This window comes from Mycobacterium colombiense, assembly GCF_001953985.1.
In the GTDB taxonomy this organism is placed as follows: Bacteria; Actinomycetota; Actinomycetes; order Mycobacteriales; family Mycobacteriaceae; genus Mycobacterium; species Mycobacterium colombiense_B.
Map to the genome: position 1 here is coordinate 1 of NZ_MBEI01000053.1, position 113,413 is coordinate 113,413.

Sequence of the window (113,413 nt, forward strand, 5' to 3'; positions counted from 1 at the left end):
GGGCTCGGCGGGCGGCGGCGCCTCCGGGGCCGCGCTCGCGGGCGGCGGGGGTGGAGGCGGAGGCGGAGGCGCCGGCGCCTCGGGTGCCGGATTGGCCGGCGGGGCGCCGTTATCCGCCGGCGGCGGCGCCTGCTGGGCGGGCGCCTGTTGCTGCGGGGCCTGCTGCTGGGGCTGCTGAGCCGGCTGCTGCCCGGGCAGGTGCTGGTTGTTGGGCGGGATCTCCGGGGCCGAGCCCGTGCCGGCACCCGAGCCGGACTGGCTGGACGGCGACTGAGCCGGGGCCTGCAGGGGAATCGGCGGCATGGTGAGCCGCTCTTCGGGAATGTCGGGCGGCGCCACCGGCGGCTGGCCATTGATCAGCAGCTGACCCTTGGCGCTGTTGAGCAGGGTGGCCCAGCCGCCGTTGCCCAGCGTCGCGCCGATGCTGCAGGCCACCTCTCGGCTGCCCGCCGTCCAACTGGCCAGCGGCACCGTCGGGTAGATCAGCGTCAGGGTGGTGGTTCGCAGCTTGACCGGCGCTAGGTACGCGTCGGTCATCTTGGTGCACGAGTCCTTGATGAAGCCGTCCTGGTCGGGCTCGGCGGGCAGGGCGCCGGGGAACTTCTCGGCCAGGTTGACCGTGCCCGTGACCTCCATCGCGTGCGGCGCCGCGCAGTCGACCGGCGCGTCGGTCGGCTGGTTGGTCGCCGAATCGATGCCTAGGCAGGTGCCGGCCGGCCACACCTTGGACTGGTCGACGTCGGCGACCTTGCCCTTGAACGCCTGCTGCTGGTTGTTCATGCCGGGCAGCTGCAGGCCGCACAGCATGCGGCGATCGCCGGATTGGCGCCAGGCCCGGTCGCCGGGCCACAGCAGGCTGACGGTGAACCGGCTGTTCGGATCGAACTTGGCGCCGAGGTAGTTGCGGACGGCGGCCTCGCACTGCTCCTGGGTGATCTGCTGGATGCGCGCGGGCGTCGGGGGTGCGGCGTTGGGCCCGTACTCCGAGCCCGGGAACGTCCGCATGTCAATGGATTCGGCGACCTCGAACTTGTGCTCGTCGCCGCAGTTGACGATCTTGGCCGACTCCGGGGTGGTGTCCGGCCACATCAGGCACTCGCCGGGGGAGGCGCGGTTGAAGGCGGCGTCGCTCTTGGTGCCGGTGCTGCGCACCGGGCTGCTGTCGAGGAACCGCCCCGAGCCGGCACCACCGACCGGGATCGCGGTGACCAGCCCGGCGATCAGCAGGCCGCCGAGCGCGGTCAGCAGCAGCGCCCGCCGGGTCGCCCGGGCCTGCAGGCTGCGCGGCCAACCGAAGGCGGACGGCTGGAGACCGGACGACTCATCGGTTGACTCGACCGCCCGGCGTTCCCGGGCTTCCGAAAGTTCCTTCTCGGGCGCTTGCGACATCCGCTCCATTCTGACAGCAGCACCTGAGACGCGTGACAAAAGTTACTGATGTGAGTCCTGCGGTCAGCGGGAGTGGATGCGCCGCCAGCCGGCCGGACGCGGTGAAAGTAGTCTCAGGGCCGTGATCGACCTGAAGCAGCTCCGGGAAGACCCCGACGCCGTGCGCCGCTCCCAACTCAGTCGTGGCGAGGACCCGTCGCTGGTAGACGCACTGCTGACCGCCGACGCCGCCCGCCGGGCCGCGATCTCGTCGGCGGACTCCCTACGGGCCGAGCAGAAGGCCGCCAGCAAGAGCGTGGGCGCGGCGTCCCCCGAGGAGCGCCCGGCCAAGCTGGCACGCGCCAAGGAATTGGCCGAGCAGGTGAAGGCCGCCGAAACCGCCCAGGCCGACGCGGAGACGGCGTTCACCGCGGCGCACATGGCGATCTCCAACGTCGTCATCGACGGGGTGCCCGCCGGTGGGGAGGACAACTTCGCCGTCCTCGACATGGTCGGCGAGCCCGCGGCGATCGACCACCCGAAGGACCACCTGGAGCTCGGCGAATCGCTCGGTCTCATCGACATGCAGCGCGGGGCCAAGGTGTCGGGGTCGCGGTTCTACTTCCTGACCGGCAAGGGTGCGCTGCTCCAGCTGGGCCTGTTGCAGCTGGCGTTGCGGCTGGCCGTCGAGAACGGCTTCATCCCGATGATTCCGCCGGTGCTGGTGCGCCCGGAGGTGATGGCCGGCACCGGATTCCTGGGCGCGCACGCCGAGGAGATCTACCGGGTCGAGGCCGACGACCTGTACCTGGTGGGCACCTCGGAGGTGCCGCTGGCGGGCTATCACTCCGACGAGATCCTGGACCTGTCCCGCGGGCCGCTGCGGTACGCGGGATGGTCGTCGTGCTTCCGCCGCGAGGCCGGCAGCTACGGCAAGGACACCCGCGGCATCATCCGGGTGCATCAGTTCGACAAGGTCGAGGGCTTCGTCTACTGCACGCCCGCCGACGCCGAGGCCGAACACCAGCGGCTGCTGGGTTGGCAGCGTGAGATGCTGGCCCGCATCGAGGTGCCCTACCGGGTGATCGACGTCGCCGCAGGCGATCTCGGCTCGTCGGCCGCGCGCAAATTCGATTGCGAGGCTTGGGTTCCCACGCAGGGCGCCTATCGCGAGCTGACGTCGACGTCGAACTGCACCACGTTCCAGGCCCGCCGGCTGGCCACCCGGTATCGCGACGAGGCCGGCAAACCGCAGACCGCCGCCACGCTCAACGGCACGCTGGGCACCACGCGGTGGCTGGTGGCGATCCTGGAGAACCACCAGCAGCCCGACGGCAGCGTGCGTGTGCCCGAGGCGCTGGTGCCGTTCGTCGGCGTCGACGTGCTGGAGCCCGCGGGCTAGAAGGCCTTGCCGGCCAGCTGGCCGGGGGTGTGCCCGAACGCTCGCCGGTAGCTGTCGATGAAGGCACTCGGTGTGGCCCAACCACATTCGGCCGCCACCGAGGTGACATCGCGCCGCTCGGCGAGCAGCACCAGGGCATGCTGCAGCCGGACCTGGGTGCGCCACTGCGGGAACGTCATGGCCAGCTCGTCGCTGAACAGCCGGCTAAGCGTGCGCTGGCCGACGCCGACCCGGTCGCCAATCTGCTGCAGCGTCAACGACTCTCGCAGGTTGTCGGCGATCAACGCACAGGCTTGACGCAGCCGGCCGTCGACGGGGGTGGGAATCCACAGCGGCTCCCCGACGCTGGTCCCCTGTAACTGATCGTGCAGCACGGCCAGCATCCGGTGATGCTCGTCGGTGTCGGTGCCATCGGTCTGCGAACACGCGATGATCAACTCGCGCATCAACGGATTGACCGCCAGGACGGCGGGCGCCGCGGGGCCGCGGCGATAGCGGCCGGGGTCCAGCGCGACGCCGTGAAACTGCGTCGTGCCGTGGAACTTGTGTTCGTGCCAGCACCCCGCCGGTATCCAGATGGCACGATTCGCCGGCGTGATCCACGTTCCCGCCGGGGTGGTCACCGAGACCGCGCCCGACGACGGGTAGACGATCTGGTGCAGGGGATGCCGATGCCGTTCGATCTGCGCTCCCGGCGGGAGCGTCTGCGACGACGTCGCCGGCCCGTGATGGCTGAATTCCGACATATCTCGGCAGGATATCGGAAGCCCGCAGTGCGGGTGACAGCATAGCGTTCTGGTTGACCCATAGAAAGGCGGGATCACGATGGCGATGAATCTCCTGCACCGACGCCGGTGCAGCTCAGCGGGCTGGGAAAGGGCGGTGGCCGATGAGCTGTTGCCCTGGGCGCTGCGGGGCATCGAATTGGGCGCGCGCACATTGGAAATCGGCCCCGGATACGGGGCGACGCTGCGCGCCCTGCTCGAGCGCACGGCGTCGCTCACGGCGGTCGAAGTGGACGCCGCGATGGCCGATCGCCTGCAGCGCCTTTACGGCGACCGGGCGCGCATCATCCACGGTGACGGCGGCGAAACCGGTTTGCCCGCAGACCATTTCACCTCGGTGGTGTGCTTCACGATGCTGCACCACGTTCCCCGCCCCGAGTTGCAGGACCGCCTGTTCGCCGAGGCGTTCCGGGTGCTGCAACCCGGCGGGGTGTTCGCCGGCAGCGACGGCGTTCCGTCGTGGGCCTTCCGTCTGATTCACGTCGGCGACACCTACAACCCGATCGCGCCCCGCGACCTCCCCGGGCGGCTTCGCGCCGCGGGATTCAGCGACGTCGACACCGACGTCAGGGGCGGCCGGCAGAAGTGGCGGGCCAGCAAGGCGTCGGCTAGGCGTTGACCGGCGCGCGGTCCCGTTCGTGCCGGCGCTGGCGTTCCATGGTCGCGAAGTAGAACGCGAACGCGAACGCGAAGCTGGTGAACAGGCTGGACACGAAGTACAGCCACGGGTGGCGCAGACCGCGGCGGTAGCCGTCCACGATCGTAAAGATCGGCAGCAGAACGACATTGGCGATCGTGTAGTCCTGGCTGGCCGAGCTGGCGGCCGGGTTGGTGAACATCAGCTTGATGTATTCGACCCAGCTGCCGTGTTCGCCCCAGAGCGGGTTGGTGGATCCGTGCGCGTACTGGTGCACGAAGGTGATGTTGAAATACCAGCCGAGGGCGACCGACGCGATGCCGACGACGTAGTACACGATTTCCATTGGCGAGAAGAGCGGGCCGTTGTCCGGCCGGGCGAAAACTCCTCTGTTGGCCATGACGATCCAGCTGATGACCGCCAGGCCGAGTACCGCGTGAGTGAGTAGCGAGACCATGGGCGCAGTCTCACCCCCGGCGCAAAGTTTTGTCAATATTGACACAACAACCCGCTGCCGGCTCCGCGGGCTTGGTACCTTCTTCCCATGGTCAGGCCCGCGCAGACGGCGCGCAGCGAGCGCACCCGCGAAGCCTTGCGGCAGGCCGCACTGGTGCGATTCCTGGCCCAGGGCGTGGAAGACACGTCGGCCGAGCAGATCGCCGCCGACGCCGGGGTGTCGCTGCGGACGTTCTACCGCCACTTCAGCTCCAAGCACGATCTGCTGTTCGCCGACTACACCGGGCTGCACTGGTTTCGCTCCGCTCTGGATGCCAGGCCGGCCGACGAACCCATCATCGACTCGGTGCAGGCAGCCATCTTCTCGTTCCCGTATGACGTCGATGCCGTCACCAAGATCGCCGCCCTGCGGCAAGACGAGCTGGACCCCGGCCGCATCGTCCGCCACATCCGGGATGTCCAGGCCGACTTCGCCGATGCCATTGGCGCGCAACTGCAACGGCGCAGCCGCGGGGCCAACGGGACCGCAGATCCGACGGCGGACCGACGGGTGCGTGCCGCCGTCACCGCGAGATGCATTGCGGCCGCGGTGTTCGGCGCGATGGAGGTCTGGATGGACAGCGACGAGCGGTCGCTGGGCGAACTCGCGCGGCTGTGCCACGCGGCGCTGGAGGCGCTGCGGGAGGGGATCACCGACAGCTGGGTCACGGCGACCGCCCGCGAAGTTTCGTCATAATTGACAAAACTTTGGTGTCGTGCGAGCCTCCATTCCGGAGGGCAGGACATGACTGATTACGACGCGATTGTTATCGGCGCGGGCCACAACGGGCTGACCGCGGCCGTGCTGCTGCAGAAGGCCGGACTGAAGACGGTGTGCCTGGATCCCAAGCTCTACGCGGGCGGCATGGCCTCCACCGTCGAGCTTTTCGACGGGTACCAGTTCGAGATCGCCGGCTCGGTGCAATTCCCGACGTCCCAGGTGGTGGTCGACGAGCTGGGCCTGGACACCATTCCGACGATCGACCTGGACGTGATGTCGGTGGCCGTGCGCGGCGTCGGCGACGATCCGCTGGTGCAGTACAGCGACCCCGTCAAGCTGTTCACCCATCTCAACGAGGTGCACGGCGCGGACGCCGTCAACGGCATGGCGGGGTTGATGGCCTGGAGTCAGGGCCCGACCCGCGCGCTGGGCCGGTTCGAAGCCGGAACACCACCCAAGAGCATCGACGAGATGTATGCCTGTGCGACAAACGAATTCGAGCGCTCGGCGATCGATGACATGTTGTTCGGCTCGGTCACCGACGTGTTGGACCGCTACCTGCCGGACCGCGAGAAGTTCGGCGCGATCCGCGGCTCGATGACGGTGCTGGCCGTCAACACGCTCTACCGGGGGCCGTCCACGCCCGGTAGCGCCGCCGCGCTCGCCTTCGGCCTCGGCGTGCCCGACGGCGACACCATGCAGATGAAGAAGCTGCGCGGTGGCATCGGCGCACTCACCTCGCACCTGTGCGACGTGCTGCAAAGCCATGGCGGCGAACTCCGGTTGCGCACCAAGGTGACCGAGATCCTGGTCGCCGACGGACGGGTGACCGGGGTGCGCACCGAGGCGGGCGAGACGTTGACCGCCCCGATCGTGATCTCCGGCATCGCTCCGGACGTCACGCTCAACGACATGATCGATCCCGCCGCGCTGCCCGCCGACATCCGGGAACGCTACGCGCGCATCGACCACCGCGGCAGCTACCTGCAGATGCACTTCGCGCTCGAGGAGGCGCCCGCCTTCGCCGCGCCCTACGAGGCCCTCAACGAGCCGGCCATGCAGGCCTCGATCGGCCTGTTCTGTACGCCGGAGGAGGTCCAGCAGCAATGGGAGGACGCGCGGCGCGGCATCGTCCCGGCCGACCCGACCGTCGTGTTGCAGATCCCGTCGCAGAACGACCCGGACCTGGCGCCGGAGGGCAAGCATGCCGCGTCGGCGTTCGCGCTGTTCTTCCCGATCGAGGGCGACGTGGATTATGGGCAGGCCAAGGTCGAAATGGGCCAGCGGGTGATCGACAAGATCACCAGGCTCGCCCCGAATTTCGAACGCAGCATCATCCGGCACACCACCTTCACGCCCCGGCACATGGGTGTGATGTTCGGCGCCCCCGGCGGCGACTACTGCCACGGCCTGTTGAACGCCAACCAGATCGGACCGAACCGGCCAGGCCCGCGGGGTTTCCTCGGCCAGCCGATCCCGATCGAGGGCCTGTACCTGGGCAGCGCGGGCTGTCACGGCGGCCCGGGGATCACCTTCGTCCCCGGCTACAACGCGGCGCGCCAAGCGCTGACCGACCGGGGCCGGTAGAGCGGGTCCTAGCCGCGCCGGGGGAGCAGCTCGTCCAACAGGGCGGTGAACTCGTCGGGGCGCGCCGGCGTGAACGCGGGGGAGGGCCGGGTGCCGGGCACGTCCAGCGTGATCAGCTTCGACTTGAAGGGCCTGCTGATATCCAGCGGCAGCCAGCGGCGAAAGTCAGAGCTGCCCCATATCCGGAACCGGTGGGTGAACAGTCCCAGGTCTTCGGTCTTGTACCCGCGGATCGCATCGAGTGTGATCACCTTCGACGTGCCCGACGGAAAGTGGTAGCGGCGCAACGTGATCGCCGCGCGGTCCAGCTGGACCAGGCCGTCATCGTAGGAGCCGTAGGAGTCGCTCACGCCCGTGAACTCCGCAGCTGGTGACCCTTCGCGGTCAGGCAGCGCCCGTCGTCCAGTCGCCACTGCCAGCCATGCAGGTTGCAGGTCAACGTGTTTCCCTCGACCACACCGAATTTCGACAGGTCGGCCTTGAGGTGCGGGCAGCGGCGCTGAATCTCCCAGCCGTCCAGCGTGACCGAGGCCGAGTCGTCGTGAGTCTCGGCGAACCAGCCGTCGGCGTAGGCGATCCGTTCGTCGGTCAGGCACTTGAAGAACGTGTAGAGGTACTCGTTGTAGCCGCCGACTCGCCAGGCCCTGAACCGGGTCGACAGGAAGATGGTGTTGACCCAGTCCGGCTCGCCGTCGCGCAGCACGGTGCGGACCAACTCCGGCGCAATCGCGAACCCGTAGCGGACCTTCTCATCCGGAATACGTTCCCGCACAGCACGTTTCGGAAAGTCCAGGATCACGGTCTCCGGGCCGAGCACCAGCTCGACGGGATAGCCGATCCCGTCGCAGATCTCGTCGCTTTGCGACATGATCGGCTCGAACAGGGCGCGCAGCGGTTCCAGCAGCGGCTCCCCGGTGGCCGGCGCCCAGCTGGCCCGCTGCGCGGCGACGACCGGCGCCATCCGTTCGGCGTAGTCGGCGATGTAGTCGGCCTTGCCCGTGGTGAAGATGGCCTCGACCTCGTCCGTGGGCAGCGGATGGGTCAGCGAATTCAGGGTGGAGCCGGTGAAGTCGGCGGTCGACCCGGGGATCATCAGCAGCCCGCCGTCGTTGCCGTGCCTGCGCATCTGGTCCAGGAAGACCATCTGGTCGGGGAAGATGTTGGCCGGATCGGCGTGGTCGTCGTTGAGGTCGCGCAGCTCGGGGTCCAGGAAGCAGGGCGGGCCCGCGGACGGGACCACCCACGTCGCGCCCACCTGGGCGAGATACTGGCGGGCGCGGTCCATCTGGCGTTGCCGCTTCTGGACGCCGAAGGACTCCTTGGCGCGGGCGGGCATGTCGTAGACCATCGGGTACCAGATGGCCCCCGAGTACTGCAGCATGTGCACGTCGATGTGCCCGAACTCGGACGCCAGCACGTCCAGGTCCACGGGCCGGGCGTCGTTCATGTTGAAAACCGTTGTCGCACCGTCGGAAACCAACAGCGCCGAATCACCGATCGGGCCGTCGGCCGGCGCCCGCAGGGCGATGATCATGACGTCGAGCTCGCCCTTCGGACCGCTGATCCGGTGCTTGGCCGAGTTGCTGGTCTCGTAGAACCGGTGAAAACCCAGCTTCTCCAACTCATTTCGCAGGTCGGGCACCGGGAAGTCCGGCAGCAACACCACCGCGTCCTTGTTGACGTGCTCGGCCAGATTCTTCGCGTCGAAGTGGTCCTTGTGCAGGTGCGAGACATACAGGTAGTCGCAGTCACCCAGGTGGTCCCAGTCCAGCGTGCTGTTGTCCGGGAACGGGAACCACGACGCGAAGTAGGCGGGATTGACCCACGGGTCGCAAAGGATGCTGCCCGCTTGGGTCTGGATCAGAAATCCGGCGTGGCCGACGCTGGTGACCTGCACTGATACCTTCCTGGGGCCGGTTAAAGGCTGCTGCGGCCCCGGCCGGGGGTGACGGCTTTTCAGCCCCCGAGCTTAGCGCGAGCCGGCACCATCGTCCTGCCACCGCCGCCCGCTGACGGCGCCCCCGCGCCCGGTCCGTCCACCTGGGATTTCCGGCTGTTCGGGCGGCGCAGGGTCGGGAGCATTAGGCTGAACTGCTGTGGAACCGGTTTACGGGACTGTCATTCAGCTCGCCCGCCTGGTCTGGCGTGTCCAGGGTCTGAAAATCACCATCGCGGGTGTGGAGAACCTGCCGAAAAGCGGCGGTGCGGTGATCGCGATCAACCACACCGGCTACCTGGACTTCACCTTCGCGGGACTGCCGGCCTACAAGCAGGGCCTGGGTCGCAAGGTGCGGTTCATGGCCAAGCAGGAGGTTTTCGACCACAAGTTCACCGGGCCGATCATGCGCAGCCTGCGGCACATCTCGGTGAATCGGCAAGACGGCGCCGCCTCCTTCGAGGCCGCCGTCCGGCACTTGAAGGACGGCGAGCTGGTCGGCGTCTACCCCGAAGCCACGATCAGCCGCAGCTTCGAGATCAAGGAATTCAAATCGGGGGCCGCGCGCATGGCCGTCGAGGCCGGGGTGCCGATCGTTCCGCACATCGTCTGGGGTGCCCAGCGGATCTGGACCAAGGACCACCCGAAGAAGCTGTGGCGTCCGAAGGTTCCGATCATGGTGCTGGTCGGCGAACCGATCGAGCCGACGCTGGGCATCGAGGAACTGAAGGGTCTGCTGCATTCGCGCATGCAGCATCTGCTCGAGCGCGCGCAGGAGATGTACGGGCCGCACCCGGCCGGCGAGTTCTGGGTGCCCCACCGGTTGGGCGGAGGCGCTCCGTCGCTGGCGCAAGCGGCCCAGCTGGAGGCCGAGGAGGCGGCCGCGCGGGCGGCCCGCCGGGCCCGGTCCGCAGGGGCGTCGGAGTAGTGATCGATGGTGGAGCCGACCTTCCGCGCTTTGGAGCTTCTGGCTCAACTGGCGGTCAAGGCCACCGGCACCAAAATCACCTACCGGGGTGAGGAGCAGATCCCCGGGCGGGGCGGCGCCGTGGTGGCGATCAACCACACCAGCTATGTCGACTTCCTGCCCGCCGCGCTGGCGGTACACCGCCGGGGACGCCGGCTGAGGTTCATGATCAAAGCCGAGATGCAGCAGGTCAAGCCTGTCAATTTCCTGATCAAGCACACCCGGACCATCCCGGTGGACCGCGGCGCCGGGGCGGGTGCCTATGCGATCGCGGTGCAACGGCTGCGCGAAGGTGAGCTGGTCGGGGTGTACCCGGAAGCCACGATCAGCCGCAGCTTCGAGCTCAAGGAGTTCAAGTCCGGCGCGGCCCGGATGGCCATCGAAGCCGACGTCCCGATCGTGCCGGTGATCGTCTGGGGAGCGCAGCGAATCTGGACCAAGGATCACCCGCGGAATGTGGGCCGTGCCAAAACACCCATTACTGTGCAGGTAGGCGCGCCGATATCGGCGCGCGAAGACATCGCGCAGACCGACGCTGCCCTGCGCGACTCGATGACCACCTTGCTGCACTTGGCGCAACAGGACTATCCGGGCGAGCCCGGGGCGTACTGGATGCCGCACCGGCTGGGCGGCGGAGCGCCAACGATGGCGGAGGCCGCGCGCATGGAGGCCACCGAGGCGGCGGCCCGCTCGGCCAAACGGACCGAGCCCCCGTCGCAGTAGGCGAAGGAGAAGACATGCCCGAGGGGTTCTACCGGCTGGCGGAGTGGATCGTCCCGCCGATGGTTGCGATGCAGGGGACCAAGTTCACCTATCACGGCCTGGAGAACATTCCGGCGCGCGGCGGCGCCCTGCTGGCCCAGAACCACACCAGCTACCTGGACTGGCTCCCGACGCTGATGGCCGTCCGCGAGCGTAAGCGGCGCGCGTACTTCATGATCAAGGCCGAGATGGCCGACGTGAAGGCGGTCAACTACGTCATCAATCACGCCCGGCTCATCCCGGTGGATCGCAGGTCGGGACACGACGCCCTCGATGTGGCCGTGCAGCGCATGCGCGAGGGTGAGCTGATCGGGATGCACCCCGAGGCCACCATCAGCCGCAGTTTCGAATTGCGCGAGTTCAAGACCGGGGCGGCGCGCATGGCGCTGGACGCCCGGGTGCCGATCGTCCCGATCGTGGTGTGGGGCGCTCACCGGATCTGGCCCAAGGACCACCCGAAGAAGGTGTTTCGCAACAAGGTTCCGATCACCGTCGCGGCCGGGCAGCCGTTGCCGCCGCGGGGCACGCCCGAGGAACTCAACCTGCTGTTGCGTTCGGCGATGAACGACCTGCTGTATTGGGTGCAGGAGGAATATCCGCACCCGAAAGACGAATACTGGGTGCCGCGCCGGCTGGGCGGCAGCGCTCCCACCCAGGAGGATTCCCGGGCACTCCGATTGTCGGAGTTGCAGGAGCGGTTGCAGAAGTACGGAACCGACGGCGTGACGCGACCCGGGCAGACCCAGAGCGGGCGGCATTGAGCGGTCCGGCCAGCCGCAGCGGCGGGCGGTTTCGATGACCCTGCCGGCGCTCATCGCCTGCGACGTCGACGGCACCCTGTTCGACGACGACGAGACGATCTCACCGCGCACCCGCGACGCGATCCGCGCCGCGGTTGCTTCCGGCGCGCAGTTCGTGGTGGCGACCGGCCGTCCGCCGCGCTGGATCCGGCCCGTCGTCGATGCGCTGGGTTTCGCGCCAGTCTCGGTGTGCGCCAACGGTGCCGTCATCTATGACGCCGCGACCGACCGGGTGGTGTCGACCCGCACGCTGGCCGTCGACACCCTGGCCGAGCTGGCGGAAGTGGCGACCCGCGTCATCCCCGGCGCGGGGCTGGCAGTCGAGCGGATCGGCGAAAGCGCCCACGACACGGCGACGCCCCAGTTCGTCAGCTCGCCGGGCTACGAGCATGCCTGGCTGAACCCGGACAACACCGAGGTGTCGATCCAGGATCTGCTCAGCGCCCCGGCCATCAAGCTGCTCATTCGTCGATCCGGGGCCCGCAGCGCCGACATGGCCGCCGAACTGGCCAAGCACGTCGGCATCGAGGGCGACATCACCTACTCCACCAACAACGGCCTGATCGAGATCGTGCCGCTGGGCACCAGCAAGGCCACCGGCATCGACGAGATCGCCCGGCCGCTGGAGATCGCCCGCGAGGAGGTGGTGGCGTTCGGCGACATGCCCAACGACCTGCCGATGCTGCGCTGGGCGGGGCACGGCGTGGCGATGGGCAATGCCCATCCGGACGTGCAGGCGGCCGCCGACGAGGTCACCACCGCCAACAATGACGACGGGGTTGGCCGCGTGCTGGAACGCTGGTGGCTTTAGCGGCCGGTCACGTGGGCGTCGGGTGCGACGGCAGCGAGAAGTGCTCGGCCGGAACCGTTGGGCCGCTGGGGGATTCGGTCGTCAGCGGAACCGTGATCCCGTCGACGACCTCGGAGACGTTTCCGGTCAGCCGCTCGTAGTTCAGCGTGCCGTGCTGGAAGTTCTGCGTAATCTGCAGCGGCTCTTGGATTTCCGCGCTGGTCGGCAAGCCGAGCGGGCCGCGTTCGTAGCTCTCCGAGCCCCAGGCGTCGTAGATGGCGCCGGTCACCGGCTGGGCGCCGGTCTCGGGTGACCAGTACATCGCGCCCCGGGCGAACGTGACGAAGCGGGCGTCGCCTTCCGCGCTGTCCTCCGGGGAGGTCGGCGAGCCCAGCACGCTGCTCATCCCGCCGATCTCCTGCCAGTGGTCATAGATCGCACCGCCCTGCAGCGCCTTGAGCAGTTCCTCCGGCGGATCGTTGACATGCGATGCGATGTCACGTATTTCGTCCATCAGCGCGTAGGCGGCGTTGCCCGGGCAATCGGTGTTCCCGACGTCGCGATGGGTGAAGATGGTCGGCAGCGTCGCGATGGAGCCGGCCGGGAAGGTGGTGTAGTGGCTGCCCGCCGACTCCAGTTGCACCGTGCCCTTGGGGTCGACGTTGTCCAGGCCCAGCCGCCAGCCGAGCAGCCGGCCCATGGTTCGGAGCTGGATCGGAGTGGGGGGCACGTCGTCGAAGTTGCCGATCATCGCCACACCCCAGGTGTTGCGATTGAAGCCGCCGGTGTGGAAGGCCTCGACCGCCTTGGCGAGTCCGCCTGCGCTGCCTTCGAATACCTGGCCGTACTTGTCGACCAGCGCGTTGTAGGCGATGTCGCACCAGCCCAGCGTCTTGCTGTGGTAGGTGTAAATCGCCTTGACGATGCCGGCCGATTCCAGCGGCGAATAGTCATTGCTGCCCGCGGTGTGGTGCACGACCGCCGCGCGAATCCCGTTGTCGTACTGCGGGCTACCGCAGCGCAGCGACTCGTCGGCGCCCCACTGCGCGCGGCTGATGATGGGCGGGGCCTGCCCCGGCATCAGCACCCCGGCCGGTGGCGTCCAATGCGTTTCGGCTGGCGCTTGCGGTGGAGAGATGAGGACGGCCGAGATGTTCTGGCCGAAGGGCTGTTCCCTGGATGCCGGCTTGTAGCCCAGGTCGGGTTTCTCGCCCGGCGGCGCCGGCGGCGGCTGCGTCACCGCCGCGTTGAGCGGACGGGTGACCGCGATCTGAACGGTCGTGGTGGTGCCGACGAACACCGGATCGGTGCCGCGTGGCCCCTCCGTCGCGGACTCTGCGCCGCCCGCTCGGGACGCCGGGTCGGGTGCCGCGGTTTCGTATTCGGTCTGATACCAGGGGCCCCACGAGCCGTCGGGGCGCTTCGCGCGCACGCGGGTCGACGTGCCGGCCAGGTCGCCGGTCAGGGCGACCAGCGAAAACGGGGTGGCCTGACTGATTTCGCGCACCGTGACGCCCGCGCCCAGCCCGATCAGCGGCTGCTCGACGAGTTGGGTGCCGCGTGACGGCGGCGCGCCGACGGTGCCGCGGTCGCGTGTCGTGCCCGCCACCCACGAGACGAGGACGACGGTCGCCGCCATGGCGGTGAGCAACATCGTTGGCGCACGACTGCGAGACACCAGCTGATGTTACGTGTGTTTCTAATGTTATCTATGGGACGACACGAACTGCACGCCGGCGAATCTGCACAAAATCGACGGCACCGCAGATGATTCTGCGGTGCCGTCTTGTGGAGGGTTTGTTAAGGACTAGACCGGGGGCAGGGCCGGTACCGCACCGGCGGCCGCCGGCAAGGCACCGGCCGCACCCGCGGCGGCGGGAAGAGCGCCCGCGGCGGCACCCGGGAGGGCGCCCGCGGCACCAGGCAGGGCACCGGCGGCACCCGGCAGCGCACCGGCGGCACCAGGCAGGGCGCCGGCCGCACCCGGCAGGGCGCTCGCGGCACCGGCGCCGCCATGCATGCCCTGCGTGATGGCCGGCATGACCAGGCCCTTGAGCAGGTCGATCGCCTGGCCCGCACCCAGCTGGTTGGCTGCTTGCATCACGTCGTTGACCAGACCGCCGCTGGCACCACCGGTGCTCGAACCGCCGCCCAGGCCGGTACCGCCGCCGATCGGCGAAGCGTTACCGAAGGACGACGGGTCGCCCAGGATCGGGTAGGTGCCACCGGCGCCCGGGTCCAGCCCGGCTGCGGAGTCGATCGGCACCTCACTCGGCGACATCGCCGTGCCCCCCAGGCCCGGAGTGACCCCAGCCGGGCTGGTCAGCCCGGGGTTGGACAGCGCCGGGTTGAGCCCGGCACCCGGGGTCGCGACACCGCCACCGGGCGTGGTCGGCAACGCGCCGGGCGCGGTGAGCCCGGGCGTCATGGGCGCCATCCCGGGGCTCGTCAGGCCCGGGCTCGTCAAGCCGGGACTGGTCAAGCCGGGGCTGGCCAGGCCGGGGCTGGTAACGCCCGGATTGGTCAGGCCAGTCGTCCCCAGCCCGGGGGTTCCGAGGCCGGGAGTGCCCAGGCCGGGGCTGGCGAGACCCGGCGTGCCGGTCGCACCCCCGCTCAAGGCCGGTATCGGGGGCATGTTGATCCCGAATTGCGACAGGCCCTGCGACAGCGCGCCCATCAGCTCGCCGGGCAGGTCACTCATCACCGCGGCCTGCTTGAACTCGTGGTGCTCGGGCGCCTTGTTGCCGGCGGTCGATTCGTAGACAAGGAAGTACGCGCAAGGACTCGCCACTGCCAGGGCGGCAACCGCGCTCATGGCTGTTGAGAGCTTGCGTCGGCGTCGGTTCGGCACGGAAGTCTCCTCTATCTGACTATGTGTTGTGTCGGCGCGTCCCACCGCTCCTAACTGGTGGGAATCACACAAGGTCGATGGTACGAGTGGTGAACCTGTTACTAGAGTGGTGATATTGAATCGTGAGGCAATTGCGACCCCGACTGTGATCGCGGGGCCAGGGCGCCCCAACGGCCGTTGTCACAAGGCCAACGCCGCTGCATGGCCTCGCCAAATGGGTTAGGGCCACGCGGTCGGATACCCTAAGCAACCGATGACCGCTCGTTTCGATCTTTTCGTCGTCGGCTCTGGATTCTTCGGACTGACCATTGCCGAGCGCGTGGCTACCCAGCTCGGGAAGCGCGTCCTCGTCGTGGACCGCCGACCGCACATCGGTGGCAACGCCTACTCAGAAGCCGAGCCGCACACCGGCATCGAGGTGCACAAGTACGGTGCCCACCTGTTCCACACCTCCAACAAGAGGGTCTGGGACTATGTGCGGCAGTTCACCGACTTCACCGACTACCGGCACCGCGTGTTCGCGATGCACAACGGGCAGGCCTACCAGTTCCCGATGGGGCTGGGCCTGGTGTCGCAGTTCTTCGGCAAGTACTTCACCCCGGACGAAGCCCGCAAGCTCATCGCCGAGCAGGCCGCCGAGATCGACACGGCCGACGCGCAGAACCTCGAGGAGAAGGCGATCTCGCTGATCGGCCGTCCGCTCTACGAGGCCTTCGTCAAGGGATACACCGCCAAGCAGTGGCAGACCGACCCCAAGGAGTTGCCGGCCGCGAACATCACCCGGCTGCCGGTGCGCTACACCTTCGACAACCGCTACTTCAGCGACACCTACGAGGGCCTGCCCGTCGACGGCTACACGGCCTGGCTGCGCAACATGGCCGCCGACGATCGCATCGAGGTCAGGCTGGACACGGACTGGTTCGACGTGCGCGACCAACTGCGCGCGGACAGCCCCGACGCGCCGGTCGTCTACACCGGGCCGCTGGACCGCTACTTCGACTACGCCGAGGGCCGGCTGGGCTGGCGCACCCTCGATTTCGAGCTGGAAGTGCTGCCCACCGGGGACTTCCAGGGCACTCCGGTGATGAACTACAACGACCCCGACGTGCCCTACACCCGCATCCACGAGTTCCGTCACTTCCACACCGAGCGCGACTATCCCGCCGACAAGACCGTGATCATGCGGGAGTACTCGCGCTTCGCCGAAGACGACGACGAGCCCTACTATCCGATCAACACCGAAGCCGACCGCGCCCTGCTGGCCGCCTACCGAGCCAGGGCGAAATCCGAGACCGCGTCGTCGAAGGTGCTGTTCGGCGGCCGGCTGGGCACCTACCAATACCTGGATATGCACATGGCCATCGCCAGCGCCCTGAACATGTACGACAACGTGCTCGCGCCGCACCTGCGGGACGGCGCATCCCTGATCGAAGCCCAGAACAAAGAGGAAGGCGCGCGCAAGTGAGTGCCGTGAGCCTGCTGTCCCGGATCATTCTGCCGCGTCCCGGCGAGCCGCTCGACGTGCGCAAGCTGTATCTCGAGGAGTCGACGACCAACGCCCGGCGCGCCCACGCCACCAGCCGCACGTCGCTGGAGATCGGCAAAGAGTCCGAGGTGTCGTTCGCCACTTACTTCAACGCCTTTCCGGCCAGCTACTGGCGCCGCTGGTCCATCTGTCAGTCGGTGGCGCTGCGGGTCGAGCTGACCGGGACCGGGCGCGTCGACGTGTACCGGACCAAGGCCACCGGGGTGCGAATCTCGGTGCAGGGCCGCCAATTCGTCGGCACCGACGACCAGCCGGCCGTCGTGGAGATCGAGGTACCGCTCAAGCCGTTCGAGGACGGCGGCTGGATCTGGTTCGACATCACCACCGACACCGCGGTCAACCTGATCAGCGGCGGCTGGTACGCCACCGAGCCCGCACCGGGCACGGCCAACATCGCCGTCGGCATCCCCACGTTCAACCGGCCCGCCGACTGTGTCAACGCGCTGGCCGACCTCACGGCGGATCCGTTGGTGGACAAGGTGATCGGCGCGGTCATCGTGCCGGACCAGGGTGTGCGCAAGGTGCGCGACCACCCGGACTTCGCGGCCGCGGCCGCGGGCCTGGGCACTCGGCTGTCCATTCATGACCAGCCCAACCTCGGCGGCTCCGGCGGCTACAGCCGGGTGATGTACGAAGCGCTGAAAAACACCGACTGCCAACAGATCCTGTTCATGGACGACGACATCCGCATCGAGCCGGACACGATCCTGCGGGTGCTGGCTCTCAACCGCTTCGCCAAGAAGCCGACGCTGATCGGCGGGCAGATGCTCAACCTGCAGGAGCCGTCGCACCTGCACATCATGGGCGAGGTCGTCAACCAGGCGAACTTCATGTGGACCGCCGCGCCGCACGCCGAGTACGACCACAACTTCGCCGAATTCCCGTTGAACGACAAGAACGATCGGAGCGCACTGCTGCACCGGCGCATCGACGTCGACTTCAACGGCTGGTGGACGTGCATGATCCCGCGGCAGGTCGCCGAGGAACTGGGCCAACCGCTGCCGCTGTTCATCAAATGGGACGACGCCGAATACGGCCTGCGTGCCGGCGAGCACGGCTATCCGACGGTCACGCTGCCCGGCGCCGCGATCTGGCACATGGCCTGGAGCGACAAGGACGACGCCATCGACTGGCAGGCCTACTTCCACCTGCGCAACCGGTTGGTGGTCGCGGCACTGCACTGGGACGGCGACATCACCGGACTGGTCCGCAGCCACCTCAAAGCGACGCTGAAACACCTTGCCTGCCTTGAGTATTCGACCGTCGCGATTCAGAACCGGGCCATCGACGACTTCCTGGCCGGCCCGGAGCACATCTTCTCGATCCTGGAATCCGGTCTGCCGGAAGTGCATCGGCTGCGCAAGGAATACCCGGACGCCGTCGTGCTGCCCGCGGCCAGCGAGCTGCCGGCGCCGCGGAACAAGACCAAGGCGATGAAGCCGCCGGTGAATCCGGTGTCGATCAGCTACCGGCTGGCCCGCGGCATCCTGCACAACATGACCAAGGCCGACACCGAATCCCACACCCGGCCCGAGTTCAACGTGCCGACCCAGGATGCGCGGTGGTTCCGGCTGTGCACGGTCGACGGCGTGACGGTCACCACGGCCGACGGTTGCGGCGTGGTCTACCGGCAGCGGGACCGGCGAAAGATGTTGTCGCTGTTGTTCGCATCGCTGCGCCGTCAGCGCCAGCTACTCAGCCGGTTCGACGAGATGCGCCGGGTGTATCGCGACGCGCTGCCGGTGTTGTCCAGCAAGCAGAAGTGGGAGACGGCGTTGCTGCCCGCTGCTGAACATGCATGAGGCCGCCGCGGCGCAGGCGCCGCGCGGCGAGGTGGCCGCGCTGGTCGCCGTCCAAGCGGCACTGAGCGAGCGTCCCGGGGCGCTGTCGGTGGCGCGCGCGCTGTCCCACTTCGGCGAGCACAGCATCGGCTGGGTTGCCGTCGCCGCGGTCGGCGCGGTGTTGTCCCCGAAGCGGCGCCGGGACTGGCTGGTGGCCGGGGCCGGGGCTTTCGCCGCACACGCCGCGGCCGTCATCCTCAAGCGGATCGTGCGCCGCAAGCGGCCGCATGACCCCGCCGTCGTGGTCAACGTCGGAACGCCCAGCAAATTGAGTTTCCCGTCGGCGCATGCCACTTCGACCACTGCCGCGGCGGTGCTGATGGGCCGGACCACGGGTCTGCCGCTGTCCGCTGTCCTGGTGCCCCCAATGGCGTTGTCGCGGATGCTGCTGGGCGTGCACTACCCCAGCGACGTGGCGTTCGGCATCGCCCTGGGTGCCGTCGTCGCGGCGATCGCGCGCCGCGCAGGAGAGGTCGCAAGAGGTGAGCCGCATGAGTGAGGACGTCGTGACCCGACCGCCCGCCAACCTGGTCGCCGGGGTGATCAAGGCGATCCGCCCCCGGCAGTGGGTGAAGAACGTACTGGTGCTGGCCGCGCCGGTGGCCGGGCTGGGCAGCGGTATCCGCTACGACTACGGGCAGATGCTCACGCAGGTGGGCTTGGCGTTCGTGGTGTTCAGCCTCGCGGCGTCGTCGGTGTATCTGGTCAACGACGTGCGCGATGTCGAGGCCGACCGCGAGCACCCGACCAAGCGGTTCCGGCCGATCGCGGCCGGCATCGTCCCCGAGTGGCTGGCGTACTTCTTGGCGCTGCTGCTGGGTGTGGCCTCGCTGGGCATCGCGTGGACGGTGACGCCCAACCTGACGCTGGTGATGGCCGTCTACCTCGTCATGCAGCTGGCGTACTGCTTCGGCCTCAAACATCAAGCGGTGCTTGACATCTGCATCGTGTCGTCGGCGTATCTGCTGCGGGCCATCGCCGGTGGTGTGGCCACCGATATCCCGCTGTCGCAGTGGTTCCTGCTGTCGGCCGCGTTCGCCTCGCTGTTCATGGTGGCCGGCAAGCGCTACGCCGAGCTGCAGCTGGCCGAGCGCACCGGCGCGGCCATCCGCAAGTCGCTGGAGAGCTACACCAGCACTTATCTGCGCTTCGTCTGGACGCTGTCGGCCACCGCGGTGGTGATCTGCTACGGCCTGTGGGCGTTCGAGCGCGACCGCCATTCGGGGTCCTGGTTCGCGGTGTCCATGGTTCCGTTCACCATCGCGATCCTGCGTTACGCGGTCGACGTGGACGGCGGGCTGGCCGGCGAGCCCGAAGACATCGCGCTGCGGGACCGGGTGCTGCAGCTGCTGTTCCTGGCGTGGGTCGCGACAGTCGGAGCCGCCGTTGCCTTCGGTTAGCCCCGAACTGCAGGCTCTCAAAGCGCGCATGATGCGCAGCCGGCCGGTGATCAGGCGGCCCGGCTGGCCGTTGTTTCCGTACACCACGATGGTGCGGGCCAGCCTGTGGATCAGCGTGGCGTTGGTCGCCATCCTGTTCGGCTGGGGGAGTTGGCAGCGGCGCTGGATCGCCGACGACGGGCTGATCGTGCTGCGCACCGTGCGCAATCTGCTCGCCGGCAACGGGCCGGTGTTCAACCAGGGTGAACGCGTGGAGGCCAACACCTCCACGGCCTGGACCTACCTGATGTACGTCGGCAGCTGGGTCGGCGGCCCGCTGCGCATGGAGTACGTGGCGCTCGCGCTGGCGCTGGTGCTCTCGGTGGTGGGAGTGGCGCTGCTGATGCTGGGCGCCGCGCGGCTGTACGCCCCGAGCCTGCGGGGCCGCAGGGCCATCATGTTGCCCGCCGGCGCGCTGGTGTACATCGCGTTGCCGCCGGCGCGGGACTTCGCCACCTCCGGGCTGGAAAGCGGTTTGGCGCTGGCCTACCTCGGGCTGCTGTGGTGGATGATGGTCTGCTGGGCGCAGCCGGTGCGCAACCGCACCGATAACAAGGTGTTCACCGGCCTGCTGGCGTTCGTCGCCGGGTTCAGCGTCCTTGTGCGGCCGGAACTGGCGCTCATGGGCGGGCTGGCGCTGATCATGATGCTGGTCGCGGCCCGGACCTGGCGCCGCCGGGCGCTGGTCGTGGTGGCCGGGGGTTTCCTGCCGGTCACCTACGAGATCTTCCGGATGGGCTACTACGGCCTGCTGGTGCCGGGCACCGCCCTGGCCAAGGACGCGGCCGGGGACAAGTGGTCCCAGGGCATGATCTACCTTTCGAACTTCAACGCGCCGTATGCGGTGTGGATCCCGCTGGTGCTCCTCGTGCCGCTGGGCGTGCTGCTGTTCGCCGCCCGCCGGCGGCCGTCGTTCCTCCGCCCCGCGCTGGCGCCGAACTACGGGCGGATGGCCCGCGCCGTGCACAGCCCGCCGGCGGTGGTGGCGTGGGTGCTGATCAGCGGCCTGTTGCAGGCCCTCTACTGGACCCGGCAAGGCGGCGACTTCATGCACGCGCGTGTGCTGCTGGCCCCACTGTTCTGCCTGCTGGCTCCGGTCGCCGTCATCCCGATCGCGATCCCCGACGGCCAGGATTATTCGCGGGAGACCGGTAACTGGGTCGCCGGCGCGGCCGGCGCGTTGTGGCTGGGGTTGGCCGGATGGGCGCTGTGGGCGGCGAATTCAGCGGGGATGGGCGACGACGCCACCCACGTCACCTACTCCGGGATCGTGGACGAGCGCCGCTTCTACTCCCAGGCCACCGGCAACGCGCATCCGCTGACCGCCGCGGACTACCTGGGCTATCCGCGGATGGCGGCCATCCTGACCGCCCTCAACAACACGCCCGAAGGCGCGCTGCTGCTGCCGTCGGGCAATTACATCCAGTGGGACCTGGTGCCCCAGGCCCAGCCGGCGCCGGGCGACAAGTCCCCGCAAAAGCCCCAGCATGCGGTGTTTTTCACCAATCTCGGCATGGTCGGCATGAACGTCGGGCTCGATGTCAGGGTGATCGATCAGATCGGTTTGGCGAATCCGCTGGCGCAACACACCGAACGGCTCAAACACGGCCGCATCGGGCACGACAAGAACCTCTTTCCGGACTGGGTGATCGCCGACGGCCCGTGGGTGAAGCTCCCCCCGGGGATTCCGGGCTACCTGGACGCGCAGTGGGTCGCGGAGGCCGTCGCGGCGCTGCAATGCCCCGAGACGAAGGCGATGCTCAGCTCGGTGCGCGCGCCGATGACCCCGCACCGATTCGTGTCCAACCTGGTGAACTCCTTCCAGTTCACCGGGTACCGGATCGACCGGGTGCCGCGCTACGAACTGGCCCGGTGCGGGCTGCCGCTGCCCCCGCAGCTACCGCCCCCACCGCGCGAGTGAGCGTCGCGCAGAAGAAATTTCGGCACAAGCCGAACAAATCACAGTGCGTCGGTCACGAAAAAATGGCAGCAACATCACATTTGGCCTCTCACCAGCTCGCAATGAGCGTCAAGCACACCCGAAAACCGCTCTTTTTAGACACATGTTTGAATTGAAAAGCGCTGGGTAGGAGGGCCGCTCGACTGTTGGCGGCCGCGCCTCGATGCGACCGAATGGCACAACGTGTGGTTGACTACACGAGCACTGCCGCGCCCGCGCGCAGGCAGTTCGACCCAATCAAGAAAGTGGCCGGTCGGTGAAATGCGCCGAGGGCTGCAAGAAGGATGAGGAAGCAAGGATGACGCTTGTCGACAGATTGCGCGGCGCCGTGGCGGGTATGCCGCGCCGGCTCGTTGTGGCGGCCGCTGGTGCGGCCTTGCTCTCGGGCCTGATTGGCGCCGTCGGAGGCTCGGCGACCGCCGGGGCCTTCTCGCGCCCGGGTCTGCCGGTGGAGTACCTGCAGGTTCCTTCCGCCGCAATGGGCCGCGACATCAAGATCCAGTTCCAAAGCGGTGGCGCGAACTCGCCTGCGTTGTACCTGCTCGACGGTATGCGGGCGCAGGATGACTTCAACGGCTGGGACATCAACACCCCGGCGTTCGAGTGGTACAACCAGTCGGGCATCTCGACCGTCATGCCCGTGGGCGGCCAGTCCAGCTTCTACTCCGACTGGTACAAGCCCGCCTGCGGTAAGGCCGGCTGCACCACCTACAAGTGGGAGACCTTCCTGACCAGCGAGCTGCCCTCGTACCTGGAGAGCCAGAAGCAGGTCAAGTCGACCGGCAGCGCGGTGGTCGGCCTGTCGATGGCCGGTTCGTCCGCGCTGATCCTGGCCGCCTACCACCCGCAGCAGTTCGTGTACGCCGGCTCGCTGTCGGCGCTGCTGGACCCGTCACAGGGCATGGGCCCGTCGCTGATCGGCCTGGCAATGGGCGACGCCGGTGGCTACAAGGCCGCCGACATGTGGGGCCCCAAGGAGGACCCGGCCTGGGCCCGCAACGACCCGTCGCTGCAGGTCGGCAAGCTGGTCGCCAACAACACCCGAATCTGGATCTACTGCGGTAACGGCAAGCCGTCCGACCTGGGTGGCGACAACCTGCCCGCCAAGTTCCTCGAGGGCTTCGTGCGGACCAGCAACCTGAAGTTCCAGGACGCCTACAAAGCCGCCGGCGGTAACAACGCGGTGTGGAACTTCGACGCCAACGGCACCCACGACTGGCCCTACTGGGGCGCGCAGCTGCAGGCGATGAAGCCTGAACTGCAGTCGGTGCTGGGCGCCACACCGGGTGCGGGTCCGGCCACGGCCGCGGCCACCAACGCCGGTAACGGCCAGGGCACCTAAACACGCCAAGCAGTACGACTAGCGGCGGGAATCCTTCGGGATTTCCGCCGCTAGTCGTTTGCGGCGTGTGTGACTTGTTTCACTACCCGGCGCGCGGGGGAACTACGGCCCTGGCTAATGTGCTTTCAGCGACTACACGATGGAGGGTGGACATGACGGTCGTGCGGGGTATGTCGGCGCTTTTCCGGGTGTTCTGCGTAGCCGTGCTGGCCGTCGGGTTGGCCTTCGCGCTGCAGACCGCCACAACCGTCGGCAAAGCCAGGGCGGCGGGCTACGAAAGCCTGATGGTTCCGTCCGCGGCGATGGGCCGCGACATTCCGGTGGCCTTCATGGCCGGTGGCCCGCACGCGGTCTACCTGCTCGACGCCTTCAACGCGGCCCCGGACGTGAGCAACTGGGTCACCGCCGGTAACGCGATGAACACGCTCGGCGGCAAGGGCATCTCGGTGGTGGCCCCGGCCGGCGGTGCGTGGAGCATGTACACCAACTGGGAGCAGGACGGCAGCAAGCAGTGGGACACCTTCCTGTCCAGCGAGCTGCCCGACTGGCTGGCCGCCAACAAGGGCCTCGCGCCCGGCGGTCACGCCGCCGTCGGTGCCTCGCAAGGTGGCTACGGCGCGATGGCGCTGGCCGCCTTCCACCCCGACCGGTTCGGCATGGCCGGTTCGCTGTCCGGCTTCCTCTACCCCTCGAGCACCAACTACAACGGCGCGATCCTGGCCGGCTTGCAGCAGTTCGGTGGCGTCGACGGGAACGGCATGTGGGGAGCCCCGCAGCTGGGCCGGTGGAAGTGGCACGACCCGTACGTGCACGCCTCGCTGCTGGCGCAGAACAACACCCGGGTGTGGGTGTGGAGCCCGACCAACATGGGCGGCGACGACGCCGCGATGATCGGCCAGGCCGGCGCGGCGATGGGCAGTTCGCGGGAGTTCTATCAGCAGTACCGCAGCAACGGTGGACACAACGGCCACTTCGACTTCCCCGGCGGTGGTGGCAACGACTGGGGCTCGTGGTCGGGGCAGCTCGGCGCGATGTCGGGCGACATCGTCGGCGCCATCCGCTAGCCAGTCGCTGCCCGGCTGGCCCACTCGGCCGAGCCGGTACCGTGTAGGGGGTGCAGCGGGGGTCGGGAGGACCGCGTAGCTGCGATCCACCGACTCTGCTGGCAGGAGAACATGGCTACAAGCGCGCGGCGTAAGCGCCAACGCACCCTCGCGTGGATCGCCGCTTTGTCGGTCGCGGCCGTCGTCTTCCTGGGCATCCTGGCCGCCGTGACCTTGCTGCGCGGCCACAACTCGGAGCCCAGCGCGGTGCCGCCCGGGGTCCTGCCCCCGACGTCGACGTCGACGCACCCGCACAAGCCGCGACCCGCTTCTCAGGACGCGTCGTGCCCGGACGTGTTTCTGGTCAACGTTCCCGGGACGTGGGAGTCCGCCCTGCAGGACGACCCCGCCAGCCCCGTGCAATTCCCCAACGCGCTGCTGCACAAGGCGACCGCGACCCTCACCGAGCAGTTCCCGTCGTCGCGGCTGCAGTCGTACACCACGCCGTACACCGCGCAGTTCCACAATCCGCTCAGCGGCGACACGCAGATGTCCTACAACGCGAGCCGGGCCGAGGGCACCCGCGCGACGGTGCAGGCGATGACCGACATGAACACCAAGTGCCCGCTGACCAGTTACGTGCTGATGGGCTTCTCGCAGGGCGCGGTGATCATGGGCGACATCGCCAGCGATATCGGCAACGGCCGCGGACCCGTCGACGACGACCTGGTGCTGGGTGTGACGTTGATCGCGGACGGTCGTCGCCAGATGGGCGTCGGCAACGACATCGGACCCAACCCGCCGGGGCAGGGCGCCGAGGTGACGTTGCACGAGGTGCCCATCCTGTCCGGGATGGGTCTGACCATGACCGGCGCGCGCCCCGGCGGCTTCGGCGACCTCAACGGCAAGACCAACGAGATCTGCGCGCCGGGCGACCTGATCTGCGCCGCTCCGGAGGAGGCGTTCAGCATCGCCAACCTGCCGACCACGTTGAACACCTTGGCCGGCGGCGCCGGTCAGCCGGTCCACGCGCTGTACGCCACGACGCAGTGCTGGAGCATCGACGGGGCACCCGCGACCGACTGGACGCTCAACTGGGCTCACGGTCTGATCGCAAATGCGCCACAACCGAAACACGGATGACCGGGGCGGTGGGACACAAGCGTTTGGAAGCGGTTGCCGATGACGATCAGCGGTACCTTGTGATTTGGTCTGCCGTAGGCAGCCCCGTAACATTAAGAGGAATTTAAGAGCTATCGGACCTTTGTCGCGCACCCGGTTCGGGGTCGATGCCGGCTGGGGCTGGCACATCACCGGCGTTCCCCAGCGGGTGCGGTGCGGGGTCCGGTGTGCGCGTAGACATGTAACCGTCGGCCGAGCCGGCTGCAAAACGAAGTTGTCGGCGGAGCCGACCTAGGAACAACGCGTCGGCCGAGCCGACCGAAAACAGGTGCGACAGGAGAGCGGCATGGTGTACCACAACCCGTTCATCGTGAATGGAAAGATCAAGTTCCCGGACAACACGAACTTGGTCAAGCACGTTGAGAAATGGGCGAAGGTTCGCGGCGACAAGCTCGCCTACCGGTTCCTGGACTTCTCCACCGAGCGCGACGGCGTCGCCTGCGACATCTCCTGGTCGGAGTTCAGCGCCCGCAACCGCGCCGTGGGCGCCCGGCTGCAGCAAGTCACGCAGCCCGAGGACCGCATCGCCGTGCTCTGCCCGCAGAACCTGAACTACCTCGTCGCGCTCTTCGGCGCGCTGTACGCCGGCCGGATCGCGGTGCCGCTGTTCGACCCGAGCGAGCCGGGCCACGTCGGCCGCCTGCACGCCGTGCTCGACGACTGCACCCCGTCGACGATCCTGACCACCACCGAGGCCGCCGAGGGCGTCCGCAAGTTCATCCGCGCCCGTTCGGCCAAGGAGCGCCCCCGCGTAATCGCCGTCGACGCGGTGCCCAACGAGGTCGCGTCGACCTGGGAGCCGCCGGAGGCCACCGAAAACACCATCGCCTACCTGCAGTACACCTCCGGCTCCACCCGCACCCCGACCGGCGTGGCGATCACCCACCTGAACCTGCCCACCAACGTGCTGCAGGTGCTCAACGGCCTGGAAGGCAAGGAGGCCGACCGCGGCCTGTCCTGGCTGCCGTTCTTCCACGACATGGGGCTGATCACCGCGCTGCTGTCACCGGTGATCGGTCACAACTTCACCTTCATGACCCCGGCCGCCTTCGTGCGCCGGCCCGGCCGGTGGATCCGCGAGATGGCGCGCAAGCCCGAGGACGCCCCGGACTGCGAGGTCATCACCGTCGCGCCGAACTTCGCCTTCGAGCACGCCGCCGTGCGCGGCGTGCCCAAGGAGGGCGAGCCGCCGCTGGACCTGAGCAACGTCAAGGCGATCCTGAACGGCAGCGAGCCGGTCTCGCCGGCCTCGATGCGCAAGTTCTACGACGCGTTCTCGCCCTACGGCCTGCGGGAGACCGCGATCAAGCCGTCCTACGGCCTGGCCGAGGCGACGCTGTTCGTCTCCACCACGCCGATGGACGAGGCGCCCACCGTCATCCACGTCGACCGTGACGAGCTGAACAAGCAGCGCTTCGTCGAGGTGCCCGCCGATTCGCCGAAGGCCGTTCCGCAGGTTTCCGCCGGCATCATCGGCGTGGACGAGTGGGCCGTCATCGTCGACCCGGAGACCGCCAGCGAGCTGCCCGACGGTCAGATCGGCGAGATCTGGCTGCACGGCAACAACCTGGGCATCGGCTACTGGGGCAAGGAAGAAGAGACCAACGACGTCTTCCGCAACATCCTCAAGTCGCGGATCAGCCAGTCCCACGCCGAGGGCGCCCCCGACGACGGCATGTGGGTCAAGACCGGCGACTACGGCACCTACCACAAGGGCCACCTCTACATCGCGGGCCGCATCAAGGACCTGGTCATCATCGACGGCCGCAACCACTACCCGCAGGACCTCGAATACTCGGCGCAAGAAGCCAGCAAGGCGCTGCGCACCGGTTACGTCGCCGCCTTCTCGGTGCCGGCCAACCAGCTGCCGAAGGAAGTGTTCGACAACCCGCACGCCGGCATCAAGTACGACCCCGACGACGGCTCCGAGCAGCTGGTGATCGTCGCCGAGCGCGCCGCCGGCTCGCACAAGCTCGACTACCAGCCCATCGCCGACGACATCCGGGCCGCGATCGCGGTGCGCCACGGCGTCACGGTGCGCGACCTGCTGCTGGTGCAGTCGGGAACGATCCCGCGTACCTCCAGCGGCAAGATCGGGCACCGCGCCTGCCGTGCGGCTTATCTCGACGGCAGTCTGCGAAGCGGCGTCGGTTCGCCGACGGCCTTCGCCAGCTCCACTGACTGAATCCCTGAGGACCATGGCTGACACTGAGCACCCCGAAAACCACACCCCGGGCCCTGACGGGGAGGTGCCCGCCACACGGCCTGCCAAGGGGACCGACATGACCGTCCCCGAGATGCGCCAGTGGCTGCGCAACTGGGTGGGCCGCGCCGTCGGGAAATCGCCCGACGACATCGACGAGTCGGTGCCGATGGTCGAGCTGGGCCTGGCGTCGCGGGACGCCGTGGCGATGGCCGCCGACATCGAGGACATGACCGGTGTCACCCTGTCCGTCGCGGTGGCCTTCCAGCATCCGACGATCGAATCGCTGGCCACCCGCATCATCGAGGGCGAGCCCGAGGTGGCCGACGACGAGCTCGACGGCGCCGACTGGACCCGCACCGGCCCGGCCGAGCGTGTCGACATCGCGATCGTGGGTCTGTCGACCCGGCTGCCCGGCGACATGAACTCCCCGGACGAAACCTGGGCGGCGCTGATGGAGGGCCGCGACGCCATCACCGATCTGCCCGAGGGGCGCTGGTCGGAGTTCCTCGAGGAGCCGCGCATCGCCCAGCGCGTGGGCACCGCCCGCACCCGCGGCGGCTACCTGAAGGACATCAAGGGCTTCGACTCCGAGTTCTTCGCGGTCGCCAAGACCGAGGCCGACAATATCGACCCGCAGCAGCGGATGGCGCTGGAGCTCACCTGGGAGGCGCTCGAGCACGCGCGGATTCCGGCGTCGAGCCTGCGCGGCGAGGCCGTCGGCGTGTACGTCGGCTTCTCCAACAACGACTACCAATTCCTGGCGGTGTCCGACCCCACCGTCGCGCACCCCTATGCGATCACCGGAACGGCCAGCTCGATCATCGCCAACCGGGTGTCCTACTTCTACGACTTCCGCGGCCCGTCGGTGGCGCTGGACACCGCCTGCTCGAGCTCGCTGGTGGCGACGCATCAGGCGGTGCAGGCGCTGCGCAACGGTGAATGCGACGTCGCGGTCGCCGGTGGCGTCAACGCGCTGCTCACGCCGCTGGTGACGCTCGGTTTCGACGAGATCGGCGCCGTGCTGGCCCCCGACGGCCGGATCAAGTCGTTCTCGTCGGACGCCGACGGCTACACCCGTTCCGAGGGCGGCGGCATGTTCGTGCTCAAGCGGGTCGACGACGCCCGCCGCGACGGCGACCAGATCCTGGCCGTCATCGCCGGCAGCGCGGTCAACCACGACGGCCGGTCCAACGGCTTGATCGCCCCCAACCAGGACGCCCAGGCCGAGGTGCTGCGCCGGGCCTACAAGGACGCGGGCATCGACCCGCGCACCGTCGACTACATCGAGGCGCACGGCACCGGCACCGTCCTGGGTGACCCGATCGAGGCCGAGGCGCTGGGCCGCATCGTCGGGCGGGGCCGCCCCGCCGACCGTCCGGCGCTGCTGGGTGCGGTGAAAACCAATGTGGGACACCTGGAGTCGGCCGCGGGCGCGGCGAGCCTGGCCAAGGTGGTGCTGGCGCTGCAGCACGACAAGCTGCCGCCGTCGATCAACTTCGCCGGCCCCAGCCCGTACATCGACTTCGACGGCATGCGCCTGAAAGTCATTGACAATGCCAGTGATTGGCCGCGCTACGGCGGCTACGCGCTGGCCGGGGTGTCCAGCTTCGGCTTCGGTGGCGCCAACGCGCACCTGGTGGTGCGCGAGGTGCTGCCCCGCGACGTCATCGAGCGCGAGGCCGAGCCGCAGGCTCAAGTCATTGCACCGGCGGATGCGGGCGAGGAACCGGCCGAGGCGCCCACGCTGGAGAGCCACTCGCTTCGGTTCGACGACTTCGGCAATATCATCCCCGACGCGTCGGAGGCCGAGGAGCCGGAGTACGAGCTTCCGGGCGTGACCGACGAGGCACTGCGCCTCAAAGAGATCGCGCTGGAAGAGCTTGCCGCACAAGAGGAGTCGGAGCCGACCAGGACGCTGATCCCGCTCGCGGTGTCCGCTTTCCTGACCTCGCGCAAGAAGTCCGCGGCCGCCGAGCTCGCGGACTGGATGGAAAGCCCGGAGGGGCAGGCGTCGTCGCTGGAATCCATCGGCCGGGCGCTGTCGCGGCGCAACCACGGCCGCTCGCGTGCGGTGGTGCTGGCCCACGACCACGAGGAGGCCATCAAGGGCCTGCGTGCGATCGCCGAGGGCAAGCAGCGGCCCAACGTGTTCAGCACCGACGGGCCGGTGACCAGCGGCCCGGTGTGGGCGATGGCCGGTTTCGGTGCGCAGCACCGCAAGATGGGCAAGAGCCTGTACCTGCGCAACGAGGTCTTCGCCGAGTGGATCGAGAAGGTCGACGCGCTGATCCAGGACGAGCGCGGCTACTCGGTGCTCGAGATGATCCTCGACGACTCGGTCGACTACGGGATCGAAACCAGCAACGTCGTCATCTTCGCGATCCAGATCGCGCTGGGCGAGCTGCTCAAGCACCACGGCGCCAAACCCGCTGCGGTGGTTGGGCAATCGCTCGGTGAGCCCGCGTCGGCGTACTTCGCCGGCGGCCTGTCGCTGGCGGACGCGGCCCGCGTGATCGCGTCGCGCTCGCACCTGATGGGTGAGGGCGAGTCGATGCTGTTCGGCGAGTACATCCGGTTCATGGCGCTCGTCGAGTACTCCGCCGACGAGCTCAAGACGGTGTTCGGCGACTTCCCCGGCCTGGAGGTGTGCGTCTACGCCGCGCCCAGCCAGACCGTGATCGGGGGCCCGCCGGACCAGATCGACGCGATCGTCGCCCGCGCGGAGGCCGAGGGTCGCTTCGCCCGCAAGCTGCAGACCAAGGGCGCGGGCCACACGTCGCAGATGGACCCGCTGCTCGGTGAGTTCTCCGCCGAGCTGCAGGGGATCCACCCGCTGAGCCCGACGGTCGGGATCTTCTCGACGGTGCACGAAGGCACCTACATCAAGCCCGGCGGCGAGCCGGTGCACGATGTCGACTACTGGGTCAAGGGCATGCGGCACTCGGTGTACTTCACCCACGGGGTGCGCAACGCCGTCGACAGCGGCCACACCACCTTCCTGGAGCTCGCACCCAACCCGGTGGCGCTGATGCAGATCGGCCTGACCACCGCGGCCGCGGGTCTGCATGACGCCCAACTGATTCCGACGCTGGCCCGCAAGCAGGACGACGTCGAGTCGATGATCTCGGCGATGGCCCAGCTCTACGTCCACGGTCACGACCTGGACATCCGCACGCTGTTCAGCCGTGCGCAGGGGCCCGAGGATTACGCGAACATCCCGCCGACCCGGTTCAAGCGCAAAGAGCACTGGCTGGACGTGCACTTCTCCGGCGACGGCTCGGTGATCATGCCGGGGACCCACGTCGCGTTGCCGGACGGCCGCCACGTCTGGGAGTACGCGCCGCGCAACGGCGAGACCGATCTGGCCGCGCTGGTGAAATCCGCTGCGACGCAGGTTCTTTCGGATGCCCAGTTGGTGGCCTCCGAGCAGCGCGCGGTGCCCGGCGCGGGCGCCAGGCTGGTGACGACGATGACCCGGCACCCCGGTGGCGCCGCGGTGCAGGTGCACGCCCGCATCGACGAGTCCTTCACGCTGGTCTACGACGCGCTGGTGTCGCGGGCCGGTCAGAGCGTGGCCGCGTTGCCCACCGCGGTGGGCGCCGGTGCGGCCATCGCCGCCCCGACCACGACCGCCGCGGTCGAGGCGCCCGCCGCGCCAACCGAGGAGACCGACGCCGAGACGCTGTCGGACAGCCTGACCAACCGCTACCTGCCGTCCACCGTGGGCCGCTGGACACCGGATTCCGGCGAGACCATCGGCGAGCGGCTGGGCCTGATCGTCTCGGCGGCCATGGGTTACGAGCCCGAGGACCTGCCGTGGGAGGTGCCGCTGATCGAGCTCGGCCTGGACTCGTTGATGGCGGTGCGGATCAAGAACCGCGTCGAATACGACTTCGACCTGCCGCCAATCCAATTGACGGCCGTGCGCGACGCCAACCTCTACGCCGTCGAGAAGCTGATCGAGTACGCGATCGAGCACCGCGACGAGGTCGAGCAGCTGCACGAGCACCAGAAGACGCTGACGCCCGAGGAGATCGCCAAAGAGCAGGCGCAGTTGCTCAGCGGGGCAACGCCGGCGTCGGCCGCCGCACCCGCGCCGGACCCGCAGGCCGAGCCCGAGACTCAGCCGGCGCCGCCGTCTTCGGACGAGACCATCCCGCCGCCGCCGACGGATCCGTCCGGCCCGAAGGGCGCGGCGACCAACGGCGCGAAGCCGGATCTCGCGGGGGCGCTCAGCCAGGAGGCGGTGTCCAAGGCGCTGAATTCCGATGTGCCGCCGCGTGATGCGGCCGAGCGGGTCACCTTCGCCACCTGGGCGATCGTCACGGGCAAGTCGCCGGGCGGCATCTTCAACCCGCTGCCCAAGCTCGACGGGGACACCGCGGCCAAGATGGCGCAGCGGCTCTCCGAGCGCGCCGAGGGCGCCATCACCGCCGAGGACGTCCTGACGTCGGACACCATCGAGGCGCTGGCCGAGAAGGTCCGCCAGTACCTGGAGGCCGGGCAGATCGACGGCTTCGTCCGCACCCTGCGGGCGCGCCCCGAGGGCAGCTCGAAACCCGCGGTGTTCGTGTTCCATCCCGCCGGCGGTTCGACCGTGGTCTACGAGCCGCTGCTGAACCGGTTGCCCGCGGACACCCCGATGTACGGGTTCGAGCGCGTGGAGGGCACCGTCCAGGAACGCGCCGCCCAGTACGTGCCGAAGCTGTTGGAGATGAACGCGGGCAAGCCCTTCATCCTGGCCGGGTGGTCGCTCGGCGGCGCGCTGGCCTACGCCTGCGCGATCGGTCTGAAGCGCGCGGGCGAAGACGTGCGCTTCGTCGGGATGATCGACACCGTGCGCGCCGGCGAGGAGATCCCGCAGACGCAGGAGGAGACCCGCAAGCGCTGGGACCGGTACGCGAAGTTCGCCGAGCGCACCTTCAACGTCGAGATTCCCGCGATCCCCTACGAGCAGCTCGAAGAGCTCGACGACGAGGGCCAGGTGAAGTTCGTGCTGGACATCGTCCAGCAGAGCGGCGTGCAGATCCCGGGCGGCATCGTCGAGCACCAGCGGACGTCCTACCTGGACAACCGGGCGCTCGAGACCGTTCAGATCGAGCCGTACGACGGCCACGTGACCCTGTACATGGCCGATCGCTACCACGACGACGTCATCGAGTTCGAGCCGCGATATGCGGTCCGCAAGCCCGACGGCGGCTGGGGCGAGTACGTGGCCGATCTGGAGGTGGTGCCGATCGGTGGCGAGCACATCCAGGCCATCGACGAACCGATCATCGGCAAGGTCGGTGCTCACCTTTCCGACGTGCTGAATAAGGTGGAGGCCGAAACCAGTCAGACGAGTGAGGTAGGCAAGTAGTGACGGAGATGGCGCCCGCCCCCATCCAGCACACCACCGCCGAGAAGCTGGCCGAGCTCCGAGCTCGCCTGGAACTGGCCAAGGAGCCCGGCGGTGAGAAAGCCGCCGCCAAGCGCGACAAGAAGGGCATCCCGAGCGCCCGCGCGCGGGTGCACGCTCTGGTCGACCCGGGCACCTTCCTGGAAGTCGGGGCGCTTGCCAAAACGCCGAACGACCCGAACGCGCTCTACGGTGACGGCTGCATTACCGGCCACGCCATGATCGACGGCCGTCCGGTCGGGGTGTTCTCCCACGATCAGACGGTGTTCCAGGGCACGGTCGGCGAGATGTTCGGCCGCAAGGTCGCCCGTCTGATGGAGTGGTGCGCGATGGTCGGCTGCCCGATCATCGGCATCCAGGACTCGGGTGGCGCCCGCATCCAGGACGCGGTCACCTCGCTGGCGTGGTACGCCGAGCTGGGCCGCCGCCACGAGGCGCTGTCCGGGCTGGTGCCGCAGATCTCCCTGATCTTCGGCAAATGCGCTGGGGGAGCGGTGTATTCGCCGATCCAGGACGACCTGCTGGTCTCGGTGCGCGACCAGGGCTACTTCTTCGTCACCGGCCCCGACGTGATCCGGGAAGTCACCGGCGAAGACGTCACCCTCGACGAGCTCGGTGGCTCGGACGCGCAGGCCCGCTACGGCAACATCCACCAGGTGGTGAACTCCGAGGCCGAGGCGTTCCAGTACGTGCGCGACTTCCTGTCGTTCCTGCCGTCGAGCGCCGTCAGCGAGCCGCCGATCGTCAACCCGGGCCTGGAGCCGGAGACGACCCCGACCGATCTGGAGCTCGACACGATCGTGCCGGACTCGGACAACATGGCCTACGACATGCACGAGATCCTGTTGCGGATCTTCGACGACGGCGACTTCCTCGAGGTCGCCGCGCAGCACGGGCCGGCCATCATCACCGGGTACGCCCGCGTCGACGGACGCCCGGTGGGCGTGATCGCCAACCAGCCCATGCACCTGTCGGGGTCGATCGACAACGAGGCCTCCGACAAGGCGGCGCGATTCATCCGGTTCTGCGACGCGTTCAACATCCCGCTGGTCTTCGTGGTGGATACGCCGGGCTTCCTGCCGGGCGCCGAGCAGGAGAAGAACGGCATCATCAAGCGCGGCGGCCGGTTCCTGTACTCGGTCGTCGAGGCCGACGTGCCGAAGGTGACCATCACGGTCCGCAAGTCCTACGGCGGCGCCTACGCCGTGATGGGGTCCAGGCAGCTGACCGCCGACTTCAACTTCGCCTGGCCGACCGCGCGCATCGCGGTGATCGCCGCCGAGGGGGCCGCGCAGCTGTTGATGAAGCGGTTCCCCGACCCCACTACGCCCGAGGCGCAGCAGATCAAGAAGGACTTCATCGAGGGCTACAACCTCAACATGGCCATCCCGTGGACCGCCGCCGAGCGCGGCTTCATCGACGCGGTTATCGACCCGCACGAGACCAGGCTGCTGCTGCGCAAGTCGATGAAGCTGCTGCGGGAGAAGCAACTGTGGTTCCGCACGGCGCGTAAGCACGGGCTCATCCCGATCTAGAGATTGGCGGCGGCTGTCCGGGCAATAGGCGACTTCGAAAAGTGCTAGCGCATCCGCTATCACGTTTCCCGAAGCATCTTCGATGCCGATACTCGACGATCACGCCACCAACGATCGCGGTAGCCCGAACCAGGGCAGCAGACTGTTGTCGAAGCGTGTCATCGCGCAGATCCGATCGCCCGCGAGGCCAAGGACATACAGGCCGACTCCGTGGCTGATTCCGGGTGGGCGGCGCAGGTACGCGCCGAACGCCGGCTGACCGTTGGCTCGCGTCGGCACCAAGTCGAATCTGCGGCCCGCGGCGAAGAGCGACGCACAGAATCGGGCGACCACGTCTCGGCCCTCGTATTCGAACGGCATCGGTGGCATCGACATGAAGACGTCGTTGGTCAACAGAGCCACCAGCGCGTCGAGGTCCGCGGACTCCCACGCGTGGACGAACTTCGCCACCACCGTCTCCTCGACCGCTGACCCGCGGTCGGGTGGCGGTTGACGGTCATGGGCCGAGGCCAGGCTGTGCCGCAGCCCGGTGCGCGCTCGCTTAAGGGCGCTCTTGACCGATTCCACCGTCGAGTTGAGCATGTCGGCCACCTCGGTCGTGCGGAATCCGAGGACGTCGCGCAACACGAGTACCGCGACCTGACGAGGGGGCAGGACCTGAAGGGCGGCAATGAATGCCAGTGAGATGGCTTCGCTTTGCTCGTAGCGGGCTTCCGGCCCGTCGGGAAACGGTTCGAGCCAGACGATTTCACCGAGCCGGGTCGGCTCGGGGGGTTCGACATCGGGCACGTCCCAATCCTTGGCCGGGCGTCGGCTTGCCGAACGTCGGACGTTGAGACAGCGGTTTGTGGCGATCCGGTAGAGCCAGGTGCGCACCGAGGAGCGGCCCTCGAAACCCGCCAGGCCTTGCCACGCGGCCAGCAACGTGTCCTGCAGGGTGTCTTCGGCGTCCTGCAGGGATCCGAGCATCCGGTAGCAGTGCACCTGCAGCTCCCCCCGGTACGGGTCGATCAGTTCCCGGAACGCTTCGCCGTTCCCGGCGCGTGCCCTGGACAGCAGATCCTCGCCAAGCACCCTCGCGTCACCTCCGTTCGTATAGACACCGACCCGATCGCACCCGGGGCGGTGTCTCTATTACATGGGAAAAATCATTGTCAGCGCGAACGTCTCGCTAGACGGCGTCGTCCAGGACCCGACCGGTGCCGAGGGTTTCAGGGTCGGTGGCTGGTTCGGCCAGATCGACAACACGGACCATGAAGAGTGGGCCAGGGTCGGGCTCGATGAGGCGCTAGGGGCTGAGGCCCTGCTGCTGGGTCGGCGGACCTATGAATTCTTCGGCGCGCGCTGGCCATCCCGCACGGGCCAGTGGGCGGACCGATTGAACGGTATGCCCAAGTACGTGGTGTCGGCGACGCTTCATGCCCCGGAGTGGAACAACACCACAGTGCTTACGGGAAACGCAGTACGCGAAGCCACCGCGTTGCGCCGAAAGATCAAGGGACACATAGTCGTCTACGGGAGTTTCCAGCTGGTGCACACGTTGGTAGAACACGACCTGGTCGACGAGTTGCGGATGACAATGTTCCCGTTCGTGCTTGGCGTTGGCGAGCGCCTCTTCGGCGCTACCAGCGCTAAGAAGGACATGCGCCTTGCCGGGACGCGCACCGTGGGCAACGGCCTTGCGTCCCTTACCTACCGGCCCCGCGCCGGAACGCACCCTCGAGCAGTTCGTTGAAGCGCTCAGTCGATGCTGACTCGACCGGACCGTTCGTGTTACTTAATCGCCTCGACGAAATAGCCGCGGGGCGCATCGGTGACGTCCATCGGCACCACCGGCGCATACCAGCGGTTGTACCGATTCCCGGGTTCCGCGATGTCGGTGACGGTCGGCGACCAGCCGAGGCGCCGCGACAATCCGCCCGGGTCGTCGGTGCCGAACAGCCAGGGAGCACCGCTGCGGGCCATGGACTCCACCAGCGGCGCCATCGACGCCGATTCGAGCAGTGTCTTGCCGACGACGTCATACAGCAGGACCGAGCCCGGCGCCGACAGCGCGTCGACACGATCGAACAACGTGCCTACCGCGGCCTCATCCAGGTACTGCAGGAGCCCTTCGATCAGCCAGACCGTCGGCGCCGACGCATCCAGTCCGGCGGATCGAATGTCGGCCGGCCAGTCATCAGCCAGATCGACGCCCACCGCAACGCGCCGGCAACGAGGCTGTTCACCGGCGAGCAGATCGGCCTTGGCCGACAGCACCTGAGGCTGATCCAGTTCGTAGACGACGGTGCCGCCGGGCCAGGGCAGCCGGTAGGCGCGGGCGTCCATGCCTGCGGCGATGATGACGATCTGTCCGATTGTCTGCGCCGCGCGCAGCAGCGCGTCGTCCCAGAATCGGGTGCGCACGACGATCTGTGCGCTGGAGCGTTCACCCCCGGTGGCGGCGGCCGCGAACAGTGCGCGCCCGCGATCGCCCGCGAGCCGACCGGCGAACGGGTCGGAGAACAGCCGGTCTTCGCGGGCCGTTTCGTGGGCGCGTATCGCGGCGACCAACAGGCCGGTGTCCGCGACCGCTGCGTGATTTCTGTCCATCCCGCCATCATCGGCGCCGGGCATCGGCGTGGATTGGATATTTCGGTCGCCCGCTCAGCCCCGTCCCGGGCGCGCGGCGAGTTCGACGTGACCCGGCATCGATGAGCGTCGGCGCGCGTACTGCGTGGGGGTGATGCCGGTGAACGCGCGGAACTCGCGCACCAGGTGGGCCTGGTCGAAATAGCCCAGATCGGCGGCGATGGCCGCCCCCGGTGCTGGCGTGTCGAGCGCGCGCAGCACCGCCTGCAGGCGGCGCACCCGCAGATAGGCCTTCGGCGTCAGGCCGACTTCGGAACGGAACGCGGCGTTGAACCGCTTAGCCGAAAGACCGCTCAGCGCTTGGGCTTTCGCTACACGCATCGACGGATTGAGCTCCGCGCAGCGCAATACCGATCCCACCCGGGGCTGTGGCCACAGGTGATCGCGGCGCATCCGCCCGACGAGGAAGTGCTCCATCAATGCCACGCGCTGTTGTGCCGAACCCGCGGCACTGAGTCGTTCCCGAAGCAGCTCCGCACTCGACCCCCAAACGTCGTCGAGACCGATGACGGCATTCTCCAGATCGCCCAGCGGACAGCCGAGGAACGCCAATGCCCCCGCGGGCCGAAAGTGGATCGTCATGATGGTTCGGGCGGGGGCGACGCGGATGACGTAGGCGGCCGCACCGGCACCGACGGCGAACGCCGGCGGAACCGGCAGCGGTGTGCGGCCGTCGGCGGCGTAGAAACCCAGATCGGTGTGACCATCGACATCGATGATCGCGGTGACCGCTCCGCGCGGTAGAGCCCGGCTGGTGTGTAGGCCCGACGCGCTGTCGCCGGGCCAGTAGCCGAAATACTCGATGTGATCGGCGAGCGGCGGCTTCGGCTTGTATAACCGTTGACCAGTCATTGCGCGGCGCACCTAGAGCCTCAGCGCCCCGTCGACCAATTCGTCGAAGCGTTCCAGCGCCTCGTCGGACTCGGCGTCGATACCGCGCAGCGCCCAGCGATCGGCGAGATAGCGCTGCGCGTACAGCCCCGCCACAAGCGCCTTGCGCTCACTGCCGCGGGTGGCCCGCTCCCAGGCGGCCTGCTCGATGAGCAAGGCACCGGCATAGACGTCACCCATGAATTGGGCCAGCGGGAACAGCCTTGCCTCGGCGGTCTGCCGGTCGAGCTTGGTCCACGCGGTGATCGCCGCGTCGAGATCCTCGATCCGGCCGGCGACCAGCCGGGTGGTTTCGCCGTCGTCGGCGACCGACACCGCGTCGCGCAGCCGCGCCAGCAGCGTCTCGTGCGCGCGGGTCTGCTCGATCCCGCGCCGCACATCCAGACACAGAATGTTGTCCGGCCCTTCCCAGATGGTGTTCACCTGCGCGTCGCGCAGCAGCCGCGCCACCGGCCAGGTCTCGATATAGCCGTTGCCGCCGTGGATTTCGATGGCATCCGAGGCCGCGGTGATCCCCAGCCGGCACACCCGCAGCTTGGTGACCGGCACGGCGATCCGTTGCCGCATGCTGCGCGGTTGACGATGGTTGGTGGCGCCGGTGCAGTCGAACACCAGCGCCTGCGCGGCCTCGACGTCGACGATCATCTCGGCGAGTTTGCGCCGCATCAGCGGCTTTTCGATGAGCGCGCCGCCGAACGCCCGACGCTGCCTTGCATAGCACAGCGATTCGACCAGGGCGCGCCGCGCGTTACCGAGCGCGAACAAGGCGATGCCCAGGCGCGCGGCGTTGGTCAGCTCCATCATGCGGCCCAGCCCCTTGCCGTCCGACGGCCCGGCGGCGGCGTCGGTGGGCTCGCCGGACAGCAAAAAGGCTTCGGCATCAACGAATTCGACCTCACCCGAGGCCACCGAGCGGGTGCCCAGCTTGTCCTTCAGCCGCCGCACCCGCACCCCGTTGCGTGAGCCGTCGCGGCGGGTGCGCAGCACCAGGAAGTTGGCGACGCCGCGCGAAGAGTCCGGTGCGCCTTCGGGTTTCGCCAGGACGACGAACGCCTCCCCGGCGCAGTTGGACGCGAACCACTTGAAGCCGTTCAACAACCACGCGTCACCGTGCCGGGTCGCGGTGGTCTCGAGCGCCCCCAGATCGGAACCGCCGGTGCGCTCGGTCAGCAGCTGCGCCGTCTCGCCGGCCCACTCGCCGGAGGCGAATTTGGCCAGCACATGCTCGGCCACATCGGGCGGCGCGTAGGCGGCCACCAGCGACTGGACCATGCCGCCGCCGGTGCCCAGCGCGCAGCCCATGCCGATATCGGCCTGGTTGAGCAGATAATTCGACGCGAACATGGGCAGCGACGAGCTCATCTTCGCCTCGCGGGCGTCGGTTCGCAGCGCCTGCTGGGCGTCCAGGACCGCCCGCTTGGACTGCGTGAAGGAGGCCGGCATGACCACCTCGCTGATGTCGTGGCCCCACCGGTCGTAGCGCTGCAGCTGCGGGGGATTGCGATCCGTCTCCTCGGCCCACTGCGCCACCGGGCCGCCCATCAGTTCACCGATGCGCGTCAGGTGCCGTTCGGCCAGCTTCAGTTCCTCGGGCTCGAGGTAGTAGGCCATGGTGAACTGCAGCGTGGGGTCGGTGAGGTACCAATTGAGCCCCACGGCCCCGCGGTAGTTCTCCGTCGCGTAGCGCTGCGATTTCTCGTCGGTGGAAAACGGCAGCCGGTCCACAGCCTCTACGGCGTAGTCGCTCATGGGTCAGACGCTACGCGCCGAGCCGAACGTCAGGCAGTAGCGCGCAGCGGGCGCCGCCGGCGATTCGGGTCCGGGCCGGAGCCGTCGCCCGTGTCGGCGCGGCGAGCCAGCGCTTCGGGGTTGACGATCACAACGGTCTTGCCGTCCAACAGGATCCAGCCGTGCGTCGTGAAATTGCGCAGCGCCTTGTTCACCGAAACCCGGTCGGCGCCGACCAGTTGGGCTATCTCGTCTTGGTTGAGTTCGTGGGCGAGCCGCAGCGCGTCGCCCTCGGGGGCGCCGAAACGCTTGCCCAACACCAGCAGCTGGCGGGCCACCCGCGCGGTGACGTCGCTGGAAACCATCTCCACGAGTTGTCGTTCGCTGTGCCGCAGCCGCCGGGTCAGCGCACGCAGCAGCTGCTCGGCGATCGCGGGCTGTTGGGCCATCCAGGCGCGCAGCGTGGCGCGGTCCATCCACACCGCCCGCACGTCGGTGATCGCCGTGGCGGTGCAGGCGCGCGGGCCCGGGTCGAACACAGCGAGTTCGCCGAAGATGTCCGTGGGGCCGATGATCGCCCGGACGCTGCTGCGGCCGCCGGGGCCACGAAAGTTGATCTTCACCGTGCCTTCGAGGATCAGATAGACGCGATCACCGGGGTCACCCTGAACGAAAATCGTTTTGCCGGAGTCGAATTCGGAGGTATGGACCTGAACGTGGTCCGCACTGTGGCCGGGTGCAGTGGTCACGCATATCCCCCTCGTCGGTGTCAGCCCGTCTGGGCGGTCAGGAAGACCAGCCGGAAATTGCCGATCTGGAGCACGTCACCGTTGGTCAGCACCGCTGAGTCGACGGCGCCGCGGTTGAGATAGGTCCCGTTGAGGCTGCCGAGATCGACCACGCGGAATTCACCGTTCTCGCTGCGGAATTCGGCATGCCTGCGGCTGACCGTGATGTCATCGAGAAAGATGTCGCTGGCGGGGTGGCGTCCGGCGTTCATCACCGGCTCGTTCAATACGAACTTCGCCCCGACGTTGGGGCCCCGCTTCACCACGAGCATGGCCGAGCCGCGCGCCAGCGTCGCTGCCGCTTCGGCGACGGCCGACGATGTGTCGATCTCGTCGGGGCCGTCGGCGCGCAGCACCGAACCGATGTCGCCGGTGGCTTCATCCGGCGCGATTGGTTGGTGGCTTGTCTCCCCGTATGACGCCGACACCGCTCCCTTTCACCAGGTTCCCGTGGATACCTCCATCGCAGCAGTTCACGTGAGCGTCAAGATAGGGGCCGAAGTCCCTGTTTCTTCCGGATAGTTGTCTGAGGCGGTTGTCTCGGGCGGTGTACTGGGCTGCTACGAGCCCACCGGCACCACGAACTCGGACGTGTAGAACTCCGCCGGGTTCTGGGAGTTCGGGTTCGCTCGCTCGATGATCACCCATACGCCGGTGGTCCCCGGCCGAACGGTGTCGGCAACGGTGGCCGTTCCGTTCCCTGCGCCGTCGAGGTCCATGCCGGTAAATGCGGTTCCGGGGTCTCCGGGCCCGCAGGTCGAGGAGGACGGCCGGGGTTCTTCGATAAGGCCGACGTCGAAATGCATGCCCGGCTCGGTTGCGTCGACCAGATGGACCTCGGCGACGGCCCGGGATCCGCTGGTCCGGACGATGGCCGAACCGGTGCCGAGCATCGGGCTGGGCACCTTGGGGGCGATGGTGACCTTGCTGAAATCGCAACGCCGCAGATAGGTGTCGAAAACGACCGTCGTGCCGCCGCCCTCGGCGGCCGCCGTCCCGATGGCCGAACTCGCGGCCGGCGCCATCAGCAGCGCGACCGCTGCCGTGCAGGTTTCCAGGCGTGTCAGCGTCCGCATCGGCCACCCTTTTCCGTCGTGTGAAATGGATCACAGCGGAATTAGTATTGACCAGGAAATGGCGGAATTAAACCCCTGACCAGTAATTACTCTGCCGTTAATTCGGCGCGCTATTACACCGGTGAATAACGACGGCGCGAAGCCATTTGCGCCATTTGCAAACTTTCGCGGCGCGCTAGGGCTTGATGCGGATCGGTCCGGGCGTCCACCATCCGGTGCGCGTGGCGGTGCCCAGGTCGAGTTGCGCCGGGTGCGCGTCGGCGATGGTGTCGAACTTGCGCAGCGATCCCCAGTCACGGCCCCAGTCATGGGACAGGTAGGTCGACATCACGTGGGCCCGCAGCAACAGGTCGGTTATGCCCAGCAGGCCGCCGTTGACGCCGTCCTGCCAGGTGTCGGTGTCCTGCTTCTTGGCGTTGTAGTCCGGGGTGATGCGGAACTCCGGGATCTCGGTGACGCCGTTGGAATGCAGCATCGGGTGCTGGCACGGGAACGCCAGCCCGACCGCCCAGTCCATCAGCACCGGCCGCTTCGAACCGACGTACTCCTGCAACGAACGCAGCTCCGGCACCCGTGGCGGGGTCAGCGCGATCCAGTCGTCCGGTGTCAGGGACAGGTCCTCGGCGACCACCCGCACCGCGACCGCGTCGGCGGGCATCTGGGAGCGCGCGAAGCGCAGGTTCCGCCACACCTTCGGCTGCTCGCCGTACAGGTCGTAGGGGACCAGCCGGCCGGCCGGCTGCACGGCGCCGCCGGGACCGGGCCTGCCGAATTCCAACTCCACGGTCTGCCCGCTGGTGTGGCCGTGCAGGATGCTGTTGCCGGCGATGGTGCCCGCGGCGGTCACCACCACCAGCGGGTGTCCGTCATCGAGTTTCGGCAGTTGGTACCACGCCGAGGTGAGTCTGCTCTGCTGCTGCGCGCCGGTGGTGTAGCTGCCGGCCAGCGGCACCCGGCTGGGGTCGAGGCCATACGGCAGCGGCCTCGTCGAACCGTTGACGCCCGGGGCCTTCAGCTTGGTCGGCGCATCCCAGTCGTAGTCGGTGCCGGGCTGCGGCACCTCCGTCTCCTTGATCGACTCGGCCAGCGTGCGGTCCGGTACGCCGTTGGGCGTGAATCCCGTTGGGTTGACGCCACCCAACGGCCCGAGTGGGCCGTAATTGTCCGGCAGCGGCACCATGAAGCCGGCATTGCTGTCCGGCTCCACGAGCACGTCGTCGGCCAGACCGCAGCCGCCGCTGAACTCGCGCAGGTTGTCCCAGGCATTGGAGTAGGTGGGGTACTGGCGCACGATGCCGGCCACCATCGACGCGATGAACACCAGCGCCATGAAACCGGCCGCGACGGGGACGGGCGCGGCGGTCAGCGCCCGCGCCAGCCGTCCTTCGCCGCGGTCCTTCGGCGCGAAGTGCAGGTACGCCGCGTACAGCGCGACAACCACGAAGAGCGCGAAAAAGACTGTGCTGATACTGATTCCGTGGAACCTCGGCATCACGTTGTTGAACGGAACGCCGAAGCTCGACACGTACCACCAGCCGTTGGTCGTGGCGAAACACAGCGCCAGCACGAACAACAGCGCCGCCAGGAACGCCATGCGGTTACGCGACCAGCGCAAGATCTCGTGCGACACCAGCACCGTCGTCAACGCGGCCATCGCCGCTCCCACCGCGGCGAACAGCCCGAAGTGGTGCACCCACTTGGTGGGGGTGAACATCAGGAAGAACATGGTGCCGAAGATGACGCCCATCAGCCGCCAGGCCGGCCCGCGTGCCACACCGGGAATTCGCTTGCGCCGCAACATGATAAAGACGGCCGTGAACAGACACAGCGCCGCGATCAGGAACCCGAAGCGGCGTGACAGCGATCCGTCGACGGTGGGCAGGATCAGGTAGTAGTAGCGCAGGTTCTCGGTGTACCAGGCCTGGCTGGGGCCGATCGAGGTGCGAATCTTGGTGGCTTCCAACACCGTTGACAACGTCTGATCGGCGAACACCACGGTCAGGATGACCGTGCCGGCGGCCAGCATCGGCGCCACCAGCGGCCAGGTGCCGACCAGGCGATGGCGTTTGACCAGAATGCGCAGGATCGGGCGGCCGCCGGCGACCAGCGCGGCCACGGCGATCAATCCGGTCGGCTGCACCCCGAGGGTGAACGCGGCGGTGATGACCGCCAGCGCCGCGGGCGTCAGCCGGCTGTAGCGCATCGAGCGCTCGATCAGTACGTAGGTGATCAGCGACCCGACGGCGATGATCGGCTCGGGGCGCAGGCCGTTGTCGAACGGCATCCAGGCCGTCAACAGCACCATGCCCGCCGCCCAATTCGCCGCCTTGCTGGCGGCCACCGCGGGCCCCAGCCGGGGCAGCACCTCACGCGAGAGCAGCAGCCAGCACACGATCCCGGCGATCAAGTCCGGCAGGCGCATCCACAGGCTGGCGTCGGTGACATGGGTCATCAGCGCCAGCAGGTTGTAGTACCAACCGAAGGGGTCCTCGGGGCTACCGAACCAGCGGAAGTAGTTCGACATGTAGCCGGCGCGGTCGGCGACGCGGGCCATGCCCAGGATGTAGCCGTCGTCCGACGAGTTCGCCCCGATCACATGCCACAGCACGAAGCCGGAGATCACCGTGACGTCGGCGAGGGTGAACGTGCGCCAGTTCGCCGGAATGAGCCGGCGCATCCGGTGACCGTCCAGCTGGTCGAGCCGCCACAAGGCGATCAGCGCAACGATGGTGGACACGATCGCGAGCACCATCGCGACCAGTTTCAAAGTCGTTGGGGTGGTGGAGAACCGGGTGTCGATGGTCGCCGACAGTTTCAGATCCGCCGGGGCCGGACCGCTCAGGTCGGTGAACACCCCGACGATCTGTGGCCGCAGGTTCGGGTCGGGGAAGCCGCCGCCGAGCGGTTTGCCCGCCGGATCATTCAGCCCAACGAAGGAGGCGAAGGCGCCCGCCTTGGTCGAGGTGATCTCGATGCGCTGACATTGTGGCGAGTCCACCTGATCGCGTGCCGCGCTGGCGATTACCACATTGCGGTCGGTGACATCGACGCGCTTGCCGTTGACGACCACGAACAGCGCGTTGAGCGCGGCGTCCTTGCCCTTCTTGGGTGCCGTGCTGAGCACGACCCCACCCTCCGGCGGCAGAGCGCGCACCACCGAGCACGGCACGGTTACCTTCACATCGACCGGTGTCAGCGAAATCAGCGGCGCTGTAACGCTGTTCAGCTGGCCGTTCTGCGGCCAGTTCAGCTGCGCGGTGGTTTGCACGACGGGCAGCAGTGGCGTCGCGATCGACAGGATGAAACCGATCAGCCCGGCGATCGTCGCGACCCAGCGCGTCACGCGCACGTCTTGGCGGGAGGCCGTCTTGCCCGCGCGGCCGTCGATGGTCGTGACGCTCATGGGAGTGCCCGAATCGGTCCCTGGCGGCTCCAGCCGTGCACTGTCATCACACCCTGTTCAATTACGGCGTCCGGCGCCTGATCGGCCGGCACCAACCGGAAGTACTGCTCCACGGATCCCCAGTCGCGATGCCAGTCGCCACGCAGGTACGTCGCAATCGTCGAGGTACGCAGCATCGCCTGAGTGAACAGGAACGGACCCCCGTCCTCGCTGGCCTGCCAGCCGTTCGACGACGCCGCCGTTTGTTTGTGGTCGGGCAGGATGCGGTACTGCGGAAGTTCCGCAACGCCAAGGTGTTCGGAGACCGGATGCTGGCACGGGAAGTTCGCGGCGGTGGCGATGTCCATCAGCACGGGTGTGTGCGATCCCATCAACTGCTGCAGGGTCTGTAGCACCGGGACCCGCGGCGGCGTGACCGCGAACCACTGATCCGAGCTCAGGTTCGGGTCGTACGCGACGATGCGCGCCACGTTCGCCTCCGGTGGCGCCCAGGTCAGCGGAACCCGCAAGTTGCGCCACGCCGGCTCCGGCCCGATGTCGATCGGATACACCTCTGCCAGCGGCTGGGTGGTGCCGTCGGGACGGGCGACGCCCCACTGCAGTTTCAGCTGCTGCCCATAGGTGAAGGTGCCGTCCTCTTTGTACGACCAGATGGCACCGGCCGCGGTCACCACGAGGATCGGCCGGTCCGGGCTGCGCGGCGGCAGCTGGTACCACGCCGAGGTCGCGGTGGCGGCCAGCGAATTCTCGCCGTAGCTGCCCATCACCGGCGTCCGGGCCGGGTCCAGTCCGAACGGCAGCGCGGCATGCGACCCGTTCACTCCGACCGGGCCCTTCCCGCCGGCCGTACCCGCGGAGTCGCTCATGGTCGCATTGGGTTTGTTGGGTGACCCGGTGGAATTCACCACGCCCGGCTTGGTCACCACCGGGTACGACCTCAGGTCGTCGCCCACGCCGTCCGGTTTGAAGCCGACCGGGTTGCTTCCGCCCAGCGGGCCGTCCGGGCCGAAGGTCTGCCCGGGCGCCGGCTGCAGCATGCCCGCATTGGGGTCCGGTTCGGCCAGCACGTCGTCGGCCATCGCGCAGCTGGCGTGCGACAGGCCCGAACTGATCGCGGCGAGGTTGGCCTTGCCGGTGGTGTAGAGCGGGTAGCGCAGCACCGCGCCCTTGGCCAACGAGGTGACTTCCCCGACGACCATGATGGTCGCGACCACCAGCAGCGGCGTCGACGCCAGCACCCGGTTGCGCCGGTTGTCCTTGACCTCGGTGTGCCCGGCGTAGTCCATCCGGAAGTGCTGCCAGGCGGCCAGCAGGCCGGTCGCGATCGACAGCGCCAGGAACATCGACGTCACCGGGTGGCTGGCGATGACCGGCTGGATGTCGTACCACGGCACCCCGTAGTTGCCGACGTAGAACCAGCCGTTTACGCCCGAGGTCGCCACCGCCAGCACGAATAGCAGCGCCGTCACGTACAGGGTCAGGTTGCGGCGGTTGTGCAGGCCGATCCGGGACAGGGCGAACGCGGTGACCGCACCCAGCGCCCCCGCCAGCCCGGCGAACGCGCCGAACTGGACCGCCCACTTGGTGGGCGTAAACGTTAACAGCAGCAGGCCGAACGCGGTGGTGCCGATCAGCCGCCACGCCGGGCCGCTGGCCACGCCCGGAATCCGACCCCGCCGCAGCAGGGTGACCAGCATCCCGAACATGCACAGCAGCAGCACCAGCACGCCGAATCGCCGCGCCATCGATCCGTCGGGGTTGGATTCCACCGTGAGGAAGTAGTAGCGCAGCCAGTCCTGGTACCAGGCGATGGTCGGGCCGACCTTGTACTTGATGCGGGCCGATTCGCCGACGGTGGCCAGCGTCTGGCTGCGGAACACCACCACGAGGATCAGCGACGCCGAGGCCGCCAGCACCGCCAGCGGTGCCAACAATCCGTCGGTCGCCCGGCGGCGCCGGATCGTCTGGGCGACGGCGCGCGCCCCGGTCAGCAGCGCGGCCACGGCGATCAGGCCCTGGGGCGCCAGCGTCGCGCTGAGCAACGCCACGATGATGGCCACCGCCGCCGGGGCCAACCGCCGCAGCGCGATCGCGCGTTCCACCAGCATCCAGGTGACCAGCACGCCGAGGGCGATCAGCGGTTCGGGTCGCAGCCCGTTGTTGAACGGCAGCCACGCTGCCACGAACACCGCACCCGCGGTGAAGATCGCTACCCGGTTGGCGGCCAGGCCGCCGCGGCCGGGTCCCAGCCGGCGCAGCACCCAATGGCTGATGATCAACCAGCACCCGATGGCCGCCAGCGTGGCGGGCAGACGCATCCACACGCCGGCCGTGCTCACCGAGGCCATCTTGGCCAGCAGCCCGAGATACCAGTCGAAGGGTGCGTCCGTCGCGCCGAAGTAGCGGTAGTAGTTGGCGATGTAACCGGCGCCGGGGGCGACGCGCGCGATGGCCAGGTTGTAGCCGTCATCCGACGAGGTGGCCCCGATGACGTGCCACAGCAGCAGCGTTGCGATCACCCCGGCGTCGGCGATCCACGTCGCGATTCCCACCCGCCGCCAGTTGGCCAGGTGCGTGCCGGGGCGATACCGGGACAGCCAGGCGATCGGGGAGCGCCAGTTGAGGATCAAGCTGCCGCCCCGGCTGCGGCGGTCCAGCACCGCGAGCGCGATGATCGCCGCCAGCACGGCCAGGGCGCCCAGGATCATCACGATTTCCTTGATGACGGTGGGCGCGGTGATGAAGCGGGTGTCGATGTCGATGCGGGCCGACAGGCCCGGTCCCGCGGGCACCTTCATGTCGGTGAAGACGCCACCGACCTGGGGCTTCTTCTCGGGGGACAGCACCCCGGTGGCGCCGGGGATGCCGACGAAGTCGGCGCCGGTGGCGCCGGCGTTGGCCCAGACGTGCAGCACGCTGCAGCCGCCGGCGGCGACGGCCGAGCGTTGTGCGACGGCGGCCACCGTGTCCCGGAACGCGACGACGACCACGTCGGCGTTGGCGCGCACGAACAGCCCGTTCTTCCCGGCGTCCATGCCGCCGGGCGGCAGGGTCGAGACCACCAGGCCGCCGCTTGCGGGCAGGGTGGCGATGTCGGGGCAGGGAATGGAGATGTCCAGCGCCCGGGGCGCCCCCGACACCAGGGGCGCGGTGATCTGGCTGACGTGCCCGCCGGTGTCGCCCTGCGGCCAGAGGACCGTTGCGGTGGTCTGTTTGACCGGAAGCAGCGGGACGGACAGGCACAGCAGCAGGCCCACGATGCCCGCGATGGCGGCCACCGACCGGGGGATCCGCTGCGATCGCTCATTACCGTCGTGGGGCACGAGGCTCGATCGTAAGCGACGCGGCTTTGTCCGATGAGGACGCGTGGCCGGGCAGCGCCCCGGGGACGAGTGGGGATGTCGCTGTTAGCCGATGCGCACGAGGGGCCGCGCAGCGCCTCGACACAAGAAGTCGGCCACCGAACGCTATCCGCGGACGCGGTCCGCCAGCGTGGCGACCCCGGGCCCGGCCAGGTCGGCCAGGGCGGCCGGACGCCCGGTCATGGCCAGCAGGAGCGCCTCGCCAGGGCCGGTCACCTCGGGCCCGTCGCCGTGCGTCCACTCGAGATCGGTGGCGCGCAGGCGCAGGCCCCGGATCCTGCGGCCCGCGCCGAGTCGGGGATTGCCGGGCACCAGGGGAAGGATGCGCGTGAGCCGATCGGGCGGCACATCGCGCGGCCGGTCAAGCGCACGCCGAATGTCCTGGTGATGGATGGTGCCGTCGACGAGCGCGATCATCCCGCCGAAACCTGCTGTCAATCCCCGTGGTTGGAGGTGGCTGCGCAGGAATTCCAGCAGCTGTTCTGGGGTCAGAACCGCGAATTCGTCGACACCCACCTGGTTTGCCCGCACGATCCAACCTTTGGCGAACCGTTTCAGCAGCCCCAGCGCGCCCAGCTCCTCGTAGCTGATCACATGCGCGACAACGTCTTTCACGGTCCAGCGGGTACAGAGGGAGGGCGCATCCCAATCCTGCGGTGTCAAAGTGGCAAGGAATTCCGCGAGGTCGGCCCGCTCCTCGCGGGCCATGGTCATCAGGTCGGAGCTCATCGCGTACCACCTCCGCTGAACAGCTCCGCGTACCGACTCAGGTACAACGGCCAACCCGCATCGCCGTCGACGCCGTCGGCGACGGATTCCCAGCCCGGCCCGTGGCGGTCCAGATGGCGGTGTTGCAATTCGACCCGGGTGCGATCGTCGGACTCGGCCGTGAAGCGCACTTCGACCTCGCTTGTCTTGGCCGGGTCGGTTTCCACCTGCCATGTCGGACCGATGTCCCAGCTGAACATCACGCGGTGGGGCGGGTCGTAGACCAGGATTCGCGCCCATCGGCACACGCTGCCGTCGACGCCTCGGTCGTAAATATGGCCGCCCACTTGGGGTTCGAACACCGTTTCGGCGATCGGGACCGCCAACAGGTTGTGCTCACGCGGTTTGAATGCGCCGAACTGTTCGGTGAAGACGGCGAACGCGCGCTCGACGGGGGCGTTGACGACGACCTGGTGGTTGACCTCGGGGGTCCGCTGCGTCATGTTGCTCCTTCGTTCATCTCGTCGATGGTCTGCGCGTAGCCGGCGAGCGCCTGTGTCCAGAACCGGTCGAGATCGGCGCGGAGTGCATGCAGACCGGTGGGGTCGAGCTGATAGACCCGACGCGTTCCCGCGGCGCGGTCGCGCACCAGGCCGGCGGACTTGAGCACCTTGAGATGTTGGGACACCGCCGGCCTGCTGACCGGCAGATCGCGGGCCAACTCGCCTACCGCCGACGGTCCGTGGGCCAGGCGCTCCACGATGGCCCGCCGCGTCCCGTCCGCCAGCGCCAGCCAGACGTCACCCGTTTGGTAAGTGACCACGAACCGTAAGTCTAGACTTACCGACTACGGACCTCAAGGGTCGCGGGCCGACCTATTCACGCCTGTCCCACCCGGGCAAGGCGCGGCTTTTCGAGACCCGTTGTGCGCCTTAGTGTCTCAGCGGGGCAGGGCCCCACAGGCCGCTGCGCGTCGCCGTTCCCAGCAGCAGGCGGGCGGGCTCGGCGTCGGGGTAGTAGGGCGACAGCCGTTGCAGCGAGCCCCAGTCGCGAGACCAGTCGTCCTTGAGGTAGGTGGCCATGGTGGTCGCCTTGGCCAACAGCTCGGTGACGCCCAGCGGGCCGCCGCCGTTGTTGTCCATCACCGGCGAGTTGGCCTCGGCGCCGAATCGGTCGGGCAGGATGCGCCATTTCGGGGACTCGTCGACGCCGTTCTGATGGCCGAAGGGTCGCTGGCAGGGGAAGGCCAGCCCGACGAGCCAGTCCAGGAACACCGGGTCGGTGGAGCCCACCACGTCCTGCAGCGTGCGCAGCTGCGGGGTTCTCGGCGCGGTCAGCGCGATCCAGTGCTGCGGGGCCAGGTCTTCGTCGTCGGCGACCAACCGAATCTGGGTGGCGGAACTCGGAATTGCCGACATCGGCAGGCGCAGGTTGCGCCAGGCCGGCGACGCGCCAACGTCCGCGAATTGGAACGAGCCGCCGGGGTGTCCGCCGGCCGCCTGGTCGTCGGTGGCCCACTGCACCTGCACCTCGCGGGGGTCGAAGCGCCCCGCGGCGCTCACCACCAGCAGCGGCCCCGCCTTGTCGCGGGCGGGCAGCCGGTACCAGCCGGACCGCAGGTGCGCGGGCACCTGGATGCCCGAGCGCCAGCTGCCCAGCACCGGGGTGCGCGCGGGGTCGAGGTTGAAGGGCAGCTGGGCCGAAGAACCGTTGATCCCCGGCGCGGGGGTGGTGCCGCCCTCGGTGCCGGCCTGGTTGCTGCCGGTCTTCTCCTCGTCGTTGACGAAGCTGCGGTCACCCGGGCGTTCCATCACCGGGTCGGCGCGCACGTCGGCGGGAATTCCGTTGGGCGTGAAGGCTTCCGACAGACCCGCGCCCAGCGCGTCGGCCACCGACGCGTTCACCGGCGTCAGCATCCCGGCGCTGGGGTCCTGCTCCACCAGCACGTCCTCGGCCAGCCCGCACGACTTCCCGGTCAGAGCCTGCAGGTTGGAGCGACCGACCGACCACGCCGGGTATTGGTCGGTCATCGCCAGGGTCAGCGATGCCACCTCGAACACCACCAGCAGCCAGGTCGCAATTGCCAAGGGGGACTGAACAATTCCGGCCGCGCGGTCGCCCAGGCGGGTCTTGGGCGGCCCGTTGTCCGGGGCGACGAAGTGGAACCACGACGCCAGCAGCAGCACCACGACGGTCAACCCGAGCAGCGCGGTGGCGAAGGCGTAGTGCCAGGCCGGGAACTCATTCGACCACGGCACACCGAAATTCGAGACGTACCACCAGCCGTTGACGCTGGCGAACGATAATGCGACCAAGAACAGCACCACGGCCGCGTACACGGTGCGGTTGCGCCGGGATCGCATCGCCGCGGAGGTCACCGCGACCGCGGCCAGCGCGCCCAGCGGCCCGGCCAGCCCGGCGAACACCCCGAAGTGGTGGGTCCACTTGGTGGGGGTGAACATCATCGCCACGAAGGAGATGATGGTGATCCCGACGATGCGCCGGCTCGGGCCGGTGGCTGTGCCCGGAATCCGCCCCTTGCGCAACGACATTGCCACCGTGATCCCGAGCGCGAGGACCAGGGCCAGCACGGCGAAGCGGCGGGCGACCGACCCGTCGGGGCTGGCCATGAACAACCGCTCGTAGCGGAGGTGTTCGTCGAACCAGCTGAGGCTGGGCCCCACGGCGCGTTTGAGCATGGTGGCCTGGATTTCACCGGTCAGCGTCTGGTCGCGGAAGATCAGGATGACGGTGACGGTGACCGCGGCCAGCAGGGGCGCAACCAGCGGCAGCGCGCCGAACCGTTTGGAGCGGCGGTGCAGGATGGTCCGCAGCGGCCCGATCGCGACCAGCAGTGCGCCGATCGAGGCGATGCCCGTCGGCCCGGAGAACAGGGTCAGCGCGCCGATGATGCAGGCGATCGCCACCGGCAGCAGCCGGCTGGTGGCCACCGCGCGTTCTACCGAGCACCAGGTGAGCAGGATGCCCAGCGCGATGATCGGCTCGGGGCGCAGGCCGTTGTCCAGCGGCAGCCAGACGGCCAGGAACATGCCCGCCGCGGTCCACGCCGCGGCGCGGTTCTGTTTGACGGCGTGGCCCAGCCGCGGCATGACCTCGCGGCTGATCACCCACCAGCACGTCAGCGCCATCACCAGGGTGGGCAGCCGCATCCAGACACTGGTCGTGCTCACGTGCGCCCACAGCGCCAGCAGGTCGTAGTACCAGCCGAACGGCGCCTCGGGCGTGCCCAACCAGCGGTAGTAATTGGCCATGTAGCCGGCGTGCTCGGACACCCGGGCCATGGTCAGGATGTAGCCGTCGTCGGAGGTGTTGGCGCCGACGAAATGCCACCACACCAGCACGCCGATGACCAGGGCATCCAGACCGCCGATCGACCACCAGCGGGCGGGCAGGAAGCGGCGGTGCCGGGTTCCGTCGGCGGTGTCGAGGATGTGCAGCGCGATCAGCGCGGCGGCCGTCAGCACCAGCCCGAGGATCATCGCGGCCATCTTCAACGGGGTGGGGCTGCTGCTGTAGCGGGTGTCGATGGTCGCCGAGAACTTCAGGCCTGACGGCGCCGGGCCGCTCAGATCGGTGAAGACGCCGACGATCTGGGGCCGGAAGTCGTAGCCGCTCTTCTCGCCGCGCAGCGGCGAGCCGGGATGCTCGGCGTTGGGTCCCTGGGTCAGGCCGACGAACTCGGCGGCGACCCGGTCGGCGTGCGCGGTGAAGGTCAGCCGCTGGCAGGCCGGGCTGAGCACCTGGCTCAGCGGGGCGGTCACCACCGGGACGTTGCGCACCACCAGCACCAGGTCGTTGTTGGCGCGCACGATCAGCAGTCCGCGGTCGACGGCCTTCGGCGCCTGCTTGGGCACCGTCGACAGCAAGACCGTCTTGCCGGCGTTGCCCGGTCCGGCCAGTCCGGCGGCGGCCTCGCACGGGACGGTGACGGTCAAATCGGTGGCGACGTAACCGATCAGCGGCGCGTCGACGCTGCCGAAGGTGCCGTTCTGCGGCCAGTTGAGTTGGGCGGTGGTCTGGTCGACTGGAAGCAGCGGGGTGGCGATCGCCAGTAGCACTCCGAGCAGCCCGGCGACGGAAGCGACCAGCCGGGCGATCCGGTGATTCGCTCCTGTGTCGTTCACGGGGCTAGATGCTAGTTCTTCGGGGGTGCGGGGCCCCGTTTGAGGCGCAGTGTCGGTGCTCATCAGCAATTACGTCCCGGGCTTGCGGATGGCCAGCACAAATGGGCCGACGCTTTGGACGACGAAACGCGGACTGTCGAACAGGGCTCCGCGCAGATCGACGGTATACCGCCGCACGTTTGGCTGGTTGGGGTAGACGTCCTCGGCCAGCCGCAGCGTGTAGTTGCCTCCTGCGCCGCGGCGCATCAGGAAAACCGTCGGCGGGGGCCAGGGGCAGGTGTCCAGGGCATGGATCAACTCGTCGGCGGTCTTGAGGTCGGACCACTTGTTGATCTGCGCGGCCCGCAGGTCGAATTGCGCGAGCGGGTTGGCGTAGTGCGAGGTGAGTCCCTGGAATCCCCAGTAGGGGTAGAAGGACAGGAAGCTGTAGTCGGCGGTCATCACGACGGTCTGGCCGCGCGGCTTGCCGGTCACCTGGGTGATGGCGTGATCGATGGTGGCGTAGAACTTCTCGGCGCTGGGCGGCCGGCGGTCGCCGCGCTGCCCGTGACCGTCGGTGTCGGTGTAGGCGATGGTGAGGTCCGGTCGCAGCACGTCGGGAATGTCCTGGCTGAATGCGATCGCGGCGGCCAGGCCGATGGCGCCGGCCACCGGGGTTATGGCGCGGCCCCAGCTGCGGTCGCGGCCCGCGGCTGCCAGCACCTGGGCGAGTTCGAGGAAGCCGAACGCCCCAGCGGCGACCAGCAGCACACTCAGGGTCGGCTGCAGCCGGAACGACAGCAGGGTGGTGCGCGCCAGCGTGGTGAGCATGGACAGCAGCGACCACAGATAGATCGCCAGCACGCCGATGGCCAGTGCACCCGCCCGCACCGACGATCGGGCCCGCAGCACCAGCCACAGGGTGCCGATCAGGCAGACGACGCCCAGCAGCGTGAACTGCAGCATGGGGAAGGTCAACTCGGCGCCGTCGGCCGGCAGGTAGTGCATGGCGCTGCCGGAGTTGCTGATCGGGCTGCGCACCGCTCGCAGCACGAACGGCAACCACGTCGTGCACGCTATCGCCACGGCGATGCCGGCGATGACGGCCAACCGGCGCAGCGGATCGAGGGCGGCTTTGAGGCCACCCGTCTTGCGGTTGCGCCGCCAGCGCACGCCGGCCAGCCAGAGCGCCATCACCCCGACGGTGAACGCGCTGAACCCGAACAGCAGCGTGTACCAGGTGGCCGTCCAGCCCAGAAACAGCCCGGCGGCGATCACCGCGCCCCACCCCGCACGGCCGGGCGCGTCCGGCTCCTCCCGCTCCGCTGCCGCGAGTGTGAAGTTAGTTTCACGCTCGGACTCGACTGTGCAGTTAGTTTCACGCTCGGTGTCGGGTGCGCGGCCAGTCCCACGCTCACCGGCGCGCAGACCCGACCAGGTCAGCACCAGCATCGGCGGCAACAACACGGTGATCATCGCCGAGTAGGGCTCGGGAGAGCCGTAGGCCAGCGTCACCGCGGCCGTCGCGGTGGTGACGATCAGCGCGTATTCGAATCGGATCATCCGCCACCACAGCACCAGCGCGACCGCGACGGCGATGGTGATCGAGGTGATGGCCCACGGCTTGAAGATCTCCCAGGCCGGCGATCCGCCCAGCGCGGCGGCGCGCCCGCCGATCCAGAACCAGCCCGGCGGGTAGTACGGCGGCAGCCCGAGATAGGTCATGTCGCGCAGGGCGGGGCTGTCCGCCAGGCGGGTCAGGTATTCGGTGCGGAACTGTTGGTCGACGGAGATGCCGAACAGGTACAGCTTGGTCGCCCCCAGCGGCATGCCCAGCGTCACGACGGTGAACGCGGAGACGAAGACCAGCCCGGCCAGTTGGGTCAGCAGCCGGGCGTGGGGGCGCGCGCAGCGCCGCCACACCCAGCCGACGGCGACCAGCCCGGCCAGGCAGCCGACCTGCCCGACGGTGGTCAGGGCGTGCAGCTGATTGGAGGACGGGAACGCCGGCCACTGCACGCGAGAGATGGCGACCAGCGAGACCACCGCGACGACAACCGCGACCAGCACCGCCAGAGCCATCTGGCCGAGGGTGGCCAGCGCGTTCCGCATGCTCAGATGGGAAGCTTGCGGAAGATGGGACGCGGGACGTGTCGCAACACCATCATCACATAACGGAATGCTGCTGGTGCCCAAACCAATTCCTTACCTTTGGCGGCCGCAGTCACTGCGAGGTTGGCGACGTACTCCTTGTCGACGGTTAGCGGCGCTTCCTTGACGTGCGCGCTCATCCGGGTACGCACCTGGCCGGGCCGGATCACCAGGACGCGAACCCCGTACTCGCGCAACGCTTCCCCGAGCCCCAAGTAAAAGCCGTCCAGTCCCGCCTTGGTGGAGCCGTAGACGAAGTTGGACCGCCGCACCCGCTCGCCGGCCGCCGAGCTCATCGCGATGATCTGGCCGAAGCCCTGGGCGCGCATCTTCTCACCCAGCAGCACTCCCACCGAAACCGCTGCGGTGTAATTGATTTCGACGGCCTGCACCGCCTTGTGCTGGTTCTGCCACAGCTCCTCGGCGTCCCCCAGGATGCCGAAGGCGACGATGGCCACGTCGACGTCGCCGTTGGCGAAGGCCGCATCGATCATCTTCGGGTGGGTGTCGGGGTCGGTGGCTTCGAAGTCGATCAGCTCGACCGAGCGCGCGCCGGCGGCCTGCATCTGCGCCACCGCCGCGTCGCGGCCGGGGTCGCTGGGCATGGCGGCCAACACAATCCGCGCGTGCGCGTTCTGCAGGTAGCGTTCGCAGATGGCCAGACCGATCTCGGAGGTACCGCCGAGCAGCAGGATGGTCTGCGGATTGCCTACGGCATCGAGCACCATTTAAAGCAGCTCCAAACGTCGGGCCATGTCGGAGGCGAACACCCCGGTCGGATCCACCTTGCGTCGCACGGCGATCCACTCGTCGATGCGCGGGTACATGGCGTGGAAGGTTTCGGCGCTCACGCGGGAATCCTTGGCGGTGTATACCCTTCCGCCGAATTCGAGCACGCGCCTGTCGAGTTCGTTGAGGAACTCGTTGATCCCCGGCTTGTTGGGGAAGTCCATGGCGACGTTCCAGCCCGCCATCGGGAAGCTCAGCGGTGCGCGGTTGCCCGGCCCGAAAAGCTTGAACACGTTCAGCGCCGAGTAATGGCCGGTGGTCTGGATCCAGCGGATGATGGCCTTGAACTCGTTCATCGCGTCCGGCGGAACCAGGAACTGGTGTTGCGCGAAACCCCTTGGGCCGTAAGCGTTATTCCAGCCACTTACCAGGTCGAGCATGTGATAGAACTGCGACAGGTTCTGAACCTTGCCGCTGTAGGTCCCGCCCAGCCGGTAGTACACCTCGCCGATCGCCATGAACGACAGCTTGTTCATCGCGCTGACCGGGAACACGTTCGGCACCGTCAACAGCTGCGGCGCATCGAATTTCAGCGGGTTCTTGGCGAGCTTCTTGGGCAGCTGGTCGAGCTTCGCCAGGCTGCCCCGGCTGACCGAGGCCCGGCCCAGCTTCGGCGGCGGACTGATCAGGTCGAACCACGCGCTGGAGTAGGTGTAGTTGGCCTCGCTGCCGTCGAGGTGAACGGCGACCGTTTCATCGAGGTCGTGGGTGGCGACACCGTCGGCGATGAAGTACGCCGTCTCCGTCGGCGTCATGGCGATGGTGGCGCGCAGCACGATCCCGGTCAGGCCGTTGCCGCCGACGGTCGCCCAGAACAGCTCGGCGTCGTCCCCGTCGGGGGTGATGGTGCGGACGGTGCCGTCGGCCATGAGCAGGTCCATCGACCGGACGTGGTTACCGAAGCTGCCCGCGCTGTGGTGGTTCTTGCCGTGGATGTCGCAGGCGATCGCGCCGCCCACGGTGACCTGGCGGGTTCCCGGCAGCACCGGCACCCACAGCCCGAACGGCAGCGCCGCCTTCATCAACTGGTCCAGGCTGACGCCGGCGTCGACGTCGACCAGCCGGGTGTCGGCGCTGATCGAGTGGATGCGGTTGAGCCCGGTCATGTCGATCACCAGGCCGCCGCCGTTTTGGGCGTTGTCGCCGTAGGACCGGCCCAGCCCGCGGGCGATCACGCCCCGGCCCTTGGGATGGTCCGAGTCGGCCACCCGGGCCACCGCCTTGGCGATCACCTCGGGATCGCGGGTAGAGAGCACCTGGGCCACCGACGGTGCGGTGCGCCCGAAGCCCATCAGCTGGGTGGGCTTGGTCAGGGGATCGGTGCTCGACATCGTCAAAGAGGGTACCGCTTGCGGAGGGCGGCTCAGCGGATGCGGAAGATTACGGCCCGCTGCACGACGAAGTTGATCACCGTCGCGGTGCCCTGCGCGATGACGAACGCGACGAGCGGCGCCCAGCCGCGGTAGTGCAGAAGCGCCAGGCACACGTGGTTGAGCCCGACCTGCACGGCGAACGTGATGGCGTAGAGGACCATGACCGCGACGAACCGGGCGGTGCTGGGAGACGCCTGGAAGGTCCAGCGGCGGTTGATCAGGTAGGCCGTGATGGTGCCGACGATGAAGCTGGTGGCCTTGGACAGGTCGACCTGGACGCCCAGGACCTTCCACAGCAGCAGGTAGAGCCCGAAGTCCACGATCCCCGCCAGGCCGCCGGTGACGACGAATCGGGTGACCTGCGTCGTCAGGCTCAGGTGCGGGCGCACGTCTTCAGACGCGGAATCGGGCAGCGGGGCAACCATCGAGGGGGAGTCTAACGGGGCCGGCGGGCGCTCCCCGGCAAACGTTAGTGGGGCAGCTTGACCGAGATCAGCTCGACCTGGTTCTCGCCCTGCGGCGTCGAGTAGGTCACCGTGTCGCCGGCTTTGCGCCCGGCCAGGGCCTGGGCCAGGGGGCTGCGCGCGGTCAGCGTCTCGGCCTCCCGGCCGACGGGTGTCTCCTCGACGATGGAGATCACGTGCATCGTGACGACTTCACCGTCGGCGAACCGCAGCGTCACCTCGGTGCCGCCGGGCAGCGTCTCCGCCGCATCGGCGTCCGACGGCCCGGTCCGCAGGCGCCGGTCCAATTCGTTGATCCGGTCGGTGAGCACCACCAGTTCCTCGGCGCGCTGAATCGCCTCGGCCGCGTCACCGTGGTCGCCCACCATGCCGCGGTCGTTCTTGACCTCGGCCTCGAGCCGCTCACGCCGTTGCCGCAACCGGTCCAGCTCCGCCCCGAGGTTGTTCCGGGCGGCGTCCGCTGCCGATGGGACCTTTTTGCTCACGTCGGTGGACCTTTCGCCCGGATGCGCAGATGGCGTTTCAGTGTGACACCACGACGACGCACCCGCCACCATCTTGGGCCGCATAGAGTGGCATGTCACCGGCGCATGGGCGCCTGCATCGCGTCGAGCCCGTCCCCGGCCGTCGCGGCAATAGTGCTCCGCACCATGTGGCGCGGCTCTCGCGCCGGCCACGGCCGGCCCCGGTGCATGATCGCGCGGTTGTCCCACATCACCACGTCGCCTTGGCGCCACGAGTGCAGATAGCTCGCCCCGGGGGCGGTCGCCGCCTGGGTCAGCTCGGCCAGCAGCTCCTGCGCCGCCGTCCGCTCCATGCCCTCGATCGCGAAGGTGTGCGAGGCCATGTACAGCGCCTTGCGGCCATTGACCGGGTTCTTCCACACCAGACGCCAACATTGCGGCGGCAGCGCCGCCCGCTCGGCCGGGCCGACGAGGTTGGGCGCGATCTTGGCGCGCGAAAAGGCGTATTCGTGCCAGGCGAAGGAATTCTCCAACCGCCGTTGCAGCGCCGGATCGAGGCGCTCGAACGCAAGCCGGGTGGAGACGTACTCGGTCTCGCCGCCCCGTGCCGGAACGATGCGCGACGACAGCACCGAAGCGAGCGCCGGCAGCCGCTTGAACGAACTGTCGGTGTGCCACAGCTGGTTCGCCTTGTTTTCGAGGGCGAGCCGGTGATCCTCCGGCACCACGTTGCCCTCCTCGTCGAGCGTCTTGAGGACGACGAGGTTGCTGCCGGCGCCCACCGACCCCGCCTTGGTGACCTCGAGCGGGCCGAACCGGCGCGAAAAGGCGAGTTGTGCTTCGTCGGTGACCTCCTGGTCGCGAAAGACCAGAACCGAATGCTCCTCGAACGCCGTGCGCACCGCCGCGTATACGGCGTCGGCCGCGGCCACCTCGTGGATGGTCACTCCGCGCAGTTCCGCGGCGAAGCCCGGGCCCAGCGGCACGATGTCCATCCCGCGCCCTCCGTCGTTCGTCTGAGCACGACTGTCCACCCAAAACGGGTCCCCGGCAACCAAGCCGACGCGGGGGCCTTGAGTAATCGCCCGCCGGGCTATACCCAGTAGGGCACCCGGGCGCGGTACTGGCGCATCGCGAAGGCGGCCAGGATCCAGCCGACGGCCGTCAGGACGAGCACCACGGCCCAGTGCCGCAATTCCTGATGCGACCCGAGCAGTGGGGCGCGAACGATATCGAGATAGTGCAGCAGCGGGTTGAGTTCGACGATCTTCGACCACCGTCCGGCGCCCTGTTGGCGCAGGGTGTCGTCGTTCCAGATGATCGGCGTCATGAAGAACAGCAACTGCACGATCGAGAACAACAACGGGCCGATGTCGCGATAGCGGGTCGCCAGGATGCCGAAACACAGTGACACCCAGATGCAGTTGAGCACGATCAGCGCCAGCGCCGGGAGCACCGAAAGATCGGCCCACGACCACGGTTTGGGGAAGATCATCGCGATCACGACGTAGATGACGATGTTGTGCGCGAACAGGATCATCTGCCGCCACACCAGCCGGTACACGTGCACGCTCAGCGGCGTCGGCAGTTGCTTGATCAGTCCCTCGTTGGCGACGAAGACGTCGGCGCCCTCCAGGATGGCGGCGTTGATCAGGTTCCAGATGATCAGCCCCAGCGTCACATACGGCAGATGCAGCGACAGCTCGAGATGAAACAGCTTGGAGTACAGGCCGCCCATCGCGACGGCGGTGGTTCCGGTCGCGATGGTGATCCAGAACGGCCCCAGCACCGAGCGGCGGTAGCGCTGCTTGATGTCCTGCCAGCCCAGGTGCAGCCAGAGCTCGTGTCGGCGGAAGCCGTCGACGAGGTCGCCCCAGGCGCGGGTGAAGGTCCGCGACTGTGCCGCCGCGTCGAGGAACGTCATCGGGGGCCTCTCGCATCGTACTTGCCGAACTGTTCGCGACGTCCCAAGCGCCGCAACCGGATCCACTCCAGCAGGCCGCGCGGGTCGCGCCGGGTCACCAGGAAGAACCAGCCGAACCGCACCCACTCCTGCACCAGCAGCTTGCGCAGGCCGGGCTGCGACAGCAGGTAGCCGCGGTTGCGGTAGGTGTAGAACCGCTTGGTGTGGTTGTCGGGATACTGGGTGTGCATGCGGCCACCCAGGATCGGGCGGAATTCATCGGATCCGCAGGGGTGCAAGTAGATCGTGTCCAGGCACGTCCCGAACGGCAGGCCGGAGCGAACCAGCCGGCGGTGCATCTCCACCTCGTCGCCGCGGATGAACAGCCGCAGATCCGGGACGCCGACCGCGTCCAGGGTGGCGGCCCGGAACAGGGCGCCGTTGAACAGCGACGCGATCCCGGGCAGTAGGTCTTGGCCCGCCTCGGTGCGCAATTCGCTTGCGCGCCTGCGCCATACCAGGCCGCGCCGCAGCGGGAACGCCAGCCGCTGCGGGTCGTCCATATTGCAGACCATCGGCGACACCTCGGCCAGGCCGTGCTTCTCGGCGCAGGCCAGCAGGGTGGCCAGCACGTTCGAGTCCTGCGGGCGTCCGTCGTCGTCGGCCAGCCACACCCAATCGGCGCCCTGCGCCAGCGCGTGCAACATGCCCAGCGCGAAACCTCCTGCGCCGCCGAGGTTTCGGTGCGATCCCAGGTAGGTGGTCGGGATCGGTTGGCCGGCGACAAGTTCGCGGATCCGGCCGTCGCCGGAGAAATCATTGTCCACCACGATCAGGTGATCGGGCAGCCGGGTCTGCGTGCTCAGCACATCCAGCGACTTGGCCAGCTCGTCGGGGCGCCGGTGGGTGACCACGACGGCGACGACGGTCTCACTCATCCCCGGATGCTCTTTGGGCCAGGGGTGTCTCGACCCGCCTCGCTTGCTGGTCCTCTTCCAGCACCTCGCGGACGGTCCGGGCCGCGTCCTCCCCTTCATAGGCGCGCACCACGTCCTCGATGCCGCCGGCCATGCGGATGACGCCGTGGTCGATCCACATCGCCGTCTTGCACAACCGAGCCAGGAATTCGTTGGAATGGCTGGCGAACACCAGGATTCCGGAGCGCTCCACCAGACTCTGCAACCGCGACTGCGCCTTCTTCAAAAAGTCGGCGTCCACCGCGCCGATGCCCTCGTCGAGCAGCAGGATCTCGGGGTCGATGCTGGTGACCACGCCCATCGCCAGCCGCACCCGCATACCGGTCGAATAGGTGCGCAGCGGCATCGACAGATAGTCGCCCAGCTCGGTGAACTCGGCGATCTCATCGACCTTGGACAGCATCTGCTTTCGCGTCTGGCCCAGGAACAGGCCGCGAATGATGATGTTCTCGTAGCCGGAGATCTCGGGGTCCATGCCAACGCCGAGATCGAAGACCGGCGCCACCCGGCCGGTGACCGTCGCCCAACCCCGAGTGGGTTCGTAGATGCCCGAAAGTAGGCGCAGCAGAGTCGATTTGCCCGCCCCGTTGTGGCCGACCAGTCCGACCCGGTCGCCAAGCTCGAGGGACATGGTGATGTCGCGCAACGCTTCGACCACCACCACGTTGGAGCTGTTGCGGCCGATGGTGCCGCCGGCCTTGCCCAGGAAGGCTTTCTTCAACGAGCGCGACTTGGCGTCGAAGATGGGAAACTCCACCCACGCGTTGTGCGTCTCGATGTGAGGACCAGAATCCGGCGCCATTGATGCTGCGTCTGCTTACAGGTACTGACCGTGCCCGGGCGCGCCGCCCGGCTTACCGATGCCCGGGGGAAGCGCGCCCTGGCGCATCTTTTCCAGCTGCGCGCGGGCGGCCATCTGCTGGGCGAACAGCGCGGTCTGGATGCCGTGGAACAGCCCCTCCAGCCAGCCGACCAACTGCGCTTGGGCGATGCGCAATTCGGCGTCGGACGGGGCCGCGTCCTCGTTGAAGGGCAGGGTGAGGCGGTCCAGCTCCTCACGCAGTTCCGGCGCCAGGCCCTCTTCCAGTTCCCGGATGCTCGTCGCGTGGATCTCGCGCAGCCGATTGCGGCTGGCCTCGTCCAGGGGTGCGGCGCGCACCTCCTCGAGCAGCTGCTTGATCATGGTGCCGATGCGCATCACCTTCGCCGGCTGCTCAACCAGGTCGGTCAGGGAACGCTCGTCGGCGTCCTCGTCGGAGAGCGCCATCATCCGCGGGTCGACGCCGCCGATGATCTCGACGTCGTCGTCATCGTTGCGGGTACTCAATCCTTCACCATCCTCTGTGGGCTATGAGTGTGGCGTCGTGCCGTTTCCGCGCCATTCATAAATCCGGGCACCGCCGTTGTCGTAGATCAATGCCCACGACTTCGACTTATCCAGTGACACTAGTCCTTCGGGTACGGCGAACCCTCGGACAGTCGGCGCGCTGGTGTAGATGTACCGAATATTGAGCGCTTTAATCGCCTCGAGCACCCGCGGATCGGAATCGCCTTTGCGGGCCGAGGTCCAGAAGATGTATCGGTAGTAGCCCGGGCCGGTTTGCTGCGGGAAGTCGTAGTGCGTCCACAGCGGATGCAGGTCGGCGACCGCGTACATCCACGCGGTGCCGTCGACGTTGGAGTCGCCGATCAGGGTGTTGTGCGCGCCGGGAAGTTTCGCCAGGTAGGCCATGGCCATCAGGTCGCGCTGGTCGACCATCACCGAGTCGTATTTGTCGCCGAATAACACCAGGTGCCGATAGAGGTAGTGGCGCCCGGTGAGCACCGTGGCCACCACCAGCAGCGCCGCAGTCGCCCCGATCCAGACGGGGGCGGGGAACGGTCTGAATCGCCCGGTGACCCGTTTGGCGCCGGCCACGACGCCCACGACGATCGCGAACAGTGCGACGCCGGCCATCGGCTCCAACAGCAGGGTGATCGCGGCCGAGATCCGGCGCGGATCTTTGTAGAAGAACTCGCCGAACATTCCGGCCACCGCACCGATCGGACCGCCCAGCGGGTTTCCGGCGTCGACGTCCACGACCACCAACACCAGCCACAAGGCGAGTGGCCACCAGATCTTCTTGACCAGAAAAATGACCCCACCGATGGCGGTCACCGCGATCAGCCCGTACTGCACTGGAAAGTCATTGAGGTGCCGGGAGTGCTGGAAGACGGTGTCGAAAAGTCCCCGCTTCTTGCTGAGGTGGGTAAGAAAAGAGTGCCCGGCAATGATGTCTTCCTGCCCCTGGACGCTGATGAACTGGGGCAGCAGGATCAATCCGGACAACGTCGCGACGCAGGCGAGAACCAGAAAATCGGCCAGCCTGCCGCGCACCGGGTGCCACACCGCATCGATGAGCCACCAGGCCACCAGGAACAACAGCACGATCACCCCGCCGGTGATGTGCACGGACATGACGCCCACCCACGCCAGCACCGCTGTCGGGATGCGGTCGCGGTGCCGCAGCGTGGAGGCTATCAAGACGAACGCCGGGACCGCGACGCCGTAGGCCGCCAGGTTGGGCATCGCGGCGACGCCGAACTCGACGTAGGGGAGCGCGGTGAACGACGCCGACAACGCAGCCGCGGTGGCTGCGGCCCCGGCGCAGCGCCACTCCGTGGTGTGCGGGCGCAGCAGATGCCAGGTGAGCATCGCCGCGCTGGTGGGAAACAGCCAGACTGCCGCGGCGACCGAACTCAGCGTGTAACCGGTGGTGGGCGCCGCCCCCGTCAGCTGGCAGAACACGGCGGTCACGGCATGGAACACCGACGGGTAGTACAGCGTCTTGTGGGTCTCGACGTTGCGCAGCTCGCCCATGTGCGTGGACGACGCCTGGCCGGTGTCCAGGATGAACCGCACCTCGTTGGCGTGCCACACGGCGTCCCAGGTGCTCGGGATGGTCTGCCAGTGGGCGGCCAGGCCACGGTAGGCGGCCCACATGATGAGCAGCGCACCCAGCAGCACGCCCAACCCCACTGTGATGGCGGGCCAGCGGCTGACCGAGCGGGCTTCGGCATCGCGGTCGCGGTAGCGGGCGAGCAGTAGTTGCAGCACGATCATCAGCACGCACACCACGGCCAGCGCCGCCAGCGCCGTCCAGCCGTTCCACGGAATTCCGATGGCACCAAACGGAATAATGGCCAGCGCGACCACGCCGTAGGTCAGCGCCGGGCCGACCGCGACAGCCACCGGCCACGACAACTGACTGATACGTGCGATGATCGCCCCGGGCGCTATCAGCAAAAACAATGCAATGAGCGTTCCGAACCAGAGCCCCACTCGACTAGTATGGCTGGCCGGGTGCCCTGGCTCGGGAAGCCACCAACTGGCCGGAACGTGTGTGGCACCCGCTACCGTCACAGTTTCGCAAAAAAGCGGAAGCTTTAAGGTGGCCCACATGGCATATGACGTCGCCCGGGTGCGCGGACTGCATCCGTCGCTGGGTGACGGGTGGGTACACTTCGACGCCCCGAGCGGGATGCTGGTCCCCGATTCCGTCGCGACCACGGTGTCGACGGCCTTCCGCAGGTCAGGTCCCACCACCGTGGGCGCACACCCGTCCGCGCAGCGCAGTGCCGCCGTTCTGGAGGCGGCGCGGGCGGCGGTGGCCGATCTGTTCAACGTCGAACCCGCGGGTGTCGTGCTGGGCGCCGACCGGGCGATCTTGCTGTCGGCGCTGGCCGAGGCGTCGTCGTCGCGGGCCGGCCTGGGCTACGAGGTGATCGTCAGCCGCCTGGACGACGAGGCCAACATCGCCCCCTGGCTGCGCGCGGCGCACAGGTACGGCGCCAAGGTCAAGTGGGCCGAGATCGACATCGAGACCGGCGAGCTCCCGACGTGGCAGTGGGAGGGCCTGATCGGGAAGTCGACCAGGCTGGTCGCCGTCGCCTCGGCCTCCGGGACGCTGGGCACGGTCACCGATCTGCGGGCGATGACCAAGCTGGTGCACGACGTCGGCGGCCTGGTGGTCGTCGACCATTCCGCCGCGGCGCCCTACCGCCTGCTCGACGTGAAGGAAACCGACGCCGACGTGGTGGCGGTGAACGCCGCGGCCTGGGGCGGCCCCCCGATCGGGGCGATCGTGTTCCGCGACCCGGCGCTGCTCAACTCGTTCAGTTCCATCTCGCCGGACCCCAAGGCCGTCGGGCCGGCGCGGCTCGAGATCGGCGCGCATCAGTTCGGACTGCTGGCCGGGGTGGTGGCCAGCATCGAGTACCTGGCGTCGCTCGACGAATCCGCCCGCGGCACCCGGCGCGAACGCCTGGCGGTCTCGATGCAATCCGCCACGTCGTATCTGAATCGGATCTACGACTACCTGATGGTGTCGCTGCGCTCGCTGCCGTTGGTGATGGTGATCGGCCGCCCGGAGGTGCGGATCCCGGTGGTCAGTTTCGCCCTGAACGGCGTGCCCGCCGAGCGGGTGGTGCAGCGGTTGGCGGACAACGGGATTCTGGCCGTCACCAACGAAAGTTCGCGTGCGCTCGATGTGTTGGGCGTCAACGATGTCGGCGGTGCGGTCACCGTCGGGCTGGCGCACTACTCGACGACGGCCGAAGTCGACCAGTTGGTGCGCGCGCTGGCGTCCTTGGGCTAGACGCCGGCCAAGGCCTGGCTAGACGGTCAGCACGACCTTGCCGTGCACCTCTCCCGCCGCCAGCTTCTTGTGGGCGGTACTTGCCTGCTCGATCGGGATCCGCTCGCCGATGATGGGCCGGACCCGGCCGTCGGCGATCATCGGCCACACCTTGGCCGTCACGGCCTGCACGATCTCGCTCTTGCTGTTCGGTCCGCTCACCGGGCGGCCCCGCAGCGTGGTGCCGATGACGTGGGCTCGCTTGGCGAGCAGCTTGCCGACGTTGAGCTCGCCCTTGATGCCGCCCTGCATGCCGATGATGACGAGCTGGCCGTCGCTGGCCAGGGCGTCGAGGTTGCGGTCCAGATAGGAGGCGCCCATGATGTCGAAGATCACGTCGGCGCCGCCGAACTCCTGCACCCGTGCGACGAAGTCGTCGTCGCGGTAGTTGATGGTGATCTCGGCTCCCAGGTCGCGGCAGGTCTGCAGCTTTTCGGACGACCCGGCGGTGACCGCCACCCGGGCACCCAGCGCCCGGGCGATTTGGATGGCGTGGGTGCCGATGCCGCTGGCCCCGCCGTGCATCAGCAGCAGCTGCCCTTCGCCCAGGTGGGCGGTCAGCACCAGGTTGGACCACACGGTGCACGCCACTTCGGGCAACCCGGCCGCGTCGACCAGGTCGACACCTGAGGGAATCGGCAGCAGCTGGCCGGCGGGAACGGCGACGTACTCGGCGTATCCACCCCCGGCGAGCAGCGCGCAAACCTCTTGCCCGACAGACCAATTCGTGACATTGGAGCCGGTATCGGCGATGACGCCGGACACTTCCATGCCGATGATCTCGCTCGCGCCCGGCGGCGGCGGGTACTTGCCGGCGGCCTGCAGCAGGTCGGCGCGGTTGACGCCGGCGGCGGTGACCTTGACCAGGACCTCGCCCGGCCCGGCGGAGACGTCCGGCACTTCCTGCCAGGAGAGTTGCTCGGCGGATTCGGCGACGATGGCGCGCATGGTGGCCACGCTACCGAGTCCCGCTACCCTAATCAGCGGTGGCGTGGCAGAGCGGCCTAATGCACTCGCCTTGAAAGCGAGAGACGGCTAAAACCGTCCGGGGGTTCAAATCCCTCCGCCACCGCTCTTATCGGTCGACACTCTGATGCAGCGTCGGGGCGTAGCGCAGCACCGCGCCCACGCCGTCGGCCGGGGAGATCCGCTCGTCGGTGCGCACCAGGGCGGCGCCGACCGAGATCGCCGAGACCGGCAGCGCTTCGTCGGCCCGCAGCGTCTTGGCGGGCGCGGCGCCCTGCTCGGACAGCACGTTCTCGTCCGGGGCGATCGTCGTCAATCCCTCGTCCGCGACGACGGTCGCATCGCCGATGTCGCCGATGATCAGCGTCTCCACCGCGCCTTGACGCAACGCCGAGCAGACCGGTCCGAGCCCCTCGGCGGCCAGTCCCGACTGCCGCCCGATCTCGGCGGTAAAGCGTTGCGCGGCATCGTCAATCGTGCGCAGCTGGCGCTTGACGAATTCATCCTCGATGGCGTGCTCGATCTCGCTGAAGTCGTGGCCGCTGTGCCGTGCCCCGATCTCGAGTGCCACCGCGCGCTCCTGCAAGCGTTCGGGCAGCGCGGCGAGCAGATCGGAGCGGGAGCGCACCTCACCCACCACGAAGATCACCTCGATCGCCTTGTCGTCGGCCAGCTCAGCGACGCGGTCGGCGACGGCGCGCACGTTCTTGCGGCCCGCCTCCTCGGTGCGCAACTGCGGGTCGCCGTAGCCGGCCGTCTCCGCACCGGCGGATTTGTGCACCGGATAGCCGCCGCCGTCGACGGTCTCGGTGCGCAGCGTCCCGCCGATGTGGGTGGTGATGTCGGCACCGTTGTGGTCGACGATCACCAGCACATAGTCGGGGTGATCGAAGCTCTGCTCGAGAATCGGCACCAGATAAGGCAATTCGGAGACGCGAACGATGTCGGTGGCGGCAGGCCGGGCCAGGTGCTCGTTGATCACCACGCCGTCGGCGCCGGCGATCACCGCGCGCCCGCTGCGGCCGATCGGCGGACGCAGGTTCATGATCGCGTCCTCGATCTGGCCGATCACCGTCGCGCCGGCGTGCTGTCGCTCCAGCTCTTCCTTGACCGCACGCCACTTCAGCTCGAGCTGAGCCTCGGCATCATGGGTGTCGTGTGAGTCATCGAAATACACCGAAGCGAACGGCCCCGGTGCGTCCAGCAGTTTGCGGAAGCGTTGCGAGTCCATGCTTTGTTGGTTGCCCCACGAGCCGGGGGGCAAACACCTAGCTTCGATCGCCCTCGCTGTCGTCGAAGAAGTGCCACTCGCCGTCGTGCTGGACTTCCATGCGCCAGCCGAGCTCGCTGTTGTCGGCCTTGTTGTCGACGAACCATGCGTGTGCGTCGTCGGCACTTTCGATGTCTTTGGTCGCGACGACCTCGCCCTTCGGGTTGAGTACTCGATAGGTAGCCATGACTGGCAGTGTTCCCACTGCCGTCGTGATCAACCGGTCGGAATTTCGGCGGTGATCGTGTCCAGCAGGGCGGTGTACCGGCGGGCTTCGGGATCGCGTCCGGGTTTGCCGCTGCTCACCACGCCGGCCGACAGTCCGCGCGCCGGGTCGGCCCAGATCGCGATGTTGACCAGGCCCAGGTTGCCGAACGCGTGCGGCGCGTTGCGCCCGAACGGGCCCCACCGGTTGGTGCCCAGGATGTAGCCGGTGCCCCAGCGGGCCGGCTGCAGGCCGACCGCGAAATCCGGGCGCAGCCTTCGGCATTCGGTCACCGCGCCGTACATGGTCTCCGGGCTGATCACCCGCACGCCGTCGAGTTCGCCTCCGCGGCGCCATATCTCGGCGAACCGCGACATCTCCTGCGCGGTCGACACCGTGTTGGACGACGGAATGATGGTGGTCAGGAACGCCGGGGAGTTGGTGTACGGGATCATTTCGTGCACGGTTCCGCCGATCGCCTTGCGGAAGATCTGGGCGACCACCGGCGGCAGCGTTCGCCCGGTGGCGTGGCTGGGCGCGACCAGCGGGACGTCCTTCTTCGCGACGCCGAAATTGGTCCAGCGGAAGTCGAGCGGGTCGAGGATCTCGGTGGCCAGGATCTCGCGAATCTCCTTGCCGGTGGCCGCGTACACGATCTCGCGGACCAGCGGACCCCAGGTCAGCGCGTGGTACATGTGGAACAGCCCGGGACGGTAGAGGGGCCGCAACTCGCCCAGCTTCTGCTGCGCGTATTCGTGGTCGTCGGCGCGGGTGACGTCCGGCCTGGGGCCGGTGGGGAAGGGCAGTCCCGCGCTGTGCGTCATCACGTGCCGGATGGTGATCCGATGCTTGCCGTGGCTGGTGAACGTGGGGATGTATTCGCACACCCGGTCGTCGAGCGAGAAGACGCCGCGCTCGACGAGCATGTGCACCACGGTCGCCGCCATTCCCTTGGCCGCCGAGTACACGCAGAACGGTGTGTCCGGTGTGACCGCGATCTTCTCCGCGTCGGGCGGATCGCTCGGGGCGTTGCCCCAGCCGTGCCCGATCGCGCGGTTGAGCACGACGCGGCCGTGCTGGCGGACGCAGAGCTGGATGGCGGGATGGAAGCCAGCCCGGTACCAATGCCGGGCGGCCTGCCAGATCCGGTCGACGGCGGCGCTGTCGATTTCGGAGTGGTCTTCGGCGCCGATCGCCGTCACGGAGTCCAGGTCTGCCGGGAGGCGGATCTTGCCGTCGGGTGTCGTCACCTCAGCGAGGGTACGTGGCGCCGGATTATTCGCCGGTGAACTGCGGCGGGCGCTTCTCGAACGTCGCCGAGATGCCCTCGGTCAGGTCCTTGGACGGCAGGAAGGCCGCGTTCCAGGCCGCCACGTACCGCAGGCTCTCCGCGACCGCGGCGGTGCGCTGCTGGTCGAGAACGTCCTTGACGCCGTGCACGGTCAGCGGGGGATTGGCGGCGATCTCCGCGGCGGTGGCGTGCGCGGCGGCCAGGGTGGCGTCGGCGTCGGCGTACACGTCGTTGACCAGACCGATCTTCTCGGCGCGGGCCGCGTCGATGTCCTTGCCCGTCAGCGCGAGCTCGCGCAGGTGCCCGTCGTTGAGGATCAGCGGCAGGCGGGCGAGGCTGCCGACGTCGGCGACGATGGCGAGCTTGACCTCACGCACCGAGAACTTGGCGTCGGCGCTGGCGTAGCGGATGTCGACCGCCGAGATCAGGTCGACGCCGCCGCCGATGCACCAGCCGTGCACCGCGGCGATGGTGGGGGTCCGGCAGTCGGCGACGGCGGTGATCGCGCCCTGCATGCGCTTGACCTCGCGGTGGAACACCGCGCGCGGGCCGGCCAGCGCGTCGCCGGACAGCAGCGGCGTGAACGAGCCGCCCATCGCCGGCACGTCCAGGCCGTAGCTGAAGTTCTTGCCCGAACCGGTCAGCACGATGGCCCGCACGTCGGGGTCGGCGTCCAGCTCCGGAAACAGCTCTGGCAGCTCCGACCAGAAGGCCGGTCCCATCGCATTGCCCTTGCCCGGTCCGATCAGCGTCACCTGGGCGACGTGGTCTTTCGTCTCGACGGTGACGGATTCGTATGCTTGCGCCATATCGAGACCGTAGCGTGGCGAATATGGCTCCTGACTTGCGACCCGGACCGCATTCCCAGCCCGCCGACGAGCTACACAGCGCCGAGGACACCCTGGGGGTGCTGCAGCGGGTCCTGCACACCATCGCGGCCGACGACCTGTCGCGCCGGACGCCGTGCACGGAATTCGACGTCTCGGCGCTCACCGGGCATCTGCTGAACTCGATCTCGGCGCTCGGCGGCATGGTGGGCGCGGAGATTCCGGAGCGTTCGGAAGGCGATTCGGTCGAGCGCCAGGTGATCGCCGCGGCCCGGCCCGCGCTGGACGCCTGGCACCGGCACGGCCTGGACGGATCGGTGCCGTTCGGCAAGGGCGAGATGCCCGCGAACAGCGCGTGCGGCATCCTGTCGATCGAATTCCTGGTCCACGCATGGGATTACGCCTCCGCGGTGGGGCACGACATCCACGCGCCCGAGCCGCTGTCCGAATACGTGCTGGGGCTGGCGCGCCAGATCATCAGGCCGGAATTACGCGGTCAGGCCGGCTTCGACGACCCGGTCGAGGTCCCGGCCGACGCGGGCGCGCTCGAACAGCTGGTCGCTTTCACCGGCCGCAACCCGGCGGGGTAATTCGGAGCTGCTCCTCCGCCGAATGTGCAGCCACGGCGGCCCCGCACGGCATGTCGCCGCCCTGGACGCACACCCAAGGCCGTCAATGCACACTCGACGGCGAGTGGCTACTACTCGCGCTCGAGATAGAAGTAGTAGTACTTGCCGTTATCCCGGACACCCTTGCCGTTCATGATGCCCATCACGGCGTCGTCGTCGATCTTCTTGAAGTGATCGTGCACCGGCTGGCCGTCGTAAACCATGGTGGCGGTGACCTCGCCGCGGAAGTCCTCCAGCCACAGGCTGGCCTCGCCCTTGCCCATCTCCACGTTGGAGAACTTGTTGCCGTCGGCGTCCAGGCAAACGAGCGGCTGCACGTCGCGGACGGACTTGAAGGTCTTGCCATACCAGCCGGCCTTTTCCAGTTGGCCGTTCATCTTGTGGCCGGTCTGGAACTCGCCGCCCTTCCACTCGCCGAGCATCCCCTCGATCGTCGCGGGCGCAAGTTCGGCCCAGAATTCGTCGAGCTCGGAATCCGCGATGTCGCCGCTGCGCTCTTTGAACTCGGTGAACTTCTTGCGCGCGAGGTCCACGGCGACTCCTTACGATTCGGTGCGGGCAATCCAGTCGCAGGCGAAACGCAGCAGGGCGTCATTCTCCTCCGGCGCACCAATGGTGACACGGATGCCTTCGGACGCGAACGGCCGCACCACCAGGCGCGCGTCGGCGGCCTGCTCGGTGAAGTCCATGGTGCGCTCGCCCAGCGGCAGCCAGACGAAGTTGGCCTGTGACGGGGGAAGCTCGAATCCGGCCTCGCGCAGGGCGTCGCTCACGCGGGTGCGCTCGCTCACTAACGCGTCGGTCCGGGCCATCAGCTCGTCGGAGGCCTCGAGCGAAGCGATCGCGGCCGCCTGCGCGACGTTCGTCACCGCAAACGGCATGACGACCTTGTCCAGCGCGGTGATCAGGTCCGGGTGGCCCACCGCGTAACCGCAGCGCAGCCCCGCCAGCCCGTAGGCCTTCGAAAAGGTCCGCAGCACAACGACGTTGCTGTGCGTCAGGGCCAGCTCCAGGCTGTTGGGCAGCATGCCGTCGCGGATGTATTCGACGTAGGCCTCATCGATGGCGATCAGGACGTGCGGCGGCACGGCCTCGACGAAGCGCGTCAGCGCGTCCGGGTCGACGACGGTGGACGTCGGATTGTTCGGGTTGCACACGAAGATCAGCCGGGTGCGGTCGGTGATCGCGGCGAGCATCGCGTCGAGGTCGTGGGTGTGGTCGGTCAGCGGCACCTTGACCGTGGTCGCGCCGGACACCTGGATGATCGGCAGGTAGCACTCGAAGCTGCGCCAGCCGATCATCACCTCATCGCCGGCCGCGGCGGTGATCTGAACCAGCTGCTGGCACAAGGTGACCGAACCGCTACCGACCGCGATCTGCTCGGGGGCGACGTCGGAACCCAGGTGCATGGCCAGCGCGGCCTTGAGGTCCACGCTGGCGTTGTCCGGGTAGCGGTTGACGACGGCAACCGCGCGCTCGATGGCCGCATGCACGCTGGGCAGCGGCCCGTACACGGTCTCGTTGCTGGCCAGTTTGATGGAGCCCGGGACGTTCTTGCCGGGGACATACACTGGCAGTCCGGCCAGTTCGTTGCGAAGGCGAGCGGTCACTTCGACAGTCTATGTCTCGACTGTGTACAGTATGGCCGGTTCCGCGTGACCGGAAAGGGGTCGGTACCCTCAGAAAGTCCAAGGGAGGCGTGCCAGAGCGGCCGAATGGGGCTCACTGCTAATGAGTTGTCCCCCTCAAAGGGGACCGGAGGTTCAAATCCTCTCGCCTCCGCTAGATCCCTAGCGGCAACACGGAACGACAACTGAAGAACAGGCGCCCGTAGCTCAACGGATAGAGCATCTGACTACGGATCAGAAGGTTAGGGGTTCGAATCCCTTCGGGCGCGCTCACTACCAGCGAGGATGTCTTGCCCACGCCTGGTGACACGCCCGAAACCCGATACTTTCCTGATACTTTCAACTCTCGCCTCTGCTGCCTGCGTATTTATCGAGAACGTCGCGCACGTCGGGGCCTCGAGTATGGCGCTGCAGGTAATGGGCCTCCGTCGTGGAGAGCTTCGAATGGGAGAGCTGGCGTTGTGCCAGTTCAGCGCCCAGGGCATCGCGGACGACCGTCGCCACTGTGCGCCGGAAACTGTGCGGCGTGATCCAAGACAGTTCCTCGGGTAGCGCGGCCCGCAGCGCCCGGCGCATGTTCGCCAAGGACATCCAGCCGCCGTCACGGTTTGCGAAAACCGGGCCATCCATTCCCGACTCGCCAACGAGCGACGCTATGGCGTCGACCCCGAACCCGGGTAAGACCACGGTGTGCGGGGGAGCGCTGCCCTTGCGCGCGTCCTGTCGGTGGAGAGCTTTGCCGGCGATGCGGCCGTGGTCGACCAGAGTGCCGGTGATCGTCACTGTGGGAGGGTCGCCTAGGAGGTCCATGTCCGACCACCGCAATGCCAAAACTTCATTCGGACGTGCGCCGGTCGCAGCCAGTAGGTCTACAAACGCCGGGAGCAATCGTCCGGGCCGGGGCCCTGACCTCTTCTGCTGGGAGTAGGACCGCACTGCTGCCCGAACGTGCTCGAACTCCGCGGCCGTCGCCGCTCTGGGGGGCTTGCGGGTTGTTTTGACCGTGCGGGCCTCCCGAATCGGGTTCACCGGCAGGAGGTCGTACCGTACTGCCAATCCGCACATGCCGGACAAGATCATGCGCAGCCGCTTCGCTTGTGTCGTTGATCCCATCTTCTGCAGGCAAGCGTTTGCGCGGCTCGTTGGCAGTTCAGTTACCCGCAGCGCGCCGAGCTGCTCGACGCCATGGACCTTCCATACGGCGCGGTACTGATCCGCGGTCTGCTGGCTGATCCCATCTGCGACGGTCTTCACTTCGATCCAGAGGTCGAATAGTTCCGCCAGGGTCGTCCGATCGGTCACCACTTGGCCAGACAGGGGAGTTCGCCTTTGTACAAGGTGCTGCTGCAGCAGCCGGCGCGCGTCCTCGGCGCTCTTTGCGCTGGACCTCTCTACGCGGCGGCGTCTACCGTCTGCGTCTCGAACATACGCGGAAGCGAAATACTTTCCACCGCTTCGGCTTTCAGCTATCCTGCCGTGCTCGCCGGGCCGCATTCGTTGCCTAGGCATCCTTCAGCACACCTCGAAGCTCGCGGATCTCTGAGTCGAGTTGGCCGATTCTGACATTGATGGCGGACACCCGGTTCTCCATGGATTCACGCACGGCCGGGTCGCCATCAGGGGGATATAAACCGATCCTGACTTGCAGTTTGCCGCGCTCCATCCCCAACTCGTGCCGCTCACTCACCGCCTGCACAAGTCGGTAACCATTGGACCGCTCACCGGCATTCAGGAACGACGGAGCCATCCCGGTCGCCCATAGATAGGCGGTCCAGCTAGTAGCCGGCCGGTCGGGAATGATCTCAATGTCGCCATCGGGAAGGTCCGGATAGAGCAACACTATCGGCGGAACATCAAGTGCCGCAGCAAGAATAAGCAATTCGCCCAGATCGAATCGACCCCGGCCTCCCTCGATCTTCGTGATAGTCGTGCGATGTATCGGTACCTGCAATTCCCTGCAGCGCTCGGCGAGCTGCTGGGCAGTCATACCTGCGTCTTTTCGGAACTTGGCTACCGCTTTACCCACCCGCTCTGCGGTTGCCCGGTGCCACGCCTCTCCAATGTTCTCCACAGCGACATTCTTGCACAGTCATTGACGGACCGCAGCACATTCGCTACGGTTCTTTGCAGCGACATTTCACCTGAAGCTATGTCGATAGACAGAACAAATACACCCGGAAGGATGGTCAGAGATGCCGGAATTGGCAGAGAAGATCACCGCCCAGCTTCACCCGTTAGAGGCAGTGATAGCCCGGCTAGGAGTCGGTCGATCGACTGTGTTCGAACTGATCGCCAGCGGGGAGCTGCGTTCGGTGAAGGTAGGCCGCCGCCGACTTGTCTCCGAGGCCGCGCTGATTGAGTTCATTCAGAAGCTGGACGGCGATGCGGCCTAAGACACGGAAAAGGCCCGCCCCCGCACAGGACGGGCCCTCTCGCAACTACACCAATAGCAATCAGTTTACTGCTCCCTGGCGACAGGAGCCGCACGAACCGCTAACGCCCGAGGACCGTGCCGACCTTGACGTCCTGGTCGCCGCGGCCGAACGCGGATTCAGACTCGCCACACGCTGCCTGCGGTGCGGGCAATGGCTAGTCGCGCCGTCGTCGGTGCGGACACATCTCGGTCCGGTGTGCCGATCCAAGACGGATGGTGCCAGGTGAAAAGTCTTGAATCGCAACAGGTGTCTTTTTGGTCTGTTCATGAGCATGTTCAACCGTTCCTGGACCTGGTCGGGTCGTGGCCACAGGTTGGATCACCCGCGTGGTGTGCGTTGGAAGAGGGGCCGGTGAGACTTGCCGCGTTACTCGACGCTGCCCAACACTGGGCGCTCAGGCTCGAGCTGTGCCAGGAGGCTCGCGCCCAGGCCAGCCAGGCAATTGCGGGTGCGCTCGATTGGCCCGAGGTCAGCCGAGAAATCCACGCGCGCAGCGAGTTCTACGCAGCCCGGCCGTGGCTGAAGCGGGCGGCGTCATGATCGAGGATCGCTCCGACGAACTGCGTGAGTGGTACCGCGAGGAAAACCTTGACGGCGCCGAAGTCCTCAATCGCACGGCGGCGTGGTACGGCCGGTTTATTCGCGTCACCGATCCCGATGACTTGAACCTGTTGACGCTATGGACAGTTCACACCCACCTCGTGGTCGAGCTGTACACGACACCTCGGCTGCAGGTCGACTCTGTGATCTTCGGCAGCGGTAAAACCACCGTGCTCGACCATCTGCAGCGGTTGTGTGAGTATCCGGTTCAGGCCGCAACATTGTCGTCCCCGGCGTTGATCCCGCGGCTGCTTGAGTCCGCGATGCGTACCATCCTCCTCGACGAAGTTGACCGCTCGCTTCACCCCGACAAGCCGGGTGTTGGGGAACTCATCGGCATCATCAACTCTGGATACCGTTACGGGGCGACGCGGCCCGTCCTGGTGCCTGTCAAAGGCGGTGGGTGGGAAGCCAAAGAGATTCCTACCTACGCGCCCGTCGCGATGGCCGGTAACTCGCCGAACCTGCCAGCCGACACCGTTTCACGCTCGATCCGCATCCTGCTCATGCCCGACCTGGACGGCTCTGTAGAGGATTCTGACTGGGAACTGATCGAAGGTGACGCGGAGCAGCTCCGCGCACTGATCGCGGCCTGGGCCGCGTCGGTGCGAGAGCTAGTGAAAGGTTCAGCTGTTGCGTTGCCCGCGGGATGCATCGGTCGATCAAAGGAGAAGTGGCGGCCACTGAAGCGGGTCGCAGTCGCCGCTGGCGGCGAATGGCCTGCGATCGTTGATCGGTTGATCGATAAGAGTCTGGCCGAGGACGAGGCCGAGCGCGAGGCGGGCCTGAAGGCCCAACCGCCCGGAATGGTGATGCTGACCGACCTGTTCGCGGTCTGGCCCGCCGGCGAGACGTTCATCTCCACGCGCGAATTGGTCAGCAAGCTTATCCTGCACCATCCCGACTACTGGGGCGCTTCGAGCGGATACGGAAAGCCACTCACGGAGACAAGGTTGGGAAGGCTCGTCACCCAGGCAGCAAAAGTGACATCGATTCGTCGGGGCGGCGTACCGCCGAGGGGCTACCTCCGATCGCAACTGCAGCCGGCCTGGCGTCGGCTGGGAATAGCACCCCTGAATCAACCTGGCGAACCTGACGAACTTGACGAACCTGACGATGAAAACGCCCCTATCAGCGATAACCGGGTTCGTCAGGTTGGGTTTGACCTCCGTTCGGACAGTAATGAACCTGACGAACCCGGTAACCAGCGGAAACAGTCCAATTCCGCCGGGTTCGCCGGGTTCGCCGGGTTCGCCGGGTTGCAACAGACCTCCCGTCGCGCCAATTGCGAGTGCGGGCGGCCAGCGCCAGTGAACCCGGAAACCGGGTCGTGCCAGTGGTGTTCGGTTAAGGCCAGCAAACATGAGCAGGCGATATGAGACGCGTCATCGTTGACCGCGCACGCTCGGCCTGTCTGTGCGACGTCGGGCTCCCTGCCGTCGACGCATCGGTTTGTGTCGATGAGGACGGCAGCACCACCTTTGTCCTTATCGACGCCACTCGTCTCGGCGACGAACGGTTCACCTACAACCCGACTACCCCGCAAGCGCCGCATGAGCAACTCGGGCCGCTGCCGATCGAATTCATCCGCCGGATCGCCATCGCCCGGCGCAGGCACCTGACCACAGGACACACCACCCACTGCGGCCGGCGCACGAAATCAGGGACACCGTGCCGAATCCCCGTCATGTTCCTAGGCGAAGCCTGCCACTGGCATAAGCCCGCGGCGCGCCCGGTGCGGCACCTGGAAAGCGAGGACGAACGTTGACCCGCACCCGAAGGTCAGCCCGTACCGCGGGCACAAGGTTTGAGACTTCGATCGCCACAGCACTCGCGTCAGCACTCGACGATGACCGGATCGAACGCCGCAGCCGAAACGGTGCAAAAGATCGCGGCGACATCGGCGGTATCCGACTGCACGGCCAGCGGGTCGTTTTGGAGTGCAAGGACGCCTGCACGTTGCGACTCCCTGAATGGACCACAGAGGCACAGCTTGAGGCCGGAAACGACGACGCACTCGTAGGTGTCGTTGTCCACAAGCGTCGGGGTGTTGGAGATCCCATGGCCCAGTGGGTCACCATGACGGTCGCCGACCTAATGGCCATCTTGACCGGACAGCGAGCCGAACTGTGAGCGCCATCGGCTTATTCGACGCACTCGGCAGCATCCCCGAACTGACCGGGGCACGCTGCCGAGGCCGCAGCCAGATATTCGACGAAACCGAGGACCCCGATCTCGTCGAGTACGCGCAAAGTCAATGTCAAGCGTGCCCTGCGCTGCGCGCCTGTGCGTCCTGGCTGGCGTCGCTGCCACCCCGGCAACGACCGCCCGGTGTTGTTGCCGGCCAGGTCCGTACCGCTCGGCGTGGCCGGCCGAAAGCGGTATCCGCGTGATCGCCGGGTCAGTTGAGTGCCCCTGCGGAGCAACCACCGTCCTCGGTCCCAATCAACTCTGGACGCACTGCGACGGATGTGGGCTGATCATCCGTCGACCAACCACCACCACCACCACGAAGGAGAAACCATGAGCAACTTTGATTTTCCCGTTCTCGACGCGCCACGCTTGCACGCCAATAACGAATTTGGCCGTTTCGTCATCGACACCATCGGCGTCGTCGACGCATACCTCGAGGAAACAGACTATTGGACCTCAATGCCCGTCCGACTCGTTCACGATCAGGCGAACGGCTGCCACCTCGAGCTCGGCCCGTACTCGCTCGACCGGTGCGACATCGACGTACTTCGCGGGGCCATCGCCGCCTACGACGAGGCGACCCGCCCACTCGGCCAACCAGGGAGTGGCAAGTGACCTGCTCCGACGCACCCGCCCCCGATTTTTATCAGGGGCACCCCGTACATCGCTACCGCCTCTCACGGTCGGATAGGGATATCGCGATGCTGTCCCGGCAGTTCGCTGCTGTCCTCGGACAGATCGAGGCGTTACAGCCCACGGGGGTTTCCCGGTGACCGCGGCTGAGCCGCTGCGAAGTGTCCGCGGCCGGCGCACATTGGACATGGCTGGTGCGGTTCAACGCCTCGACGTGGTGGCCATCAATGCGGATCTGGCTCGGCTAGTGGTGTTTTGGCTCGGAAAGTACGCCGAATTGGCGACGCAGCGTAACGGGTGCGTCCCGGACGGACTGGTCGAGGCGCAACACGCGCTCGCCGAAGCCGCCGTGGGCGTGGGTGACTCGCGCCAACGCGAGGAAAACTCTTTGGCTGCAGTCGAAACCGTAGTCTCAGGCCATGAACCTTGCGTGGACACCGCGACGGCGGCTGCAGCCCTCGGTTGCAGCGCCGACAACGTGCGGGACCACTGCCGTAGAGGCAATCTCAAGAGCCGAAAGGTCGGCAGGCAACACATGGTGACGATTACCAGCTTGGAGAGCCTGAGGGTCCGCTTGAACGAGAGGAACGGCGAGTAGGTATGGAAACGGTAGTTGTGTCAGCCGCAGAGCTTGCGGAACTCGCGCGGATAGTTGGTGTGGATCCGGCTTCGGATTGGGAGACGATTAAGGCGGCCGCGGATAAGCTCCTGGCGGAGGACGCCGCTAAGCGGAGCGCCCAAAACCGTTCACAGGCAGAGAAAGTACTTGAAGCTGAGGACCGCCGGCTAGTCGCTGCGGCGGTAAATGATGGCCGGCTAACGGCTCAGAGCGCGCAAAGTTGGCGCGCTGCGCTCAAGCGTGACCGGCCGGGCAATCGGTTGGTGCTTGCGTCGTTGGCACCTGGTATCAGACCGGATGGCCGGATCGGACCTGACCCCGACTCCGACCTGGAAGACGTTTACAACCGGCTCATGGCGCCGTGGCTTGGGGGTCAGACGAAAAGCGTGGCGGCTAGCCGGTCGCAGTCTCAGCTTCCCCGCCATACGGCACCCTGGCGCCCCTCGAATTCCGCAGAAATGACTGGCCGCAGCGAAGCCGACATCGACGCGGACCCGACGTACCGTCATGTGGCTTGGAACTTGGGCGCCCGGTTCCGTGATGGCTTAAAGCCGCCCGAGTCGACGTACTACGGCATTCCGGCGATCAATGACGATTACACCCCCGAGCTGATCGAAAACGGCGACGGCACCGCGTATTGGAAGCCAAAACCAGTTCGAGGGAACTGAATCCGCCTCATGAGAAAGAAGAATTGACTATGCCCTACCGCGTGACAGCACCCCTGGTCCTCGTGCATGACCAGTCCGGATCCGTCCACTATCACTACCGCGATTGCCCGAACCTGGGCGCGCCGACGAACTACGGCGACACCATTCCATGGCTGTCCGATGCGGAGGCCGAGTTCTTGCTCGCCTCCGGTCTGATCGAGCGCATCGAGCCGGATGTATCCGACGCGGACACATCGGAAGCGGGTCCAGGAGTACTCCACGACTGCCTCAAGGCGCTCGAGCACCTGGGCGTGGACCTTGGCGCCGGCGCGCCAACTGCCCGCACTGCCTTACGTGAGGGTGGGCACCGCTTCGCCAACGACGTTGTCGCCGCGGCCGTCAAGGCCCGAAAGGATGCTGTCCGCGCACTGTCCGGGACAGCCGCGTAATGAACCTCGTCTGCGCGCTCGCTACCTTTCTCTGGTGCGCGGACAGGCGGCACCAGCCGGCCTCGCTGCCGGCGGTCGAGCGCTGGCGCGGCCGGCTGGTGCCGAAAACAATGGACACACGCAAGGCGGCGACCGGTGTGCGCTGAAATTCGCTATGGCGATGGCATAAACATCTCACTCGGTATAGGCGCCGTCCTCGTCGACGTGCTCGGCCTCGTCGAGAAACTACTGGCTCGCCAGAACGGCCAGCCGCTCCCGACCAAACTGCGGGAGATTCGGGACGACCTGAGCGACTGCATCGCCCGAGCGGCTGCTAACGCCGACGTCAGTACGAAAGCTGTTACCGCCGAATCGGTTCTAGCCTTCGAGAAGGACCCCGCTGCCGCGGCTGAAGCTCTCGGTATAAGCCCCAGCGGCGTCCGGTGGGCCTGTCGCGCTGGCAGGCTCGGCAGAAAGGTCGGCGACCGATGGCTGATCAGCGACGAGGAGATCGCGATGTACCGCAACACCTATCAACGGGCGGCGTGCTGACATGACAGACGAAACGTTTCGGCTTGGCCGGGAGGACGCCAGCCTGGTGGTGGCCGCCGCTAACGATGGACGCATCACTTCAGACAGCGTGCCTCAGTGGCTGATGGCGATGCGAGCGGATCGAGCCGGCACGCGTAAGACCTTGGCATCGTTGACTTCTGTTCGGGCCAACTTGCTGAACACCAGCGACGACGTCGTGTCCGGCGCCGACCACGCAGAGCGCGGCGTGATGGCATCGTTGGCACGACTCGGTATTCAGCCAACTAGTCGCAAGGTCGCAGCGAGCGGCGCTCCCGCGCCAGCTGGTTACGCCGCTCCTGGGCTGCCGTCTGCGCGGGAAATACTGTGGGGCAAGCCCTTCGATCAGTGGACGCAGGAGGAGCGCGACGACGCTACCCAATGGCAGCTCGGCCCACGCTTCCGTCAGGGTTTGAAGCCGCCGCCCGGTGGCGTGAGCTATTACATCCCGTCGGGCGACCCGAGCACAGTCGAAGTACCCGACCATCGGCTCGACGATCGCCGCTGAACAGGAGCAGAGATGTTTGGAACTACGCCAATCCACGACCCGATGGGTGTCGCGGGCGATTGGAAGCCCCGCTATCGGGTCACTGCCGCCTTGGTCATCGCCAAGGACCAGACCGGCCATCTCCGGCATTGCTACAAGCGCTCCCTGCTGGGCTGGCTGAGCGACGAACAGGCCCAGCATTTCCTGCATCACAACCTCGTGGCTCGCATCGACGACGGTGCCGACATTGCGGAACTTCCCGCGGCCGAAACGGTGGCGGAGTGTGTTCAGGCGCTGAACCGGCTGGGTGTCGAACTCAAGGCCGGCGCGCCTCGAGCTCGTACAGCACTGCGGGAAGCCGGCCGGAAGTTCTCCAACCAGACCGTCGCCGCGGCAGTTCGCCAGCGCAAGCTGGCACTGACTCAGCGCAGAGGTCATGACGAGGAGTTCGAAGAGATCGTCGCCGGGTGAGCGCGAAAACTGTCCCGGACAGTTTCGGACGATCCGGCGCGCCGCTGCACCTGTCCCTAGGGCCATGGGCTTTTGTGCCCGGAGCAGGGCGGTCGGTGTAACCACGGAGAAGTAGGGGTGACGAAATGGGTGACCAGCATCACTGGGACACGATGACCACACACCAAGTACTCAGCGGCCTGAGCGACAACCCCAGACAGTTCCGTGGCGTATCGCCGTCCGTGCGACTCATGGAACAAGCGCACCGCGCCTGGCGCGAACAGCGGTTCGGAGACAGCACCATGGATTACATGCGGGTGCCGTTCTGATGGGTGCTTTGGCCCATAGAAGAGTCCCGGGCGCGGGAGATCGTCCGTCAGGAGCTAGCCGCCAGGCCAAACTCGCCCATGATGCCGCCCCAAGTGCATGTCGCCCAGGCGAGAAGCGCGAGTCGTGGAGTCCCACCCATTCTGTGGGACTGCTGGCTGGTCGCCGTGCTGCGGGAAGGTCGGCCGGGATGTTCAAGGTCGCCGGTACCTCGTAAACACGCTGGACAGAGGCAATTCCCGGATCCTGTCGTCCGCCTTGATTACCATGGCGCAATAAGTCGACGTCGCCACTGCGGGGGTGTCGCGAAGCATTGGGAGGCAATCGTGGTGCTTGTTCGCCAGGGCGCGAAGCTTCCGACTCTGTTGGAGCGGGCACACGTCCGTGACCTGCGGCCCAAGGATGTTGAGCGGGTGCAGGCGCTGCTCGCGGTGCTGCCTCAGCTATATCCCAACGGCGACACCTGGTTGCAGCGCCGGTTGGATGGCGCGTTGGCAGGTCGGGCCCGTTGCACCCTGGTCGAGGTCGACGAAGTGTTGGCGGGCGTGGCCATCGAGACGCCGAAGGCTCCTGGTCGGGTCAAACTCAGCACTTTTCTGATCGCCGCCGAGTACCGCGAGGCGGGTGTCGGTAGCGCGTTCATCCGGTTTCTGCGCGACCGCTGGGTAAGTGAGCGCCTAGATCAGGTGTATGTCACGGTGGCGGAAAGCCATCACGCTCAAGTGCAGCGCGTTTTCGAGCCGGTTGGATTTTTGACCGTGGCGCATGAGCTTGACCGATACGGCCCGGGGCGCAACGAATACGTGATGACGTGCCTACTGTCGGAGGATCACAGGCATTGCCCGCAGTGATGGCAATCCGGAATCAGCATGCGGACCGGATTTACCGTGGTGACAAGCGGTTTGAGTTTCGACGGCAGCGCCCACGATTCACCACCGGACTGCGGGTGTACATCTATGAGCCGACCCCAGTGCAGCTGGTGACGGGGCACTTCTGCGTCTCCACGCTGATCGACGTCGAAGACAACCTTGTTGCGCTGGAACAAGATAAGTGCGCACGCACGCTCGTCGAGTCGTATCTGCAAGGCGCGCGGCGACCCACCGCTATCGGAATTGTGAAGCCGATGCGGTTGGACCGACCTCTCTCACTCGCACAGCTCGGCGTGACAGCTCCGCCGCAGTCTTACGTGTACGTCGATTCGAAGTAACCGCTATGGGTTACTTTGCGGTCCTAAAACCAGCTGACGCCGACGACGGTGCTGAATTCAGTATCACCCGCTGCCACATTAACCTGTGGGCACTCCGGTCCTTCATTCCTGGCCGGCGGCTGCTGTATTTTGACTTGGGTTTGGAGATCTCGGCGACGGGAACCAAGCCGATCCACGCTGTGGAGGTGCTGCTGCCCTTCAAAGTTGAAGAAGGCTACAACGGCGACAAATTCAAGCGGTGCATGGACCTCTACGATGCGCTGCTGCACGACGAAACCGCCGAGCTGATCTTCGGCGAACCGGTCACGGTTTCCGGGCCACCGCAGGACCGAAAGTTGGCCCTCGAATCCGGGGCCGAATTGCACCCGCGCCACATCGACACCGCCAAAGTGGTGGCCGCGTCGGATGAGCCACCTCGCTCTTCGTGCTATCTCGTACCGTTAAACTCTACGCTCGCGTGTGATGCGAAAGCGTACGTGCGCTTCAGGTTTCGCGTATTCGCCAATCGTCCCATGCTCACAGCGAAAAGCCCTTTCGGCGGACTCTTTCTGGACTTCCGGATCGCCGACGTCCGCGAAAGCCGTAGCCGCAGTAGAGAATCGTCTATTCGGCGCCGAATCGTGCCGATCGACAAAGTCAATTTCTTCGCAATGTTGCCAGATCAGTACCAGCTACTGACGGCCAGCTCCGAACCACGCAACATGCGGATCCTGGAGACCCGCGCGTGGGGCACCTACCTTAACCGGGTGGCCTATATGCACCCCTCAAATGCGCAGCTGGTGTACTACTGGCGCAGCGACAGCGACTCAAAGGTTTCCTCGGACAATCCATTCCGGGTGTTCGCCAGTTTCGATCGCCACCTCAATAAGGCGAAAATTGTGTTCTGGTGCACCGTCGCGGCGCTTTTCACTGCTGGCCTGGTTCGGTCAGACTGGCTTCCAGGTATCACCACCGACAGCATCAAATGGGCTCTAGGACACTTAGCGAGCTTTCTGGGCCTCTTGAGCCTCGGTGGAATTATCGCGGCTTGTCGGTGGGGGTTCAAGTTCGCGATGAACCGCTTCGCCAAGCTGCGCTTGACGGCTCGCTGGGTGGAGCGGCTACTACTGGGTTTACGGTTAGGCCCCTGACCCTGGCGTGCTAACCGTTCAGCCGCTGGGGTGCCCAGTATTCGCGTAACGATGCGATCTTGCCCCGCGAAATCGAGCCGTTCCGCACCCTCCAACCCCGTCCCCGACTGTGGTGTTCGCTTCCGAAACAATCGCCGGACCATTTTATGAACTCGCGCCGACGCGAGCAGAAACCCATTGCGTCCCTTTCCCTTCTAGCGTTAGCGGTGACCGCTGACCGCCGACGATGAGGTAGGCAATGAAGGTATTGGTAGTGCACCGCCCCACTGAGGCCGATCGCGAATTCTTCCAATGGACTGTCGACGGCAAGCTGCTAGTTGTCCCCGGGGTCTGTCCGTGGCAGGGGTGTACAACCATAGTCATCGCCTGTGACCTGGACGTCTCGGAGAACGACTTAATTTCCGCCTGCCGCAGTACCTTTGAGGCCAGCGGGCATGACGACGAAACGTTCGGCGAGCCCCTGGAATCGATCTTCCGCGAAGTCGCATCCGATGCGATCGAGGCCGCGGCCGAGCACCCGCTAGGAACGGTCCTACGGCTGACGCAGTATCCCGACGAGGGCGGTAATTGGCATTACCGCCTCGATGCGCCAGCTGGAAGCGGTGCGCGCTGATGTCACGGCTAGGCCGCCAGTTTCCGAACAATCAGCTGATGTGGCAGCTGCGCCCGCTAGTGACGCCTATCCCGCAATTCGATTCGATTGGTGCAGGTCTGTCTGGCGGCCAGTCGGGCAGCTGGACACATAACGTTGGCGCCAACGCCAAAGCTGTCATCATCTTCGGGATGTGGTACAGCAACACAGGATCCGGAAACGCATCAGTGAGCTTCGGTGGCGTAGGCGTCCCGGTTAAAGCCTCAAACGGTGGTTATGGAAACACCACTTGGGGCGGCGGTTCTGGCTACTACACATACCACTTCGCGTGGGCAATGCTGAATCCCGCAACAGGAAGCGTCACCGGAGCGTACTCAATCCCTGGCGGTACCGGATGGGCGATGAGCATCAATTCCATTACCTACAACAATGTTTCAAGCATCGGCACCGGAGTATCCGGCTATGGCGCTGGAACCGCCGCATCGCACACCACTGGTGTGACCCCAAGCAGAGGCCAGCTGCTTGCACAGGGGTTTGCCCAAAATGTTGGACCCACAACAGGATTCACGCAATACAACCAAAACCAGCGCTGGAAATCCACGGCCGGATATTCCTTGCTTATCGGAGATGCTCCCGCTGCGGCATCCGTTCCATTCACTGCTCTCGCACCGGCCGCCGGCCCCGACTGGTCGAGCCTCGTCGTCCCCCTCGCCGCATAGCAGACGACGATGGCTGCCGCACTGTATCGCCGATGTGGGACACCTGAAGTGTGTCGGTCAGAGGCAGACGCGAACACCTGGGTGTCAGCCGCAGTGCCAGTGAACCCGTAGCAATCGCGCTGACGCTTGCTCAAACCTGTCCGAGGTAAGAGAACAGCGAGACGTCGATTTGCTCTAGCCGCGCTGGATCGAGATGTCCGGTGAAGTCTTCGAGGTGCTGCTTCTCGATGGATTGCAGGGCTGGCACGCGCACCCAGCACTTCTTTTGCACTCCCGCTTCGCCGGATCCGAGCGCGACGTCGAACTTGGTTCTCCATTTCGTCTGGCTTGAGATCGGGCACCCCGAGACGATAGGCCAGCCCGTATCCGAGTTGGTCTCATCGCCGCTGAGAACCACAAAGTAGCGCCGGCCGGCGTGGATGACCTTGCGAAGCTGGCTGGGTAGCAGTATCAGGATGTCGTCAGGGACGAAGTAGACGCCACCTCTGACTATTGGCGGTTTCGCCATCCCTCAGATGAGCCGGTTGGTGAGTTGGCGCAGCCAGCCGAAGCTGCGCACCTCATTCACTAGGCCGGATAGGTCGCCCTCGTTCTTCTCTTCGGGCATCTCCGCTTTGAGTTTGCTGAGGTAGGCACGTCGATCCGCGACAGCGGTCTTGAGCTCTTCTGTCGCTTGTTGAATCTCGTCATAGAAATGACGGGGTAGGAGATGGACACCGCCGTGTTCGTCCTGGAGCACGACGAACTCTTCCATCGGATGGCCGCCTTGGACGACGAGCTGCGATTTCTTGTTGACGCGCACTACTTGCGGGTCATGAAGAGTGGTCATTCTGGGTGTCCGCTCAGTCCGAGTGTCATGTATCCGCAGAACCGCAACGTACAGGGCACACCCCAGTATGCCCGAAATGCTGGGGATATGCGGAATATGGTGGTCACGGCGTTGTCACGGTGAGCTCCTCAACAGCCGCCGCGACCTCGCGCACAACTCATCGGCGAGTGCTTAGCGAGTGAATAAACCGAGCGCGGCGACGGCAGCCGCGACCACCAACGCCCAGCCATCACCGGACGAGCAACCCAGCCCACCAGCTCGGACGTCGGCCATCGCGCCATGGCTTGGCCTTAACACCTGCATGGAGACCATGCGACCGGTCACCAGAAACGGGCAGGCCAGCAAACATTGCACCATCCATCGTACCCACCCCCCGCCGAAAAAATCGAAGGGTAGGGCCCTCACAGCGACCGCCAGCCAGTCGCCATTTTTTACGTACAGCCAATTTTGAACGAGATGTTTGGCTATGAGTGACAGTAAAACTGCTGTTCAACGGCTTGTCTTGGAGGCCCGGCCTGCGTGTTCACGGTGAGGGATGCCTCTTCATCGTGTGGAGCGGGTTGTCACAGCGGTGAGTGGCTCAAATTGCTGCCCCGCGGACAGTTGTCCGGGGCCTGTCAGCAAACCAATGCGCTGCGAGAGCGCTCAGAGGCCTGATTGCGTGCGGATCGCCTCTATGAGGGCGTCTGAGCGGGCGCGGTCGTCGGTGTCGTAGATCGTGGCCTGGTCGATGCCGAGGTCGATCTCGCTACCGTCGCTGAATCGCAGGCGAATGTCACTGACATCGACTTCATCGCGTGACGGTTTGCCCCAACCGTCGACGTGCGGGAAAGCTCTGCCAATCGATAGGTTCACGGCGTCGCGCAACCGATGCACTGAGGCGTCATGTACGGCTGTGCCCACTGACTGGTGGAGGCGCTGGAGTCGCTGTTCTGCGTCGCGGTCGTACTGCTCGGCGTCGAACTCCAATTGCAGGCGGATCAGGCGGTCGTCGTCGGTGACGGCGACAACGGTCCACAGGCTTGGTTGATTGGAGGTGTATCCGGTCCAGGACGCGCTGATTCGGTGATCGCCCAGGAGCGCCGCGACGTGTAGCTGCACCCTCCATGGGCTGCCCATGCTCAGACGGTTGTGTGTGTGAATTCTGATTTGCTGCCAGTAGTCGTCAGAACCGGAAACCTTCATGGTCATCCTTTCGGTAATTCGCATTGGAATTGTGCGCGCAGGGGTTTGAGGGGCACGTTAAGTAGCGAAAGCGGGCCGTTAGCCCCGACTGCCGGGCGGGGCGTCCACCGTCGCCGTCGGCCCGCCCATCCTGGCGCGCTGGCGTCGGGATCGTGCAGCGCATTGAAGGGCATCCACGCGCCGCTGTGATCGAGATTCACCTGCATGGTCGCGACGGTACGGCGGAGGGGTGACGATACGCGGCAGGTTAGACAGGTGGCGGTTCAACAAATGGGAGGCCCACGGCCGAAAGCTTCGTCTGCATGTTGATATCGCTAGTCGCGACGTATATTGCCGAACCGGGATGCTCGGATTGCAGCAGTAGGGCCGCCGCTACAAATCGGTCATCGGGCACACTCATGTCGAGCCAATCGGGTAAATCCTCCGACCGCGGCTCTACGTGCTCAAATTTGGCGATCACGTCGCCAGCGACGCGGATGCCTTCGCGGACATCGCCGTTGGAGCGGATGCCTTTCAGTCGTCGCTCCGCCCGCCGAGCGTCATTGCGGAGTGCTTCCGTTCGTCCCGCTCGCTTGAGGTCGTCTATCTCGCGTAGAACGACAGGCAGCAAGTGGGCGACATACTTTCGGCCGATCTCGCCTGTGTAGGCAGCGACGTCAGGGTTGTCGATCAAAGCGTTTGTGTCAACGACAAGCCGGACTGGATAGTCGTCCGATGGAAGAAGGCGTGTGAGAGCGTTTAGATCGGCCACAGTTGCCCGAATTTTGTCCTGTGCCGCGTCAATGCTTTGTGGAATGTCGTGGTCCCAGCCGCCGCCTCGGACGAGCCAGCGTTCTAAGTGAAAAATGCCCTCGTTGAGCCGTTCGGCGACTTGGGGTGTCGGATGTGGGAAGAGGAGCCGGAATCGCGGCGCCCACTCTCGGAGTTGGCGTAGAAGCGTCATTCGCGCGGACTCGAGCTGATCGTCGCTGTCGACCCATCCCCAGTCGGGGGCGCCGACAAAGCGGACGCGGCTGTCGGCTCGATTCGGGTTGACGTATTCGATGTCGCTCGCTGTCAGGATGTCGGCGTACGCCCCAGCTATCGCATTCAGTTCGGCTGCTAGACGCTCGGTGTAACTCTGCTGATGCTTGATACGTGTCATTGATTCGTTGCAAGTTGTGAAATGCGGTTACCAGATGACGACTTCGGCGTTATCGCCGCCATAGCAGCGCGTCGATACCTTGGTCGACCCGTCACTGAAATACGCGGGATATCTACCGACGCAGGTCATCTCATAGCCGTCGCCGGTCACCGGCGAGAATGCGGTGAAGCTGCTGGCCATGCCTGAGGCGTAAAATACTTGGCGTACGTTCGCCGCGAACGCACAGCTGGTGTGGCCACCGACGACACCTTCATGCCCATCCGGGCAGATGGTGAAAACATGGGTGCCGCCAGGGGGCGGAATCGCCGGAGCCGGTTTCACTTCGGGTGCTGGCGGCGGCGCAGCTTGCACAGTGACCGTCGCCGGCGCGGGCGCTGGGGGTATGACAGTCACCGTCGATGGGGGCGCCGCGGTGATTTTCGGCAGAGCCTCCGGAACGATGGTGGCAGGCCGTGTGGCTTCCGGGACTGTCGCCGGCTTGGTCTGGTCGTGGAGATTGAAACCAAGCCATATCAGCAGACCGACCGCGACTGCTACTGCGGCGCAGGCGATGACGATGATGCTGGCGCGCTCCGCAGCGCGTCCCCACGAGTAATCGCCTCCGGCGTCGCCGTCCTCGTCGGACCACGCCAACTCGGGGCCGCCGACCGTGAGCAGCGGTACGAGATCAGTCTCATCGGCGGCCGCCCCGATCTGGGTCTCGTCCGCCTCGGCTGCAGCCGTGGTTAAGGGCTGCTCGTCGTCGTGATTCCCTGTGTTCATTCCCAGATTTCTTTCGCCTGTGTATCTGGGGATTATTAACCGGACAACCTGCAGCGCGTGGCCGTTTAGACGCATCAGGCCGCCGCAGGCAGAGCAGGGCTGACCGACAACTACAGGCAGTCCCCATGCCTGGTCACGGCGAGCTCTTCAACCGCCGGCGCGACCTAGCGGACAATCCATCGGCGACCGTTTTCGGAGGCTGTCCGCAGTGGTGGACATGCTCTGGTGGTGCCTCCACGGTGTTGCTGTAGTGATCAATCATCGCGGTGACGTCCGCCTCGGTCATGCGCCAGGTGCGCCCCAGCTTGTATCCGTGGATCTCTCCCCGGTTCAGACGGCGAGCCAGCCAGCGCTCGCCGTCCGTCCACTCCCGCGGCAGCACCATCGCCGCGACCTCAGCCAACGAAAATGTGCGCAGCACGGGACTGCCATCGGTGGAGCGCATTGCGCTTATCTGGTTTTCGGCGGCTCGTAGGAGCGCGACATCATCCACTCATCGATGTCTTTAGCTGTAAGCCGGTAGCGAGTGCCATTCCCTATTGCGTAGGACGGCAGATACCCCAAACGGACAGCGTCTCTGATCAGGGTCTGCGAAATCCGGGCGTATTCAGCAGCCTCCCTGACCGTGAACCAGATCGTCACTGCGCCGACTCGCGAAACTCGGCGACCCAGCGGCCCTGGACGAACGTGTATAGAAGGTTGCCTTCCTCCCACGACCGATTGGGAAGCCACTCATTAATGTCGTCGACCAACAGTCGGTAGGCGTGCCCGTTTCTGGGCCCGATGGCATAGGCCGGCAGTAACTCGAGCCTGACGTTGGCGCGGATAATCGCGGGCGTGACATCGGGATAGCCCTGCTGGTTAGCGTATTCGGCCGCCTCAGCAGGTGTGAACCACCTCCTCGGTACTTCACGCTGGAATGGCATTGCGTCACCCTATGACGGCAGCGCAGAAGCGGCCAAGGTGTCCCGAGGCCACGGCGGCTCGTCTGGCAGAGGCCGAACAGGCCGATTGAGCCAGACCGGGCCGCCCCCAAGGAGAGTAGGGGCGACCCGGTCAGTTTTTCAGACGTGATTCAGCGTGCTTCGGTTCCCGTTTCATCGCGGCCATCGCCGGTTAAGGATTCGACGTGCTCCCGCAGCGCCCGAACGGTGGCAGCATCGAGCTCCTCGGTTTCCATAGCCAATTGGGTGAGCTGCAAAGCCAGCTCCTTACGCTGCCGCCGCAGCTCGTATTCGTTTGCCACCCTGAGGCAGTCGACGCAGTCCATGTCGGCCCACCAGAGGCCCGTGTCCGGGTCCTCGTATTCGGTGTCGTTGAATTCCTCCGGCTCGAGGTAGTCGCTCGCCGCTCGGGCACTCGCGCTCGGTTCTCTGTGCAGCGCCATCGGTGCTCCGCACAGCGCCGTGACCGTGCGCCGGCCCTCGGCCCACGCTCGTTCCGCCTGCCCGACCCAGTACAGGTGATGCAGGTAGGGATTGCGGGGCAGCGTGCCTTGCCGGTACTGCTGGCGAAGTCTGGCCGCATCCCAACCCCAGCCGTCTGGTACATCGTCGCCGAGCGCGACGCGCTGTCGAAGCTCGTCGACGTCGCGGTAACGGTTATCCGAGTGAGAGACCAGAGCGTGCGTCGTCACCCTGCCGCATGCCGAGCACTTCAGGTCGCACACGTCGCGGTGCCAGGTGGGATCACCCCACCAACCGCGCATGTTCCGGGCCTGCTTAAAAGTACGGAGTTGCCCGCACTCGCAGCACAGCGCTTGCGATTCGGGTGCGAGCTCGCACCCGTTCTGCGGGCTGGTCGCCGCCCACCATTCCCGGACCCGGCGCATGTGCGGGCGGACTTCGCCGCGGCTGCCGCGCAGAGAGTGGCATTCCTGGCCGGCGTGGGCACCGCAGAACGGGCAGTCATAGGCAACGGCGGGATGGGCCTCGGACTGCGTTTCCGGTGTCATACTCATTTCGTCGAATCTCCTTCATAGATTTCGGCCATCCCCCGGGGCTGTTCGCGCAGCCGCCGGGGCCTTCCGCATTCTGCGGTAAGTCTCCACTTTCCTGATACAAACGCCCGCATTCTTGTCCGGATCTCGTCGTTCGCTAGCGGACGGCCCGATACGTATCGGCTGGTGAGCCCGTATTTTCACAGACTCAGACGGACGATTGCGGACGGCTGAATACGCCAGAAGGTTAGGGGTTCGAATCCCTTCGGGCGCGCTCAGCCGGCTCGGCAACCCAAAATGATTCAAATCGTTAAGACCCAGTTCCTTGTGGGCGTGGTTTTCCGTCGATACCTTCCGCCCATGACAATCAGCATTGAGCAAATCGGTGGTGGCGCTGGTGGCGGATTCCTGGGTGGCGGTGCCGGCGGCGGCTTCGTGGGCGGTGGCGGCGCCGGCGGCTAAGCCCCGGCCTCGCGCACCCGGCCCGGCGCAATGATCGGGCCGGGTGCTTCATCCGGCTCGGCAGCGGCCAGGTCGAGCTGCATCCACGCGACGTCGTGCCAGCCGTCGTGTTTCCAGGCGACGCGGCGGTACAGGCCCACTTCGGTGAACCCGAAAGACCGGTGGAAGCCCTTGCTCGCCTCATTGGGCTGCGTGATCCCGGCGAACGCCTGCCGGTAGCCGCGCTCGGTGAGCCTGCGCAGCAGCTCCGTGTAGAGCGCGCGCCCTCCGCCGGTGCGGCGATGGCCGGCGTCGAGGTAGATCCCGGTCTCGATCGACCACTGATGCGTGGCAAGGCGATTGAGAGCGTGCCCATAGGCGAAGCCGACCACGCGGCGATCGCGGTCCAGGACAAGCCATTCGTGGCTCACCTGGGCGGCGGCGATCCGCGCGGCCATCTCATTGTCGGTGGGGACGTCGGTTTCCCAGCTGATGACCGTGTGTTCGACGTACGGCCGGTAAATCGCAACGCACGCAGCCGCATCCGCCGCCGATGCCGGGCGGATCAGGCCGCCGCGCGCGGGCATGTCGTCCGCGCTACGGGCGCGGCTGGAACGGCTGGAACGGCCCACGGCGGGGCGGTTCGGTCACTGTCTGCGTGACGGTGCTGGTCTCCGTGCTCGGCGCGGCCGTCGTGGGCGGCTCCGTCGTCGTGGGAGTGTCGGTGCTCGGCGGCGGCGCCGTCTCGGTCACCGTCTCGGTCGGCGCGCCACCGCCGCCGCCCCCGTGATGCCGCGGCGCCCGCTCCGTGGTGGTCACCGGCGCGGTGGTGGAGGGGACGGGCGTCGTGGCGGGGCTGGGCGCCGGCGAACCGCTGGTGAGCTTGACCACCGCGTACACCAGCGCGGCCAGCAGGATCACCCCGATGGCGCCGGCCGCGACCAGCGCCGCCGGACGGCGGTACCACGGCGTCGGAGGCTCCGGCGGCTGTGGCTCGGGCTCGTAATACCCGCCGTACCGCGCGGCCGCGGTGGGCTCGGAGTAGTAATCCGGTTGCTCGGGATAGGGCGGCACGAGAGGAGATGTTAATAGGAGCCCTTGTCGGAGATGAGGCCCAGCGCCCGCTCGAACAGATGCACCGTGGCCGCGTGCAACTGGTCGCCGACCTCCTTCTCCGCCTTGCCGGCGCAGGCCCGGGCCAGTGTTCCCTCGATCACGATCCCGAGCTTGAAGCAGGCCAGCACGGTGTACCAGGTGATGTGGGACAGGTCGCGGGTGGTGTTGGCGGCGTAGCGCTCGAAGAGCTCGTCGGTGCTGGCCAATCCATCCTGCCCACCCAGCGCGTGGCTGAAGACGCTGGAACCGTCGGGCTGGCGCCAGGTGGCCAGCAGCCAGCCCAGATCCAGCAGTGGGTCGCCGATCGTGCACATCTCCCAGTCGACGATCGCGACCACGTCGGGTCCGGTGCGGGAGAACATCACGTTGGCGGCGTGGTAGTCGCCGTGCATGATGCCCGGCGTCCAGGCGGCCGGCCGGTGCCGGTCCAGCCAGGCCGATACCGCCTCGATGCCGGGGATGTCGGGGCCGGGGTAGCCGTCGTACTCGTTGTAGGACTCCAGCTCTGAGAGCCAGCGCGGCACCTGGCGTTCCAGGAAGCCCTCGGGCTTTCCGAAATCCGCGAGACCCACCGCGACGTGGTCCACCGCGCCCAGCTTGGCCAGCGCGTCGGCCATCGACAGGCCCATCCCGTGGCGGATCTTGGCGTCGCCGGCGTGCAGCGGTGGCAGGCCTTCGCCCGCGTTGAACCCGTCGACCGGGTCCATCAGATAGAAGACGGCGTCGCCCAGCACACTCGGGTCCTCGCAGGCGGCGATCAGGTGGGGATGCGGAACGTCGGAACCCGCCAGTGCGGCAAGGACTTTCGTCTCCCGCAAGATCACGCTGTTGCTGCGCGGACGCAGGTGTCGTGGCCCGCGCCGCAGCACGTACGGCCGGCCGGCCCGGGTGAATCGCAGCATCACGTTCTGGGTTCCGCCGGTGACGTTGGAAACGTCCTGTAGCGGCCCCTCGCCGAGCCCCTGCCCGGACATCCACTCCGCTACGGCTTCCAGATTCACGTAATCCACTTCTCAGCCCTTCGGGTGCGGCGTGTATCGGACGGTCTGCGCCCGGATCATGCCGCCGCGGAACACGAAGGTGTCAACACCGTCGTCAACCCGGTTGACGGCCGAGTCGGCGGACCACTCCAAAAACAGCACGTCCGCATCGAAAAGCTGAGTTCGCAAGTCCCACTTCGCATCCGGCAGATCGGCGAGCAAGGTCGCGAAAACGGTTCGGATGGCGTCCTTGCCGCGGGCGATGCCGGCGGGGCTCAGCACCACCGAATCCTCGGCGTAGTCGACGACGATCTCGTCGAGGTCCCCGGCGGCCAGTGCGGTGCCGTGGTGGGCGAACACCTCCTGCGGCGTGCGCCGGGTGGATGTCATGGCACTCCCTTGCAACCTGTGGACCGTCTGAGAAAAAGACTAGGGCAGGGGCGACGGGCGGCCCCGAGCGGCGGCGGCTGGAAGAATAATGCGCATAACTTACTTTCCATAACTTACTTTCTGGGGAAGGGAACTGGCGATGCCGCGGACCGACAATGATTCCTGGGAGATCACTCAGAGCGTGGGCGCCACGGCGCTGGGTGTCGCCGCAGCTCGCGCGGCCGAAACCGAGAGCGAGAACCCCCTGATCAACGATCCGTTCGCGCGCGTGTTCGTCGACGCCGCGGGCGAGGGCATGTGGAGCATCTACGCCGATCCGGCGCTGCTGGCCAAGGCGGGCGACATCGAGCCAGATCTGCGCGATCGCCTTCAGCTGATGGTCGACTTCATGGCCACCCGGACGGCGTTCTTCGACGAGTTCTTCCTCGGCGCCGCGGACGCCGGCGTTCGGCAGGTGGTGATCCTGGCGGCCGGCCTGGACGCACGCAGCTGGCGGCTCCCGTGGCCCGACGGCACCGTCGTCTATGAGCTCGACCAGCCCAAGGTGCTGGAGTTCAAATCCAAGACGCTGCGTGAGCACGGGGCGCAGCCCAAGGCGCAGCTGGTCAACGTTCCGATCGACCTGCGCCAGGATTGGCCGAAAGCGTTGCAGGAAGCGGGGTTTGACGCCTCCAAGCCGGCGGTCTGGTCGGCCGAGGGACTGGTTCGCTACCTGCCCGCCCACGCCCAGGACCTGCTGTTCGAGCGGATCGATTCGCTCAGCGCTGCGGGCAGTTGGCTGGCGTCCAACGTGCCCGATGCGGGCTTCACCGAACCCGGCCGGGTGCAGCGCCAGCGCGACGACATGCGGCGGATGCGGGCCGCTGCCGCCGAACTGGTCAACGCCGAGATCACCGACTTCGACGACCTCTGGTACGCCGAGGAGCGCACTCCCGTCGATGGCTGGCTGCGTGACCGCGGCTGGGACGTCACGACGGCGTCGTTCGCGGAGTTGATGGCGCGGTACGGCCGCAGCGTTCCGCAAGGTTCGGAGGACTCGATGCCGCCCACCCTCTACGTGTCCGCGCAGCGGACTGCGGGCTGATCAAACACCCTTAGCGGCAACGTCTCTCACCCCTGTCGCGAGCGGTCGGTACGCTCGCGGACATGCCTGCTCGCCGCGCCCGGCTCGACGACGTGCATGAGATCGCCGCCGCGATGCCGCACGTTCAGCGCCTGGAGGGTCCCAAGGGCAACGCCATCTACCAGGTCGGTGGCAAGTCGTTCGTCTTCTTCCGCACACCCCGGCCCGACGCGACCGATCCGGACACCGGCGAACGCTATGCGGACGTGATCATGCTCTGGGTGGAGTCGGAGAGCGACAAGTTGGCGTTAATCTCCGATCCCACGTCGCCGTTTTTCACCACGGAGCATTTCGACGGGCACCCTTCGGTGCTGGTGCGGGCCAGTCGGCTGGCGGAAATCAGCAGAACCGAATTAGCTGAGCTGATTCAGGACGCCTGGTTGTCCCGGGCGTCGAAGAAGAGGGCCGCCACCTGGCTCGCCGACCACTTCTAGCACCACAAACTGCGCCGACAAGCACTGCCGCATAACCCATTGCATGTTTAGACATAAGTCGAACGGGTAACTTCAGGTCCACGAGAAAACTTCTTCTCGACCCATATTGGAGGTCACGATGCGTGGCAGCGGGATCATCGGAACGGTTGCTTTGGTGTGGTTGCTGATCGGGGTCTTCGCGGCGTGGCAGCGCGATTACTTCAAAAACGACAACACATCTTGCGCCTCGGCGGGCACGGTTGCGGTGACCGTGATCGCTGGCCCCTTGAATTACTTCGGTGTCAATCCAAAAGTCACGGATTGCCATCTGCCGCAACCAAGTTCAATGCAATCAATCAACCTCTAACCGCTCACTCAAAGGAATCGACATGGTTATCTTAGGAATTGTCCTGCTTATTCTCGGTTATTTCTTCCACGTGCCAATCCTGACCACTATCGGCATCGTGCTGTTGGTCATCGGCGCGATCCTGTGGATTCTGGGCTCGATCGGTCGCCCCGTCGCCGGCCGCCGCTATTGGTACTAACAACTTCGACGGGAGATCGAATCGCGCGGCTGCTCAGCAGTCGCGCGATTCGTTTCACAGGGTACGCATAGGTTCGGCATAGCGTTGCCTCAGTCCGCGGCGGATACTGGACCTTGTGACGCAGCCCCGAGCCTCAGTAGAGCGGGTTGTTATGTGTCGTGCAGACGGCAACCCCATCAACGTTTTGGTCGTAGACGACGAATCGGTCCTGGCCGACATGGTGTCGATGGCGCTGCGGTATGAGGGCTGGAACATCTCCACCGCCGGTGACGGGGCATCGGCCATCGCGAACGCCCGCTCGCAGCGGCCCGATGTGGTTGTTCTGGACGTGATGCTGCCCGACATGAGCGGCCTCGACGTCTTGCACAAACTTCGCGAAGAGAACCCGCAACTGCCCGTGCTGCTGCTGACCGCCAAGGACGCCGTGGAAGACCGCATCGCCGGACTGACGGCGGGCGGCGACGACTATGTCACCAAACCGTTCAGCATCGAAGAGGTCGTGCTGCGCCTGCGTGCGCTGTTGCGCCGCACCGGTGTGACGACCGTGGACAGCGGCGCGCAATTGGTGGTCGGCGACTTGGTGCTCGACGAGGACAGCCATGAGGTCACCCGGGCGGGTGAACCAATCTCGTTGACCTCCACTGAGTTTGAGCTGTTGCGATTCATGATGCGCAACTCCAAGCGGGTGCTGAGCAAAGCCCAGATCCTGGACCGGGTATGGAGTTACGACTTCGGCGGCCGATCCAACATCGTCGAGCTCTACATTTCCTACCTGCGCAAGAAGATCGACAACGGCCGGGAACCGATGATCCACACGTTGCGCGGCGCGGGTTATGTCCTCAAGCCGGCCCGCTGACACGGGAAGGGCCTGGTCCCTTCGGCTGCGGCTGCTGGTCGGTCAGATCGTCGTGTTGGCGATCGTCTGCGTCGGGATCACGGCGGCGACCGAATTGGCGCTGCTGCACCACCTGGTGGCGCAGCTCGACGGGCAGCTCGCCGGCACCTCCTACCGCTCGTCGCTCATGTATCCCGAGCCGCCGCACTCGGGCCGGCGGCATCAACACGTCTATCCGAGGCCGGGCCCCGGCCCGCGATTCCTGGACGCCCCGGGCCAGCCGGCGGGCATGGTGGCGGCGATCGTCAGCCACGGAAACACGGTGGACGCCGGCTACACGACGAGCAGCGGCGACCGGGCCGAGCTGACCCCGGCCGCCCAGCAGCAGCTGTCCGGGATCGCCGGCAGCCGCAAGCCGGTAACCCTGAACCTCGACGGGCTGGGCCGCTACCGGGTGGTCGCGGCCCCGAGCCGCAACGGCGGCGAGGTCATCGTCACCGGCCTGTCGATGGCCAACATCGACGCCACCCTGATGCGGATGCTGGTCATCTTCGGGATCGTCACCGTCATCGCGCTGGTCGCCGCGACCACGGCCGGGGTGATCATCATCAGGCGGGCGCTGGCGCCGCTGCGCCGCGTCGCGCAGACCGCGAGCGAGGTGGCCGGCTTGCCCTTGGCGCGCGGCGAGGTCGAACTCCCGGTGCGGGTGCGCGAATCCGACGCGAACCCCTCCACCGAGGTGGGGCAACTGGGCGCCGCCCTCAACCAGATGCTGGACCACATCGCGGCCGCCCTGTCGGCGCGGCAGGCCAGCGAGACGCGGGTTCGCCAATTCGTCGCCGACGCCAGCCACGAGCTGCGCACGCCCTTGGCCGCGATCCGCGGCTACACCGAACTGACACAACGGATGGGCGACGACCGCGAGGCGGTGGCGCAGGCGATGAGCCGGGTGGCCTCCGAGACCGAGCGGATGACGCGCCTGGTCGAGGACCTGCTGCTGCTGGCCCGGCTAGACTCCGGCCGGCCGCTGGAACGCGAACCGGTGGATCTGTCGCGGTTGGCGGTGGACGCGGTGAACGACGCCCACGTCGCCGGGCCCGATCATCAATGGGAACTCGACCTGCCGGAAGAGCCGGTGGTGGTCACCGGGGACGCGGCGCGGCTACACCAGGTGCTGGCCAATCTGCTTGCCAATGCCCGGGTCCACACCTCGCCGGGCACCGTCGTGACGACGCGGTTGAGCGCCGAGCCGTCGCACACCGTGCTGCAGGTCATCGACGACGGGCCGGGCATCCCGGCGGCGTTGCAATCCGAGGTTTTCGAACGGTTCGCCCGCGGCGACACGTCGCGTTCCCGCAAGGGCGGCAGCACCGGGCTGGGACTGGCGATCGTCTCCGCGGTTGTCAAGGCGCACAACGGAACTATCGCGGTGGACAGCGCGCCGGGTCGGACCGAGTTCACGGTGCGGTTGCCACCCAACGGATGGCAACCGCCCGCGCCGAACTCCCAAGGCGCCCAGGGCGCCTGACCTGACTAGGTATTGCAGGTCACGTTGATTTCGAAGGGTTTGTTGACCGGCTGCATCGGGTTGGCCATGTCCACCCCGGTGGCGGTGCCGCTGATCTTGTAGGTGTTGCCGTCCTTGCTGGCGGAGGCATTGCCCTGGCCGGTACCGGAGGTGTAGCCCAGGGTCACGCCGTTGACATTGCCCAGCCCAACCGATTTCACCTGCGGCGGGCTGCCGTCGCTGAGCACGGCGGCGATGCCGGTCGCCGCGCCACCGATCGCGATGTTGACGGTGCCGCCCGCGTTCGTGCAGACGACCGAGCCGGTGACGTTCTGGTCTTTGCCATCGATGCTGACCTTCGTACCGCCGGATGCACCGGAATTCACCGACGCGCTGCTGCCAGAACTACTCGAGGAACTGCCTGTGGCCGACTTGTTATTACTCGAACAGCCGGAAATGCCCGCGGCAAGAATTGCCGCACCGGCGACCGCGACCGTCAGTTGACGCTTCACCTGTTCTCCTTTGCCCAATAGTTGCGGCCCTCGGCATTGAGGGCCGTCTGGGCAGTATGCGGGTTAACTGGGCCGCGATCCAGAGCCCGAAGAAATTGTTGCTGTGTTCATTAATTAGACGACGAAAAGCCGTCCGAACCGCCTTGGCATTCGGCGCGTTAATGGCATGGTTGTCAGGGTGGATCACAAGCCTCCCAGCGCCGTCATCGAGTCGGCCCATCGCGACCAAGTCCTGCCGTTTCATGATGAAACGGATTTTGCCGACGCCGACCGGGGATTCGTCGCCGCGGAGTCGCCATGCGTGATCAAGGCAGCCGACGGGCGGGTGGTCTGGGACAACGATGCCTACTCGTTCCTGGGCGGTCCCGCCTCGACGTCGGTGCATCCCAGCCTCTGGCGGCAGTCGACGCTCGCCGCCAAACAGGGCCTCTACGAAGTGGTTCCGGGCATCTATCAGGTCCGCGGATTTGACATCTCCAACGTCACGTTCGTGGAATCCGACAACGGCATCATCGTCATCGATCCCCTGGTGTCCACCGAGGTGGCCGCGGCGGCACTGGCCTTGTATCGCACCCACAGAGGTGGCGAGCGCCCCGTCGTCGCGGTGATCTACACGCACAGCCACGTCGACCATTTCGGCGGCGTATTGGGCGTCACCTCGCAGGCGGACGTGGATGGCGGTGCGGTGGCCGTCCTGGCGCCGGAGGGCTTCATCGAGCACGCGGTGCAGGAGAACGTCTACGCCGGACCGGCGATGCTGCGCCGCGCAACCTACATGTACGGCACCCAGCTGGCCCACGGACCCTTGGATCATGTGGGCTGTGGGCTAGGACAGGCCACGTCCACCGGCGAGGTGGCCCTCATCGTGCCGACCGTCGACATCCGGGAAACCGGCGAAAAACACACGATCGACGGCGTGGAGATCGAGTTCCAGATGGCGCCCGGCACGGAGGCGCCCGCCGAAATGCATTTCTATTTCCCGCGTTTCCGCGCCCTGTGCATGGCCGAGAACGCCACCCACAACTTGCATAACCTGCTGACCCTGCGCGGCGCGCTGGTGCGCGACCCGCGCGCCTGGTCCGGTTACCTCACCGAGGCCATTGACACGTTCGCCGACCGCGCGGACGTCGTGTTCGCCTCCCACCATTGGCCGACCTGGGGACGGGACAACATCGTCGCGTTCCTGTCGCTGCAGCGCGACCTGTACGCGTACCTGCACGACCAGACGCTGCGATTGCTCAACCAGGGCTACACCGGTGTCGAAATAGCCGAAATGTTCCAGATGCCACCGGCTCTCGACCAGGCATGGCACACGCGCGGTTACTACGGGTCGGTCAGCCACAACGTCAAGGCCATCTACCAGCGCTACATGGGCTGGTTCGACGGCAACCCGGCCCGGCTGTGGCCCCATCCTCCCGAGGCCCTCGCGCCCCGCTATGTCGCGGCGATGGGCGGCATCGACCGGGTCGTCGACCTCGCCAAGGAAGCGTTCGACTCCGGTGATTACCGTTGGGCCGCAACTCTTTTAGACCATGTAATGTTCACGGACAGCGATCACGCCGGTGCCCGTGCGCTCTACGCCGACACGTTCGAGCAGCTGGCCTACGGCGCCGAGAACGCGACCTGGCGCAACTTCTTCCTCAGCGGGGCTACCGAGCTGCGGGACGGCAATTTCGGCACCGCCGGCCAGGTCACTTCCCCCACCATGCTCGCCCAACTGACGCCGGAGCAGATCTTCGACAGCCTGGCCATCCGGGTCAACGGGCCGCGCAGCTGGGATCTTGACCTCACCATCGACGTCACCCTTGTCGACGCGGCGGTCAACTATCGACTCGCCTTGCGCAACGGTGTGCTGGTGCAGCGCAAGGTGCCGGCGGATCCCTCGACGGCGACGGTTACGGTGCGGCTGGCCAACAAGGTTCGGCTGCTGGCCGTGGCGGCGGGTGATTTCACCTCACCCGGCCTGGAGCTGACCGGCGATCAGGGCGCGCTGCAGACGTTGGTAGGAGCGCTCGACGGGCCGGACCCGAACTTCAACATCGTCACGCCGTGACACCGCGTCACGCGACGTCGATCACCACCTTGCCCAGCACCTTGCGATCGGCCACATGCCGCAAGGCCGCTGCCGTCTCCGACAGCGGGAATCGCGCGCCGATGTGGGGCCGCACCGTGCCGGCGGCGAACATCTGCGCCAACTCCTTGAGGTCGCGCACGGCGTCGTCGGGCCGGTCGGTCATGAATGTGCGGATCTCCATACCGCGCACACAGATGTCTTTGAGCAGAATGAGATTCAGCGGAATCGCCGGGATGGTGCCGGCGGCGTAGCCCAGCGTGACGAAGGTGCCGCCACGCGCGAGCCCGCGCAGCGCCGGCTCCGAATACGATCCGCCCACCGGGTCCAGTACCACGCGGGCGCTGTCGCCGGTGAGCTCACGGATCCGCGTCTTGAGGTCCTCGCGGTCATAGTCCACGGTCGCCTCGGCGCCGCGCTGCCGGCACAGCTCCAGCTTCTCCGGGCTCGACGCCGCGGCCAGCACCCGGGCGCCCATTGCGACGGCCAGGTCGACCGCGGCCAGCCCCACGCCGCCCGCGGCGCCGAGCACGACCACCCAATCTCCTTGTGTGACAGCGGCGGTCGAGCGCAGCGCGTGATAAGCGGTGCGGTAAGTGACGCCGAAGGCAGCGGCCGAGGCGAAGTCGGCATCGTCGGGCACGAGCTCGGCCTGACTCGCGTCGAGCAGCGCTTGCTCGGCGAACGCCCCGAATGTGGTTCCGGAAACCCGTTGTCCGGGACGGAACGGCGCACCGTCACCGGCGGCGATGACCTCCCCGGCGATCTCGTTACCGGGGATGAACGGCGGCGGAATCTTGACCTGGTACTTGCCCGCGATGAACAGGACGTCGGGGAAGTTGACCGCGGCCGCGCGGACCCGCACCAGCAACTGGCCCGGAGCCGCAACGGGATCGGGCACATCGTCGATCACCAGGTCCTCGGGAGCGCCGTAGGAACGACAGATCACCGCGCGCATCAACCGGCCTCCAGACCACGTAAACAGAACCGCACCACGTGTGCGATGTCGTCGGGGCCCGGCCGGTCGGCCGAGCCGACATAGCGGCGCATGGTTGCGGCGGTGCAGCTGAACACCGCCTGGACGTCGCGGTCGACGTCGCTACTGCCCAGCGCCGCAACGGGTTCGACGAGGAGCTCGCGAAGCGGCCGCATCATCTCCTGGTCGGCCGCGCGCCAGCTGGTACCGGCCGACATCTGGCCGGCCGCCGCGCGGGTCATGCTGATCAGGTGCGGGTCGGCCACCTGGGCCAGCGTGCCCTCGATCCACCGCGCGACCTTGTCACGCGGCTCGGATTCCTTGGCCATCTGATGCTCGAGGTAGGACACCACGATGCCCACGCCGCGTTCCATGACGGCGAGGATCAGATCGTCCTTACCGGCGAAGTAGCGGTAGAACGCCTTGTTCGACGAACCCGCCTCGGCGACGATGTCGCTGACCCGCGGCGGTTCGGGTGCGACGCGTTCCATGACCCGCACCGCGGCGGCCAGGATGCGTTCCACCTCCTCGGTGGCCTCCCGCTGGCGATCATCCAGTGCCCGCTCGACCGCGGCGGTCACGCGGTTAGAGCTCAACGAGCTCACCGTATTTGGCGCGCGCGGCCGCGCGCCGCACGTCGAGCATCTCGCTGGGCCAGTCGCCCTCCTCGGCCTCGTAACCCTTGAGCAGCATCCGGGCCAGGTTGACCTTGTGCGCCTCGGTCGGCCCGTCGGCCAGGCCCAGCGCGATGCCGCCCAGCAGGACGTTGACCAGGGGCAGCTGGTCGGTCAGCCCCAGCGCCCCGTGCACCTGAATGGCCCGCAGGGCAATCGATTTGAGCACCTGCGATGCCAGGATCTTGCAGGCCGCGATCTCGGCGCGTGCGGCGCGCTCGTCGCCGTTGTCGATCAACCACGCGGCGTGCAGCACGGTCAGCCGGAACGGGATCAGCTCGGTGTACGAGTCGGCGACGAACTCCTGGACCAGTTGCTTGTCGGCCAGCAGACTACCTTGGGTGAAGCGGCTTTTCGCCCGGCGGGACATGATCTCGACGGCGCGTTGCGCCATCCCGATGGAGCGCATCGCGTGATGCAGGCGCCCGCCGGCCAGCCGGGTCTGCAAGATCAAAAAGCCCTGCCCGGGTTTGCCGAGCAGCGCGTCGGCGGGCACGCGCACGTCGTTGTAATGCACCAGCGAATGGCCCGGCTCGTGCGGGTCGGCCCCGACCAGGTGGTGATTGGCTTCCAGGACCAGCCCCTCGGTGCCGGCGGGGATCAGAAACGTCGACGCACCGGTGTGCACCGGCACGTCGGGATCGGTGATCGCGACGACGATGAAGAACGAGGCGACGGAGGCGTTGGAGGAGAAGTACTTTCGCCCGGTGATCACCCAGTCGTCGCCGTCGCGGACGGCGCGGGTGGTGAAGACCCTCGGATCCGCGCCGCCCTGCGGCTCGGTCATCGAGAAGCACGAGAAGATCTCCCCGGACAGCAGGCCGGCCAGGTAGCGGTCCTTCTGTTCCTGGGTTCCGAAGCGGGCGATGATCTCGGCGTTGCCGGTGTCAGGCGCTTGCGTTCCGAACACGATCGGCGCCCATGGGCTCCGGCCCAGGATCTCGTTGATCAGCGTCAGCTTGACCGCACCGAATCCCTGCCCGCCCAGTTCCGGCCCCAGATGCGGTGCCCACAAACCCTTGTCGCGCACCTGCTGCTTGAGCGGGTCGACAATGCGGCGCCGCTCGTCGTTCAGCGGCAGAAACTCGCAGCCGGGAAACAGCACCTCGAGCGGTTCCACCTCGTCGCGAACGAAGCCGCGGATCCACTCGAGCTTCTCCTCGAACTCCGGCTCGGTAGAAAAATCCCAGGACATTCGAACACTCCTTTCAGGGGATTCCGCCGTCGGCCCGCAGGATCGAGCCGGTGGTGAAGCTGGACGCGTCGGACGCCAGGAACAGTGCCGCGCCGACGATTTCGCGCGGGTCGCCCGCGCGCTGCAACGAAAGGTGCTTGAACGGATTCTGTTCGGCCGCCCCGAGATTCCAGGCCTTGCTCACGTCGGTGAGAAACGGCCCGGCCATCAGCGTATTGACCCGCACCGCCGGACCGAACGCCTTCGCCAGCGCCTCGGTCATGGCGTTGAGCCCGGCCTTTGACGCGGCGTAGGGGATGATGTCGGGCGTCGGCCGCAGCGAGCCGGCCGTGCTCACGTTGATGATCGAGCCCCGGCCGGCCGCCACCATGCGCTCACCCACCAACGCCGACAAGCGGAATGGGCCCTTGAGGTTGAGGTTGACCACGGCGTCGAACAGCTTCTCGGTCACATCGGTCAGCTTGTCGTACAGCGGGGACATGCCCGCGTTGTTGATCAGCGTGTCGACCTTGCCGAACCGCTCGTAGGCCGCCTCGACCAGGCCGTCGAGCTGATCCCAGCGCCCCACGTGCACCTGATACGGCAGGGCCGACCGGCCCGTCTCGGCCTCGATCTCCTTGGCGGTGGAGACGCAGTTGTCCATGTTGCGGCTCGCGATCACCACGTCGGCACCGCAGCGGGCCGCGCCGAATGCCATCTCGCGCCCCAGGCCGCGGCTACCACCGGTGATCAGGATGACGCGGTCGGTGAGATCGAAAAGCTCGTCGGCATAACCCATTTCAGGATCCCTAGTTAGATCGGGCGAGTTCGGCCGCCGTGGCGATGAGCTGGAGAATCATCGGGCCGAACGCGTCGGTGATCTTCGGGTCGACTTTGCCGGTCCGCACCCCGGCCGCGTACGTTTTCTCCAGCACGATGCCCAGCTTCCAGTTGGCCAGCACCAGGTAGTAGTCGATGTTCTCGGTCGACAATCCGCTGACGGATTCGTAATGCTCCAACAGCTCGCTGCGTGTCGGCATGCCGCGCATGTCGAGATAAAATCCGTCCTCGCGCGGCTTTTCGCCGTCGTAGCCCAGCAGGCACCACGCCAGGTCGAGCAGCGGATCGCCCACCGTGGTCATCTCCCAGTCCATGATCGCGGCCAGGCGCGCGGGGGCGCCGTGCGCGAACATCACGTTGGCGAACTGATAGTCGCCGTGCATGATGCCCGCGCGGTAATGCGCCGGACGGTTGCGGCGCAACCAGTCGGAGGCGACGTCCAGACCCGGCAGCTCGCGGACCTTGTAGGCGTCGAGGAACGCCAGCCAGCGATCGACCTGCCGCTCGTGGAATCCGTCCGGGCGGCCGAAGCCTTCGAGTCCTTGCTCGCGCCAATCCACTCGGCCCAGCTTGGCCGCGCCGTCGACCAATTGGAAGGCCAGGCCGCGCCGGGCCTCGAGGTCGGTGTCGAACGGCGATTGCCAGCCGCCGTCCATCGGGCTCCACCCGTCGATCGCCTGCATGACGTAGAACGGCATCCCGAGCACTTCGCCGGTGTCGTCGGCTGCGATCAGCGCCGCGTGCGGGACATCGGTGCCCGACAGCGCGCGCACGAGGCGGATCTCCCGGAGCAGCCCGTCGATGCGGGCGGCGTCGGCCCGGGCGCCGGGCATCCGCAGCACCATCCGCCGGCCACCGCGCTCGATCAGGTACAGGGTGTTCTGCGACCCGCCCTTCAGCTGCGTCAGCCGCGCCTCTTCGCCACCGCCCGGTGCGTCGTTCGCATCCAGCCAGCGAGCGAGGACGCCCGCGTCGAGCCCCGATTCACCAGTCACTCGCCCACCCTCTCTGCACACCCCGATCTCTGTGCGGAGAATAGCATTCTCCGTGCTAGAGGCAAGTGCGGCTGTCAGCCCGGTTTGTGCGCGCTCAGCAGGAACCCGGGCGCCATGAAGTGGCCGTCGTCGTCGTGGTCCAGGTGCGCCAGTGGATTGTCCGGCGAGCCGGCCGCGTCGTCCGTGCCGTACACCTTGGCCGCGCGAACGTCGTCGACCCGCCACAGTGTCGCGACGGCGTCGTGCAGTTCGGTTTCGGTGAACCCGGGCGGGCCCGGCCGGTCCGAATGGGCGTCGTCCAGTGCGCCGGCGGCGAAGGCCAGGATGTACAGCGCGGCGCCCGGCGCGGCGGCCCGAAAGATGGACTGCACGTAGTCCTGGCGCCGGTCGGGCGGCAGCGCGTGAAACAGCCCGCTGTCCAGAATCGTGGAGAAGCGACCGTCATAGCCGCCGAAGCTGGTCACGTCGGCCTGGGCGAACGTCGCCGTCGTCAGGCCCTGCTCGGTGGCGGCGGCGGTGGCCGCGGCGATCGCGGTCGCACTGGCGTCCAGGCCGACCACGGTGTAGCCGAGCGCGGCGAGGGTCAGCGACAAAGCCGCGTGGCCGCAACCGGAGTCCAGCACCTCGCTGCGGATCTTGCCCTGATCGATGAGCAGCGCCAGCTCCGGTTGGGGCCGCCCGATGCTCCAGGGAGGCGGGGCGGCTTGTCGGTAGGCGGCGTCCCAATCCCTGTCCGGTTCACTCATCCGTCCTCCTCGGCATTGGGGGCATGAAGTTGGTGCAGCGATGTCATTGTGCACGCCCTGAACGACGGGCAAGGGGCGATGAGAGACTTCGGACCGGCACAACCTTTCGACAAGACAGGAAGAAACATGCAAGTGCTTCTGGTCCGGCACGCGCTGCCGCTGCGCAGCGAACACGGACAAGGTTCCGATCCGGACCTGTCGGAGGAAGGGTTGGCCCAGATCGAGCGACTCCCCAAGGCGCTCGCCAGGTTTCCCATCGCGCGGGTGGTGAGCAGCCCGCAGCGCCGCGCCATCCAGACCGCCGAACCGGTCGCGGCGGATCGCGGCCTGACCGTCGAGATCGACGATCGCTTCGCCGAGTACGACCGCGACCTTCCCGTGTACATCCCCGTCGAGCAGATCCGGGCGGAGATGCCCGAAGAGTGGGCGCGCCTGGCTCAGGGGCATCTGCCCAGCGCGGTTGACGAGGACGCTTTTCGTGCCCGGGTGCGCAACGCGGTCGACGACCTGGTGGCCACCGGCGACCCCGACGACACGGTCGCGGTGTTCAGCCATGGCGGGGTCATCAACGTCCTGCTGCACGAAATCCTCGGCACCGCCCGGCTGCTCTCCTTTCCGGTCGACTACGCCTCGGTCACTCGGCTGTTGTTCTCCCGGTCCGGGCAGGCGACGGTGGCGGCGGTCAACACCACCGAACACGTCTGGGACCTGTTGCCGCGAAACCAGAGGCTGCTCGACGACGACGCGAGCCGTGGCAAGGCCTGAGCGGGGGACCGGCAAATCGCAGGTGGTGCCGCGCGTCGAGCCCGGCGATGGTAGACAAGTTCGGTGACTTCAGCTGACCAACTCGAGGGGCTCGACCTGGCCTCGCTGGACTCCTACCTGCGTTCGCTCGGGATCGGGCGCGACGGAGAGTTGCGCGCCGACTTCATTTCCGGTGGCCGCTCGAACCTGACGTTCCGTGTCTACGACGACAGCACCAGTTGGCTGGTGCGGCGTCCGCCGCTGCACGGATTGACCCCGTCGGCGCACGACATGGCCCGCGAGTACCGCGTCGTCGCGGCGCTGCAGGACACGCCCGTTCCGGTGGCGCGCACAATCGGGCTCTGCGAGGACGACTCGGTGCTGGGCGCGCCCTTCCAGATCGTCGAATTCGTCGCCGGACAGGTGGTGCGCCGCCGCGCTCAACTCGAGTCGTTCAGCCACACGGTCATCGGCGGCTGCGTCGACTCGTTGATCCGCGTCCTCGTCGACCTCCACACCGTCGACCCCAACGCCGTCGGCCTGGCCGATTTCGGCAAGCCCAGCGGCTATCTGGAGCGTCAGGTGCGGCGATGGGGCTCGCAATGGTCACTGGTGCGGTTGCCCGAAGATCGGCGCGATGCCGATGTGGAACGGCTGCATTCCGGTCTGGGCGAGGCGATTCCGCAGCAGAGCCGCACCTCGATCGTGCACGGCGACTACCGGATCGATAACACGATTCTGGACGCCGACGATCCGACCAAGGTTCGTGCGGTCGTCGACTGGGAGCTGTCCACCCTGGGGGATCCGCTGTCCGACGCGGCCCTGATGTGTGTGTACCGCGACCCCGCGCTGGATTTGATCGTCAATGCGCAGGCCGCGTGGACGTCACCGTTGTTGCCGACGGCCGACGAACTGGCGGACCGCTATTCGCTGGTGGCCGGTACACCGCTGGCGCATTGGGAGTTCTACATGGCGCTGGCCTACTTCAAGCTCGCCATCATCGCCGCGGGCATCGACTTCCGCCGGCGGATGTCGGATCAGGCCCGCGGCAGTGGCGACCCGTCCGAGCACACACCGGAGGTCGTGGCGCCGCTGATTTCCCGCGGTCTGGCCGAACTCGCGAAGCTGCCCGGCTAGCGCGAGGCGGCCGCGTGCTGCCGTTTGGCCGCGCGGCGCAGCTGCAAGATGCGTGCGGTGCCGACCGCAACCGTGATCAGCCCCCCGACCACGGCCGCCAGCAGGATCGCAACTCCCTTGGGCTGGCTCCAGTGCCAACCCAAGAACTGAAACTCAGCTGGTGTCGTGTTCTGGGTGATGAAAATCAGCAACAGGATCAGGATCACGAAGCCGGCGATCAGCGACGACCACAGGGCGCCGGCGCGGGTGAACCCGATGGCCGGTTCCTTTGCTGGTGCGCCGGTCTTGGCGGCGGGATCGGGCTTGGGGGGCGGCTGCCCGGGCGAGGCAGGGGTGTGGCTGCTCATACTGCCATCTTTGCCCTATCGGACGCCGATTGAAACCGATTCGGACAACCGAACCTTACGGGCCAGCGTTTGCGCGGTTCCGGCGTTAGGGTCGGCGGTATGACGGCACTGCCGCACGTGCGGGGCGCGATCACGCGCGCGGTGGTACTGGTGATGGCGATGTCCGTCGTTGCGGCGTGCAGCAATTCCGATCCGTTGGGGGCGCAGGTGCGAAGCCCCAACTCCATTGTCATTGGTTCCGCCGATTTTCCGGAATCGCAGATCATCGCCGAGATCTATGCACAAGCCTTGCAGGCCAATGGTTTCGAAGTGGGCAAGCGGATGGGCATCGGCAGCCGGGAGACGTATATTCCTGCACTCAAAGACCATTCCATCGATCTGGTGCCGGAGTACATCGGCAATCTGTTGCTCTACATTTCGCCGCAGTCCGACGCCACCACGCTGGATGCCGTCGGGCGGGAGCTGGATCAGCGCCTACCCAGTGACCTCTCGATTCTGACGCCCGCCCCGGCCACGGACACCGACACGGTCAGCGTTACGGGACAAACGGCGAATTCCTGGAACCTGAAGACAATCGCCGATCTGGCCGTCCATTCGGCCGACGTGCGATTCGGGGCGCCCTCGGCGTTCTCCACCCGTCCGGCGGGGCTGCCCGGGCTGCGGGAGAAGTACGGACTCGAGATCAAGCCGGGAAACTTCGTCGCCATCGACGACGGGGGCGGCGCGGTCACCGTGCGAGCATTGGTCGAGGGCAGGGTGAACGCCGCCAACATCTTCACCACGTCGCCGGCCATCCCGCAGAACCACTTGGTGGTCCTCGACGACCCCGAACATAATTTCGTGGCCGGAAACATTGTGCCGCTGCTCAATTCGCAGAAGAGGTCGCCGCGGCTCAAAGAGGTGCTGGATGCGGTCTCGGCGAAGCTGACCACGTCCGGCGTCGCCGGACTCAACGCCGCGGTGTCGGGGAATTCGGGCATCGATCCCGACCAGGCGGCACGAAACTGGGTGCGCGACAACGGCTTCGACCATCCGATCGGGGGATGACTTGATCATCTTCGACAACGTCAGCAAGGTCTTCGCCGACGGAACCACCGCCGTGAACCAGCTCAGCCTGAGCGTCCCCACCGGCAAGCTGACCGTGTTCGTCGGGTCCTCCGGCAGCGGCAAGACCACGGCGCTGCGCATGATCAACCGGATGATCGAGCCCACCTCGGGCACCATCACCATCGACGGCGTCGACGTCTCCACCCGCGACCCGGTGAAGCTGCGCCTCGGCATCGGGTACGTCATCCAGCACGCCGGCCTCATGCCCCACCAACGCGTAATCGACAATGTGGCAACGGTTCCCGTCTTACGGGGCCAGTCGCGCCGGGCCGCGCGCAAAGAAGCGTACGCGGTGCTCGAACGGGTCGGGTTGGACGCCAAGCTCGCGACCCGCTACCCCGCACAGCTCTCCGGTGGCGAGCAACAGCGGGTCGGCGTGGCACGTGCGCTGGCCGCCGACCCGCCGATTCTGTTGATGGATGAGCCGTTCTCCGCCGTCGACCCGGTGGTCCGCCACGATCTGCAGAACGAAATACTGCGCCTGCAGGGCGAATTGCACAAGACGATCGTCTTCGTCACCCACGACATCGATGAGGCGCTGCGGCTCGGTGAACGAGTCGCGGTGTTCAAGGGTGGTTCGCTGCAGCAGTACGACGAGCCGGCCCGGCTGCTGTCGCGGCCGGCCAACGACTTCGTGTCGCGGTTCATCGGCCTGGGTCGCGGCTACCGATGGCTGCAACTCCTCGATGCGGCCGGGCTGCCGCTGCACGACGTCGAACGGATCACGGCCGACCAGCTTTCCGCGACAACGCTTTCCGACCGCTGGGCGGTGGTCGTCGACGACGCCGGAGTTCCGCTCGGCTGGATCGACGGCGAGGGGCTGCGACGGCACCGCGACGGTGTGTCATTGCCCGACAGCATGAGCGGGGTCGGAGCGCTGTTTCGGCCGCGGGGCAATCTGAGCCAGGCGCTGGACGCGGCGCTGTCGTCGCCGTCGGGCATCGGTGTCGCCGTCGACGACGGCGGCAGGGTGATCGGCGGCGTGCTGGCCGCCGACGTGCTGGCCGCGGTCAACTCGCGACGGCTGGGTTCGGACGAACCCCGGGGGAGTTAGCCGATGCACTATCTGCTCACCCACCTCGACGACGCCCGGGGGCTGACCGTCGTGCACCTGCGCCTGGCGTTGGTGCCGGTGCTGATCGGGCTGGCGATCGCGCTGCCGCTGGGCATGCTGGTCCAGCGCACCCGGATCCCGCGTCGGCTCACGACGGCGGCGGCCAGCGTCGTGTTCACCATTCCGTCGCTGGCGCTGTTCGTGGTGTTGCCGATGCTCATCGGGACCCGCATCCTCGACGAGGCCAACGTGATGGTGGCGTTGACGGCCTACACCGCCGCGCTGCTGGTGCGGGCGGTGCTCGAGGCGCTGGACGCGGTGCCCACCCAGGTGCGCGACGCCGCCACCGCGGTCGGCTACCCGCCGATCAGGCGGATGCTGAAAGTCGAACTGCCGCTTTCTGTCCCGGTGCTCGTCGCGGGGCTGCGGGTGGTGGTGGTCACCAACATCGCGATGGTCTCGGTCGGCTCGGTCATCGGCATCGGCGGGCTGGGCAGCTGGTTCACCCAGGGCTATCAGACCAACAAAAGCGACCAGATCCTGGCCGGCATCATCGCGCTGTTCCTGCTGGCGGTCGTCATCGACGTGCTCATCGTGTTGGCCGGCCGGCTGGCCACACCGTGGGCACACGCCACGCGCAGCGCCGGCCGCCGCTCGGTCGTCGCACCGGTGGTGGGAGGTGCGCGGTGAACTTCATCGAGAGCGCGATCTCCTATCTGTTCACCGTCGACAACTGGACCGGCCCGGTCGGGCTCGCGGCCCGCATTTTGGAACACCTCGAGTACACCGCCCTGGCGGTGGGCGCGTCGGCGCTGATCGCGATCCCCGTCGGCCTGATCATCGGGCACACCGGGCGCGGCACCCTGCTGGTGGTGGGCGCCGTCAACGGCCTGCGCTCGCTGCCCACGCTGGGCGTGCTGCTGTTCGGAACGCTGATGTTCGGGCTGGGCCTGGGTCCGTCGTTGGTGGCGTTGATGCTGCTGGGTGTGCCGGCGTTGTTGGCCGGCACCTACGCGGGGATCGCCAATGTCGAGCCGACGATCGTCGATGCCGCCCGCGCGATGGGCATGACCGAGGCGCAGGTGCTGCTACGCGCCGAGGTGCCCAACGCGTTGCCGTTGATCCTCGGCGGGCTGCGCAACGCGACGCTGCAAGTGGTCGCCACCGCGACCGTGGCCGCCTATGCCAGCCTCGGTGGTCTGGGCAGGTATCTGATCGACGGGATCAAAGAACGTGAGTTTCATCTCGCTCTGGTCGGTGCGCTGATGGTGGCCGCGTTGGCGCTGGTGCTTGATGGATTGCTCGCGGTGGCGGTGTGGATTTCGGTGCCGGGCACCGGGCGATTGCGGCGAAGATACCGGCCACTTCCGCAGCGGGTGGCGGGCACGTCTTACGGTAGATGAGTGAACGCAGCCCCCTCTGATCCGTCTCGCCGCGTGTGGCAGGCGATGCTCACCTGGCGCGCACAGGATGACCCCCGGATGGAATCGGTACGACTCCAGGTGTCCGGCAACAGAATCAAGGCCAATGGCCGCATCATCGCCGCCGCTACCGGCTCCCATCCGGCGTTCGGCGCCTATTACGACCTGCTGACCGATGAAGCCGGTGCCACCAAGCGGCTCGGGATGACCGTCACCGTGGCCGAGCGGGAGCGCGTCTTCTCCTTCGCCCGCGACGAAGAGAACATGTGGCTGGTCACCGATCATCAGGGCGAGCACCGCGCGGCCTACAACGGCGCTCTCGACGTCGATGTCGAATTCAGCCCGTTCTTCAACGCGCTGCCCATCCGGCGGCTCGGGTTGTATGAGCGGGCCGCCTCGGTCACGCTGCCCGTGGTCTATGTCAACGTGCCGGAGATGTCCATCACCGCCGA

Annotated in this window: 115 protein-coding genes, 3 tRNA genes and 1 pseudogene (1 of these 119 cut by a window edge); 57 read left to right on the plus strand and 62 right to left on the minus strand. The window is 67.0% G+C overall.

All coding sequences use genetic code 11. The features are described from left to right. The coding region (locus A5732_RS14375; protein WP_076102564.1) for a septum formation family protein at positions 1 to 1,398 on the minus strand (1,398 nt) is incomplete at its 3' end. Positions 1,399 to 1,510: 112 nt separating this feature from the next. On the opposite strand from A5732_RS14375, the gene serS reads away from it, so the two are divergent. After that, positions 1,511 to 2,770, plus strand: a complete 1,260-nt coding sequence (gene serS / locus A5732_RS14380) for a serine--tRNA ligase (protein WP_076102565.1) — start codon at positions 1,511 to 1,513, stop codon at positions 2,768 to 2,770. Here the strand turns inward: serS and A5732_RS14385 are convergent. After that, positions 2,767 to 3,516: an AraC family transcriptional regulator gene (locus tag A5732_RS14385; protein WP_076102566.1), complete on the minus strand. Its 750-nt coding sequence runs from the start codon at positions 3,514 to 3,516 to the stop codon at positions 2,767 to 2,769. The two genes, serS and A5732_RS14385, sit on opposite strands and share 4 nt — an antisense overlap. Before the next feature lie 79 nt (positions 3,517 to 3,595). Between A5732_RS14385 and A5732_RS14390 the strand changes: the two genes are divergently transcribed. Continuing rightward, positions 3,596 to 4,174 carry a class I SAM-dependent methyltransferase gene (locus A5732_RS14390; RefSeq protein ID WP_076102567.1) on the plus strand — a complete coding sequence of 193 codons (579 nt, stop codon included), beginning with the start codon at positions 3,596 to 3,598 and terminating at the stop codon, positions 4,172 to 4,174. Here the strand turns inward: A5732_RS14390 and A5732_RS14395 are convergent. Then, complete coding sequence (locus A5732_RS14395) at positions 4,164 to 4,649, minus strand: DUF2834 domain-containing protein (protein ID WP_076055638.1); 486 nt, start codon at positions 4,647 to 4,649, stop codon at positions 4,164 to 4,166. The two genes, A5732_RS14390 and A5732_RS14395, sit on opposite strands and share 11 nt — an antisense overlap. Before the next feature lie 87 nt (positions 4,650 to 4,736). On the opposite strand from A5732_RS14395, the gene A5732_RS14400 reads away from it, so the two are divergent. After that, the gene (locus tag A5732_RS14400) at positions 4,737 to 5,384 is read left to right on the plus strand and encodes a TetR/AcrR family transcriptional regulator (RefSeq protein WP_076102568.1); all 648 of its coding nucleotides are present in this window, start codon (positions 4,737 to 4,739) and stop codon (positions 5,382 to 5,384) included. A 48-nt stretch (positions 5,385 to 5,432) separates the two neighbouring features. Beyond that, on the plus strand, positions 5,433 to 6,995 hold the full coding sequence (locus A5732_RS14405; RefSeq protein WP_076102569.1) for a phytoene desaturase family protein: 1,563 nt from the start codon (positions 5,433 to 5,435) through the stop codon (positions 6,993 to 6,995). An 8-nt stretch (positions 6,996 to 7,003) separates the two neighbouring features. On the opposite strand, the gene A5732_RS14410 is transcribed toward A5732_RS14405, so the two are convergent. Both A5732_RS14410 and A5732_RS14415 read right to left on the minus strand, forming a co-directional pair. Then, positions 7,004 to 7,345: a hypothetical protein gene (locus A5732_RS14410; RefSeq protein WP_076055643.1), complete on the minus strand. Its 342-nt coding sequence runs from the start codon at positions 7,343 to 7,345 to the stop codon at positions 7,004 to 7,006. Next, positions 7,342 to 8,892, minus strand: coding sequence for an MBL fold metallo-hydrolase (locus A5732_RS14415; protein WP_076102570.1), 1,551 nt, complete (start codon positions 8,890 to 8,892; stop codon positions 7,342 to 7,344). Before A5732_RS14415 ends, A5732_RS14410 begins: the two co-directional genes overlap by 4 nt. A gap of 199 nt (positions 8,893 to 9,091) precedes the next feature. Between A5732_RS14415 and A5732_RS14420 the strand changes: the two genes are divergently transcribed. The 4 genes from A5732_RS14420 to A5732_RS14435 are packed head-to-tail and all read left to right on the plus strand — an operon-like array spanning position 9,092 to position 12,271. Continuing rightward, a complete protein-coding gene (locus A5732_RS14420) occupies positions 9,092 to 9,859 on the plus strand; it encodes a lysophospholipid acyltransferase family protein (RefSeq protein WP_064950897.1) in 768 nt (255 codons plus the stop codon). A gap of 6 nt (positions 9,860 to 9,865) precedes the next feature. Further along, on the plus strand, positions 9,866 to 10,621 hold the full coding sequence (locus A5732_RS14425; RefSeq protein ID WP_076055647.1) for a lysophospholipid acyltransferase family protein: 756 nt from the start codon (positions 9,866 to 9,868) through the stop codon (positions 10,619 to 10,621). Positions 10,622 to 10,635: 14 nt separating this feature from the next. After that, the gene (locus A5732_RS14430) at positions 10,636 to 11,421 is read left to right on the plus strand and encodes a lysophospholipid acyltransferase family protein (RefSeq protein ID WP_065056786.1); all 786 of its coding nucleotides are present in this window, start codon (positions 10,636 to 10,638) and stop codon (positions 11,419 to 11,421) included. A 34-nt stretch (positions 11,422 to 11,455) separates the two neighbouring features. Next, complete coding sequence (locus A5732_RS14435; RefSeq protein ID WP_065056787.1) at positions 11,456 to 12,271, plus strand: Cof-type HAD-IIB family hydrolase; 816 nt, start codon at positions 11,456 to 11,458, stop codon at positions 12,269 to 12,271. 7 nt (positions 12,272 to 12,278) lie between these two features. Here A5732_RS14435 and A5732_RS14440 read toward each other — a convergent pair whose 3' ends face one another. Then, positions 12,279 to 13,931 carry an LGFP repeat-containing protein gene (locus tag A5732_RS14440; RefSeq protein WP_178413044.1) on the minus strand — a complete coding sequence of 551 codons (1,653 nt, stop codon included), beginning with the start codon at positions 13,929 to 13,931 and terminating at the stop codon, positions 12,279 to 12,281. 126 nt (positions 13,932 to 14,057) lie between these two features. Then, positions 14,058 to 15,101 carry a PirG gene (locus A5732_RS26770; RefSeq protein ID WP_171975025.1) on the minus strand — a complete coding sequence of 348 codons (1,044 nt, stop codon included), beginning with the start codon at positions 15,099 to 15,101 and terminating at the stop codon, positions 14,058 to 14,060. A 253-nt stretch (positions 15,102 to 15,354) separates the two neighbouring features. Between A5732_RS26770 and glf the strand changes: the two genes are divergently transcribed. From glf to A5732_RS14505, 11 genes are all read left to right on the plus strand, one after another. Further along, complete coding sequence (gene glf, locus A5732_RS14455; RefSeq protein WP_064950903.1) at positions 15,355 to 16,566, plus strand: UDP-galactopyranose mutase; 1,212 nt, start codon at positions 15,355 to 15,357, stop codon at positions 16,564 to 16,566. Then, on the plus strand, positions 16,563 to 18,449 hold the full coding sequence (locus tag A5732_RS14460) for a glycosyltransferase (RefSeq protein WP_076102572.1): 1,887 nt from the start codon (positions 16,563 to 16,565) through the stop codon (positions 18,447 to 18,449). Before glf ends, A5732_RS14460 begins: the two co-directional genes overlap by 4 nt. Continuing rightward, positions 18,442 to 18,987 carry a phosphatase PAP2 family protein gene (locus A5732_RS14465; protein WP_076102573.1) on the plus strand — a complete coding sequence of 182 codons (546 nt, stop codon included), beginning with the start codon at positions 18,442 to 18,444 and terminating at the stop codon, positions 18,985 to 18,987. The genes A5732_RS14460 and A5732_RS14465 overlap by 8 nt, the downstream gene beginning before the upstream one ends. Beyond that, a complete protein-coding gene (locus A5732_RS14470) occupies positions 18,980 to 19,888 on the plus strand; it encodes a decaprenyl-phosphate phosphoribosyltransferase (RefSeq protein ID WP_249266839.1) in 909 nt (302 codons plus the stop codon). Before A5732_RS14465 ends, A5732_RS14470 begins: the two co-directional genes overlap by 8 nt. Next, a complete protein-coding gene (gene aftB, locus A5732_RS14475; protein WP_290439401.1) occupies positions 19,875 to 21,848 on the plus strand; it encodes a terminal beta-(1->2)-arabinofuranosyltransferase in 1,974 nt (657 codons plus the stop codon). Before A5732_RS14470 ends, aftB begins: the two co-directional genes overlap by 14 nt. 337 nt (positions 21,849 to 22,185) lie before the next feature. Beyond that, on the plus strand, positions 22,186 to 23,229 hold the full coding sequence (gene ag85A / locus A5732_RS14480) for a diacylglycerol acyltransferase/mycolyltransferase Ag85A (protein WP_076055872.1): 1,044 nt from the start codon (positions 22,186 to 22,188) through the stop codon (positions 23,227 to 23,229). Positions 23,230 to 23,390: 161 nt separating this feature from the next. Next, complete coding sequence (locus A5732_RS14485; protein WP_065073871.1) at positions 23,391 to 24,293, plus strand: esterase family protein; 903 nt, start codon at positions 23,391 to 23,393, stop codon at positions 24,291 to 24,293. Positions 24,294 to 24,404: 111 nt separating this feature from the next. After that, positions 24,405 to 25,415 carry a carboxylesterase Culp6 gene (gene culp6, locus A5732_RS14490; protein ID WP_076055661.1) on the plus strand — a complete coding sequence of 337 codons (1,011 nt, stop codon included), beginning with the start codon at positions 24,405 to 24,407 and terminating at the stop codon, positions 25,413 to 25,415. Positions 25,416 to 25,740: 325 nt separating this feature from the next. Continuing rightward, positions 25,741 to 27,639 (plus strand): long-chain-fatty-acid--AMP ligase FadD32, encoded by a 1,899-nt coding sequence (fadD32, locus tag A5732_RS14495; protein ID WP_076102575.1) that lies wholly within the window; start codon positions 25,741 to 25,743, stop codon positions 27,637 to 27,639. 97 nt (positions 27,640 to 27,736) lie between these two features. Then, on the plus strand, positions 27,737 to 33,019 hold the full coding sequence (gene pks13 / locus A5732_RS14500; protein ID WP_171975026.1) for a polyketide synthase Pks13: 5,283 nt from the start codon (positions 27,737 to 27,739) through the stop codon (positions 33,017 to 33,019). An 8-nt stretch (positions 33,020 to 33,027) separates the two neighbouring features. After that, on the plus strand, positions 33,028 to 34,593 hold the full coding sequence (locus tag A5732_RS14505) for an acyl-CoA carboxylase subunit beta (protein ID WP_142256610.1): 1,566 nt from the start codon (positions 33,028 to 33,030) through the stop codon (positions 34,591 to 34,593). A 99-nt stretch (positions 34,594 to 34,692) separates the two neighbouring features. Here the strand turns inward: A5732_RS14505 and A5732_RS14510 are convergent, their stop codons facing one another. Continuing rightward, complete coding sequence (locus tag A5732_RS14510) at positions 34,693 to 35,667, minus strand: sigma-70 family RNA polymerase sigma factor (protein ID WP_076102578.1); 975 nt, start codon at positions 35,665 to 35,667, stop codon at positions 34,693 to 34,695. Between the two features lie 64 nt (positions 35,668 to 35,731). Between A5732_RS14510 and A5732_RS14515 the strand changes: the two genes are divergently transcribed. Next, positions 35,732 to 36,328 carry a dihydrofolate reductase family protein gene (locus tag A5732_RS14515; RefSeq protein ID WP_076055668.1) on the plus strand — a complete coding sequence of 199 codons (597 nt, stop codon included), beginning with the start codon at positions 35,732 to 35,734 and terminating at the stop codon, positions 36,326 to 36,328. 38 nt (positions 36,329 to 36,366) lie between these two features. On the opposite strand, the gene A5732_RS14520 is transcribed toward A5732_RS14515, so the two are convergent. From A5732_RS14520 to A5732_RS14630, 23 genes are all read right to left on the minus strand, one after another. After that, positions 36,367 to 37,185 (minus strand): SAM-dependent methyltransferase, encoded by an 819-nt coding sequence (locus A5732_RS14520; RefSeq protein WP_076102679.1) that lies wholly within the window; start codon positions 37,183 to 37,185, stop codon positions 36,367 to 36,369. Positions 37,186 to 37,239: 54 nt separating this feature from the next. Further along, complete coding sequence (locus tag A5732_RS14525; protein ID WP_076102579.1) at positions 37,240 to 38,076, minus strand: helix-turn-helix domain-containing protein; 837 nt, start codon at positions 38,074 to 38,076, stop codon at positions 37,240 to 37,242. A gap of 12 nt (positions 38,077 to 38,088) precedes the next feature. Beyond that, positions 38,089 to 39,864, minus strand: a complete 1,776-nt coding sequence (locus A5732_RS14530; RefSeq protein WP_076102580.1) for an acyl-CoA dehydrogenase family protein — start codon at positions 39,862 to 39,864, stop codon at positions 38,089 to 38,091. 29 nt (positions 39,865 to 39,893) lie between these two features. Then, positions 39,894 to 40,592: a Crp/Fnr family transcriptional regulator gene (locus tag A5732_RS14535; RefSeq protein WP_253189069.1), complete on the minus strand. Its 699-nt coding sequence runs from the start codon at positions 40,590 to 40,592 to the stop codon at positions 39,894 to 39,896. Positions 40,593 to 40,612: 20 nt separating this feature from the next. Next, complete coding sequence (locus A5732_RS14540) at positions 40,613 to 41,059, minus strand: FHA domain-containing protein (RefSeq protein ID WP_065073864.1); 447 nt, start codon at positions 41,057 to 41,059, stop codon at positions 40,613 to 40,615. 132 nt (positions 41,060 to 41,191) lie between these two features. Beyond that, a complete protein-coding gene (locus tag A5732_RS14545) occupies positions 41,192 to 41,707 on the minus strand; it encodes a hypothetical protein (RefSeq protein ID WP_076102581.1) in 516 nt (171 codons plus the stop codon). Positions 41,708 to 41,882: 175 nt separating this feature from the next. Then, complete coding sequence (locus A5732_RS14550) at positions 41,883 to 45,110, minus strand: arabinosyltransferase domain-containing protein (protein WP_076102582.1); 3,228 nt, start codon at positions 45,108 to 45,110, stop codon at positions 41,883 to 41,885. Next, a complete protein-coding gene (locus A5732_RS14555; protein ID WP_076102583.1) occupies positions 45,107 to 48,433 on the minus strand; it encodes an arabinosyltransferase domain-containing protein in 3,327 nt (1,108 codons plus the stop codon). Before A5732_RS14555 ends, A5732_RS14550 begins: the two co-directional genes overlap by 4 nt. A gap of 144 nt (positions 48,434 to 48,577) precedes the next feature. Next, positions 48,578 to 49,201 (minus strand): maleylpyruvate isomerase family mycothiol-dependent enzyme, encoded by a 624-nt coding sequence (locus A5732_RS14560; RefSeq protein WP_076102584.1) that lies wholly within the window; start codon positions 49,199 to 49,201, stop codon positions 48,578 to 48,580. Beyond that, complete coding sequence (locus A5732_RS14565) at positions 49,198 to 49,683, minus strand: SRPBCC family protein (RefSeq protein WP_076102585.1); 486 nt, start codon at positions 49,681 to 49,683, stop codon at positions 49,198 to 49,200. The genes A5732_RS14560 and A5732_RS14565 overlap by 4 nt, the downstream gene beginning before the upstream one ends. After that, the gene (locus A5732_RS14570; protein ID WP_064950918.1) at positions 49,680 to 50,003 is read right to left on the minus strand and encodes an ArsR/SmtB family transcription factor; all 324 of its coding nucleotides are present in this window, start codon (positions 50,001 to 50,003) and stop codon (positions 49,680 to 49,682) included. Before A5732_RS14570 ends, A5732_RS14565 begins: the two co-directional genes overlap by 4 nt. 109 nt (positions 50,004 to 50,112) lie before the next feature. After that, on the minus strand, positions 50,113 to 53,388 hold the full coding sequence (locus tag A5732_RS14575) for an arabinosyltransferase domain-containing protein (protein ID WP_076055683.1): 3,276 nt from the start codon (positions 53,386 to 53,388) through the stop codon (positions 50,113 to 50,115). Between the two features lie 6 nt (positions 53,389 to 53,394). Next, the gene (locus A5732_RS14580) at positions 53,395 to 55,416 is read right to left on the minus strand and encodes a galactan 5-O-arabinofuranosyltransferase (protein WP_076102586.1); all 2,022 of its coding nucleotides are present in this window, start codon (positions 55,414 to 55,416) and stop codon (positions 53,395 to 53,397) included. Between the two features lie 2 nt (positions 55,417 to 55,418). Beyond that, positions 55,419 to 56,183, minus strand: coding sequence for a decaprenylphospho-beta-D-erythro-pentofuranosid-2-ulose 2-reductase (locus A5732_RS14585; RefSeq protein WP_076055686.1), 765 nt, complete (start codon positions 56,181 to 56,183; stop codon positions 55,419 to 55,421). Continuing rightward, complete coding sequence (locus A5732_RS14590) at positions 56,184 to 57,575, minus strand: FAD-binding oxidoreductase (protein WP_076102587.1); 1,392 nt, start codon at positions 57,573 to 57,575, stop codon at positions 56,184 to 56,186. Between the two features lie 32 nt (positions 57,576 to 57,607). Further along, a complete protein-coding gene (locus A5732_RS14595) occupies positions 57,608 to 58,042 on the minus strand; it encodes a GtrA family protein (protein ID WP_064950923.1) in 435 nt (144 codons plus the stop codon). 44 nt (positions 58,043 to 58,086) lie between these two features. Next, the gene (locus tag A5732_RS14600) at positions 58,087 to 58,566 is read right to left on the minus strand and encodes a GreA/GreB family elongation factor (RefSeq protein ID WP_076102588.1); all 480 of its coding nucleotides are present in this window, start codon (positions 58,564 to 58,566) and stop codon (positions 58,087 to 58,089) included. A gap of 95 nt (positions 58,567 to 58,661) precedes the next feature. Further along, on the minus strand, positions 58,662 to 59,540 hold the full coding sequence (locus A5732_RS14605; protein WP_076102589.1) for a TauD/TfdA dioxygenase family protein: 879 nt from the start codon (positions 59,538 to 59,540) through the stop codon (positions 58,662 to 58,664). 98 nt (positions 59,541 to 59,638) lie between these two features. After that, the gene (wzm, locus tag A5732_RS14610; RefSeq protein ID WP_076055692.1) at positions 59,639 to 60,469 is read right to left on the minus strand and encodes a galactan export ABC transporter permease subunit Wzm/RfbD; all 831 of its coding nucleotides are present in this window, start codon (positions 60,467 to 60,469) and stop codon (positions 59,639 to 59,641) included. Continuing rightward, on the minus strand, positions 60,466 to 61,386 hold the full coding sequence (gene glfT1, locus A5732_RS14615) for a galactofuranosyltransferase GlfT1 (RefSeq protein ID WP_076102590.1): 921 nt from the start codon (positions 61,384 to 61,386) through the stop codon (positions 60,466 to 60,468). Before glfT1 ends, wzm begins: the two co-directional genes overlap by 4 nt. Beyond that, entirely contained in the window at positions 61,379 to 62,227 is an 849-nt protein-coding gene (gene wzt / locus A5732_RS14620; RefSeq protein WP_076055695.1) for a galactan export ABC transporter ATP-binding subunit Wzt/RfbE, read from the minus strand. The genes glfT1 and wzt overlap by 8 nt, the downstream gene beginning before the upstream one ends. 15 nt (positions 62,228 to 62,242) lie before the next feature. After that, on the minus strand, positions 62,243 to 62,695 hold the full coding sequence (locus A5732_RS14625; protein WP_249266846.1) for a bacterial proteasome activator family protein: 453 nt from the start codon (positions 62,693 to 62,695) through the stop codon (positions 62,243 to 62,245). A gap of 78 nt (positions 62,696 to 62,773) precedes the next feature. Beyond that, complete coding sequence (locus A5732_RS14630) at positions 62,774 to 64,747, minus strand: DUF6541 family protein (RefSeq protein ID WP_076055698.1); 1,974 nt, start codon at positions 64,745 to 64,747, stop codon at positions 62,774 to 62,776. A 118-nt stretch (positions 64,748 to 64,865) separates the two neighbouring features. On the opposite strand from A5732_RS14630, the gene A5732_RS14635 reads away from it, so the two are divergent. Further along, a complete protein-coding gene (locus tag A5732_RS14635) occupies positions 64,866 to 66,062 on the plus strand; it encodes a cysteine desulfurase-like protein (RefSeq protein WP_065027478.1) in 1,197 nt (398 codons plus the stop codon). 18 nt (positions 66,063 to 66,080) lie between these two features. On the opposite strand, the gene A5732_RS14640 is transcribed toward A5732_RS14635, so the two are convergent. Then, complete coding sequence (locus A5732_RS14640; protein ID WP_076055875.1) at positions 66,081 to 67,049, minus strand: NAD(P)H-quinone oxidoreductase; 969 nt, start codon at positions 67,047 to 67,049, stop codon at positions 66,081 to 66,083. A gap of 37 nt (positions 67,050 to 67,086) precedes the next feature. On the opposite strand from A5732_RS14640, the gene A5732_RS14645 reads away from it, so the two are divergent. Continuing rightward, positions 67,087 to 67,173: transfer RNA gene (locus A5732_RS14645), tRNA-Ser, on the plus strand. Between the two features lie 3 nt (positions 67,174 to 67,176). Here A5732_RS14645 and A5732_RS14650 read toward each other — a convergent pair. The 4 genes from A5732_RS14650 to A5732_RS14665 are packed head-to-tail and all read right to left on the minus strand — an operon-like array spanning position 67,177 to position 70,642. Continuing rightward, complete coding sequence (locus A5732_RS14650) at positions 67,177 to 68,298, minus strand: baeRF2 domain-containing protein (RefSeq protein WP_076055700.1); 1,122 nt, start codon at positions 68,296 to 68,298, stop codon at positions 67,177 to 67,179. A 37-nt stretch (positions 68,299 to 68,335) separates the two neighbouring features. Continuing rightward, the gene (locus A5732_RS14655; RefSeq protein WP_076102591.1) at positions 68,336 to 68,524 is read right to left on the minus strand and encodes a hypothetical protein; all 189 of its coding nucleotides are present in this window, start codon (positions 68,522 to 68,524) and stop codon (positions 68,336 to 68,338) included. Positions 68,525 to 68,553: 29 nt separating this feature from the next. Continuing rightward, positions 68,554 to 69,792 carry a lipase LipE gene (gene lipE / locus A5732_RS14660; protein WP_076102592.1) on the minus strand — a complete coding sequence of 413 codons (1,239 nt, stop codon included), beginning with the start codon at positions 69,790 to 69,792 and terminating at the stop codon, positions 68,554 to 68,556. A gap of 25 nt (positions 69,793 to 69,817) precedes the next feature. Then, complete coding sequence (locus tag A5732_RS14665) at positions 69,818 to 70,642, minus strand: crotonase/enoyl-CoA hydratase family protein (protein ID WP_076102593.1); 825 nt, start codon at positions 70,640 to 70,642, stop codon at positions 69,818 to 69,820. 23 nt (positions 70,643 to 70,665) lie between these two features. Between A5732_RS14665 and A5732_RS14670 the strand changes: the two genes are divergently transcribed. Then, positions 70,666 to 71,250 (plus strand): TIGR03086 family metal-binding protein, encoded by a 585-nt coding sequence (locus A5732_RS14670; protein ID WP_171975027.1) that lies wholly within the window; start codon positions 70,666 to 70,668, stop codon positions 71,248 to 71,250. 110 nt (positions 71,251 to 71,360) lie between these two features. Here A5732_RS14670 and A5732_RS14675 read toward each other — a convergent pair whose 3' ends face one another. Both A5732_RS14675 and hisC read right to left on the minus strand, forming a co-directional pair. Then, positions 71,361 to 71,822 carry a DUF4334 domain-containing protein gene (locus A5732_RS14675; protein ID WP_076055708.1) on the minus strand — a complete coding sequence of 154 codons (462 nt, stop codon included), beginning with the start codon at positions 71,820 to 71,822 and terminating at the stop codon, positions 71,361 to 71,363. Positions 71,823 to 71,831: 9 nt separating this feature from the next. Continuing rightward, on the minus strand, positions 71,832 to 72,899 hold the full coding sequence (gene hisC, locus A5732_RS14680; protein ID WP_076055710.1) for a histidinol-phosphate transaminase: 1,068 nt from the start codon (positions 72,897 to 72,899) through the stop codon (positions 71,832 to 71,834). Positions 72,900 to 72,982: 83 nt separating this feature from the next. On the opposite strand from hisC, the gene A5732_RS14685 reads away from it, so the two are divergent. Together A5732_RS14685 and A5732_RS14690 are read left to right on the plus strand one after the other, a co-directional pair. Further along, positions 72,983 to 73,071, plus strand: a tRNA-Ser gene (locus A5732_RS14685). A 42-nt stretch (positions 73,072 to 73,113) separates the two neighbouring features. Next, positions 73,114 to 73,186: transfer RNA gene (locus tag A5732_RS14690), tRNA-Arg, on the plus strand. 70 nt (positions 73,187 to 73,256) lie between these two features. Here A5732_RS14690 and A5732_RS14695 read toward each other — a convergent pair. Together A5732_RS14695 and A5732_RS14700 are read right to left on the minus strand one after the other, a co-directional pair. After that, positions 73,257 to 74,426 (minus strand): tyrosine-type recombinase/integrase, encoded by a 1,170-nt coding sequence (locus A5732_RS14695; protein ID WP_076102595.1) that lies wholly within the window; start codon positions 74,424 to 74,426, stop codon positions 73,257 to 73,259. Then, positions 74,419 to 74,988, minus strand: coding sequence for a helix-turn-helix domain-containing protein (locus A5732_RS14700; protein WP_142256611.1), 570 nt, complete (start codon positions 74,986 to 74,988; stop codon positions 74,419 to 74,421). The genes A5732_RS14695 and A5732_RS14700 overlap by 8 nt, the downstream gene beginning before the upstream one ends. 121 nt (positions 74,989 to 75,109) lie before the next feature. On the opposite strand from A5732_RS14700, the gene A5732_RS14705 reads away from it, so the two are divergent. From A5732_RS14705 to A5732_RS14720, 5 genes are read left to right on the plus strand one after another with little or no spacing between them, the layout of a single operon-like run. Further along, entirely contained in the window at positions 75,110 to 75,310 is a 201-nt protein-coding gene (locus tag A5732_RS14705) for an excisionase family DNA-binding protein (RefSeq protein ID WP_076102597.1), read from the plus strand. Then, positions 75,300 to 75,578, plus strand: coding sequence for a DUF6011 domain-containing protein (locus A5732_RS27790; protein ID WP_364298384.1), 279 nt, complete (start codon positions 75,300 to 75,302; stop codon positions 75,576 to 75,578). Before A5732_RS14705 ends, A5732_RS27790 begins: the two co-directional genes overlap by 11 nt. After that, positions 75,503 to 75,892 (plus strand): DUF2742 domain-containing protein, encoded by a 390-nt coding sequence (locus A5732_RS14710; protein WP_216351583.1) that lies wholly within the window; start codon positions 75,503 to 75,505, stop codon positions 75,890 to 75,892. Before A5732_RS27790 ends, A5732_RS14710 begins: the two co-directional genes overlap by 76 nt. Next, positions 75,868 to 77,331, plus strand: coding sequence for a DUF3631 domain-containing protein (locus A5732_RS14715; RefSeq protein ID WP_253189070.1), 1,464 nt, complete (start codon positions 75,868 to 75,870; stop codon positions 77,329 to 77,331). The genes A5732_RS14710 and A5732_RS14715 overlap by 25 nt, the downstream gene beginning before the upstream one ends. Next, positions 77,328 to 77,720: a hypothetical protein gene (locus A5732_RS14720; RefSeq protein WP_076102600.1), complete on the plus strand. Its 393-nt coding sequence runs from the start codon at positions 77,328 to 77,330 to the stop codon at positions 77,718 to 77,720. The genes A5732_RS14715 and A5732_RS14720 overlap by 4 nt, the downstream gene beginning before the upstream one ends. 68 nt (positions 77,721 to 77,788) lie before the next feature. Here A5732_RS14720 and A5732_RS27795 read toward each other — a convergent pair whose 3' ends face one another. Continuing rightward, positions 77,789 to 77,989: a hypothetical protein gene (locus tag A5732_RS27795; protein WP_171975028.1), complete on the minus strand. Its 201-nt coding sequence runs from the start codon at positions 77,987 to 77,989 to the stop codon at positions 77,789 to 77,791. A gap of 486 nt (positions 77,990 to 78,475) precedes the next feature. Here A5732_RS27795 and A5732_RS14735 point away from each other — a divergent pair, with 486 nt between their 5' ends. The 13 genes from A5732_RS14735 to A5732_RS27065 all read left to right on the plus strand — a co-directional run bounded on the left by A5732_RS14735 (position 78,476) and on the right by A5732_RS27065 (position 85,954). Then, entirely contained in the window at positions 78,476 to 78,760 is a 285-nt protein-coding gene (locus A5732_RS14735) for a hypothetical protein (RefSeq protein WP_142256612.1), read from the plus strand. A gap of 154 nt (positions 78,761 to 78,914) precedes the next feature. Further along, entirely contained in the window at positions 78,915 to 79,376 is a 462-nt protein-coding gene (locus tag A5732_RS14740; RefSeq protein ID WP_076102604.1) for a hypothetical protein, read from the plus strand. 2 nt (positions 79,377 to 79,378) lie between these two features. After that, on the plus strand, positions 79,379 to 80,065 hold the full coding sequence (locus A5732_RS27055) for a hypothetical protein (RefSeq protein ID WP_142256613.1): 687 nt from the start codon (positions 79,379 to 79,381) through the stop codon (positions 80,063 to 80,065). Between the two features lie 41 nt (positions 80,066 to 80,106). Next, on the plus strand, positions 80,107 to 80,493 hold the full coding sequence (locus A5732_RS14750; protein ID WP_142256614.1) for a hypothetical protein: 387 nt from the start codon (positions 80,107 to 80,109) through the stop codon (positions 80,491 to 80,493). A 135-nt stretch (positions 80,494 to 80,628) separates the two neighbouring features. After that, positions 80,629 to 81,024 carry a helix-turn-helix domain-containing protein gene (locus A5732_RS14755; protein WP_076102607.1) on the plus strand — a complete coding sequence of 132 codons (396 nt, stop codon included), beginning with the start codon at positions 80,629 to 80,631 and terminating at the stop codon, positions 81,022 to 81,024. Position 81,025: 1 nt separating this feature from the next. Further along, entirely contained in the window at positions 81,026 to 81,550 is a 525-nt protein-coding gene (locus A5732_RS14760; protein ID WP_076102608.1) for a hypothetical protein, read from the plus strand. A 42-nt stretch (positions 81,551 to 81,592) separates the two neighbouring features. Next, a complete protein-coding gene (locus A5732_RS14765; RefSeq protein WP_076102609.1) occupies positions 81,593 to 82,000 on the plus strand; it encodes a hypothetical protein in 408 nt (135 codons plus the stop codon). 125 nt (positions 82,001 to 82,125) lie between these two features. Continuing rightward, positions 82,126 to 82,308: a hypothetical protein gene (locus tag A5732_RS14770; RefSeq protein ID WP_076102610.1), complete on the plus strand. Its 183-nt coding sequence runs from the start codon at positions 82,126 to 82,128 to the stop codon at positions 82,306 to 82,308. 324 nt (positions 82,309 to 82,632) lie between these two features. Beyond that, positions 82,633 to 83,157 carry a GNAT family N-acetyltransferase gene (locus A5732_RS27060; protein ID WP_171975029.1) on the plus strand — a complete coding sequence of 175 codons (525 nt, stop codon included), beginning with the start codon at positions 82,633 to 82,635 and terminating at the stop codon, positions 83,155 to 83,157. Then, positions 83,145 to 83,513 carry a hypothetical protein gene (locus A5732_RS14780; RefSeq protein ID WP_142256616.1) on the plus strand — a complete coding sequence of 123 codons (369 nt, stop codon included), beginning with the start codon at positions 83,145 to 83,147 and terminating at the stop codon, positions 83,511 to 83,513. The genes A5732_RS27060 and A5732_RS14780 overlap by 13 nt, the downstream gene beginning before the upstream one ends. A 5-nt stretch (positions 83,514 to 83,518) precedes the next feature. After that, positions 83,519 to 84,643 carry a hypothetical protein gene (locus A5732_RS14785; RefSeq protein WP_076102613.1) on the plus strand — a complete coding sequence of 375 codons (1,125 nt, stop codon included), beginning with the start codon at positions 83,519 to 83,521 and terminating at the stop codon, positions 84,641 to 84,643. A gap of 238 nt (positions 84,644 to 84,881) precedes the next feature. Continuing rightward, a complete protein-coding gene (locus tag A5732_RS14790; protein WP_076102614.1) occupies positions 84,882 to 85,256 on the plus strand; it encodes a hypothetical protein in 375 nt (124 codons plus the stop codon). A gap of 38 nt (positions 85,257 to 85,294) precedes the next feature. After that, the gene (locus tag A5732_RS27065) at positions 85,295 to 85,954 is read left to right on the plus strand and encodes a hypothetical protein (protein ID WP_142256617.1); all 660 of its coding nucleotides are present in this window, start codon (positions 85,295 to 85,297) and stop codon (positions 85,952 to 85,954) included. A gap of 130 nt (positions 85,955 to 86,084) precedes the next feature. On the opposite strand, the gene A5732_RS14795 is transcribed toward A5732_RS27065, so the two are convergent. The 13 genes from A5732_RS14795 to A5732_RS14860 all read right to left on the minus strand — a co-directional run bounded on the left by A5732_RS14795 (position 86,085) and on the right by A5732_RS14860 (position 94,740). Further along, positions 86,085 to 86,462 carry a type II toxin-antitoxin system PemK/MazF family toxin gene (locus A5732_RS14795; protein WP_076102615.1) on the minus strand — a complete coding sequence of 126 codons (378 nt, stop codon included), beginning with the start codon at positions 86,460 to 86,462 and terminating at the stop codon, positions 86,085 to 86,087. 3 nt (positions 86,463 to 86,465) lie between these two features. Further along, the gene (locus tag A5732_RS14800) at positions 86,466 to 86,783 is read right to left on the minus strand and encodes a hypothetical protein (protein ID WP_142256618.1); all 318 of its coding nucleotides are present in this window, start codon (positions 86,781 to 86,783) and stop codon (positions 86,466 to 86,468) included. A 645-nt stretch (positions 86,784 to 87,428) separates the two neighbouring features. Next, positions 87,429 to 87,968 carry a hypothetical protein gene (locus A5732_RS14810; protein ID WP_142256619.1) on the minus strand — a complete coding sequence of 180 codons (540 nt, stop codon included), beginning with the start codon at positions 87,966 to 87,968 and terminating at the stop codon, positions 87,429 to 87,431. Between the two features lie 247 nt (positions 87,969 to 88,215). Further along, positions 88,216 to 89,112: a PIN domain-containing protein gene (locus A5732_RS14815; protein WP_076102619.1), complete on the minus strand. Its 897-nt coding sequence runs from the start codon at positions 89,110 to 89,112 to the stop codon at positions 88,216 to 88,218. Between the two features lie 27 nt (positions 89,113 to 89,139). After that, entirely contained in the window at positions 89,140 to 89,874 is a 735-nt protein-coding gene (locus A5732_RS14820) for a hypothetical protein (RefSeq protein WP_076102620.1), read from the minus strand. A 133-nt stretch (positions 89,875 to 90,007) separates the two neighbouring features. Then, on the minus strand, positions 90,008 to 90,367 hold the full coding sequence (locus A5732_RS14825) for a DNA-binding protein (protein ID WP_253189071.1): 360 nt from the start codon (positions 90,365 to 90,367) through the stop codon (positions 90,008 to 90,010). Then, positions 90,325 to 90,606, minus strand: coding sequence for a helix-turn-helix domain-containing protein (locus A5732_RS27800; RefSeq protein ID WP_364298387.1), 282 nt, complete (start codon positions 90,604 to 90,606; stop codon positions 90,325 to 90,327). The genes A5732_RS14825 and A5732_RS27800 overlap by 43 nt, the downstream gene beginning before the upstream one ends. Further along, positions 90,513 to 90,800, minus strand: coding sequence for a hypothetical protein (locus A5732_RS14835; protein WP_076102623.1), 288 nt, complete (start codon positions 90,798 to 90,800; stop codon positions 90,513 to 90,515). The genes A5732_RS27800 and A5732_RS14835 overlap by 94 nt, the downstream gene beginning before the upstream one ends. Positions 90,801 to 90,949: 149 nt before the next feature. Further along, positions 90,950 to 91,834 carry a zinc finger domain-containing protein gene (locus A5732_RS14840; protein WP_142256620.1) on the minus strand — a complete coding sequence of 295 codons (885 nt, stop codon included), beginning with the start codon at positions 91,832 to 91,834 and terminating at the stop codon, positions 90,950 to 90,952. 437 nt (positions 91,835 to 92,271) lie between these two features. Further along, on the minus strand, positions 92,272 to 92,841 hold the full coding sequence (locus A5732_RS14845) for a GNAT family N-acetyltransferase (protein WP_076102625.1): 570 nt from the start codon (positions 92,839 to 92,841) through the stop codon (positions 92,272 to 92,274). Positions 92,842 to 92,851: 10 nt separating this feature from the next. Further along, complete coding sequence (locus A5732_RS14850; RefSeq protein WP_076055712.1) at positions 92,852 to 93,328, minus strand: hypothetical protein; 477 nt, start codon at positions 93,326 to 93,328, stop codon at positions 92,852 to 92,854. Between the two features lie 11 nt (positions 93,329 to 93,339). Continuing rightward, entirely contained in the window at positions 93,340 to 94,344 is a 1,005-nt protein-coding gene (locus A5732_RS14855; protein ID WP_076102680.1) for a phosphotransferase family protein, read from the minus strand. Positions 94,345 to 94,383: 39 nt separating this feature from the next. After that, positions 94,384 to 94,740, minus strand: coding sequence for a nuclear transport factor 2 family protein (locus A5732_RS14860; protein WP_076055714.1), 357 nt, complete (start codon positions 94,738 to 94,740; stop codon positions 94,384 to 94,386). Positions 94,741 to 94,879: 139 nt separating this feature from the next. Here A5732_RS14860 and A5732_RS14865 point away from each other — a divergent pair, with 139 nt between their 5' ends. From A5732_RS14865 to A5732_RS14885, 6 genes are all read left to right on the plus strand, one after another. After that, the gene (locus A5732_RS14865; protein WP_076055716.1) at positions 94,880 to 95,824 is read left to right on the plus strand and encodes a class I SAM-dependent methyltransferase; all 945 of its coding nucleotides are present in this window, start codon (positions 94,880 to 94,882) and stop codon (positions 95,822 to 95,824) included. 62 nt (positions 95,825 to 95,886) lie between these two features. Then, positions 95,887 to 96,297: an MmcQ/YjbR family DNA-binding protein gene (locus A5732_RS14870; protein ID WP_076102626.1), complete on the plus strand. Its 411-nt coding sequence runs from the start codon at positions 95,887 to 95,889 to the stop codon at positions 96,295 to 96,297. Between the two features lie 106 nt (positions 96,298 to 96,403). After that, the gene (locus A5732_RS14875) at positions 96,404 to 96,643 is read left to right on the plus strand and encodes a hypothetical protein (protein WP_064880197.1); all 240 of its coding nucleotides are present in this window, start codon (positions 96,404 to 96,406) and stop codon (positions 96,641 to 96,643) included. 22 nt (positions 96,644 to 96,665) lie between these two features. Beyond that, positions 96,666 to 96,821, plus strand: a complete 156-nt coding sequence (locus tag A5732_RS27070; RefSeq protein WP_139334768.1) for a DUF6131 family protein — start codon at positions 96,666 to 96,668, stop codon at positions 96,819 to 96,821. A gap of 151 nt (positions 96,822 to 96,972) precedes the next feature. Continuing rightward, positions 96,973 to 97,677 carry a response regulator transcription factor gene (locus tag A5732_RS14880; RefSeq protein WP_064953923.1) on the plus strand — a complete coding sequence of 235 codons (705 nt, stop codon included), beginning with the start codon at positions 96,973 to 96,975 and terminating at the stop codon, positions 97,675 to 97,677. Beyond that, a complete protein-coding gene (locus A5732_RS14885; RefSeq protein ID WP_076055719.1) occupies positions 97,655 to 99,184 on the plus strand; it encodes a sensor histidine kinase in 1,530 nt (509 codons plus the stop codon). Before A5732_RS14880 ends, A5732_RS14885 begins: the two co-directional genes overlap by 23 nt. Before the next feature lie 5 nt (positions 99,185 to 99,189). Here A5732_RS14885 and A5732_RS14890 read toward each other — a convergent pair whose 3' ends face one another. After that, the gene (locus A5732_RS14890) at positions 99,190 to 99,675 is read right to left on the minus strand and encodes a lipoprotein LpqH (RefSeq protein WP_076055721.1); all 486 of its coding nucleotides are present in this window, start codon (positions 99,673 to 99,675) and stop codon (positions 99,190 to 99,192) included. A 166-nt stretch (positions 99,676 to 99,841) separates the two neighbouring features. Between A5732_RS14890 and A5732_RS14895 the strand changes: the two genes are divergently transcribed. Beyond that, positions 99,842 to 101,728, plus strand: coding sequence for an alkyl/aryl-sulfatase (locus A5732_RS14895; RefSeq protein WP_076102627.1), 1,887 nt, complete (start codon positions 99,842 to 99,844; stop codon positions 101,726 to 101,728). A gap of 7 nt (positions 101,729 to 101,735) precedes the next feature. Here the strand turns inward: A5732_RS14895 and A5732_RS14900 are convergent, their stop codons facing one another. From A5732_RS14900 to A5732_RS14925, 6 genes are read right to left on the minus strand one after another with little or no spacing between them, the layout of a single operon-like run. Beyond that, positions 101,736 to 102,704 (minus strand): NADPH:quinone oxidoreductase family protein, encoded by a 969-nt coding sequence (locus A5732_RS14900; protein WP_076055724.1) that lies wholly within the window; start codon positions 102,702 to 102,704, stop codon positions 101,736 to 101,738. Continuing rightward, positions 102,704 to 103,327 (minus strand): TetR/AcrR family transcriptional regulator, encoded by a 624-nt coding sequence (locus A5732_RS14905; RefSeq protein WP_076055726.1) that lies wholly within the window; start codon positions 103,325 to 103,327, stop codon positions 102,704 to 102,706. Before A5732_RS14905 ends, A5732_RS14900 begins: the two co-directional genes overlap by 1 nt. Next, positions 103,308 to 104,591, minus strand: a complete 1,284-nt coding sequence (locus A5732_RS14910; RefSeq protein WP_076055728.1) for an acyl-CoA dehydrogenase family protein — start codon at positions 104,589 to 104,591, stop codon at positions 103,308 to 103,310. Before A5732_RS14910 ends, A5732_RS14905 begins: the two co-directional genes overlap by 20 nt. 13 nt (positions 104,592 to 104,604) lie before the next feature. Then, a complete protein-coding gene (locus tag A5732_RS14915) occupies positions 104,605 to 105,369 on the minus strand; it encodes an SDR family NAD(P)-dependent oxidoreductase (RefSeq protein ID WP_076055730.1) in 765 nt (254 codons plus the stop codon). Positions 105,370 to 105,379: 10 nt separating this feature from the next. Next, positions 105,380 to 106,426: a phosphotransferase family protein gene (locus tag A5732_RS14920; RefSeq protein WP_076102628.1), complete on the minus strand. Its 1,047-nt coding sequence runs from the start codon at positions 106,424 to 106,426 to the stop codon at positions 105,380 to 105,382. A gap of 53 nt (positions 106,427 to 106,479) precedes the next feature. After that, entirely contained in the window at positions 106,480 to 107,151 is a 672-nt protein-coding gene (locus A5732_RS14925) for a class I SAM-dependent methyltransferase (RefSeq protein ID WP_076102629.1), read from the minus strand. 126 nt (positions 107,152 to 107,277) lie between these two features. Between A5732_RS14925 and A5732_RS14930 the strand changes: the two genes are divergently transcribed. Then, positions 107,278 to 107,916: a histidine phosphatase family protein gene (locus A5732_RS14930; RefSeq protein ID WP_064953913.1), complete on the plus strand. Its 639-nt coding sequence runs from the start codon at positions 107,278 to 107,280 to the stop codon at positions 107,914 to 107,916. A 63-nt stretch (positions 107,917 to 107,979) separates the two neighbouring features. After that, positions 107,980 to 109,032, plus strand: a complete 1,053-nt coding sequence (locus A5732_RS14935) for a phosphotransferase family protein (RefSeq protein WP_076055736.1) — start codon at positions 107,980 to 107,982, stop codon at positions 109,030 to 109,032. Here A5732_RS14935 and A5732_RS14940 read toward each other — a convergent pair. Further along, positions 109,029 to 109,379, minus strand: a complete 351-nt coding sequence (locus A5732_RS14940; RefSeq protein ID WP_064953911.1) for a LapA family protein — start codon at positions 109,377 to 109,379, stop codon at positions 109,029 to 109,031. The two genes, A5732_RS14935 and A5732_RS14940, sit on opposite strands and share 4 nt — an antisense overlap. A gap of 153 nt (positions 109,380 to 109,532) precedes the next feature. On the opposite strand from A5732_RS14940, the gene A5732_RS14945 reads away from it, so the two are divergent. The 5 genes and pseudogenes from A5732_RS14945 to A5732_RS14965 form a co-directional block, all read left to right on the plus strand. Continuing rightward, entirely contained in the window at positions 109,533 to 110,426 is an 894-nt protein-coding gene (locus tag A5732_RS14945; RefSeq protein WP_371915800.1) for an ABC transporter substrate-binding protein, read from the plus strand. Between the two features lies 1 nt (position 110,427). Then, the gene (locus A5732_RS14950; RefSeq protein ID WP_076055740.1) at positions 110,428 to 111,540 is read left to right on the plus strand and encodes an ABC transporter ATP-binding protein; all 1,113 of its coding nucleotides are present in this window, start codon (positions 110,428 to 110,430) and stop codon (positions 111,538 to 111,540) included. Between the two features lie 3 nt (positions 111,541 to 111,543). After that, a complete protein-coding gene (locus A5732_RS14955) occupies positions 111,544 to 112,230 on the plus strand; it encodes an ABC transporter permease (protein WP_064953909.1) in 687 nt (228 codons plus the stop codon). After that, a pseudogene (locus A5732_RS14960) lies at positions 112,227 to 112,939 on the plus strand (ABC transporter permease). Before A5732_RS14955 ends, A5732_RS14960 begins: the two are co-directional and overlap by 4 nt. Positions 112,940 to 112,943: 4 nt before the next feature. Next, on the plus strand, positions 112,944 to 113,413 hold the 5' portion of the coding sequence (locus A5732_RS14965; protein ID WP_076055746.1) for a putative glycolipid-binding domain-containing protein. Its footprint extends 130 nt past the window's final position; only the first 470 of its 600 coding nucleotides appear in the window; the start codon lies at positions 112,944 to 112,946; the stop codon falls past the right edge of the window.

Bases quoted from the DNA above. Each gene is read 5' to 3' on its own strand.
- A5732_RS14385 (WP_076102566.1), bottom strand. From the start codon at position 3,516: ATGTCGGAATTCAGCCATCACGGGCCGGCGACGTCGTCGCAGACGCTC.
- A5732_RS14390 (WP_076102567.1), top strand. From the start codon at position 3,596: ATGGCGATGAATCTCCTGCACCGACGCCGGTGCAGCTCAGCGGGCTGG.
- A5732_RS14395 (WP_076055638.1), bottom strand. From the start codon at position 4,649: ATGGTCTCGCTACTCACTCACGCGGTACTCGGCCTGGCGGTCATCAGC.
- A5732_RS14400 (WP_076102568.1), top strand. From the start codon at position 4,737: ATGGTCAGGCCCGCGCAGACGGCGCGCAGCGAGCGCACCCGCGAAGCC.
- A5732_RS14405 (WP_076102569.1), top strand. From the start codon at position 5,433: ATGACTGATTACGACGCGATTGTTATCGGCGCGGGCCACAACGGGCTG.
- A5732_RS14425 (WP_076055647.1), top strand. From the start codon at position 9,866: ATGGTGGAGCCGACCTTCCGCGCTTTGGAGCTTCTGGCTCAACTGGCG.
- A5732_RS14430 (WP_065056786.1), top strand. From the start codon at position 10,636: ATGCCCGAGGGGTTCTACCGGCTGGCGGAGTGGATCGTCCCGCCGATG.
- A5732_RS14435 (WP_065056787.1), top strand. From the start codon at position 11,456: ATGACCCTGCCGGCGCTCATCGCCTGCGACGTCGACGGCACCCTGTTC.
- glf (WP_064950903.1), top strand. From the start codon at position 15,355: ATGACCGCTCGTTTCGATCTTTTCGTCGTCGGCTCTGGATTCTTCGGA.
- A5732_RS14465 (WP_076102573.1), top strand. From the start codon at position 18,442: ATGCATGAGGCCGCCGCGGCGCAGGCGCCGCGCGGCGAGGTGGCCGCG.
- A5732_RS14470 (WP_249266839.1), top strand. From the start codon at position 18,980: ATGAGTGAGGACGTCGTGACCCGACCGCCCGCCAACCTGGTCGCCGGG.
- ag85A (WP_076055872.1), top strand. From the start codon at position 22,186: ATGACGCTTGTCGACAGATTGCGCGGCGCCGTGGCGGGTATGCCGCGC.
- culp6 (WP_076055661.1), top strand. From the start codon at position 24,405: ATGGCTACAAGCGCGCGGCGTAAGCGCCAACGCACCCTCGCGTGGATC.
- fadD32 (WP_076102575.1), top strand. From the start codon at position 25,741: ATGGTGTACCACAACCCGTTCATCGTGAATGGAAAGATCAAGTTCCCG.
- pks13 (WP_171975026.1), top strand. From the start codon at position 27,737: ATGACCGTCCCCGAGATGCGCCAGTGGCTGCGCAACTGGGTGGGCCGC.
- A5732_RS14505 (WP_142256610.1), top strand. From the start codon at position 33,028: ATGGCGCCCGCCCCCATCCAGCACACCACCGCCGAGAAGCTGGCCGAG.
- A5732_RS14515 (WP_076055668.1), top strand. From the start codon at position 35,732: ATGGGAAAAATCATTGTCAGCGCGAACGTCTCGCTAGACGGCGTCGTC.
- A5732_RS14520 (WP_076102679.1), bottom strand. From the start codon at position 37,185: ATGGACAGAAATCACGCAGCGGTCGCGGACACCGGCCTGTTGGTCGCC.
- A5732_RS14525 (WP_076102579.1), bottom strand. From the start codon at position 38,076: ATGACTGGTCAACGGTTATACAAGCCGAAGCCGCCGCTCGCCGATCAC.
- A5732_RS14530 (WP_076102580.1), bottom strand. From the start codon at position 39,864: ATGAGCGACTACGCCGTAGAGGCTGTGGACCGGCTGCCGTTTTCCACC.
- A5732_RS14545 (WP_076102581.1), bottom strand. From the start codon at position 41,707: ATGCGGACGCTGACACGCCTGGAAACCTGCACGGCAGCGGTCGCGCTG.
- A5732_RS14550 (WP_076102582.1), bottom strand. From the start codon at position 45,110: ATGAGCGTCACGACCATCGACGGCCGCGCGGGCAAGACGGCCTCCCGC.
- A5732_RS14560 (WP_076102584.1), bottom strand. From the start codon at position 49,201: ATGAGCTCCGACCTGATGACCATGGCCCGCGAGGAGCGGGCCGACCTC.
- A5732_RS14565 (WP_076102585.1), bottom strand. From the start codon at position 49,683: ATGACGCAGCGGACCCCCGAGGTCAACCACCAGGTCGTCGTCAACGCC.
- A5732_RS14575 (WP_076055683.1), bottom strand. From the start codon at position 53,388: ATGAGCACCGACACTGCGCCTCAAACGGGGCCCCGCACCCCCGAAGAA.
- A5732_RS14580 (WP_076102586.1), bottom strand. From the start codon at position 55,416: ATGCGGAACGCGCTGGCCACCCTCGGCCAGATGGCTCTGGCGGTGCTG.
- A5732_RS14585 (WP_076055686.1), bottom strand. From the start codon at position 56,183: ATGGTGCTCGATGCCGTAGGCAATCCGCAGACCATCCTGCTGCTCGGC.
- A5732_RS14590 (WP_076102587.1), bottom strand. From the start codon at position 57,575: ATGTCGAGCACCGATCCCCTGACCAAGCCCACCCAGCTGATGGGCTTC.
- A5732_RS14595 (WP_064950923.1), bottom strand. From the start codon at position 58,042: ATGGTTGCCCCGCTGCCCGATTCCGCGTCTGAAGACGTGCGCCCGCAC.
- A5732_RS14605 (WP_076102589.1), bottom strand. From the start codon at position 59,540: ATGGACATCGTGCCGCTGGGCCCGGGCTTCGCCGCGGAACTGCGCGGA.
- wzm (WP_076055692.1), bottom strand. From the start codon at position 60,469: ATGACGTTCCTCGACGCGGCGGCACAGTCGCGGACCTTCACCCGCGCC.
- glfT1 (WP_076102590.1), bottom strand. From the start codon at position 61,386: ATGAGTGAGACCGTCGTCGCCGTCGTGGTCACCCACCGGCGCCCCGAC.
- wzt (WP_076055695.1), bottom strand. From the start codon at position 62,227: ATGGCGCCGGATTCTGGTCCTCACATCGAGACGCACAACGCGTGGGTG.
- A5732_RS14625 (WP_249266846.1), bottom strand. From the start codon at position 62,695: ATGATGGCGCTCTCCGACGAGGACGCCGACGAGCGTTCCCTGACCGAC.
- A5732_RS14635 (WP_065027478.1), top strand. From the start codon at position 64,866: ATGGCATATGACGTCGCCCGGGTGCGCGGACTGCATCCGTCGCTGGGT.
- A5732_RS14640 (WP_076055875.1), bottom strand. From the start codon at position 67,049: ATGCGCGCCATCGTCGCCGAATCCGCCGAGCAACTCTCCTGGCAGGAA.
- A5732_RS14650 (WP_076055700.1), bottom strand. From the start codon at position 68,298: ATGGACTCGCAACGCTTCCGCAAACTGCTGGACGCACCGGGGCCGTTC.
- A5732_RS14655 (WP_076102591.1), bottom strand. From the start codon at position 68,524: ATGGCTACCTATCGAGTACTCAACCCGAAGGGCGAGGTCGTCGCGACC.
- A5732_RS14665 (WP_076102593.1), bottom strand. From the start codon at position 70,642: ATGGCGCAAGCATACGAATCCGTCACCGTCGAGACGAAAGACCACGTC.
- A5732_RS14670 (WP_171975027.1), top strand. From the start codon at position 70,666: ATGGCTCCTGACTTGCGACCCGGACCGCATTCCCAGCCCGCCGACGAG.
- A5732_RS14695 (WP_076102595.1), bottom strand. From the start codon at position 74,426: ATGCCTAGGCAACGAATGCGGCCCGGCGAGCACGGCAGGATAGCTGAA.
- A5732_RS14705 (WP_076102597.1), top strand. From the start codon at position 75,110: ATGCCGGAATTGGCAGAGAAGATCACCGCCCAGCTTCACCCGTTAGAG.
- A5732_RS27790 (WP_364298384.1), top strand. From the start codon at position 75,300: ATGCGGCCTAAGACACGGAAAAGGCCCGCCCCCGCACAGGACGGGCCC.
- A5732_RS14710 (WP_216351583.1), top strand. From the start codon at position 75,503: ATGGCTAGTCGCGCCGTCGTCGGTGCGGACACATCTCGGTCCGGTGTG.
- A5732_RS14720 (WP_076102600.1), top strand. From the start codon at position 77,328: ATGAGACGCGTCATCGTTGACCGCGCACGCTCGGCCTGTCTGTGCGAC.
- A5732_RS14735 (WP_142256612.1), top strand. From the start codon at position 78,476: ATGAGCAACTTTGATTTTCCCGTTCTCGACGCGCCACGCTTGCACGCC.
- A5732_RS27055 (WP_142256613.1), top strand. From the start codon at position 79,379: ATGGAAACGGTAGTTGTGTCAGCCGCAGAGCTTGCGGAACTCGCGCGG.
- A5732_RS14760 (WP_076102608.1), top strand. From the start codon at position 81,026: ATGACAGACGAAACGTTTCGGCTTGGCCGGGAGGACGCCAGCCTGGTG.
- A5732_RS14765 (WP_076102609.1), top strand. From the start codon at position 81,593: ATGGGTGTCGCGGGCGATTGGAAGCCCCGCTATCGGGTCACTGCCGCC.
- A5732_RS14770 (WP_076102610.1), top strand. From the start codon at position 82,126: ATGGGTGACCAGCATCACTGGGACACGATGACCACACACCAAGTACTC.
- A5732_RS14785 (WP_076102613.1), top strand. From the start codon at position 83,519: ATGGGTTACTTTGCGGTCCTAAAACCAGCTGACGCCGACGACGGTGCT.
- A5732_RS14790 (WP_076102614.1), top strand. From the start codon at position 84,882: ATGAAGGTATTGGTAGTGCACCGCCCCACTGAGGCCGATCGCGAATTC.
- A5732_RS27065 (WP_142256617.1), top strand. From the start codon at position 85,295: ATGTGGCAGCTGCGCCCGCTAGTGACGCCTATCCCGCAATTCGATTCG.
- A5732_RS14795 (WP_076102615.1), bottom strand. From the start codon at position 86,462: ATGGCGAAACCGCCAATAGTCAGAGGTGGCGTCTACTTCGTCCCTGAC.
- A5732_RS14800 (WP_142256618.1), bottom strand. From the start codon at position 86,783: ATGACCACTCTTCATGACCCGCAAGTAGTGCGCGTCAACAAGAAATCG.
- A5732_RS14810 (WP_142256619.1), bottom strand. From the start codon at position 87,968: ATGAAGGTTTCCGGTTCTGACGACTACTGGCAGCAAATCAGAATTCAC.
- A5732_RS14815 (WP_076102619.1), bottom strand. From the start codon at position 89,112: ATGACACGTATCAAGCATCAGCAGAGTTACACCGAGCGTCTAGCAGCC.
- A5732_RS14820 (WP_076102620.1), bottom strand. From the start codon at position 89,874: ATGAACACAGGGAATCACGACGACGAGCAGCCCTTAACCACGGCTGCA.
- A5732_RS14835 (WP_076102623.1), bottom strand. From the start codon at position 90,800: ATGCCATTCCAGCGTGAAGTACCGAGGAGGTGGTTCACACCTGCTGAG.
- A5732_RS14840 (WP_142256620.1), bottom strand. From the start codon at position 91,834: ATGAGTATGACACCGGAAACGCAGTCCGAGGCCCATCCCGCCGTTGCC.
- A5732_RS14845 (WP_076102625.1), bottom strand. From the start codon at position 92,841: ATGCCCGCGCGCGGCGGCCTGATCCGCCCGGCATCGGCGGCGGATGCG.
- A5732_RS14855 (WP_076102680.1), bottom strand. From the start codon at position 94,344: ATGTCCGGGCAGGGGCTCGGCGAGGGGCCGCTACAGGACGTTTCCAAC.
- A5732_RS14860 (WP_076055714.1), bottom strand. From the start codon at position 94,740: ATGACATCCACCCGGCGCACGCCGCAGGAGGTGTTCGCCCACCACGGC.
- A5732_RS14865 (WP_076055716.1), top strand. From the start codon at position 94,880: ATGCCGCGGACCGACAATGATTCCTGGGAGATCACTCAGAGCGTGGGC.
- A5732_RS14870 (WP_076102626.1), top strand. From the start codon at position 95,887: ATGCCTGCTCGCCGCGCCCGGCTCGACGACGTGCATGAGATCGCCGCC.
- A5732_RS27070 (WP_139334768.1), top strand. From the start codon at position 96,666: ATGGTTATCTTAGGAATTGTCCTGCTTATTCTCGGTTATTTCTTCCAC.
- A5732_RS14880 (WP_064953923.1), top strand. From the start codon at position 96,973: ATGTGTCGTGCAGACGGCAACCCCATCAACGTTTTGGTCGTAGACGAC.
- A5732_RS14885 (WP_076055719.1), top strand. From the start codon at position 97,655: ATGTCCTCAAGCCGGCCCGCTGACACGGGAAGGGCCTGGTCCCTTCGG.
- A5732_RS14895 (WP_076102627.1), top strand. From the start codon at position 99,842: ATGGTTGTCAGGGTGGATCACAAGCCTCCCAGCGCCGTCATCGAGTCG.
- A5732_RS14900 (WP_076055724.1), bottom strand. From the start codon at position 102,704: ATGCGCGCGGTGATCTGTCGTTCCTACGGCGCTCCCGAGGACCTGGTG.
- A5732_RS14910 (WP_076055728.1), bottom strand. From the start codon at position 104,591: ATGTCCTGGGATTTTTCTACCGAGCCGGAGTTCGAGGAGAAGCTCGAG.
- A5732_RS14915 (WP_076055730.1), bottom strand. From the start codon at position 105,369: ATGGGTTATGCCGACGAGCTTTTCGATCTCACCGACCGCGTCATCCTG.
- A5732_RS14925 (WP_076102629.1), bottom strand. From the start codon at position 107,151: ATGAGTGAACCGGACAGGGATTGGGACGCCGCCTACCGACAAGCCGCC.
- A5732_RS14930 (WP_064953913.1), top strand. From the start codon at position 107,278: ATGCAAGTGCTTCTGGTCCGGCACGCGCTGCCGCTGCGCAGCGAACAC.
- A5732_RS14940 (WP_064953911.1), bottom strand. From the start codon at position 109,379: ATGAGCAGCCACACCCCTGCCTCGCCCGGGCAGCCGCCCCCCAAGCCC.
- A5732_RS14945 (WP_371915800.1), top strand. From the start codon at position 109,533: ATGGCGATGTCCGTCGTTGCGGCGTGCAGCAATTCCGATCCGTTGGGG.
- A5732_RS14955 (WP_064953909.1), top strand. From the start codon at position 111,544: ATGCACTATCTGCTCACCCACCTCGACGACGCCCGGGGGCTGACCGTC.